This is a genomic window from Bradyrhizobium sp. 63_E2_N1_3, from assembly GCF_052076005.1.
Taxonomy (GTDB): Bacteria; Pseudomonadota; Alphaproteobacteria; order Rhizobiales; family Xanthobacteraceae; genus Bradyrhizobium; species Bradyrhizobium barranii.
The window spans coordinates 5,877,877-5,992,846 of record NZ_CP197235.1 but is presented as its reverse complement, the minus strand read 5'-3'; the positions used below and the strand labels follow the sequence as shown (position 1 = coordinate 5,992,846).

The following is a 114,970-nucleotide window of genomic DNA, read 5'->3' as shown; positions in this document are numbered from 1 at the left end:
GGCAATTTCGCAGTCGGGCGCAGAAGGGAACGAACATTCTCTCGTGCGTCCGGAATTGAGAATGGAGTTATCGGCGCGGAAAGGATGTTGTCGTAGCGCACTGCCTGGACGCATCCGATCAGGGCGATGAGCGGGGAACACAGCTTGGCTCATCGCTGTTCTGCGCGGAGCGCTTCCGTGCGGCGTAGCTCTCGCCGGAAATCGCGAAGCTTACCAGCGCCATGATCCAGACGGACAGTCCGCCATAGAGCATCATCAGCCTGAAGCCGTGGATCAGCGCATTTTGCACGGCAGTTTCCGCTGCCGGCAGGAGGCTCAGCTCGGGGAAGTCGGACATGCCTGCGGTGCCGCCGGCGATCCGCTCCGCAAGGTGTTGCAGATGGCTGGCATCGAGCGCACCGGGAAGCGCGCTGCTCAGCCGGGAGGAAATGCCGGCGATCAGGATGAAGCCCATCAAGGCGATGTTGATGGCGAGCGCGATCATGCGGGCGCTCATGTCGATGCCCGATGCCATGCCGGCTCGCGTGCTCGACACCGCTCCCGTCGTGACGTTGGTCACCGGTGTGTTGGTGAGAGCAAGGCCAGCCCCCGCAAGCAGGCATCCTGGCGCCAGTGTCAACCAGGTAACATGCTCAACGCCGCTACCGGCCCACATCAGCATGAAGCCAAGTCCGATGACGAACAGGCCAACCGGAATGGCGATGCCGCCGCCGAACCTCAGCAATATCCGTTCGCCGAGCGGCGGAATCACAAGCGTCGGAAGCGTGTAAGTGAGAAGCGCAAGGCCAGCTGCGACGTTGTCGTAACCAAGGGCGCTGCGATAGAAGATCGGTAGGTAGATCATGAAGGGCCAGAAGCTGAAATTCATGCCGGCCGATCCGAGCAGCGCGCCCGAAAAGGCGCGTATCCGGAACACGGAGAAGTCGAACATCGGGCGGGCGCTATGCAACTCCGCTAACACGAAGGCGATGAAGCTCAGAACGGCCGTCGCGGCGACCGTAAGGCCGGTTGGGCCAGTGAAGCCGAAGTCGGGGCCTTCCGTGATATAGAAGGCGACGCAGAACACCGACGTCGAGAGCGTCGCAATGCCTGCGATGTCGAGGTGCTTTGCCTCGGGATCGCGCGACTCCCGCACGCCGGTCACGGCGAGCGCGATCGTGACGATTGCGATGAATGCGTGGATCAGGAACACCCATTGCCAGCCGGAGACCGCGACGATCGTCGCGCCGATGATCGGTCCGAAACCAAGACCGATGCCGAAGATGATCCCCCAGGCGGCGAAGGCGCGTGCGCGCTCGGGGCCTTCCCGGAATTGATGGGAGAGAACCGCGACCTGACAGATCAGCATCGCACCACCGCTCATGCCCTGGAAGAAGCGGCTGACGATGAGGAGGAGCGCGTCTTCCACCAGGCCGCAGATCAGGGAGGCGAGGCCGAACACGGCGATGCTGACCACGAATACAAGCTTTCTGCCATAGCGATCTGCCAGCGTGCCGGTTGCCATCAGCACCGTCGTGACCGCGATGGTGTAGGCATTCATGATCCATTGCAGCTGCTGGAAGCTGGCGTGCAGCACCGTCTCGAGCGTCGGCAGGATCGTCGGTACGCTGGATATCTCCAGGCCGAACATGAGGGACGCGAGGCACGCTGCGGCAAGGGCGATCGTGTTTCGTCGTGATGATAAGACCGTCAAGGCTGTGACCTCCAAACATGGTGTCGATTGCCAGCACGCATGCGCCATCGCTCGCTCCGGGAGGGATTGGCGTCCCGTGCGCTTAGGCCCGCGTCAGGCTGAGCGAACATAGGGGGCCCTTGACCACAGCAAAATCCGATCGATATAGATTTCAGAGACAACAAAGCCGGATGATGGAATGCTCTCGCTCGATGTCGATGCCGTCAGAGCCTTTGTGATGGTGGCCGACCTTCACAGCTTCACGCGCGCCGCCAAGGCGTTGGGGACGACGCAAGGCGCGATCAGCGTCAAGCTGAAGCGGCTCGAGGATCGCATCGGGCATCGGTTGCTCGAGCGGACGCCGCGATCGGTCCGGTTGTCTGCGCAAGGGACGGCTTTTCTGCAGGGCGCGCGGGAGCTGATCGTTGCTCACGAACGCGCGATCGCGGGGCTCAATGCGTCTCCGCGTCACTTCGGACTTGGTATCGCTGCGCATATCGCCGGGCCGGAAGTCCCAGCCCTGCTGTCACGTCTCCACGCGCACGATCCGAATTTGACCATCGAGGTCCAGCTCGACAATTCGCGCAACCTCCTCGACCTGTTCGACCAGGGACGGCTCGATGCGGCCATCGTCCAGCGCGAGGACGATCGTCGTGATGGCGAGACGCTGGCGCGTGAGCGCTTCGGCTGGTTTGCGGCGCAGGGGTTCGAGCACAGGCCGGGAGAGCCCTTACGTCTGGCTGCGCTGGCTCCGACCTGCGGCGTGCGCAACGTAGCCACGCAGGCGCTGGATACGGTCGGCATCAAATGGATCGAGGTGTTCCTGGGAGGCGGCTCTTCGGCGGTTCACGCCGCCGTCGTGGCGGGGCTCGCCATCGCGCCGCTGTCGTATCGGATCGCGCCGAGTGGCACGATCGACATCGGCGAGAAGCTTGGGCTTCCCAAGCTGCCGCCGTCCGAGGTCGTGCTTCATTCGTCCTTGACCGATCGGCGGTCACGGGCCGCCTTGGGGGCGCTGGCAGCCGCGTTCCGCGAGCATCGCACGCAGGCGTGAGCTCCGTCCTTGCTATTCGGCGGCGTCGGATTGGAGCGCAGTCGTCGAAGGCGCGCGCCGGAAGCTCGCGCCAGGATGTGTCGTGTGCAACCGCGGGCCGCGTCCCGGGAACAGCTTTTCGCGTAGCGTGCCGTCGCGATAGGCGGTCTTGTAGACGCCGCGCGATTGCAGCTCCGGCACCACGAGGTCGACGAAGGCGTTCAGCGACTCCGGCGCGACCAGGCGGAACAGGTTGAACCCGTCGACGTCGGTCTCGTCAGCCCAAGCGATCAGCTCGTCGGCGACGTCCTGCGGCGAGCCGACCACGAAGGGCGAGCGGGCGCCGGCGCGGCTCAATCTGGCGAGGTCGCCGACATTGACCGGCCGGTCGCTCCGGACCGTGAAATTCTCGACCATCGACTGGATGGCGTTGCTCTCGACATATTTGATCGGCTGGTCGGGCCGGTAGGTCGAGAAGTCGATGCCGGTCCAGCCCGACAACAAGGCGAGCTGGCCGGTTTGATCGACATGCCGTGCGTAGTCTTCGAGCAGATCATTCGCCTCAGACCGCGTCGGCGCCACGATCACGGTCGCGCCGGCAAACAGGCGGATGTCGTAGGGATCGCGGCCATAGGTCTTGGCCGCTTCTCGAATCTCGTGGACAGCGCGTGCGAGGATTGGCTTGGTCTGACCGTTGAGAAAGATCGCTTCCGAGTGCCGGGCGGCGAAGGCGCGGCCGCGCTTCGAGGTGCCGGCCTGATACAGCAACGGCGTTCGCTGCGGCGAGGGCTCGGCGAGATGGATGCCGTCGACCTTGAAGTAGGGACCATCATGCAGAACCCGGTGGAGCTTGGCGGGATCCGTGAAGACGCGGCTGCCGCGGTCGCGGCGAACCGCATCGTCCTCCCAGCTTCCCTCCCATAGCTTGTAAGCCGCGGTCAGAAAGTCCTCGGCCGCGTCATAGCGCTCGTCATGGGCGCGACCAGCCGGAAGGCCCATCCCACGCGCGCCGCTGTCGAGATAGCCCGTGACGATGTTCCAACCGATCCTGCCCTTGGTGAGATGGTCGAGCGTCGAAAACGTACGCGCGAGTTGATAGGGATGCTCGAAGGTCAGGTTCGATGTGATGCCGAAGCCGAGATTGCTGGTGACGAGCGCCATGGCGGATACGAGCAGCGTCGGATCCGCGTTCGGAAGCTGCACCGCATGCAGGGCGGCGGTATCGGCCGTGCCGCCATAGACGTCGTAAACGCCGAACACATCTGCCAGGAAGATGCCATCGAGAAGTCCGCGTTCCGCGGTCCTGGCGTAGTCGACCCAATAATCGAGCGTGTTGTAGTCGATGGACGCATCGCGCGGATGAGACCACAGGCCCGCCCAATTGTGGCTGGGCGCAGTCATGTTGAAAGCGTTAAAGCGCAGCTCGCGCGGTCTCGTCATGGTCGGGCCCAATCGTCAATCGCAAAGAACATCTGTTCGCGTGAGCATTTTTAACATTTTGCACGAGCGAGTTTGTTTCCAATTCGGTGAAGGACCGGGAACAAACGCGTTGCGAAGCTGCAATGACGCAGCACGCGCATCGCTATTTTTCAGACACGCTCGACAGCAGCAGAATCCGACCGCATCATTTTCGTCGACAAGCACGGCTTGCCGCGCATGGCGCGCTCTCGAGATCGAAAGGGATTGCAGATGACCTTGGAGACCCGGAACTTCGAGACGCTGGCGTTGCATGGCGGATCCTACCGCTCCGACCCCGCCACCGGCGCGGTCGCGGTTCCGATCTATCAGACCACGTCGTTCCAGTTCGAGAATGCCGATCACGCCTCGCGCCTGTTCGCGCTCGAGCAGCTCGGACCGATCTACACCCGTATCGGCAATCCAACCCAGCAGGCCTTTGAGGATCGGCTTGCTGCACTCGAGGGTGGGGCGGCCGCCCTCGCAGTTGCCTCTGGACAGACGGCTTCCGCCTTCGCGATCTTCAACATTGCCCAGGCCGGCGACAATATCGTGTCCTCGACCGCTCTCTACGGCGGCACCTGGACGCTGCTATCGCAGACCCTGAAGCAGTTCGGCATCGAAGTGCGCTTTGTCGATCCCGCCGATCCCGAAAACTTCCGTCGCGCGACCGACGCCAAGACGCGCGCTTATTTCGGCGAGACGCTTCCGAATCCCAAGCTACACGTATTCCCGATCAAGGAGGTCGCGGACATTGGCCGCTCGCTTGGCGTGCCGCTGATCCTCGACAACACGGCGTCGCCGCTGATCGCACGCCCGTTTGAGCATGGCGCTGCGGTGGTGGTCTATTCGACCACGAAGTATATCGGAGGCCACGGCACCGCGATCGGTGGCGCCATCGTCGACGGCGGCAACTTCGACTGGGCCGCGCATGCCGATCGCTTTCCGCTTCTGAACAAGCCCGACGAGGCCTACCACGGCGCGATCTGGACTGAGGCCGCGAAGCCGCTTGGCCCGATCGCCTACATCTTGCGAGCCCGCGTCAAGCTGCTGCGCGACCTCGGCGCATCGATCGCGCCGCAAAATGCCTTCCAGTTCATCCAGGGCCTCGAAACCCTGCCGCTGCGCATCCGCCAGCACAACGAGAATGCGGTGAAGGTCGCGAACTTCCTCGCCAAGCACGCCTCGGTCTCGAACGTGATCTTCCCCGGTCTGCAAAACGGAGAGAACCGGCGCAGGGCGGACGCCTATCTGAAGGGCGGCTATGGCGGGCTGGTCGGCTTCGAGCTGAAGGGGGGCGTCGAGGCCGGCCGTCGCTTCGTCGACGCGCTCAAGCTGTTCTATCACGTCGCCAATATCGGCGATGCCAGGTCGTTAGCCATTCATCCTGCATCGACGACGCATCAGCAACTGACCGCAGCCGAGCAGCTCGCCGCCGGGGTCACGCCCGGCTACGTACGCCTGTCGGTGGGGATCGAGCATCCCGACGACATCTTGGCGGATCTCGGTCAGGCGCTCGCACAGGCCGACGTTGGGGCGCGCAAGGCTGCGTAAGGCACATCATCTGAATCGTAATGGGACTTGAGATCATGAAAATTCTTCGTCGCACCGCCCAGGCCGCAGGTCTCTGGCTTGCTCTCACGGCGGCCGCCTTCGCCGGCGAGCCGCTGAAGATCGCGACCAGCGCCGGCCCGGTTGGGCAATTGGCGTCCTTTGCCGCCAAGCTCGCCAAGGAGAAAGGGCAGGACGTCAAGATCGTCGAGCTGTCGGACTGGGTGGCATTGAACGAGGTCGTGAACAGCGGCGATGTCGACGCCAATCTGTTCCAGCATGCAACCTATCTCGCGCTTCAGAATAGGCAACGCGGCTTCAACCTTGTGCAGGTCGACAAGGTCGGCGTCATTGCGCCGGTCGGCCTGTTCTCGAAGAAGATCAAGAAGCTCGACGACATCAAGTCCGGCGACAGCGTCGCCATTCCGAACGAGCCGCTCAACGGCGCACGCGGGCTGATCCTGCTCGAGCGGGCCGGGCTGATCAAGCTGGCGCCCGGTAAGGGCTTCTCGGTCAGCAAGTTCGACATCATCGAGAATCCAAAGAACCTCAAGATCGTCGAGCTCGACCCCGCCCAAACCTATCGGTCGCTCGACGACGTAACGTTGGCGCTCGTCAACATCACCTACCTCATTCCGGCCGGCGGGGATTCCAAATCTGCGCTCATCGTCGACCGCACCGTTGATGACGGGCTCGTGCTGCGCTTCACGGCCCGGCCCGACAAGAAGGACGATCCGCGCCTGAAGGCATTTATCCAGGTGTTCAACTCGCCGGAAGTGAAGCAGTTCATCGAGGAGAAGATCCCGGCCTTCATCCCGGCGGGGTTCAGCAGCTAGGAGAGCGCCGTCCGTTGGGAAACTGCACCGTGATCTATGTCGTCGACGTCAATCAGATGAGCTTTGCCTTCGTGGCGGGAAGTGAGAGGCACGCATCGGAGATTGCAGGCTCGCCGGGGTTTGTGCAGGCTATGGATCGTTTCTTCCTTCAAGGCTCCAAGGGTTCGAACCATCGTCCGCGTGCTGCGACGGTTCAGGAACTTGCTCTCTTCAACGACATGTCGTCTGAGTTCGCGGATGCCACGGCGGACGTCCTGGTTGCCCGCGTCGGTTAGACGTCGGAACAGATTATCGCTCGATAAGGAGATCGTAGACCATGAGACGTCGCTTGTTGCTCGTGATGGCCGCCTTTGCACTATTCACCGCGCCGGCCTTCGCGGATCAGAAGATCAAGGTCGGGATATCGGGCGGCGATGCCGAAATCATCTGGGCGAAGGTGAAGGAGATCGCGGCCAAGGACGGCCTCGATGTGCAGGTCGTCGTCTTCAACGATTATCTGTTGCCCAATGCCGCGCTGGATGTCGGCGATCTCGATGCGAATGCCTTCCAGCACAAGCCGTTCCTGGACAACCAGATCAAGACCAGGGGATACAAGATCGTCGCCGTCGGCGAGACGATCGTCGCACCGATCGGGCTCTATTCCCGCAAGGCGAAGTCGGTTGCCGAGATCAAGGAGGGGGCGTCGATCGGCATCCCCAACGATCCGTCGAACGGTGGCCGGGCCCTGCGGCTGCTTCAGGCCGAAAAGCTGATCGAGCTCAAGGACGGCGTGGGGATCCTGCCGACCGCGCTCGATGTGACCGCAAATCCAAAGAAGCTCAGGATCCGTGAAATCGACGCCGCCCAACTGCCGCGCAGCCTGGACGACGTCGATGCTGCGGTCATCAACACCAATTACGCCGTCCCCGCCGGCCTCATTCCCGGCAAGGAATCCATCGCAATCGAATCCTCGGTCAACAATCCCTACAGCAACTTCATCGCCGTTCGCGAGAAGGACAAGGATGCTCCCTGGGTCGCGAAGCTGGTGCGTGCCTATCAGAACGATACGGTCCGCCAGACCATCAAGGACAAACTGCCGGGTCAGATACCCGCGTTCTGAACAGATTCAATCCGGAGACGAGCGATGACAAACCCACCTGGCCGTGCCGAGAAGCTATCGAGTTCGGCAGGATCCGTCGTGTTCGATGCGGATGTGCTGGTGCTCGGTGGCGGTCCCGCGGGCACATGGGCCGCAATAAGTGCCGCCGAGCGTGGTGCGCGCGTCGTGCTGGCGGACAAGGGGTTTTGCGGCACCTCAGGCGCGACCGCGGCGGCCGGCACCGGTGTCTGGTACGTCGACCCCGCTCCGGAGCGCCGCGAGGCCGCGATGGCCAGCCGTGAGAAACTCGGTGGCCACCTCCAGGACCGTCGCTGGATGGCGCGCGTGCTGGACCGGACCTACGCCCAGAGCAACCAGCTCGCCGATTGGGGCTATCCTTATCCTTCGGATGACGACGGCAAGCCGCAGCGGAATTCACTCCAGGGTCCGGAATACATGCGGCTGATGCGCAAGCGAACGAAGCAAGCCGGCGTCACCATTCTGGATCACTCGCCGGCGCTCGAGCTCTTGGTGGATGAGAACGGCGTGGTGGCCGGCGCCGCAGGCCTGCGACGGCAGAAAGGCGACCGTTGGGTGGTCAATGCGAAGGCTGTGGTGATCGCCACCGGCGGATGCGCCTTCCTTAGCAAGACGTTGGGCTCGAACGTTCTGACCGGCGATGGCTATCTCCTGGCAGCCGAGGCCGGCGCGGAATTCACCAGCATAGAGTTCTCCAACGCCTATGCTATCTCGCCGGCATTCGGCTCAGTGACCAAGACCCTGTTCTACAGCTGGTCGAGCTTCACCGACGAGGAAGGCAGTGTGATCCCAGGGGCGTCATCCAAGGGCGGCCGGTCGATTATTGCTCGGGCGTTGTGCAAGGGCCCGGTGTACGCCCGGCTCGACGAGGCCGACGCCGAGACCCAGCGGCATATGAGGGTATCTCAGCCGAACTTCTTCCTGCCGTTCGACCGGACCGGCCTCGATCCGTTCACGCAGCGTTTTCCGATCACGCTTCGCCTCGAGGGGACCGTCCGCGGCACGGGTGGCCTGCGGATCGTCGACGACAGCTGCGCGACTACCGTTCCCGGCCTCTACGCTGCGGGCGACGCGGCAACCCGCGAGCTGATCTGCGGTGGTTTCACCGGGGGCGGTAGCCACAATGCGGCCTGGGCAATGTCGTCGGGGTATTGGGCCGGTCAGGGCGCCGCCGAATTCGCGCGACAGCTGGGTACCACAAGCGGGCGTCAGGCATTTCGGCGCGGCAGCGTTGCGCTTCGCTCCGGCAGTGGGCGACCGCTTCAGGCTGACAAGCTCGCCCGGAACGTTCAGGACGAGGTGTTTCCGTACGAGCTGAACTATTTCCGCGAAGCCGGGCGGCTCAGCGAGGCGTTATGGCGTCTGGACGGCTTCTGGTCTGAGGCATCGAATGCCGGCGCGTCAGACGAGCAGGATCTGCTTCGCGCACGCGAGGCCACGGCCATGCTCGCAACGGCGCGCTGGATGTATCGGAGCGCGCTGGCGCGTCAGGAGAGCCGGGGTATGCATCGCCGCGACGACTATCCCGAGCAGGACGACCGCTATCGCCACTACGTGACGACCGGAGGGCTCGACGACGTCTGGACCTCGGCGCGCCCGCTGCGTTCCTCTCAGTACGCGGAGGCCGCGGAATGATCGAGGTCATCGATGCCGAGCGCTGCACGGCGTGCGACATCTGCGTCAACGTGTGCCCCACCAATGTCTTCGACAAGACCGACGACATTCCGAGGATCGCGCGCCAGAGCGATTGCCAAACCTGCTTCCTGTGCGAGCTCTACTGCCCCGAGGACGCGCTGTTCGTCTCGCCATTCGCCGACGCGCCGCAACAGGTCGACGTCGCCGCGTTGAAGGAAGCCGCAGTGCTCGGCAGCTATCGGCGTGCAGTAGGCTGGACCAATGAGAGCCGGCACTTGCGCGATGCGGATCGGAGCTACCGGCTGTTCGGCCATTGAAGTTTACGTCGACTTCGGGAGAACGGACATGACTGGAGATCGCCTGTTCCTGTTGAAGCCCGGATTTGAGGATCCCGGGCAGCCGGGCCGCTTCTTCGTCTGCTCGCACTGCAATGCGATTGCGGGGTTGCTGGCGTCGTTTCCAGGGCTGGCAACACAGATTGAGGTGCAGCGCCTGGGGACGCTTTGAAAAGGGAGCGTGAAGTCCGATCGCGGCGCCGATCAGGGAGGAGGACGTTGTCACCAGGCCCAACAGAGCGGCCATGGCGAGGTAGTAGGGCGACGTCATGAAGCTCCCAATACATCGCGATCGTTCGCCGCAACGTGCCTGCTGCAGCATGATGACGTGCGGGATGTAGGAAAGCGAGAGCGCCTGCGGCGTCGCCGCATAGGAAACTCATATAGACGCACTCAGCCGCAGCTCCGCGTTTCAGGCCGCCCGTTTCATCTGGGCAGAATCCTGCCGATAGGCGGACATGACGAAGCCCTGACGGCATCTGACCCCGGCCTCGATTCGGAAGCCGAGCTGTTCGAGCTTCTTGCGGACCTTGAGCGCGAAGCCCGCCTCGTTCGACTTGATCAGCACCGCGATTGCAGCGGTCGTGCCGAGAGATGGTGCGATCTGGGACAGCGCCATCTCGAACTCACTGAACATGTCTTGCACGGTGATGAGGCCGACGGAAAAGGCCGGCTTACGCAAGAAGATGGAGGGCAGTCCAATTCGGGTGAAGCCGCGCTGGCGCAGCGCCTGATAGAGTTCGGCGCTACCACGGCCCGCGACGATCGCGCGATTGAGATTCGACAGATGGGTGAGCGAGATCATGGTCTCGACCACCTGGTCGCGATCGGTGAAGGGAGCGGGGTGGAGCACGAAGATACTCCTTACAGTAGGTGCGCGGGCGCACTGGAACGAGAATTTGCCCTGAATGGCGCGACCAATATCGTTCGCGGCCAGTATGATTTCGAGGGGACAGGCAGGCTTATCTCATAGGAACGGCATAGGATCGGGACGAGGTTGAGGTGCGTTCAACGTTCGTTGCGCATGTAGGCGCTTCGTGCCGTCACCGATCTCAGGTCGGGCTCCGCACTGCTGCCTGCACCAGGATGGTTGATCGTTGCCTCCGACAGGCGATGGATGCCGGCGTCGATCTGGCGATCCAAGGCATGAAGAATGATGTGCCGCGAAGGCGGCCGTCACCAGGATGAGAAGCCAAGAGCGCAAACCCATGAGACTTCCCCATCCCTGGTGGCGTTGCACAGATCGGACAATTGGAGGGCTGGCCTGAACCGGAGCCTCGCTCAAAAAAGGAGCCCCGGACGTGCCGGGGCTCGAGTGGTTGGAGGTTTGCCGAGAGACTTCAGTATTTGGCGACGACAGGGGCATCCCAATGGAATTTGTAGTTGACGCCGACCAGCGCGGTCGAGGCACGCTGCTGGACGTTGATGACTTCACCCGCGCCGCCGCCAGCCAGTGTGAACGCCCGCGCGCTGTCGTCGAGGAACGACATGTAGTTATACTCGGCGAAGACCGACCAGTTCGGCGCGAACATCCATTCGGCGCCGATACCGATGGTCATGCCGGGCTGCATGAAGCTTGCGGACTCGATCAGCGCGCCACCGGGCGCAAAGACCTGGTTGCGTTCCCGAATGAAGGCCGCACCGCCCTTGAGATAGCCGAGGAATTGCGGCGTCCAGAGATAGCCGATGCGGCCGGTCGCGGTGTAGATCTCTTTCAGGTTGTTCGCTTCGGAGAAGGCGGGGAAGTCGGTCAAGGCGTGGCTGCCCTTGATATTGCCGAAATCGAAGCTGCCGCCGACGCCGAACACCAGATTGCCGGTCTGGAAATCGCAACCGACCTGGCCGCCGCCGATCACGCCGCTGTCCTTCTCGCGGCCGTAGTCGTTCGGTGCAGCCACGCCGCCGACGTCGAGCGCGCGGGCCGTATTCAGCCGTGTCCAGCCGCCACCGACATTGGCGCCGAGGTAGCAGCCGGTCCAGTTGTAGAGCGGAGCGGCAGCCATTGGCCGCGCCTTCAATGGCAGATCGGCAGCGACTGCGGCGCTCGCCGCGCCGAGCCCGATCAGCACACTTGCGACAACAAGAGATTTCAATCGTCCGTACATTCGAGCCCCCTGCATGGCCATGAGGCCAATTCATCTTCGGAGATGATGTTAGGGACAGCGCACGGATTCCGCGATGCCGAAAGGGCTGCTTGAGCGTGCAGAGGTCGCTTTTTGCGCGCGCGTTGTACGCTCGCGACATCGCAAAATGCCGAAAAGAATTAAGGAAAAATAGCTTCCGGACTCGCGGAGTGGTTTCGGTAAATTGAGACGCCGGACATGGCCGCGCGATACGTCGAAGGTCGCCTGAGATTGTATCACTGTGTTTGTGCCGATGGTCCGGTGCGCAATCCCGTCAATCCCTGTCGCGCGTTCGCCAGGCGAAGATGATGAAGATTGCGACAACGGCCGCGCCCGCAAGCATCCAGTACTGGGCGTCGATGCCAAAAACGCTAAATGTTTGAATGAGGAAGTCCACGGCACTCGCCCTTTTGTTGGGCAAGCTACGCGGTTCGGGAATGGAAATATATTATTTTTATACGATGGGTGTTCTGCGCGTCGTGCGCAGGCATGCCAGCACTCGCGGGCGGCGCAAGGTATGGGGCAGCCCTGGTCAGAGCGCGGATCGCGAGGCGCGCTCGATGACCAGTCCGTTGAGGAGATCTTCGAGCGCGATGCGTCCGGCCTCGTGCGCGGCCCGGTGCGAGCGAAACCCGGCTTCACGAAGCCTGATGCCCATCGGCCTGCGCTTGCGCCGGATTTCCCAGGACCAATCCTGACATGCATCGCCGGACCAGGACACGACGACGTAAAAGGATCGTCTTGGAGAAGGGCGAAGCATCAACTCACCCGTGCCGCCACCGGCGCGGCGTCCAGACGGTTCTGAAGGCGATAGCCGACACCCGACTCGGTCACCAGGAGACGTGGCTGGTTGGGGTCGGCCTCGATCTTCTGGCGAAGCTTGCGCACGAGGATCCGAAGGTACTGGATGTTGTCGCGCTGATTGCCGTTCCAGATATCCTTCAGGAGCTGATCGTGGGTGACGACGAGGCCGACATGCATGGCGAGAACGTGAAGCAGCCGATATTCCTTGCGCGTCAGGCGAACCAGGTTGTTGTTCAGCGAGACCGTACGGGTCACGAGATCGACCGACAGCGGGCCTGCGACCACGACTGGATTTTCCGTCGCCGACTTGAAGTACCGCCGCAAGGCGGCCTCGCTTCGCGCCAGCAGTTCGGCCATGCCAAACGGCTTGACGACGTAATCGTCGGCGCCGGCCTGGAGCAGACGTACCTTCTCGTCCTCGCCGGCAGCGACGGAAAGGATGATGATCGGCACGTTGGACCACGCACGGATCCGCTCCAGCACCTCCGCGCCGTGAAGATCGGGTAGCGCCAGATCGAGAACGATGAGGTCAGGTGAACTGAAGGTCGCGAGCTTCAATGCCTCGGTGGCGTTTTCGGCCTCGAGCACGGCGAAGCTGGTGAGCTCGAAGCCGGCGCGGAGGAAGCGCCTGATCTTCGGTTCGTCGTCGATCAGGAGAACGATGTTTGCCGGCTTACTCATCTGTCAGCGCGATCGGTTCGGAGGTGGATGGCTCGAGCGCGGGCAGGGAGATCGATACCGTTGTTCCCTGTCCTTGGCCGCGGCTATGAACCGTGATCATGCCCTCATTGGCCTGGATGAAGGTCGAGGCGATCCAGAAGCCGAGGCCCGACCCCGGCACCGACGCCTGATGTCGCGCGCTTCGAAAGGATCGCTGCCCAAGCTTTTGCTGTTCATCGGCGGTGATACCAACGCCCTGATCGGACACGACGACGTGCACGCGATGGGGCTCGCAACGCACGTCCACGGTGATCGTCGAACCGGACGGCGAATATTTCGCGGCGTTCTCCAGGATCTGCCCGCAAGCCTCCTCCACCAGGCCCGAGTCGACGTGGAGCAGCGGAAGATCATCTGTGAAATTCGCCTCTATCCGATGCGCCGAAAGCCGTCGCGCGCGGCGCGTGATGGCGCCGTTGACGATATCCCTCGGGTCCGCCCATTCGCGGCGCGGGCTCAGTCCGCCCGCGGTGACGCGAGTCGCGCTGAGCAGGTTGCTGATATAGCCGTCGAGATGGCTCGCCTCGTCAGAGATCGCCTCGACCAGCGTTCTTATGCGCGCGTCTCCACGTATGGCTGGAATGGTCTCCAGCACGCTCGCCGAACCCTGGATCGCCGCGAGCGGCGTGCAAAGCTCGTGCGACAGTGTTCCATGGAAGGCGTCGCGTAACATTTGCGCCTGCAGGCGCAATCGCGCGCTCTCCATCACCTTGCCGATGTCGAGGCGCTGCAGCGTCAGCGCGGTCTCGTCGAGGATTGATTGGATCCGTCGAGTCCGCCGTTCAATCGCTGGCTGGGAACCCAGACCGATATTGACCGCGATCACGCCGTGAATAGCGGAATCTGACGAGATCGCCCTGAGCAGCCAGATCTCGCCGCGCTGCTCGTCGACGATGGTCTGCAACCCTGGACCCGCTCCGGAATTCATCGCTGCCGCAGTTGCCTGCACTGAAAGTGGTGCGAAGCGCGACTCAGGGGGTTCGAAATGCCCGTCCGCGGTCGTCACGAACAAAGTTGCCGCGTGGCCGAAGGCGCCCTCGAAATGTTGACGGATGGCGGAAATCAAGTCCGCGACCGTAAAGCAGGAGGCGAGGCGACGCGAGAAGTCATAGAGCGCGTGCATCTCCTTCTCGCGCTGTCGCAACGTGTCCGTTTCCTTGCGCAGCCGCGAGGCCAGATTGCTGCTGACCAGCGCAACGATCAGGAACAGCAGGAGATCGACCGCCTCCTGCGGGTTGTCAACGCGAAAGCTGTAAAGAGGTTCGAAGAAGAAGAAATCCGCGGCTGCCGTGCCCGTGATCGATGCCGTCATTGCCGGCCAGACGCCCCATCGAGTCGCAGCATACATGACTGGAACGAGGTAGGCGATCGGGACCAGGCTTGACGCCAAGGTCGTGCTGAGTGCGAACAGCGCGGTGGTGACCAGTCCGATGCTCAGAACCGACAGCAACACCGGGATCACGTTGCGCCACACGACGAGACGCAGCGACGCGACCTCATCCAGGGCCGGTATCCCCGAGGATGGCAATTTGGAATCGGTCTGCCGCACGCTCGTCATCGAAAACATGCGGCCCAGAGGTGGATGAAGAATCAAAGTACGTACTTGCCCTTGCCGACGGCGACATCGAAAGGTCCAGCTCCGGCCGCGTCGGCCGCAACGGGATCAATGGTCAAACAAGACCCGATCGGACAATGTTCGGAAATTCGATTGCTATCGGCATGCGTCGACCAACGGCGCGCACCCGAACCCGTTCAATGTCGTGATGCAGACTCTTCGATGTCGTCAACTACCCGGCGAAGGAACGATGTTCCAGATCGACGTAGAAAATCTATGATGTTGGGAGTGGTCCAACATAAAAAAGAAATAGCCGCAGCCTCCGTAGTTCTACGGAAAAAGTTCGATCCGGACTCCGCGTCAGGCGAAGTCGGGTTCTGATTCCCTCAACGATTGTACCGGGCCTCAGGGCAACGCCGCGATTCGTGGCTGTGAGGCGTCTTATGCCTGCCGGACCAGGCTCGCATATTGCAGGGCGCGCTTCTCGCCGAGAAGCTCCGGCCTAGATGCCCGGTAAAGGCCGGCTTCGTCGGCCGAGCGGGTCTGAGGCAGCGCAAGGGCCGCGACCGCTGCGGCGCTGATCTGCTTGGGCGGATAGAGATAGAAGTCCATCAGCGGCATATGCGGCCCGTGCGCACTCTGTTTCAGGACGTCACGCGCGGTCTCGCCGGCGACCGGATAGATCGCGCTCCATCCGGCGAAGCTGCTCGCCAGAATCTCTAGCGAGAGAATCGTGGTCGCGATCTGCACGAAGCCGTCATTGGCCTTCTTCGAGCTGCGGGTCGTCGAGGCGCGGCGCAGGATTCGGCGAAGCTCAGTGTGCCGTTCGATCAGCGGGCCCAAGCGAAAGTGCCAAAGCATATTGGGCAACGAGGCGAAGCCGTGAACCTCGTGATACGATTCGATCAGGCTGCAACATTGCCGCGTCAGGTTCTTCGGCAGGAAGCCGAGGTCGAACGCGACACCGCCCGCTGTTGTGTTGTCGCTGGCGCGCGCTGCACAAGTCACGGCTTCCATGATCAAACCTCGCGAAGCAAATTTGCCTACGTAGCGAGCTTAGCGAGTCCAGGCATATATCTTCGATCGACAATCTGGCGCACATGCGTAGCAAAATACTAGCTGCGGGAAGCAAGCGGCGCTTGGTTGCGAGTAAGTCGAGCACAGCGCGTCGCGCACTATGACGAAAATGACACAGCTCGAAGCGAACGTTTGCGCTGCATCATCGTTCTAACGGCAAAAGACCACTTTTTCGCTGACGATTTGAGCAAGCGCGGTGAGCATCTGATGCTTACGAATGCAAATGATGCCCGCGAGGCGCCTCGCGCTATTTTATTTTAACGAACGCGCGCCGGAAACCGCATCGCTTTTTTTTGCCCGCCTCACGAAAGATTGCACCTGAAGCTTAACCAAACCGAAAGAGCGCCTGGAAGGCGTCGGTCCAACAGCTTGGGGCAATATGATGAGAAACTATCTTTTGGCGGGCGTATCGCTGGTCGCGATCGGGATTGGCGGCGCCGCCAATGCAGCGGACACGCTTCCGCCCGTGGGGAAGACGTTCTGCGATCCCTACAAGAACTATGCGTGCATGGACTCCTATCTGGGTCAGGACTTCATGACCCGCTTCATCAACTACTATCGGCTCGAATGGGGCCATGAGGCCGCGCCGTCCGATCCGAAGGCGGCGGCGTCGCGCCGCGACGGTTGGCCTGCGACACCGCAGAGCATTCCGCCGATGCCGTTCACCGAATGGCCCTATGGCGGTGCGACCGCAATCGGCGTCACGCGTCCGAACTCGGTCGACAGCCCGCTGATGAACGCGATGAGCAACACGGCCGTCGGGCAGTGGATGAACGACGCGCACATTCAGGTCTATGGCTGGGTCAACGCCGGCGGCAACCTCAGCAACAACACCGTCCGCGGCGGCAATTCGCCGGCGGCATACGACTACAATCCGAACACGGTTCAGCTCGATCAGGCCGTGGTCTATATCGAGCGGCTGCCCGACACAGTCCAGAAGGACCACATCGACTGGGGCTTCCGCATCGCGCCGATCTATGGCGAGAACTATCGCTACACCACGGCTTACGGCTTGTGGAGCAATCAGCTCCTTCAGCAGAACAGGAACTACGGCTATGACATGCCGATGGCCTATGGCGAGGTCTTCATTCCCTATCTGGCCGACGGCCTTCTGCTGAGGTTCGGCCGCTACATCTCGATCCCGGACATCGAGGCGCAGCTCGCGCCGAACAACTACATGTATACGCATTCGATGACGTATACGTTCGACAACTATACGAACACCGGCATCAACGCCTCGCTCGCGCTGAACAAGAACTGGATGATCCAGGGAGGCTTCTCGGTCGGCACCGAAGCAATGCCGTGGCATGTCGGCGCCAAGATCGCCAATCCGAATCCCAATCCGCTGTTCCCGGACAGCACCATGCTGAAAGATCCCGGCGCGCAGCCCACCTTCAGCGCGGCCGTCCGCTACGTCACCGATAGCGGCAATGACGGCGTCTACGTGATCGCCAACGGCATCAACAACGGCACCTGGGGCTACAACAATCTCCAGTGGTACGGGTTGACCTATTATCACAAGTTCAACGATCAGTGGCACATCTCGTTCGAGACCTACAACGAGCACCAGAACAACGTGCTCAACCTCGACAATCCGGCCTCGGTCGCGCTCGTGGCCAGCGGTACACCGTTCTCGCTCGACGTCATGCCCTGGAACGCACCGTTCGGCGCGCATTGCGGCAACGCAACCCAGCTCTCGTGCACGGCGTCGGTCCAGACCTTCCTGACCTACGTGAACTACAGCCCGACGAAGATGGACAACATCTCCTATCGTCTCGAGTGGTTCGACGACAAGCAGGGACAGCGTACCGGCGTGAAGACGCGCTACGTCGAGACCGGGATCGGCTGGCAGCACTGGTTCTCGCCGCAGATCGAGATCCGGCCCGAAGTGTCGGTGTATCACGCGCTGGACGCGCCGGCGTTCAACGGTAACGCCAACTTCGGCATTCCCCCGAACAAGAAGACGGCCGTCATCGGTTCGGCGGACATCATCATCCACTTCTGATTCTGCGGACGGGTGGCGCCGCGAGCGCCACCCGCTTCGGAAGAGACATTCGACAGGGGCTAACAATGAAAAAGAGTCTTCTCACAACGGTTGCATTGGGCGCATTGACGGCGATGTCGCCGGCGCTTGGCGCCGATCTGCCGATCTACGGCAAGGCTCCGCCAGTCGCCGCGCCGGCCTATGACTGGTCCGGCTTCTACGTCGGCGTCTTCGGCGGCTGGGGGCTCGGCAATCACAACGTGAACAACGCCACCGGCCCGGTTGGCTTCGCCAACTTCACGGCGAACTACGAATCGACGGGCGGCTTCGGCGGCGGCGAGATCGGCGCCAACTGGCAGAGCGGCAACATCGTCGTCGGTATCGAAGCAGACGGCTTTGGCGCTGACATCAAGGGCAACGACAATTTCGCGCTCGGCTGGAACGACGCGACAAAGCTGGGCTGGGGTGCCACGCTGCGGGGGCGCGGCGGCATCGCGGTCGACCGCTTGTTGCTGTTCTTCACGGGCGGTTGGGCTTATGGCGAGCTGACGCACACCAACACCAATCCCGGTGTCGGGGTGGACACGTTCAAGGCCACACGGAGCGGCCTGACCGCCGGCGGTGGCATCGCTTATGCGTTCACCAACAATCTGATCGGAAAGTTCGAGTATCGCTATTTCGACTACGGCACGTTCCATCGCGATGCGCCGACCAACGGTGTGCTGCCGTATACGGTGGCGAACACCTATTCGACCGTGATGGTTGGGCTCGACTTCAAGTTCGGCGGCAACGCGGTGGTCGCGAAGTATTGACGCCAGGAGGCAGGGGGACTGCATGATCGCCTCGAGACGAAGACTGAAAGTTGCGGCGATGATCGCTCTCGTTGGGCTTGGCGCTTGCCTTGCCGGATGCGTGAGCGATCTCGGCGCCACTGCAACAGATGCGCCGGGTACTCACCAGATGCGCTACTACGGCGGGCCCAAATATCCGATGTGGCCGAGCCAATGAGATCGATCGGCACGGCGTGCCCTGTGAGCGGACGCGCCGTGCGGATCGTGATCTCCGTTGCCGCGAGTGTGAAGTTGACAGGACGTGCTGTCAGTTCTGTGCAAGCGAACCATGCTACGCGCTGCCGACGCCATGACAGCCTGGGAGCATCACGGCGGATCGCCGACGGCATGTCCGGCAATCACGGTCCGATGCGGTACTACCGCGGGTCGAGATCTCCGATGTGGCGCGGCCGCGTTCAGAATTGAGCCCCGTTTGGGCGAGTAAGCCAAGGCCTCGCAGGAGGCACGGGAGTGCATGAGTCAATGCGCACGTTTGCATCATGAACGCCGGTTCGAGCCTTAGCCGGAAAAGAATCGTTACGCTTGCGGCTGCGGCGATCACGCTTGCCATTGCGTCCGTCGGCGCGACGCGGATGCTCGCGTCGCATGGCAAATCCATGGAGATGTCGAGCCAGGCCAAGGTAAAGCCGCCGCGCTACGTTCCGACCGCATCTGAGCTGGCCACGCTCTCGATTGCGCCGGTGACGGAGCGGGTGTTTCGTGCGGAGCACGTCACCGAGGGCAAGATCGCCGTCAACGAAGACAGCTCCACGCCGATCTTCTCGCCCTATGCGGGCCGTGTCGTGAAACTTCTGGTGAAGCCCAGCGACGTCGTCGAGCGCGGGCAGCCGCTGTTCGTGGTCGAAGCCACCGACACCGTGCAGGGCCTGAACGATTTCGTGACGGCGCTCGGCAGCCTCAATACTGCGCGCTCCAAGCTCAACCTCGCGCAGATCGTCGAGAAGCGCGCCAACGATCTCTACGCCGGCAAAGCGGTGCCTCTCAAGGACTGGCAGCAGGCGCAGGCCGATCTCATCGCAGCGCAGAATGATATGCGCTCGGCGGAGACCGCGCTCGAGGCGGCGCATAATCGGCTGCGTATCCTGGGGCGGTCCGAGGAGCAGATCACCAAATTCCAGGAGACGCGCCAGATCAGCGCCGAGACGCCGATCACTTCGCCAATCGGCGGCACGGTCGTGCAGCGCAAGATCGGTCCCGGCCAGTTCATCAGCAGCAGCGCCAGCGATCCGGTGTTCGTGATCGGGGACCTCTCGACGGTCTGGCTCACGGCCTTCGTGCGCGAGAGCGAGGCTGCGGACATCGCCATCGGACAGGATATCGCCTTTACGGTGCTGGCGCTTCCCGGTCGCGAGTTCAAGGCGCGTGTCGATTACGTCGCCGCCGCGATCGATCCGTCGACGCGGCGTCTCATGGTCCGCGCCACCATCGACAACAGGGACGGATCGCTCAAGCCGGAAATGTTCGCCAACGTTACCGTCTATGCCGGCGAAAATCGTCCCTCGGTCGGCGTGCCGAAGCAGGCTCTAATCTTCGAGGGCGATCGTGTCCGGGTCTGGGTTTCGCGCGACGACGGTTCCGTCGAGCTGCGCGAAATCCAGATCGGGTTGACCAATGGCGACCTCGTTGAGGCGCGCGGCAACCTGAAGGCCGGCGAAAAGATCGTCACACGCGGAAGCCTGTTCATCGACCGTGCCGCTTCCGGCAGCTAACGTAAGGCAAGCCGGTTCACATGGAACGTCTCGTCGCCTTCGCAGTCAGTCGCCGCTTCCTCATGGTCGGCCTGTTCGCCGCCATGCTGGTCGGCGGCCTGATCGCGTTTCAGCAGCTCAACATCGAGGCGTATCCCGATCCGACGCCGCCGATGGTCGACATCGTGACGCAAAGTCCGGGGCTGTCGGCCGAGGAGATCGAGCGCTACATCACGATCCCGCTGGAGACTCAGGTCGCCGGCATCAAGAACATGAAGGTGATCCGGACCATCTCGTTGTACGGCTTGTCCGACGTCAAGCTGCAGTTCTCCTTCGACTACACCTACGAGCAGGCGCTCCAACAGGTTCTGAACCGCCTCTCGCAATTGCCGCCGCTGCCGAACAATGCGCAGCCGCAGATCTCGCCGCTGAGTCCGATCGGCGAGATTTATCGCTACCGGCTGGTGGGGCCGCCCAACTACTCCGTGCTCGATCTGAAGACGTTGCAGGATTGGGTCCTGCAACGGCGCTTCCGCACCGTCCCGGGCGTGATCGATGTAACTGGCTGGGGTGGCAAGACCAAAACCTACGAGGTTGAGGCTGATTTCAACAAGCTCGTGGCGAACGGCTTGACGCTCCCGCAACTTCAACAGGCCATCAACAACGCCAACGTCAACGTTGGCGGCAACACCGTCAATATCGGCCCGCAATCCGCCGTTGTTCGCGGTGTCGGCCTGATCCGTTCGATCCACGCGCTCGAAAATACGATGGTGGCCTCCAATAGCGGCACGCCGGTGCTGGTCCGCGACGTCGCAACCGTCACCGTCGGCGAGCAACCGCGGCTCGGCATCGCCGGCCAGGATCAGGACGACGACATCGTCCAGGGCATCGTCCTGATGCGCCGCGGAGAGCAGAGCTCGCCGACCATTTCGCGCGTCGAAGAGCTCGTCGCCAGCATCAACAATTCGTCGATCCTGCCCCCTGGCGTGCGCATCGAGCGCATCTATGACCGCAAGGACCTGATCCAGACCACGACCCACACTGTGCTGGAGAACATGGTGGTCGGAATCGGCCTGATCGTGCTGTTGCAGTGGATCTTCCTCGGGGACCTGCGCAGTGCGATGATCGTCGGTGCAACGATTCCGTTTGCATTGTTTTTCGCGGTCACGATCCTCGTGCTGCGAGGCGAATCCGCCAATCTGCTATCGGTCGGGGCGATCGATTTCGGGCTGATCGTGGATGCGACCGTGATCATGGTGGAGGCGATCTTCCGGCGCCTGTCGCATACTGCGCGGCTGACGCCGGGTGAGCGGGCGACGATCTCGTCGCGCACTGTCATGGACATGAAGCATCATGCCATCCTGACGGCTGGCTCCGACGTGTCGCGCTCGATCTTCTTTGCCGCAGCCATCATCATCGCGGCCTTTCTGCCGCTGTTCACCTTGAGCGGCGTCGAAGGCAATATTTTTGGTCCGATGGCACGGACCTATGCTTATGCCCTTGCAGGCGGCCTGCTTGCGACCTTCACGGTTACGCCGGCGCTGAGCGCCATCATCCTTCCGGCCCATGTCGAGGAGACCGAGACTTTTCTGATGCGCTGGGTGCATCGGCTCTATATGCCGGTGCTGGCGCGATCTCTCGCGCATCGCCGCGTCGTGCTGGCGGGCGGCGCCGTCCTGGTCCTGATCACGGTCGTCGCCGTGCGATTGCTCGGGCTCGAGTTTCTGCCCAAGCTGGAGGAGGGTAATCTTTGGATCCGCGCAACCTTGCCGCCGACCATCTCGCTCCAGGAGGGTAACTCCTACGTCAACCAGATGCGCAAGGTGATCGCTGCCCGGCCAGAGGTCGAGTCGGTGGTATCGCAACATGGCCGGCCGGACGACGGTACCGACGCCGCCGGCTTCTTCAACGCAGAATTCTTTGCGCCGCTCAAGCCCGCCAAGGAATGGCCTGAGGGCGAGGACAAGGACGGGCTGACTGCCACGCTGCTGGGGCAGCTTCAGGAAAAGTTTCCGGGCGTCGAGTTCAACTTCTCGCAGTATCTCCAGGACAACGTCTCGGAGGCCGTGTCGGGCGTGAAGGGCGAAAACTCGATCAAGCTTTATGGCAGTGACCTCCAGGCGTTGACGGACACCGCAAACAAGATCAAGGCGCAGCTCGCGACCGTTCAGGGGATCACCGACCTTGCGGTCTTCACCTCGCTCGGCCAACCGGCCATCCAGATCGATGTCGACCGTGCCCGCGCCGCGCGGTACGGGCTGTCGCCGGGCGATATCAATGCGACGATCAAGACCGCGATCGGTGGCGACAGCGCCGGGGACCTCTACGAGCCGGGCTCTGACCGGCATTTCCCGATCATCGTCCGCCTTGCGCCACAGTTCCGAAAGAGCGCCGAGGCAATCCAGAATTTGCGAATTGGGGCGCAGGGGCCGAACGGCGTCACGCAGGTGCCGCTCAGCGAAGTCGCGACAGTCAAGGTCCTGTCCGGCGCCGCCTATATCTATCGTGAGCAGCAGGAACGCTATCTGCCGATCAAATTCTCGGTGCGCGAGCGCGATCTCGGCAGCGCCATCCAGGAGGCGCAGGAGAAGGTTGCGGCCAACGTGCAATTGCCGGCGGGCTCGCATCTCGAATGGGTCGGCGAATTCGGCAATTTACAGGATGCGATCCGACGGCTGTCGATCGTGGTGCCGATCAGCCTCGCGCTGATCGCCATGCTGATCTGGTTCAATTTCGGCTCGATCATCGACACCGTCCTGACCATGAGTGTGATCCCGATGGCCGTGCTCGGCGGCATCCTGGGCCTGCTCGTGACCGGCATTCCCTTCAGCGTCTCGGCGGCAATCGGCTTCATTGCACTGTTCGGCATCTCGGTGATGGACGGAATCATCATCCTGTCCCAGTACAACGCGCTGATCGACGAGGGTATGGAACGCGGTGCCGCCATCCTGCGCACCGGCGAGCTTCAGCTTCGTCCGGTGCTGATGACCTGCGTGGTCGCGGGCATTGGGCTCCTGCCCGCGGCGCTCTCCAGCGGCATCGGCTCGCAGGTGCAGAAGCCGCTCGCGGTCGTGGTCGTCGCGGGAATGATGCTGGCGCCGATCGTCATTCTGGTCACGCTGCCAGCGCTGATCTCGATGTTCTCGCGGCGGACCCGGCCGGGCCTGGCGGCGCAGCCTCGGTTGGCGTCGGCAGAATGAGGTGGGGCGTGCGTAACAAGATCGTCAGGGGGGCTGTGCGAGCGTCCGGCCGGACACTGGTACTTTTCCTTGCCGGGGCGGCGATGATGGTTTGCGAGCCGTCGCGCGCGGAAACGCTGTCCGAGGCGTTGGTCAGGGCCTATCAGTCGAGCCCGCAGCTCAACGCCGATCGTGCCCGGCAGCGCGGCACGGACGAGAACGTGCCGCAGGCGCTCGCCGGCTACCGGCCGCAGGTGGTCGCGAGCCTCAGCGCGGGTTTGCAGGCGGTCAGGAATACGCTGCCCGACAATACGATCCAGGGCGCGACACTGCGTCCGTGGACGATTGGCGTGACCGTCAGCCAGGTTCTGTTCAACGGCTTCAAGACCGCCAACAGCGTGCGCGTCGCCGAGTATCAGGTTCTGTCGGGGCGCGAGGCGCTGCGCAACACCGGGCAGGGCGTGCTGCTCGACGCCGTCACGGCCTATATGAACGTATTGGCCAATCAGGCGCTGGTCGAGGCGCAGCGCACCAACGTCGCCGTGCTGCGCGAGATCCAGGCGACGACGAAGAAGCGCCTCGATGCGGGTGATGTGACGCCGACCGATACGGCCCAGGCCGAGGCGCGCCTCAGTCGGGGCCTTGCCGATCTCAATGCCGCTGAGGTGACGCTTGCCATCAGCAAGGCGACCTACGTCCAGGTGATCGGCGGGCCGCCCGGTCAGTTGACGCCGGCCACGCCAGTCGATCGGTTATCGCCGGTGACGATGCCGGCATCGATCGAGACCGCCAATCACGAGCATCCTGCGGTGCTCGGTGCGGGATACGATGTGGATGTCGCGCAGACCACGATCAAGATCGCAGAAGGCAGTCTGCTCCCGACGGTTGCCGTACAGGCGAACGCCAGCCGCTCCAAGGATTCGGATTCCACGCTGAGCACGTTTGCCACCAATCAGGCCTCGATCCTGGGCCAGATCAACGTGCCAATCTATGACGGCGGCACCGCGGCCTCGCAGACACGACAGGCCAAGGAACTCGCCTCGCAAAGCCGTCTGGTGCTTGAGCAGGTCAGGAACCAGTCGCGGACGGCGGTTGTCGGCGCGTGGGTGTCCAATGAGGGCACCAAGGTCGCACTGACAGCGGCCGAGTCGGAGGCGAAGGCGGCAGACGTCGCATTGCAGGGCGTACGCCGCGAGGCGGCCGGTGGCCAGCGCACCACGATCGACGTGCTCAACGCCCAGCAGGACCTCACCGCGGCCCGTTCGCGTCAGATCCAGGCACAGCGCGACCGGGTGATCGCATCCTACACGCTGCTCAGCGCCGTCGGCCGGCTGGATGTCCGCACGCTCAATCTCGATACGCCGGATTATCTGCCGGAGGCCCACTATCACCAGGTGCGCGACGCTTGGCACGGCGTCCGCACACCATCCGGACAATAGGCGTTGGCGCCGCAGGAGGAATGAGCATGGTCGGCGGAAGGCGCGCACTCCCGGCTCTCGTTTTTGCCGTCGCGGCCGTGTTGGCCTCCACTTTCATGGCCAGCGCACAGGGTTTTGGCCGAGGCCGCGGCAACTCAGGTCCGCCCGTCGAAAGCCGGCCAAAGGTCGACGAGAAGGCTTACAAGGCCGCGCTGGACAGGATTCCGGTGCCTGACGAGAAGTATGATCCCTGGGGTGGCGCTCGCGCCACGGATACAAAGGCGTCCAAGAAGAAGAACTAGCGCACCGCCGGCCGACGAGCACTCGCCAGCATTGCGACGACCGTCATGGCCGCTAAACGTCTGCCGTTGCTCGCGACGGCGACTGATGAACTTCGGTTCTCGGGCAGTCGTGCCCACTATGCGGCGCCTATATGAGCGGACGCCGGGCTATCTCGATTTCCTATCCGATCACCCACATCATGCTTCCATGCGATATCCGTTCGTGGAGGCCAGGATGGCGAGGTGCCGATCACCATCGCAGCCGGTCTGCTCTCGAGGATCGAACCAATTCATTCCGGATTGACCGCGTTCTCACTCCCAAGAGTGCGAACCAAGAGTGCGAACGCGGGTATCGGCGGCGTCTGGCGAATCTTCGGGGGCAATATGGCAAGGGAATCGTTCGCTAGGCTGATGCTCCTCACTTATCGCGCCCTTGAGGTGCTGATGACGTTTCTGTTTCCGGCCTGGTACGGACCGTCCGCCAGATACCGGCCGGAAAATCATTACATGCGCGGCCCAGGGCCGAAATGGCGTGCGAAATATCTGGCCGAGTCTGTCTCTCCCCCCACGCGGTCGATCACATCTTCGCGTCCTCGACAGGAATGATCGCGCGCTCATGGCTGACCCGCGGCGCTGCCTCAGCCAGCCGGAAGATCAAATACCTGAAACTCCGGGTGGCAGCGCGCTTCGCGCGACGTTGAATTTGCCTTTCATGCGGCTCACATGTGGATGGAGTTGTTGTATGCTCGGTTAGCTATCAGCGCTGCGAGCGCACTCTGACGGGCTTGCTTTTCGGCCGACGTGTGTCGCCTGCCAGGCGGGAGTTCAAGTGGTGACGGATGTTGAATCGAAGCTGCCGCAGGACATCAAGCCGGCGCCTGATGCCGAGCCCCTTCTGGGTCCGGTAGCATCGGAACTGGCGCGCTACCTTGTTTCAATCGCCATGACCGCCGCCGCAACGGTCATCGCTGTCGGTATTGACAGCAGCGTCACTATCCCCAACCTGTCGCTTATCTTCGTACTTCCGGTGATCATCGCAGGTGTGAGTCTCGGCCTCGGTCCGTCACTCTGTTCGGCGATATCAGGTGCTCTGGCATTCAATTTCTTCCTGACCGAGCCACGCTACTCATTAGCGGTCGATGACCCCGCGAACATCTGGGCGATTGGGCTGCTGTTCGTGGTCGGGGTCATTGTGAGTGCAGTTGCCTTCACCTCCCGGCAGAGGGCGACCGAAGCGAAGCTGTCGAGAAGGCGCGCGACCTTGCTGCAAGGCTATTGCCGTGATGTCGTCGCGGCCGACAATACGAAGACGATCGTCTCGGTTACGGCCCGGGCACTGGCAACGCTTTTCCAGGTTCCCGTCATCGTGATGCTCGTTAGGGAGGGCAGGGTGGTTTCCCTCGAGCAAGTCGGAGACGTGGAGCCGCAGGAGGCCGAGTTGGAGGCGGCACGATCGTCCCTGGCGACTGGAACTGTCATACGCAGTGGCATCTACCCCAATCTGGCCTCCCGCTTTGATTTCTGGCCCGTGGAGACGGACGAAGGCCGGAATGCCGTGGTTGGAATCGCATTCGACCCTGATGAACGCCCTTCGTCACCGGATGCGCAGATCGACGTCGTCGTGCGCATCTTAGCCTTGGTGCTTGACCGTCAACATGCGCGGGTCAAACGCGATGCCCGACCGTCAGATTGAATCCGAACCATCCCGCGCTCCAAGCCTGCAACAAAATGAAGGCAGGCGATTTAAGGTGACGGGGTGGTGCACACCGCTCGACAGGTTTGGAGGAAGCTCGTTGTGAGCGTCGTAGCAGCCCATTTGTATCGTCATGGCAAGAAGGCAAAAGCCGTCTCATTGGACGAGCCTATCGATTGCAAGGGAAAATCCGAATTTGTCTGGATCGGATTGTTCGAGCCCCCAGAGCTGGAGCTTGAACAACTCGAGAAGAACTACGGACTTCATCCTCTTGCGATTGAAGATGCGCTGAAAGCGAACCAATTGCCGAAGGTCGACGTTTATGGCGACCAGCTGTTTGTGATGACGCGCACAGCCCATCTCGAGCACGACCGCATCGCCTATGGTGAAACCGCAATTTTTGTCGGGAAGAATTTCATCATCACGGTTCGGCATGGCTCGGCGCGCGCGCATAGCAATCTCCGCGCCCAGCTCGAAGCAGCCCCCAGCCTGCTGGGCTATGGCCCCGACTACGTTCTCCATGCCATCCTCGACTTTATCGTCGACGGCTATCTTCCGGTGGTCGAGACGATCGAGGAACGCGTTCTCAACATGGAGCAAAGCGCGCTCGACAGCTTTCTTAGCCGCGCGGACGTCAAACGGCTCTTCGGGCTTCGCCAAGAACTGATCCGCTTCCAGCGAATTATCGGCCCGATGACGGAGGTCTGCGGCCGGCTCGTTCACCTCGAGACGCCGTGTCTTGACGCCAACGCTCGGCCTTATTTTCAAGACGTCCTGGACCATGTGCGGCGCGTCGAAGCGATGGTGAACTCCCTGCGAGATGTTCTGACTTCGGTTTTTGAGGTGAGCAATCTGTTGGAGCAGCAGCGTCAGGGCGTGATCACGCGGCAGTTGGCCGCCTGGGCCGCCATACTGGCCGTACCGACCGCGATTGCCGGAATCTACGGCATGAACTTCGAAAACATGCCCGAGCTGAAGACGCAATACGGCTATTTTGTCGTCGTTGGCATTATCGTCGTATTGTGCGGTGTGCTTTACCTGCGTTTCAAGCGCGCTCGATGGCTCTGACGCTAGTGGCTCGTCGCATTTGCCGAGTTGGGCCATTTCATAGATCGCACCGCGGCAAAGCTCAGTTGTGGAAATTCGGAGAGCTCGCGACTCGTAGACATCTGCCACCAACACAAGACCGCCGTGAGTGCTGCGTACCACCTCTTCCCACTTGTGATCTCCCGCAAAACGTTCCGGCCAAATGTCGATCCGGTTTGCGCGAATTCGCCTTCAATGTGACCCGCGTAAAGGGCGAGCGCTGCGCGAGTGACGTGTACATGGGGTTCTCGTGTGCGTGGTGAGAATCCGAAGGCCAGATTTTCGCTTCCAATTCGGACATAGATGAGCCTAGAAGGAGCAATCTGCGAAAGCCTCGTCGTGCCAAATTTCTCAGTCGATCCAGTCACATACGGGGTCGATCTTAGATAAAATAGTTCAATAAAATGAATGACTTGCGTTGGAAATTTTCCGTGGCACCCATGATGGATTGGACCGAGAGTTTAAGAGTTTCAATTAGTTAGAGGGACGCGTGTGCATGACGTGTGCACCGGGAGATCAAGAAAAATCTCATCACGGCCAATGTGAGATTGTAAGCAGGTCAGGCCGAATGGATGAGGCAGACGCTGGGGAATTATTCGGTCGTTGCCGAAGGAGGGGACGATCTCTGGTCTGAGAAAAGTCTCTGGATCGACCGACACGCGGCCGTCAGCCGCGCTCAGGCCACCAAAGCAACGTGCCCCCATTGAGCGCGTTTCGAGCTTCGTCGTGGCTGCGCTCAACGACGGCAATTGCCTGTCGCTGCCGAGAAGCGCTGGTAGCGCTAGTCTCCTGGGCTCGCTAAAGATATCGCCGCACGCTTGGAGCCGTTGTTGCAGCCGGTTCTTCACACGCATCGCGGCGGCACGCCCGAAGCGCCGCAGCGGCGGCGGAAACGAACGAGGCATTCTCGGCAAAATATGCTCCGCCGGCTACAGAATTTCCGGAAAAGACAAACACCGTTCGCCGGCAGAGCACCGTCGAGGTCCGTCGCGCCGCGAGCACACTGTCGGGCTCGTCAAACAATAACGCCGATCGCTCCATCAGCGTCTAGGATCGTTGGAAAGCCGTTCGCGGCCTGAATGGCCTTCGCCTTTTCCAGCAGCTCGATGAGGTCAATGCCACGCTTCTTCGCGATCTCAATCAGTTCGGCCTTGTCGCTGTTCACCGACGTGGCGCCCCCGAGAAATGCGGAGGCCTCGAATGAAGTCCGCATCCGAACCCAATAGCTCGAATAGGCCGCCGCTTGAGAGAACATCTGCGGTCGACTGCCATCGGTCATCGCTGCTTGCCAACGTCGCGAGCCACCGATAGAGCCTCTCCGCGCCTTGCGGGAGCGACTTCTTGATATGCTCACGGACGATCCCGATTGAATTGTTCGCAACTACAAATTCCAAGTTCGCTTCTTGCTCCGCGATGATCCGCAGATCTTTCGACCGCGTCCCAAACAGGGATGACAGTTGTGCTTTTCGCTCTTCGCTTAGATTGCCTTCAAAGAGGACATATACGAGTTCGTTCTCCTTCCTTCTGATATGCTGTCGAAACTACTGCCGAACCATGCTGATCCGTCGCCTCGTGTCGCCCATCCAGGTTCATCCTTGAGGGATGATCATGTGGTCGTCAGTGTCGCGAGCCGGGCTTGCGGTGGACGCGGCAGCGTCGGGTGCGAATGGCAAAGGGCGGGCCGGATTGCTCTGCGTGAGCCCGAGGCTTCGTGCGGACGAACGGCGCTGACAGGCCCGTCTCGCCAGTAGTTTTCGGGCTCCGTCGACAGGGCTGGAAAATCTGCAGCGAACATGGCGAGCCGCGCGTACGGCAAAACCGTGTGGTCCTTTCCGCCAGCTATTTCTTCAGTCTGTTGAAAACGGCGTAAGTAATGGAAAACGTAGGCATATTCCGACTGTTTCCGGATCGACGAAGGGCCCGCCCGAACCTGCCGGGCCCTAATAGGCCCTAGTTTCACATGGCGCTGGCGCGGGCCGGCCTCGTCCCCTGCGCTGTGCGGCCTTCGTGTGGCCTTGCGCCTGCCGTCTGCCGCGTCGTGCTGATGCGGAGCGCGATAAAAGAGCCTGTGTCAATCGGTCAGGTTGAGCGTCTTATCGGCGCAGACGTTGATGCCGGAGGCATCCGTCGACTGGCCGTCGTCGAACGTCCCGCGCAGATCGAAGCGGCAATCGCTGGCCTGTGGCAGTTTAGCCGACGCTTGCTTGCCGGATTTCAGCGGGCCCAGTACTTCCTTCCAGTCTGGCGACCCGGACTTGGCCGCCTCCAGCTGGACTAGATCCGCTTTGCGCGAGTTCGTCACGGTGACGGTGACCGCGCCCGCCTGTTTCGCCTTGGGCTTCGGCGCGGCCTGCGCGGCGGTAAGGCCGAACAGAGTTGCTCCCACGAGCGCTGCAGCGAGTGTCCGAGTGTTCATCGGATTGTCTCCGTTTGGCCCCCAGCAGCGACGGTCTCATTCTTCAACGCGAAGCGGTCCCGGTTATGGCCAGTTCGCGTGTTCCATAGATCAAGGTGAAGGAACTCTTTCAGCCCTGTAGCCCCGGTGCGCGCTGCCTGCCGTCCTGCGAGGTCGAACTGTCCGCGTTTTCAACGGCCGTCGCCCGCGCATTGTGAGGGGGCGCAGGATGACTTCTGCCGCACCATCGATGCGGCGCGCACGCCTGATGGCGTCTCGCCGAAGTGTCGACGGAACGAGCGATTGAAATGAGAAACATCACCAAAGCCGACTGCAAACGCGATATCGATGATGGCCAAATGCAGATGGTGCGGGTCAGTCAACATCGCGAAGGCACGCTCAAGCCGACACGCTGCAAGGTGCTCGGTGAACGACTTTCCGGTCTCTTCGAGCAACTTTTGCACGTATCGCCGCGACATACCGAGCGCTCCAGCAACATTGTTCAGATCGACATTGGGATCGCCGAAGCGTTGCGCGACCTCCGCCAGGATCGCCTGCAGCTTGGCTGCCTTCACACCACGCTCCGTAACGAGGTTTGCAGCTTCGACGGTCGGCCCGAGCGTCGCGGCCACAAGATCGAGGAGATGTGTGCCGACGGTGGAGGCGAGTTTTGATGACGGAGGTTCTTTGAAGGATGCGAGCGATTGCAGGTAGAGGTGGAGCAGGCGAAGCGCCGGTCCAGGACGCACCGGCCGACCTGATAGATCTTCCGGCTGTGCAACCAGCGACCTAAGGGCGGCAGCCGGCACGGTCACGAATTTGACGCTGGCGCCACGCGACCCAAATACTCGCAGCAGCCTTCCCCGGTCAACCAAACAAGCGGCGCCGGCATCATAGACATGTTCCTGGCCAGCATTTGCAAATTGGACCGGGCCAGCTTCGACGATGTTAAGTCCGAATTGGTCACGGCTATCCTTGAGGTGGCGTTTGTGACGGATAAACTCCACCGGCGTGGTGACAATGCTACAAACGCCAACCGGGCCGAGCGGCAAGTAGGTGACATTGATACGCGGGCGGCCGCCGCTGTGATCTATCACGTCCAAGGCGAGGTTCAGCCGCGTAAACTCTTCACGGAACGTGGAGAACCTTGTTCGCTCCGGCAGCATCTCAGTCGACCATCGCACAAGGGGAGATGACGTTGGCATGCCGGCCTCCCGTTTCGGTGCCCAACCACGCAAGAACGACTGAGCGCCCGAACGAAATCTGTAAATTCCTCGAATGACGCCAAGACTGAGACAATATCGGACCGCAGCTTCGCTGCAGGTGTGAGGTGGATTACAAATGGAGGTAGGGACCTCAAGAAAATGATGAGGAATTTCCCGTCAGGCTTTCGATGCTGACACGGTTCGCATCGAGGTTGCTATGATGCGCGAAATGCCGCAAGGGCACGAAGAATTTGCGTGTGCAACTTTCAGAATGCGCATGTGTGATCCATAGCCGATACGACTGGCGTCCCTCCTCAAAAGGTGAAGAAAACGCCGTGCCTAAAGGCCGCCAACCGAGACGGCTTGCTTCTTTAGCAAGCCCACATCATCCGCGAGCTGCGGGCGGCCGGAAAAGCCAGTCTACGTTCCATTGCAGAGGAGCGGAACGAAGCCGGCAACTCGGTTGCGCGCGCGGAAGGCTCAGTTTGCTCGGTTCAGCGGTTGCGAGTGTCTTGACCATCGCAAGATCGAATGGGGTTGGGATAGAAGCAGCGATGCGGGCCCGAATGGGATCGCCCAAAAATGTCACTGCAATCGTGATCATCACTACAGATACTAGGACTACGAGCACATCAGTCATGATGCGCCTCGAAAAGTGCTTCGTCATGATTTGAACCCCTCACAACCAATGACGCGCGCGTGCGCAGCTATAATCAATTTCGCATGCAAATGGGTATGTGAATGGGAGTTCGCCGCACGTAGCGGATCGTCCCTTTATAGCGCAGCAGTCACCAACTATGAAGCAGCGATCCAGACCCAATTTAGCGGATGCGTCAAAACTGATGTCCTCGCAGGACGCTATAGCTTCCACGTCGTGCATCGCACGGACACGACAGGATGGTCGAGGGTCCTATGGAGGGCGACGAAAAGCGCGGGGACCGTGCGACCGAACCTATTGAGAATATCTGGCGCGAGAAAATCCGTGGTTGCAGTTGCAGAGGACATGCATCTGTTTCGGACGCGCGCTCATATCATCGCGCTAGGCGGTCTACCTTGAACTGAGACATTGTGCCGCAACCGATTTGTAAACTGTGGTTGAGGTTCGTCTTGCGTGCCAATGTTCTCATCACGCCGGGCTCAAGCGACTGAGCTGGTTATTCCATCGAGATCGAGGAGTAAATTTCATGGCGCAAATTCTTGCTCATAACCTCAAACCCGCCGCGACTTGGGGTTCCGGCGGCGCGTCCTACGATACCGTGAGCCAAAGTATAGCAGACGCCATTGATCACGTCGTGAATCGAATCTGGCCGCAACCGGGAGAGCGCATCCTTGACGTTGCGACAGGCACGGGCTGGACTGCGCGGCGGTTATCTAATCGAGGCGCAAAGGTGACTGGTATCGATATTGGTGAAGGCGTTATCGAGGCGGCGAAACTGATTGCACCGGAGATCGACTTCAAGGTCGGCGATGCCGAAGCGCTGGAATTTCCGGATCAAAGCTTTGACTGTGTGACTTCGACGTTCGGTGTCATGTTTGTCTCGCGCCCCGAGGCTGCAGCTGCCGAGGTGGCACGTGTCACGCGCAAGGGCGGGCGACTGGGGTTGGTCACTTGGCTGCCTGGCAGTGCGGTTGAAGAAATATTCCAGACAATGCGGCCATACATGCCGCCACCGTCTGACAATCCTCCTCCTTCGCCATTTGCGTGGGGCCGGGAAGGCCGCGTTCGGGAATTGCTTGGCGATACATTCGATCTGGCCTTTGAACCTGGCACCACGGTACTCCGCATGCCGAGCGGCCAAACGGTATGGGACATATTTGTGACTGGCTATGGTCCGACAAAAACACTGGCCGCATCGCTCGACCCTGAAAGGCGCACGGCACTTCAACGAGTCTTCATCGCGATGCATGAGAAGCACCGCTCGCCGGTCGGGTTAGCCCTGCCGCGCGACTATCTCTGTACGATTGGAACTCGAAAATAACGCACCCGGCACTGCGTGCCCATCAGCCATCCTGCGCAACGCATCCGCAGTCGACCAAGCGTCCCATCATCGACCTCGACGCGAGCGCGTCAACGCGGGGGCCTCCGTTGTGTCCGGCACGTTGTCCACCGCAATCGGTAGCGGCTTGCCTCTCCCGCTCGGGGCGGCGCATCGCCGCGCAGCCGGAGCTATCACCGAGGAGTAACACCAAACTTGAGGGGCACAACGGGTGGGGTTAGGCTTCCGGCGAAGTGAAGAAGCAATGGCCTGATATCCCGGCGGTGGTTTACATGCGCCATACGATTAAGACCGCACCAAACGTCGTCATCCTCGAGGCGTCACACGCGCGGCGGGGATTTGCAATTTCCTGGATCGCCCGAACCCTCGTCGCGGCGGCACTCATCGGGTTCTGTCTCAACGCCGACGTCGTCGCCTATGTGGCGCGATACGCCACTCAGCAGGAGTTGTCTAAGCTCATCACGATCGTCCCGCCGGTCATGGCGCAACAGACGCCATTGTCGAAGGACGACGAGGCGGCGCAGCTCAAGCAGGCGATCGACAGCGCGACAGCGGAACTGCGGCAGTCTCTGCAGCAAGAGCACGCCAGGGCCGAGGCGCTCGAAAAAGAACTTGTGAAGGCATGGCGGTACGTCGGGAAACTGCTGTCGAGGCCCAACGGCGAGGCGCACCAGTTCAGCCAAGCGGTCGACAGCGCGACGGCGGTGCTGTGGCAGTCTCTGCAGCAGGAGCACGACAGGGCCGAAGCGCTTGCAACCGAACTGGCGGACGCGCGGCGCTCCATGGAACAGAAACCTGCCGTTGTGGAAGAGACGCCCGGTGTCTCCTTGCCTGCCTGGGCAAACAGCTACGCCGCCTTCGTGAACCCCGCCCAGACCGCAGGTCAACCGGACGTGGCCACGGAGAACAGCAAATCGGCAATTAAACCAGGCGAACCAGCTCGCGTTGAACACAAACCGCGCGGGGGCTACGGCTGCCAGCACTTTCAGACTTACGATCCGGCATCCGGAACTTACATCGGCTATGACGGACGGCGGCGTTCCTGCCCATAAGTGCGGGGCGGTGTTTCGGCAACAAGTCTAGCTGACCTGCCGCTATGGCAGCGAGATGCAGCCTCCCTCACTCGTCTGCTGCGGCTTCCTGACGACGTCACCGAACGTGTCGTCTTGTCGATCCAACCGAAGGCCATGCCGGTGATCCTGACCACCGTTGAAGAACGCGATGTCTGGATGCGCGCGCCGTGGCACGAGCCAAGGTTTTGCGTTGCGCACAAGCGAGCCAAGGCGTTCTTTGACCGAGGGGGAGGGGAGGGAAAAGTTGCGGAAAAGAATGCTTATGCGAATGAGATGATCGTACCAGTTGGTGATCTCGAAAAACGTTGCCCTTCTGAGCATCCCACTTTCCAAGTTGGCCGCGTGCTCTCTCCAATCACGAGTTTCCTCGGACCCGAAATCGCGGCTTTTACTCGCTGCCTGTCGGCGTCCTCCGAGATCAAAGTACCGCGAACGCTTTCGTACATCGTCGCGAGACCGCCGCTTCAGCCCTATCAAGTTCAGGAGGAAGGTGGCATTAGCTTAACCAGCCGTCGATCGAACTGGCAGCAGCTCAAGGCCGCGCTTCGGTCTGTTCGCTGGGACGTCTCTAGAGATTTGGTGTTGCCCAAGTTGAGGAGCGCGCCCGCGCCAATCACGATTGCTCCGAAAAAGTCACGTTGTGGTGACGACGGAAGGTGATGCTACCTGAAGTGAGCTGACTATGTTATGCGTTGTAGCACTCCAGGGGGGAATCCCAACAGGAGCTAACTATGACAAGAAAACTGCTCGTCGCTCTCGCTGTTCTCACTCTCTCCGTTACTGCCGCCTCGGCAACGCACCATCATCGCCACGCGATGAACACTCATGCCGCTGTTCCGGAATCGCCATCGCCCATGGGCTGGGCGGGTGGTATGAACGCAAACGATCACGCCATGTATCTCAAAAATCTTCACGACTCAGGTTACAACCCGAAGAATGATCGCGATGCGACCGGGAACGTGGCCACGCAGTAGAAATCGCAGAGCGGGTTAGCGATTGTCTGCCGGGACTCGAAGACCGAAAGTGGACGCGTAATCCGCCGCTCGGTATCCACCAGGCATGAATCGTGGGTGGGAAGGCGTTAGGCTAACCCACCCGCAATCATTGCTGCGCAATCACTTCACCGGCCGCTTCTCGAGCCTTCTGGCCAGAGTGCGCCTGTACACGCCGAACCGGCTAGCGCAAACGGATCGACGTCCGCGCCTAGCTCTGCCACCAGAAATGACACGCGATGCACCATGAGGCCGGATGCTCCATGAGGCCGGCTGATGAGGTGAACGTCGCGGCTCAGCCGGTCCAGCTTGGCGATGATGATCGGGGCTGCGCTTGTCTTGCCACCTCGATCGACCTTACGAGCTCGCTTCATGGCTGCCGCGAGTTCAGGCAGGCGCTCCAAAGCATCGGCTCCCTTGCCAGTATCGACTTCGCGGTGCTCCGCCGCGATGCTGTAGCTGTGCTGTGCGCAGAACACCTTGATTGCAGAATGTTGCGCTTCCCGGCCGAGACCGCTGCGCTGGGCAACCACTATGTCAGCGTTCGGCATTGAAGCGGCAGTCGACCTCCGTAGTCGTCATCGACGGCTTATGACCCAAGGCGGTCATTGGGCGACCATCACTCGCACTCGCCGAGGGGCACGTGGATCAGCTAGGATCCCTTCGGGCGCAACGAACGCCACGCGGCGAATCGCCGAAGCGAGCTCGGAACAAGCGATTGAAATGCGAAACATCCGAGAAGCCGACCTCTAAGGCGATATCGGAAATTAGCCGCGCGCTGGCGCTGGAATCGGTCAGCAGTTTGAGCGCTCGTTGGAGGCGTAACTCATTCACGTGCCCGGTGAACGATGATCCTGATGATGCCATCAGGCGCTGCAGATAGCGAGGTGAGATGCCTTGGCAACGAGCTACCATCTCGACGCTGAGTCCTGGTTCTTGAAAGTGTGTCTCGATGTAATCAAGGGCGGCGCCGTGGCGCGCAGTCACGACAGCGCTCGCACTGCTCTCGCCCAAGGGAGCGCACTCGACGATTGCGAGCGCCAGGAGATCGTGGATGTGAGTCACGACTGCATCTCGCAGCTTCGGGGTGGCCAGAACACTCTCATTAAATGCCGACTTGAGATAAGCCATGAGAAGTCGGAGCGCTTCATTTCGGTGAGAAATCGGCCGCATGGCGCGGCTTTCGACGTTCGTCACGCGCTGTGCAAGCGCGTCGCGCGGTACGGCAAGACCGAATAGCAATCCGTCGACATAGGTGACGGTGACCGGCTCGGAATGCAGAATTGCGATGGCGTCGCTGGCGTTAAGCTCGATTTCTTGACAGCGCTGCGATAGTTGACTTTTGCCGGGAGAACAGAGGATGACTCCGATCGAGTCATCACCATCAGCGATGCTCGCCTGCAAGCGCTTGAAACGCATAGGGGAGCCTTTCAGCGCGAGCCTGCGCAAACCTCGGATCGCTTGCAGCGTTGCGTAGGCCTGAAACGGTGCGTTCGATAGAGGCTCAATATCAGCGTGGACTATGCCTCGCCCAAAGTCCTCGCGCCATAGCGGGATTCGCATCCGCTCCGGAAACTCCCGCGTCGAGAATCGATGTGATACGAATTTGGCTGCGTCCATAGACATGGGGACCTCCAGCCTTGTTGGACATCGGGACAAAATGCGACAAACTCACCGGTATCTGCATTTTGCAGTTCGCGCACCGAACTTGTTTGATCTGTGCGCAAGAGTCCAAGAAGCTACGCCATTGGCCTGCTAGTCTCGCTCAGCTAAGTTCAATGCTGATGTGAACTCGTTCACTTAGCGGCCAGAAATTAGGTCTATAGTGATTGCGAAGGCCGTGGCGTCAAAAAATCTCCTTTAAGAGGAGGCGGTCGTGATGGCTCTATTTCTGATTGCCGTTATCGGATCTAGTTTAGATATCCTTGGCGGGGTGAACCCGTAAGCTCCGCTTCTATGACTCTCGCGATTGATCGAACTCAACGATCCGCGGACAGACTGTCCTGCAGCACTAGACGTTCTCTGATACCGATTTCGTGTCGCGCCTCGTCGGCCACATCGTCGTCATCCGAGTTCGTCGGACACAAACTACTCCGGCGCCGTTGATATTTGCCGCCGGTTGAAATGGTCGAAATCTATCGTCAATGGTGATGATCAAGCGAGGGTTCGATCATGTCCACCCTAGTGGAGATGTTTTACCGTGAGTATTGTCGTGCCCGCCTCGCCGAAATGCGGAAGCAGCTTCTGATACCGGTTGCCAGCGACGACATATTGCAAACGTTTTGGGAGGACGGCGAACCTTCCGGCCCAGGCAATCAAAGCTCCGGCTGGCCAACGAAAGAGCCTCCAACCATCAGGTAGCTCGGGCTCGTAACCGCATCGTTTGGTCGGATACCCCGCTCGGCACCCCAGCCCGGAGCAGCAGAGCCTCTCATCGACCGATGTGCGAGTACGCCGGCAGGTCAAACAGATGCACGATCGAACTCACACCTCGAAGCGATTGATCGGCGAAACTCCGCCGGAGTTCAGGGGGGCTGGCCGCGACCTGCGCATCGATGTCTGTCGCGGGATCGCGCTATGGTGGATCTTTCTTGATCATGTTCCCAACAACATCGGAAGCTGGCTGACACCGCGCAACTACGGCTTCTGCGATGCCGCCGAAATATTCATGTTCATTTCGGGCGTGACCTGCGCGCTGGCCTACGGCAGGGCACGTCAGCGCGAGGGCTGGAGCGGCATGATTGGTCGTTCGCTGCGGCGGGGATGGGACATCTATGCCGCGTTTCTGCTGCTCACGCTCGCTTGCACCGTCCTCGTCTACCTCGCGGGCAGCGATCGGCTTGCTGACGAGAGCAATACGCGGATTCTGCTCGCTCATCCGGGCGCGACGCTTGCGCATGCCGCAATCCTGCAATATCGCCCTGTCAACACCGACGTCTTGCCGACTTTCGTCATCTTTCACGTGTTGTTCGCGCCGCTGTTGTGGCTGCTGCTGCGAGCACCAAACGTTACGCTTGGTGTTTCGCTGTTGCTTTATGCGCTCGTGCACATCTTCGGCTGGAGCGTTCCAGCCTGGCCCAACGGCGCCTGGTTCTTCAACCCGTTGGCTTGGCAGCTTTTGATCGTGCTGGGCGCGTGGTGCGTCATCGAAGGGGAGAGGGTCTGGCCCTGGGTGACGTCGCGCACGACGCTTACTCTTGCTGTTGTCTGTCTGGTTTTTGGCCTGGTCCTGACGCTGAGTTGCAGCGGCAAACCGCTGGTCCCGCAAAATTTGACGTCCCTGCTCTTCCCGCTGGATAAATCGAATCTCAGTCCGTTCCGGCTGCTGCATTTCTTGGCTCTTGCAATTGTGGTGCTACGGTTCGTTCCTCACGATTGGCGCGGGCTATCGACGCCAGTCATGCGCTGCGCGAGGTGCTGCGGTGAGAATTCGCTGCCAATCTACTGTCTCGGCGTCCTCCTGGCGCTGGCCAGCCACCTGACGCTGCTTGACATTTCGGGCCGGCCTGCGATGCAGATCGTGCTCAGTCTTGCTGGAATACTCGCGATGATTGTCGTCGCGATGCTGCTGAACCGGATCAGCGTCAGACGCAGTCATTATCCCGGGTGGACGCAGTCGACCAAGAAGATCGCGCCGGTGTTTTCTAGCTGGCAGGTTGCGGATGGAGCGCGCAGGGAAGCTCTTGGCCCTTAGCTGACGTATTGGTCACGGTGTCGGCTTTTGACCCGTTTCGGACTTGGACTAAGAGAGCCTGGGTGCGGAGCGTCTCCCGCTCCTTTCGCCTTCATAACCGCAATGCACTCATCGATCAGCTGGTCGGACATGGCTACTGTCGTCGGCAGCTCCGACAAGGCGCATGCGTTGGCCGAGCGTCTCTCGTCCGAGACCGGCTTGCCGCTCAAGTTGCGTTGGGAGCCTGACTGACGCAGTCCTTCCCCCAGAACGAGTTGGTAGCGCTTATTAACAGGGAAAGGAGAAGTACCTGCCGCGGTTATCAGTACTTCCGCCACGCCCGCGGCAAAATGTTTGACTCTCGAATCGCGGACGGTGACCCATCTTCTTCGAAGGGGCTGTTGCCGCGTGGGGTAGGGCACTCACTATGTCCGCTATCGGGACTAAAGCGGCAGTCGCCCTCCGTAGTCGTCGTCGACGGCTTATGACCCGAAGCGGAAGTCGCTGTTGAAAGCAATGCGCCCGCAATCCATCGGTCCGCCGGCACCTCACACCTCACGCTCATGTGTCCGGCGAGGCCGACATTTCCATTGAAGTACGATCGTAATTTAATATTATGACCGTAATTGCATTCGGCTGAGCCGCCGTTGGGCGGCGGCGGCGGGGTGCCGCCCAGCAGCTCCTTTGCGAGGATTTCATGGATGACACGACCACAGCTTCACCCCGCATCGCATCGCGAGAAACCACAGATGTCGACTCGCTTGGGCTCGCAACCGCTGCAGCAGCGATTCGCAACGGCGACATCACCTCGGAGGCCTACACCGCGGCGCTCTTACAGCGCGCCCGAGCGCTTGCCGAGCTGAACGCCTTCATCACTATCGACGAGGCCGGGGTGCTCGCGGCCGCGAGGGCCGCAGACAAATCGCGTGCGGCCGGATCGGCGGCCCCGCTCCTTGGTGTGCCGCTTGGGGTGAAGGACAGTTATTTGACGAAAGGGCTACCTACCAGCCTGGGCGTCGAAGGCCTCGCTCACTTCGTGCCGCGCGAAGATGCCGACGCTGTCCGGGCCATTAAGGGGGCAGGCGCCTTGGTCTTCGGCAAGAACAACCTCGTCGAGATGTCATACGGCTTGACTGGTCACAACGCACGTTATGGCCAGGTGAAGAATCCGCACGCACGAGATCGCGTGTCGGGCGGCTCCTCGAGCGGCTCCGCCGCATCCGTGGCCGCCGGCATCGTTCCCGCGTCCTTGGGCGGTGACACCGTTGGGTCCATCCGGGTACCCGCATCGTTCTGTGGGGTCGTGGGCTTCAAGCCAACCACTGGACGTTGGCCACGCGACGGCGTTGCGCCGATCTCCCATACGCTCGATACGACGGGCGTGTTCGCCCGAAACGTCGAGGACTGCATTTTGGTGGATCAGGTCGTGACCGGTGAACAAGCTGCGGAGTTCTCCAACGGCGGCTACGACCTGAAGGGAGTCCGGCTGGCCTTCGCGCCGCGACAGTTCCTGGATCTGGTGGACTCGGAAGTCGAGACCCGCTTCCGCGAGGTGGTTCGGCGCTTGCAGGACGCCGGCGCCGAGATCGTTGAAGTAGATCTTGGCGACGATTTCAATTCCCTCGTCCAAACCGCAACATGGGGCATCTTCGCTCATGAGACGATGGGCGAAATTTCGGAATTTCTTCGCCGCCATGACATTCCGACCACGTTCGAGGCCATTTATGAGGGCCTTAAGCCCCAACTTCGGCAGGCGTGGGGGCACATCGTGCTGCCGGGGGGCGCAGGTGCTACCTCGGCAGAGGCCTATCAGACTGCGCTCGACGTGAGCCGGCCGGAAATCCAGCGCCGACTCAACTCGGCGTTCGTCTCTCATGGGGCGCTGGTCATTCTGCAACCGACCACGCCCTGCACAGCGCCTTTGATCGAGGAGCAGGCGACCGTCCATATAGCGGGGCAGGATGTTAGCTACCTCGCTTTGGCGAACCACACCGTGTCGGCAAGCAGCGTGGGGCTGCCCGGTATCAGCCTTCCTGTTGGCTTGTCTCGCGCGGGGCTGCCGATTGGGCTCGAACTGGATGCCCCCTTAGGGAGCGACCGGAGGCTTCTAAACCTCGCCCGCGGCATCGAAGGCATCTTGGGCGCCAAATAGAGTGCGATCTAACGTCGTGGCCGCTTCGCGTGGCGAAGGGGGCCCTGTTGGAAGAGGCTGCAGCCTAACGGCTGCGGGATATTGGTGAACTGGAGAAAAGATGCGTTTCGAGAAAGGTCATAAGGCAGCGACGCGACGGCACATCATCGATGTGGCGTCGAAGTGCATGCGCCGAGACGGTATCTCCGCCGCCGGGATCGCTGGGATCATGGGCGAGGCCGGCCTGACCAAGGGCGCATTCTCTCCGCACTTCGAGTCCAAAGACGCGCTCGTTCGCGAGGCGCTGGCGAGCGCGCTCGGCGACCAGCAACATCGCCTCGATGAGGATCACCGGAGGGGCCTGGACCTTGAGGGCGCGATTCGGAGATACCTGAACCGCGCTCACCTCGAAGACCCGACGGGCGGGTGCCCCTCGGCGGCATTGCTCCCCGAAATCGCCCGACAGCCCCTGTCCACCAGGAAAGACTACGAGAAAGGGCTGCGAAGCTACGTTGCAACATTGGCCGCGCTGCTTCCTGACGCAGATGCAGGAGCGAGCCGCCGCCGCGCGACCGCCATCTTCGGCCTCATGGTGGGCACCCTTCAGTTCGCACGGGCTATGCCCAATGCTACGCAGGCAGAGCAGATCTTGGAAGGCGGCGTTGAGGCCGCCTTGCACTTGGTACGAGTTGCATCTTCCTAGACTAGGAAGCCGGTAGAGGCTCAGCATGGAGATCGTCATCCGCGAAAAATCCGAGGTCGGCTTCTAGCCCGTGTGAGACATGCCGGGGCGGTCTGACGATGTCCGGTCACAGGGGTAGACCTGAAGAGAACGGCACGCGGCCAAAGTGAGGCGATTGATCCGAAGGCGACGTTCGGCCGGCGACCGCAATGATAGCCTTCGTGAGGATCAGGGCCATGACTTCCCACAGCCGGGACAATCGTCAGAGCGCGACTGTTTCCTCGACCACATGTTTCAGCGGCGTCCCCTCAGCGGACAGGGTCATTCGTAGTTTGAGCTTGCCACCCTTCACCTCACCGCTACGCACTAGGTTCTCAATTTCACGCTGCGATGTAACTCCGACATGCTTCAGAAATTTACGGATAGCCATATTGAAGCGGTCTTCATCGAACTCGGCGGTCATGGCTGTTCTCCCTGATCGGGCAGGTAAAGTCTAACACGAGGCGAGCAATGACGAAACACCGAGGCCCCGCTCGCGTCGCCGCCGACTTCCTCCTCAACCTGATTGCCTGCAACCTCGGTCCGAAGCTGAAGACTACACCTGGAAGCGAAAGTCTCACTCAGTGGGGTGCTTCCGCTCGTGGCCCAAGCGGCCGACCCGGCATGTCCGCTAGATGTCCGCTCCTTTTGGGCCAAGCGGACTCGATATGCTCAACCTGAGTTCTTCTGTGCGTGACCCGAAGCCGACCTTGCGCCGATGCCGGAGGCGCGGTGCGGGCTCGAAAATAAATTCGTAGAGCATGTCGTTTTGGCGGTCCGCCGTTCGACTGGGTGTCGGCGGAGCCACTTCGGTTGTGGCTGGAGCTCACAATGTGACTGATTAGCTATCAGATCAATGATCTTGCGGAGGTTGGCAATGACGATCTCGCTTCGATTTATCGAGACAAATGGCATTCGAATGCACCTGGCCGAAGCAGGGAGCGGCCCCACCGTGCTTCTCTGCCATGGCTTTCCGGAGTGCTGGTATTCGTGGCGGCACCAATTGGAAGCGCTCGCTGCCGCCGGATATCGCGCCATCGCGCCCGACATGCGTGGTTACGGGCAGACGGACAAACCGGATGCGATCGATCAATACACTCTATTGCACTTGACCGGAGACATGGTCGGATTGCTCGACGCGATCGGCACGGATCAAGCAGTCGTTGTCGGACATGATTGGGGAGCGCCGGTCGCTTGGCGCTGCGCTCTGTTTAGACCGGATCGATTTAGGGCTGTCGTTGGCTTGAGCGTGCCGTTTCCGGTGCGTGGTCCCGACCGACCAAGCACTGTCATGCCGAGGGCCGAAAAGCAGCGCTTCTATCAACTGTATTTCCAGACGCCGGGCGTTGCCGAGGCAGAACTCGAAAAAGACGTCCACAACGCAATCAAGACGACATTGTTCGCCCTATCTGGCGATGCGCCGGTTGAAGATCCTGCGTCGCTCACGATGCTTCCTAGTGAGGGGGGGGTGGCTTTATGGGAAGCCTACAACCCAATCATTGCCGCCGTGGCTCACGGACAGTGACATCGAATTTTACGTTGAGGAGTTCAAGCGCACCGGCTTTGGAGGAGGTTTGAATTGGTATCGCAACATTGATCGCAATTGGGAGTTGCTCGCACCATGGTCCGGCGCAAAGGTTCAGGTCCCGGCACTCTATGTCGTTGGCGATCGAGACGGGGTTTACAGATCGCCGAGTTGGAGCCATCTCGTCCCTAGCCTGAAACAGTTCGTGCCCTTGCTTCGCGAGACAATAGTCTTGAAAGGTTGCGGTCATTGGACTCAGCAAGAGCGCGCCAAAGACGTAAGCAATGCGCTCCTGGAATTCCTGAAACAGTTATAGATCGCGAACGAGGACTTGCGTAGACGCGGCAAGCAACGCAATGTCGCGTTTTGGCCCGTGTGAGACATGCCGGGGCGGTCTGACGATGTCCGGTCACAGGGGTAGACCGGAAGAGAACGGCATGCGGCCAAAGTGACGCGATTGACCCGGAACGGACATTCTGAGTGTTGAAAGTCGCGCGCCAAGTTCCACTAACTCGGCGGGTTGCAGGTATCAGCGCTGACAAGGGCAATCGGCCTGACGCACAGTGTCTTCGTTCCATTCAATGAAGCCATCGGCATTCTTCGAAGGTGCGCGAAACATTTTCGCATCCCTGTAACTTGAGTTAATCGTGGGGCCTAATCGAAAGGTCGCGATATGGAACCGACCAGCAGAATATCGGACCACATCGATCATAAGACTGCCCGGTCGATCTGTGACGAGGTGGGTGACAGATTGCAACAGAACTTATCTCTCGAAGCCTCGCCTCTGCCGCAGTACCTCGAACGCCTAGTCGATGAATTGCGCAAACAGGAGCGTCATCCAATTGATGGCGTCGCAGCGCCCGCTAACCGTTTCCTTCATGCGACGCGACGGGTAGTCGCGGCCGTCTGAGCGCGTAAAGAAGAAGCCGTCGCCGCGCTCAACCCGGCGGCGGCTTTTCCGCTAATCTTGTCAGGTATGCCGCCGCTCGATCTTCCTCGTCTCACCACGTGCCTTCTCGGCCGCGTCATCCGCCAAGGCCCAGAGCAGCCGCATCCCGGCCGATGGCCCGAAGTCGGCTTCTGACCCCGGCAGACGTTTACTGGGTTAACTTTTGTTCTGGCGTCGCTCTGGTTCCGGGTGCACACTGGTTCTCTCACCGCTCGGCACCGTGCTTTGATCGGTGATGAGAACGCCGGTTGCGCTCCCGCCCAATTCACGCAGGGAAAGGAGAGTGCCATGGGACGACGCTCACAATCCCACATTGACGACAATCTGGACGTGGAAAGAGCCCGCATCATAGCGGAACTGAAAAATACGCCGCCAGGACCGCAGCGTGATCTTCTCGAACTCAAACTGCGCCAGCTCGAAACCGTTTCTCATATAGACGGATGGCTAACGTCGCCGGGCCTACAACCCCCGGAGGAATAAGGCCGTCTCAGGCCAACCGAGGAATAGATCAATGAATTCGACTCATCGAACGATTTGAAAACGCGAGTGCATGTAAACACGCAGTAACTCAAAATACGGGCTTCAAGCATTGGACGGGCAGCAGAAGCAAGAGTACCGCGCATATATTATGGGCCTCGACGGACATATCGAGGTTCGCATCGATCTAATGTGTGAGGACGAAACCGAAGCCAAGAAACGCGCCAGATCCTTAGCTGACGGGTGCGACGTAGAGCTATGGTGTCAAGATCGAAAGATTGCGGAATTTAAGAGTGAGTAAGGCCGCCTCAGTTGGCGGCCTCTTTCGTGCTCACCATCCTGCTACGTCACCTTCTGGCCCTTAGCTGCCGTTCACGGGGATGGCCGCTGCGTCTGCTCTTCTGGGAAGACCGGACGCACGACAAGGCTGGCCGATACAGCCGGTTTTGACCCGCTGCGGACATTGACCGGCTCATAAGACAACATTGCTGTCACACCAAATCTCGTTTTTTCTAAACACCTTTCCAGGAATGAGGTAAGCCGGAGTTAACATGTTCGGCTGGATTGGGAGCTCGAAGGCGTAGCTTGCAGGAGATTTCTATGGCCAACTTGATGATCAGGATTGTGACGCTGGCAACGTGTTCGATTGCGCTGATCGCTGCGTTCTCGGTCACTCCGGCTGTTGCGGCCCCGGGCACTGAGCCAGGTGGCAGTGAGGCAGACTATAGCGGAATGGGGCAACGCTCCGCTTATCCACCTTCGTCATACCCGAAGCGGTCGGGCAACAAGGCCACTCACCAGCCCAAGGCCAAAAAAGCCAAGCAGTCCCTGTTCGACGACCCCGCCTTTGCTCATGGGTACCGCGCAGCTTATTCGGCGGTCTACGACCGCACTGACTATGCCTCTGCGATTGAGCAGTTGAAGACGCTCGGCCACGACGATCACCCGAATGTGGCCAATCTGATCGGCTACTCCTATCGCAAGCTCGGCCACTACAAGCTTTCGCAGGTCTGGTACGAGCGCGCCCTGAAAGCAGATCCGAACCATGTGCTGACCTGGCAATATTACGGCCTATGGCAGATCGAACAGGGCAACCGCGATCAAGCGCAATATCATTTGAGTCGAATCGCGACGATTTGCGGGACTGGCTGCGAGGAGTACCGGTCGTTGGCCGCCGCGCTAGAGAAGCCGCCCGGCACTAGCCTGGTTTATTAGCACGCTTTGCAGCGGCGGTCAGAGCTCGGCGCTAACGCGACGGGTGAGGCTATGTCTGTTCATGGTCCATCAGCGAAGTGGCGACACCTTTCGTTGAGGTCCGCTTGGTGGGGTAGAGCGGACTGACTTTGCTCACTCTGAGTTCTTCGCATTCTGACCCAAAGGGGTCATCGCGGCTTCTTGTCTTGCGGGATCACGGAACGAAGGCGATCATGCTTGAATATATTCTAGCTCCCAGGACGCCCCCATGCCCACGCTTGCCCTTGCGTTGCTCGCGGCGCTGAAAGACCACGGCGCCCACGAGATTTTCGGTATTCCCGGCGATTTCGTGTTGCCGCTGTTCAAGGTCATCGAAGAAAGCAACATCCTGCCAAATTTCACGCTGAGTCATGAGCCGGCGGTCGGTTTTGCGGCGGATGCGTCGGCGCGATATCACGGCGGCCTCGGCGTTGCCGCCGTGACCTACGGCGCCGGCGCTTTCAATATCGTCAACTCAATCGCGGGGGCATATGCGGAGCGCTCACCGGTAGTGGTGATTGCGGGCGCGCCAGGCGCGCGCGAGCGTACCAGTGGCTTTCTTCTGCATCATCAGGGGCGGACTGTCGATACGCAGCTAGCCGTGTTCAAGGAAATCACCTGCGATCAGGCGGTGCTGACCGATCCCGTAACCGCACCTGCGCAGATCGCGTGGGTGTTGCGCAGCGCACGGGAAATGTCGCTGCCGGTTTATCTCGAATTTCCTCGTGACATGGCGGCGGCCGAGGTCGAGCCCATCGTAGCGCTGCCGCCGCGGCATGCGGTTGCTGGTGCGCTCGCCGAATGCGTCGAAGAAATCCTCGATCGCATCCAGGCGGCTGCCGCTCCGGTCGCGGTAGTCGATGTCGAAATCCGGCGCTATGGCCTAGAGGACAAAATCGCTATTTTGGCGCGCAAGCTGAAGCTCCCTCTGGTGACCACCTTCATGGGACGCGGACTTCTCGAGCACGCTCCGGACGTCGTAGCCGGCACCTATCTCGGCGCGGCTGGCGATCCCGCGATCACCCGGCTGGTAGAGGATGCCGACCTAGTGCTGATGCTAGGCGTCATCCTTTCGGACACCAATTTCGCGCTCTCCAACCGGGCGCCTGATCCACACCGCACCATTTTAGCCTCAAGCCGCGAGGTGCAGATCGGTTATCATTGCTTCCGCAACATGCCGCTCGCCGGCCTGATCGAAGGGTTGGAGGCGCGCGCCAAGCCAAACGGGCCGCGGTCCCATCTGCTGTCGCTGAAGCAGCGCGCCGTCTATCCGCGGGGCCTGCCTGCCGATGACGCACCGATCTCGCCATCAGATGTCGCGACTGCGATCAACGACCTTTTCGACCGCCATGGCAAGATGTCGATGACGTCGGACATCGGCGACTGCCTGTTCACCAGCATGGAGATCGACAACACAGCACTCGCCGCGCCCGGCTACTATGCCGGCATGGGCTTTGGGGTGCCCGCCGGCATCGGCGTCGCGGCCACGGGATTGCGGCCGCTGATCCTGGTGGGCGACGGCGCGTTCCAGATGACCGGCTGGGAGCTCGGCAATTGCCGCCGCTACGGGTTCGATCCGGTTGTCGTGCTGTTCAACAACAAGAGCTGGGAGATGCTGCGGGTGTTCCAGCCGGAATCGCGCTTCAACGATCTCGATGACTGGCATTTTGCCGATATCGCGGCGTCGATCGGCGGTGTCGGCGAACGGGTCACCACGCGCCGCGAGCTTGCCGCTGCGCTCGATCGCGCGGTCAAGCGGCGCGGGCAGTTTTCGCTGGTCGAGGTGATGCTGCCTCGCGGCGCGACATCGGACACGCTGGCGCGTTTCGTTTCCGGCTTCAAATCCGTCCGCGAGCGCATGGCGAAGGCGTAAGGGGCTGCACGAAGAGTGCGAAAAATGGCGGCTAAATGATCAGGTTTTGGCCATCAGCGAAGTGGTGACACCGCTCACTGTGGTCAGCTTAGTAGGGCGCAGCGGACGAGGTTTGCTTACGCTGAGTTTTTCGCTTTTTGACCCGAAGCGGACCTTTAAGTGCCGCCCGGTCCGGACTAGCAGCAGGCCACTGAAACCCTGCAAGCGCGTCTTCGGCAAGTTGAAAACATCGTCTCGAAAACATACGCTCCGTCCAGACGAAACTCAGGGCAGCTTCGTGCCGCGCGTTCCAGCCGCTGGGAAGATTCGCTCCGATGATGAAGCCCGCCGTCATTATCCCGGAGGATCAGTCTTTCGCCCTTGCGACCTTACCGCCCGGCCGGGCGCAGAAACGGCTTGCCCTTGCGGTCATGCTCGCTTTCCTGGGCGTCGTCTTAATCTTGGCAGGGGCGCTCTCGAACGTCCAGCTGGCGCGGATCGATAGCTTCGTCCCGGCCTACGGCACGGCGATGTTCGTGAATGACATGATCACCGCGGTCCTGCTGTTCAACCAGTTCGCCACCCTGCGTTCGAGTGCCCTCCTCGCAATCTCAACCGGGTATCTCTTCACGGGGCTCATGCTTGTCCCCTGGATGCTGGTCTTTCCAGGGGCGTTCGCGCCAGTTGGCCTGCTTGGCGCGGGGCTACAGAGCACGGATTGGCTCAACGCTCTGGGTACGCCGGTTTTCCTACGTTCGTCATCGCATATACCCTTTTGAAGGTTGCCGATCCGCCCAAGCGATTGTGGGAGGGCTCAGTGGGCGCGACGATTCTTTCGAGTGTTGCGATGACGTCAGCCGTTGTGTGTGCCGTGACAGTTCTTGTCATAGTGGGTGAGGCATACTTGCCCCGCATCATGCTCGACCCGGTCCATTTTTCTACCCTCGCGCTCTATATTGCCAGTTGTCTAATCCTGTGGAACGCAGTTGCGCTCACTTTGCTCTGGATGCGCCAGCGTTCGGTGCTCGATCTGTGGCTGATGGTGGTTGTTTGCGCATATGCAATTGAGATCTATCTGGTCTCGTTTCCCGGTTTTGCCCGGTTCAGCGCCGGCTGGTATGCTGGCCGGGTCTTCGGGTTCGTGTCCAGCATTCTTGTACTCTTTGTCCTGCTGTATGAGATAACGACGCTTCACGCGCAGCTGCTCGGCGCGGTCCTGGCGCAACGTCGCGAACGTGAGGCGCGGCTGATGACCGGCGACGCCGTCTCGGCTTCAATTGCCCACGAAATCAAACAGCCATTAACGGCGATCATAGCCAGTGCCAACGCGGGATTGCACTGGCTTGATCGTGTCGAGCCTGAGCTCGATAGTGCCAGGAATGCATTTCGGCGCGTCGTGACCACCGGACACCGTGCGGACGCCGTGATCGAAAATATCCGGGTGCATTTCAAGACGGGTGCACGGACCCGGACTTCGCTCGATATCGACGATGTCATCCAGGAAGCTCTGGCCGTCGTCCGTGACCAATTGCGGAGACATCGGGTCGCCGTTCAAGCCGACGTTAACAAACGGCTGCCGCGGATAAGAGGCGAACAGGTTCAGCTCCAGCAAGTGCTGGTGAATTTGATTACGAACGCAATTGACTCCATGGCCACGAAGAATGGGGAGCGGGTCCTATCCATAAGGTCTGAAGTCCATCGCTCCAGATACGTGATGGTATCGGTAGAAGACACGGGGGAAGGTCTAGAGCCCGGCGGCGCCGTGGATCGGATATTCAACCCGATGTTCACGACCAAAACGGATGGCATGGGCATGGGGCTGTCAATCTGCCGGTCGATCATCGAGGCGCATGAAGGACAAGTATGGGTGACCGCCGATAAAGGCCGCGGCGCCATTTTTCACTTCACGGTTCCGGTAGACTCGGACAGCCCATCCTAGTAGCCGCCTGAGTCCGACTTTGGCCCTTAGCGTCGAAGCGTACCCATCACTTCGGCGTCGGCTGTTCGGGGAAGACCGGACATGGATGCAGGTATGCCAAACCGACGCGAATTGCACTAAGCCGCTGTCGCGGTACAGCACGACGGTGCGATATCCGCGAGTAGGGAAGTGGCTCCGCTGCCCGGCGACAGATCGGCCCGGGTGGGCTCTGCCAGCAATTAGCTGCGCATGGCGGCGCGGAAACCGACGAAGCTCAACGCGCCCGCCACGGTGACGGCAATCCAGCTCACCCAAAACGGCACATCGACGCCATTCAAGGTGACGGACCATCCATCACAATCCGGATCAACTGCAAAAGCGCGCTCAAGGCAAAGATGGCGGCGGCGAGCGTGCAAAAGGTTCTTATGGTCATTGCCCGTCTCCGACGGCACACGAGGACGTGGCTCGCCCCCGCAGCCAAAATGGGGAGGGGCCGGCGCGGCGGCCGCATTCTCAATGTGTCGCACAATCGCCGTTTCGCGACGCCGCGAGTCGGGATCACTTCCGCCTTTGGCACAAATGCGAAGTGCAGCGATGTCCGCGGTTACTGTGAGCGGCACTTCGTCCCCACAATCCGCGGGCAGTGTTACTGCGCCAGAAATCTATATGCGACAATCAGAGCCACCATGCTCGCGAAAATCAGCAGTGCTGGAAGGGGTTCTCGGATCATTGGCTTCGTCGAATGCAGTGCAGCCGATAGACCGGGCTGATTAGGCCGTTTCTTGAGCCGCACGTCTTTGCCCTCTGTCATTGGTGTGCGAGCCTTTGGTTCCGGGGGCGCGCCCACGCCTCCCATCTCGCTGTAATAAGCGCTGTAGACCTCGCGAACGGCTAGGGCCGTGGACTCGGCCTCGCTCATTGTCTCGAGCCGAGTTCGATAGTTAGTCAGAAAGCTTTGGGCGCTGGACGGCAGGTCATCGAAACCACCGAGCTTGGCCATCATGAGCCAGGTGGCAAAATCCGCTTCAGCCTTCGTGCGCGCTTTCTTGGCGATACTAGCTTTGGAGCTAGAGGACATGGTGGTCCGATTGGTTTGAACCCGGCCGCGAAGCTGTTCATTGACACCATCCGCGCGGCGGGAAAGGCAATTGGCAATCCAGTCACAGTAATGACGGCGCGGGAGAGTTCAAACGCGAATCTTACCAACTAGTCGGCTCCTGGCCCAGGTTGAAGCGGACTGAGCAGGCTAGCTAGGGTAGGACTCACCTCCGCTGATGCCCCAACGGCAGTAGCTCTGCAACGCACATACGAACAGTAAACGCGGAAAACAGCGCCTGCAGGCCGATCCATTAACGTTTGCGGATATCCACTCCTTCGCACCCTGGCCGCAGTCTTCCGCACGTGCAAAGGGATATGGCAACTGATCGGCCAAATCCTTAGCTCATCCACGGTCGTAAGCCACGGTCCGAGTGCCGCGGCGAAAGAGATTTGGCAGGCTGCTGCACTTCGCAGCTGCGGCTGCTTCGGACCCGGACTAGTCACGAACACAATGAATCCCTTGCGCCGCCAGTTTTGAGCCGTATGCCGCCCATGTCGGCGCGAAGGGTCGAGGGGGTGGGGACGATACACCGGGAGTTTTCGATATCCGGTTATTTGAGATTTTGCTTCGCTGGTTTTGCTCTCGCTGGAATTCTTTCAACGACGCCCGCGTCCTCCGACCCTCTTGACGACTTGTTCAATATCGCTCCGCGCGCACGTGCTCCGACCTATCCGGCGCGAGCGGAATGCTTGGCGCGGCCCGGCGACTCGGTCCCCGATGACCAGCATTGGGTCTATCGAGTCGATGGTCGCCGCAAATGTTGGTTCCTGGCCGAGGGCATTGCGACAGTGAAGAAGCCCGTTCGTTCTCGCATAGCTAAAGATCCCGTGGCTAGTCGTAAGCGGAGCCCGGTCGTTGACGCGCGCGCAGAGTTGCTGCGGCCCAGACCGGCCGAGCAGTCTCAGCCCCCTGTCCCTGAATTCAAAGTAGCTGAGGCTGCTTCCGAACTTGGAACGAGCACGACGGCCCCGATACCAGCGGTACCCGACCTGCATCGGCGTACCAACCAGCTCACGGCGGAGTTCTCCGTGCCGCCCCAAGTTGACGTAGAGAAGCTTCTTGCGGCTGCGAGTGACGCCGCTGCTGCCTCGATGCCCCCGGTTCTGCCGGTGGGCATGGGCCCTAGGGGGGCCGGCGATGAGGGGAGGGGGTGGGCGGTGACCTGGTTGGGCTTGCTGCTGATCGTCTTAGGAGTCGGCTCCGTATCGAGCTCAAGCCGTGCGCTACGCGAAGCCGTGCTGTTGCGCTATCGGGAATTGATGGGTCTCGGAGCCGCGCCAGGAAGAGCAAGCTACGGCATGTAGTTGTCACGTGGCGAGATCTCGGCATGTCGCCGTGTGACCCAAAGCGGATCTAGCCGCCCATACCTCATCCCGGTTAGATGAAGCGAGACGCGACGTCTTCGGCCTCTAGGACGGGATGGCTTAAAGGATGTACCCACTTATAGTTGGTTCGCTGGCCTGACGAAACAGCCTAAGATTGTATTGGATGCAGCCGAGGAGGACTTCCGATGCGCAGGCAGCCTGTTCCGCTTACCCCGGGTGACCTGGTCAATCATCAATTCGGCACCGACGACAACCTGATAGGCACCCCAGGCGCACCGACCTCGTTCGGTGATGCTGGTGGCAGCATGTTCGACTTCTCGAAGGGAGGGAACGACACTTTCGATGAAATCGGACCTTCCAACTACACATTCTATGGGGACGTGGTCGGCAGTATTTTCGATTCTGCTCAGGGCGGCGATGACATTTTTAACGGACTCACCGCGACCAGTGTCACTGCCTACGGCGACGCGGGTGCCGACATGTCGGACCAAAGTAAGGGCGGCAACGATACCTTCTTGAGTGGTACCGGCAGACAGCAAATCAATACGTTCTTCGGCGACGCTGGCGGCGCCATGTCGGGTCATGCTCAGGGCGGCGATGACAGTTTCATAACTCAGACGGTACAGGGCGGCACCCACACCTTTTACGGTGACGCGGGCGGCGACATGTCTGGCCATAGCAAGGGCGGGGACGACAGCTTTCAGGGCTCTAGGCAGGCTGGAAACATCTTTTTTGGTGATAGCGGAAGCAACATGTCCGGTCACGCCCAGGGCGGCGATGACTCATTCACCGCCAGAACGGACTCAGGCAACACATTCTACGGGGATGCCGGCGGTGACATGACCGGCCACAGCAAAGGTGGCAACGACACCTTCAACGGGGCCTTGTTCGCAACGCAGGTGTTCTACGGTGATGCCGGAGGCAACATGTCCGGCCATGCTGAGGGAGGCGACGACCGTTTCACGGGCTCCGGTGGGGCGATCATGTCGAAGACCTTCTATGGCGATGCCGGCGGTGACATCTCCGGCTTTGCCAAGGGTGGCAACGATACTTTCATAAACGAGGGCGGCTCCACGGTGTCTTTTTACGGGGACGCCGGCGCCACAATGTCCGGCCATGCGCAAGGCGGGAACGACCTTGCGACGTTGCTGGGTACCAAGAACTTCGCCGTTGGCGATGCTGTTACGATGCTCGACGCTACCAGCGGAGGTAATGACAGTCTCAGCGGCGGCGACAGTTCGGTGACGGATGTTGTGAACCAGCTCTATGGAGACGCGCAAGTCATGGGCGGGGCGACCCAAGGAGGCGATGATCTTATCTTCGGGGGCCACGCCGTTGACAGCGGCCGGGTCGACAACTTCTTATGGGGCGATGCGGCGCAAATTTCAGGTCGTGCTAAGGGCGGCAGCGATGTCCTATACGCGGGGACGGCTGGGCAAGGTTGCACAGTCAGCAATGAGATGTGGGGAGATGGTGAACTGAGCGGCAATGCTCATGGAGGTTCCGATACGTTTGTATTCAAGGACAATGGTCTAATGACTGTTGGAGCCAACAATCTCATCCAAGATTTCAGCCAATGCCAGGATGATAGGATCGCTTTCATTGACGTTGCGGGTGTGCACTCGTTTGGTGACCTTGTCATCACCCAGAGCGGAACTAGCACCATTATCATGGCGGGAGCTGATCAGGTAACGCTTGCAAACTTCACCGACTTGATGACGGCGAATGACTTTTTGTTTGTTTGAGAGCGCTCCTCTTCGTTACCATGGTCGCGATCGGCCGACGGCGCAAGCGGCTAGGGATGCGACAGGTCCAGCCCGTGGCCGCACCGCGTGAAGACCTTGACGACTTCGTGGGCATCTGGACCTGCGCCCGATAGCCGTCGAACTTGATTTCGTGAATCCATCGCTCGATCGCGGAGGCGAGTACCGGCTGCACGAAACGGGAAACGGCGCCTTGATGCCATGCGCTTCCAGCTTTTTCCGTTGGAAGGCCATCGCTATACGAGGCGCAGGCTTATGAACTCCTGAGATACGACGGGACGTCGCTCAGTTGCAGATTGCAGCGATGCAACATCCCTCTCGGACCAGCGCTCTCCATGTTGACGGCGACGACCTTGATCGACCTGCAATATCGCCGACGAGGAGATCTTGAATGACGCTTTCAAGATTCGCAGTCTCAAGGTCGGCTTCGCGCCAGGCACGGCCAGCCTGTCCAAAGTCGTTGGCGACCAGATAGACGGTTGGCTCGTGCGCCGACATGAGAGAAGAGTTCTCGGCAAAGTTAATCTCGAACGCTCAACATTTGTTAGAGCCTGCGATGAATCCAGGGGCGGAGAATATCTACCGACGCCCAGCCTTGAGCCGGTGCGTCGTGGCGGTCCCGGCGTCTCCGCTCCTCTCGAGCCCCGGAGGCGCTTGGGGCCACTCACCCGTACACGCGCCTCAGTGGGCGCCAGCCGTTCTTGTCGACCTCCACCCCGAAAGCCTTCCGGCATGCGCAGTTCTCGCAGTCGTTTCTCGCTGGAATTGAAGAGCTGATCTATTCAATGCGGGTGTTGCGCGTCAGTGAATACGTCTGACGTAGAGCCTGATACTACTCTCGTCGTCCCGCTTCGGGTTCAGAAGCATCTCTGAACACGATTAGCTGGTTCGGGCATGGGCCAATAGTAACTATCCGAAAGGCCGCTATCGGTGCAGAGCGGAAACGTCCTTAATTGGGGTGAGCTTGGCTTTTAGAAAGTCCACGATTTGGTACTTAGTTCAGCCATCTCCGAGGAATGCTTCCGGAACATGGCGATCCGCTTGTTTGTGAATTCTGCGATTACACCGGGAAATTCAAGGGGCGCCTTAATCATCGCAAGCCTTTGAGCGAATTCAAAAGCAAATTGCATGTTGGTTTGTGCCATTTCCAGTAGCTGCGCTTGATAAGCTCGCACGTTTGCGTTGGCTGAAGAAAGAATATCAACCCCTCTCTTTGAATTGTTTTCCGTCATCTGTTTGGAGTCATTTTGTAGGGCTGCATCCGTGACAAGAAGCGGATTCTTAACGGGGAGGGCGTCTTGCTGCGAATCTGCGCTCACGGGCGGAACGCCCGCTTTCGGGCTTCTGATAATAGCTTGCGCAGTCCGTTGGGCCTTCGCGACCATTCTCGGGCGGCGGGCGTGCTTTGACGCCGTTGCCGGTTTACGTTTGCTCATCTGACACTCCAAGGATGACGATCGACCAAGGTCGTTGCCAGACGACAACCTGCTATGCAGCGCGACGTTCCGAAAGTCCCACTTACTGAGGCCGACATCTCATGTTCGTTGATCCCCTGTCGCACCTTTGCAACTTCGAACGTCTTTGACGGCTTTTAATCCGTCAGTTTCTCTCACCTAATGCCGTTAAGCTAGTTCCGTCTGGACAGCGATCCGCCTGAGCGCACGTTTTCGACTCCGACCCGAATTGAGCCCGCCCAGTCGCTTCGCATTCGCCGCGACATGCCGTCGATACTGAGGACTATTTCATTGCCCGAAGCTCCAGCCATTAGACTTGCAGAGGCTTCGAAAGCCGCGTGCATCTTTTGGCCGACCCTCAATTCAGCTTCGCGACGGACAATTGCTGTCACGCACTTGGAGACGACGGCTTCGAGCCCGACCTTGCAAGCATGGGCAAACATCTCGCCCCCGTCGATCTCAGAACTCTCGCTAAACTGGACGTCGGTGTCGGCGAGAGCGCAGCCTGCATGAGGTGCAGCGACAGGGCCTGGTTTCGGCAGCTTCATCGAGACGGCGGGATCTTGGTCGGCTATGTCCGCGCGTGTTCGCGACACCTTCGCCGCCTTCACCGGCGCCGGCATCTAGGAGCAGATCCGAGTAGAGTCGGGCGTAGGAGCCGGGTTCAAGCAGGGGCAGCATGAAGCGGCGGCGCTGAACGCACAGGAAGCGTGACTGGGAGCGACTGACGGCATGCTAGGAGAAGAAGGAAGCAGAGAAGGAAATACGCCACCGGGCTCAAATACATGTCCCGGCGGCGGTGTTCATTTCCAGCCCCGAGATGGGACCTAACAAAAACCTCGGATATAGGTCCTACGCACGAAACCTAGGAAGGTTTCAGGGGCCACCAGTGCACGCTGGCGGGCCTAGCACTCCCGGGAGCCCACCAGTGGATGATGACGCATGGCTGGCTGTCCCACTAGTCTCAAAATAGAACGCTGCCGAGCTCGAAATACATGTCCCGGCAGCGTCTCATTCTCAAACTGAGCACTGAAATCCCAGTTAGCGCTAATTTTGCAATGGGCGTGCCACAGGTTGTGACTGCGCTCGCCGGTTCACGCTGGCGGGCCTTCTCATCAGGTAAGGCAGGAGACAATCGCTAGGACAACGTCAGCGCCCAGGTCTGAGGCATATGCCGAAAGCAGAACGCCGGCGGAAAGTGCGACAGCAATCACTTCGAAAATCGTCATTTGGAACTCCCCTCTTCAATTCCAAGCGGGGAGCGTTAGGCCTGGCGTGTTTCCACTGTGTTTCGTGGGCTCATCAAAGAATTTCGTGCACGTGGTTGTGATACACCGGGAAAAACAGGCAGTTTGTTAAATGCACGTGCTGAAGGAGGGCTCCGCTTAGCTGCCAGAGCAGCTTCTTGATTGCACACCGTGCCCGACGCCAAGTCGGGACAATGTGGTAACAGGGTGCGTCAAAAAGGATCGTGCAAATTTGCAAGGTCGGTTCTCGACGGCCGCCCTGATGCCACTAGAGTAACTGTTGTGAAGGTCTCTAGTTAATCTCGCCAATGGAGCCCCAAATGTCCGAGAGCCGCCCCCCTTTTCCCCCGTTCACACGTGAAACCGCCATCATCAAGGTACGGCAGGCCGAGGATGGCTGGAATTCGTGCAACCCAGAAAAGGTCGCCTTGGCGTACTCGACCGATACCTATTGGAGAAATCGGGCCGAGTTCGCGAAAGGACGCGCGGAAGTCGTCGCGTTTCTTACTAGGAAGTGGACTAAGGAGTTGGATTATCGGCTCATAAAGGAGCTCTGGGCCTTCAATGAAAATCGGATCGCCGTTCGCTTCGCGTACGAATGGCACGACGACTCGGAAAATTGGTTCCGCTCGTACGGGAACGAGAACTGGGAGTTCAACGAAGATGGACTGATGCGACGCAGGTTCGCGTGCATCAACGACCTCCCAATCAAGGCATCGGAGCGCAAGTATCATTGGGACCGTAGCGCCCCGCGTCCCGCGGATCATCCCAGCCTATCCGACCTCGGGCTTTAGCATCCGTTGCGCTTGCTCAAGGAAGTCATACGGCGCTGTCCTAATTAGGACACCCGCAGGGGTATCTGTACCATTCTGCCTCACGTTAAGATCCGGATAGAGGCCGCCTTCAATTGGCGGCCTCGGTTCATTGATCCCTCTTCAGCTTCCGCCGCCCCCAGTGCGGCTCTTTGCCCTTCGGGTTGAGCTCTGGGACGTAGTGCCGGTTTAGGGCTCGCACGACCCCGATGCGGGCAAACATCGTCGGGCCGCCACCTTCCGCCACCAGGATCAAGGCTTCCATCGCTGCTTGCCATTCCGGCGCGGCGTGCTCTTTCTTCGGCAGTGCGGCAATGTATTCGCCGGCGTCGAGCAGCGTCGCAGTACGCGGTCGCCGATACAGATGGGATCCTCGAAAGGCCGACGCCATCCTCGGCCAGTCATTCACCGGTTAGATTTTCTCGGAAATAGCCGGTCGCGAATAAAGCGTGATGTTGGCGTCAGGCGCACCCCACGGGGCTTTTGCCAAACGGCGCGGTCGATCTCCTTCTTGTCGCCGATCTCGAGCCTGCCCTTGGCTCCCTTGGCGATGAAGATCGCGTCGCTCATCTTGCGGCCGGAGTACTTGTTCTTGATCTTCACCTCTCTCCAGAGGCTCAGCCGGCCGAGCTTCAGCCGCGGCAACTCCTCCTTGATCTCCCGTCGCAAGCAATCCTTTTCGGTTTCTCGCGACCGCTTCCGGCCGCCGGGAAACATCCACAAACCATCGCTCCGGCGCCTCACCAAAAGAACTTTGCCACGTTTGGCTGCAACGAGCTTAGATGCCTTTGCCATTTCAGCTGAATGAGCCTCCATGAAGAATCGTCAGCGATTATAGCTGGATGGCCCTTTGTTCCAAACGGTGCCTACCGATACCCCATGCCACCGATTGGCCCTTTGGCGTTCCAGTTGAAGTCCGGTCGTACGTCTGCGCCGCGCCCGCCGCAGGCGGTGCAGACGAAGCGCGGCTCGACATCTGACAGCCGGACATCGTCGGGCCAGCGATCGGTGCCGAAAGCAACGTGATGGCCGCAGTGGCAATAGATGAGGACGCCACGCAAGCCCATCTCGCGCATCTCGCCGAAGGTGATCTTGAGTGGTCGCCCGTCGGGGTGCGTAGGCGTGTGGCGGCGGGTAGGGCAAAGCATGCCGCGATCAAAGCGGCATCCAAGCGCGTCGCAAATTATCAATCCCTTGGTCCGCGGAACGAACGCGAGCCACTGCGCGTCGTGGTGAGGGAAGGCCCGCCGGGGCTGGCTGAGCTGGCGGGCCCTCACCCCAAGCACAAGGCCGTGCATCTCCCACACGGCCCCGTCCCGAAGCCGAGGCTGCGCGTGTTTGCTTAACGAGTAGCGCTGGCCCCAAGATGGCGGGCGTCATTCGCGACTGCTCGCGGGCGCATAGCGCGTAGTCTTGGCAGCGCTCTCAATGTTGTGGTTTTCGGCCTCTGCTGGAGTTTCGAATGGCACCGCTACGACTTCGACGTTCGGTGCAATCATCACGGCAAGGTACGGGAGCCCCAGCTGGGGCGGATTGTAAACAACGAAAGTTATGCCCGACATTTTCGTGTATCTCGCATCCGAGGTAACGGCTGAGCGCCATCTTCCATGCGAAGCGATCTCCCGCTATTGCCCACCGGCCGTATCCCTAGATCAAGGTGAAGGAACTCTTGCGAAACTTTTCGTCGTGCGGGCGCCTATACAATTCCCAAAAAAGGGCCCCAGCCCAAATGGGGATGAGCCGGGGCCTAGAGGTTACCTTCGGCGAGCCCGATGGCGTCGGGAAAACTTGGCAAAAACCACGATGTTCCTGGCTCGGCAGAATCCCCGCGGCGCAAAACGTCAACGGTGCAGGGGTAGCACCAAGCTGGACCCCGATCGGCCGAGCGAGCGCTGTGTGAAACAGCCACACGCAGGGGAGATTTAGAACTTGGCTGGGAACGTCTATGTCGCGCCCGGCTTGTGTTATGCGGTGACGGTCTCGGTCCCACGAGACAGAAGCCTGTCCGGAAGCCCCAGCATCATTACGCCCCCCGGCCCGATGCTGGGGCCTCCACGGGCAGAGGATTCAAAGATGGGTCCCAATGCCAATACGGTTTTGGGCGTCCTGCTGGCGGCAGCCCTCCTGTACCTCATTTTTGTTCATTAGCCGGTTTCCGGGCTCAGTGGCCTAGTTTGAAATTGTCGCCTAATTTCGATAGCGTTCCTGCTTCGGAACGAGGCGGTGTTTTGGGCGGAGTCATGCGAGAGTTTCGCGCATACATAATCGATGATGAGGGGCACATAACGCTCCGAGTTGACCTTGAGGTACACGATGAGGCGGAGGCTAGGGAGCGAGCCAAATTGCTTGTAGACGGGTACACGGTAGAGCTTTGGGAAGGCGCAACCAGGCTCGATAGATTTGAGCCGATCAGCAGGCATTAAGGCAGGCCGCCTCGGTTGGCGGCCTCTTTCATGCTGCAGGTGGCGCGCGGCGCAAGAAGCGCAAGAATACAACTTCAGATTCGTTGTCGTCGGCCGACCGCCATGAAAGACTGACGGCATATTTCGCGTCTCGGAGGGAATACCCGATGCGCCTTGCATTGCCTTATGTGGGAATTGGTTTTTGCGCGCTTCTCTCGGGCTGGTTGTCCTTTACCCTGATCTATTGAGTGAGTAGGCCGCCCGGGCCTAGCAAGCGCACGTAAGTCCCGCTCTCGTGCATCTGGAGCCAGCCGCGCTCGATCGCGTGTTTGAGCCCGGCGCCGAATTCGCTGCCGCTGCCCTTCAGCTTGAACAAGAAGGGCGCGTTGATCCTCTCGATATAGATCCGGCCGTCCTGGACAGGGTCGACGCTCGCTGCGAGCTCGACGAGCTTGCGCGCGGCCGCTTCCGGGTCAGCATAGGGTCGTTCTTCGGTGTGCTTCATCGGCGTATCCCATTGGCCGCCCGCGCGGCGGTGATGTGTGCGCGGTGCTGGTAGCTCGTCACCTATCTATCTGCACAAGCGATCTGTCCGATACTCCTCGAGTGGTCGAATGTTCACAACACCTCCGCATGAACCTGAGCCACGCCACGATCCGTAATACCCAAGCTCCGCGCCGCGGCCAACGAAAGGTCGAGGACACGACCGCGGACGAACGGACCGCGGTCATTGACTATGACGATGACGCTTCGGCTTCCGTGGGTGACGCGCAACTTGGTACCGAAGGGCAGGCGGCGGTGCGCTGCTGTTAGCCGATTACGATCAAACGATGAACCGCTCGCTGTCTTGCCTTTGGCATAAGAATAGTAGGAGGCCGTGCCGGAGAAGACTCGATTCTGAGATTGAGCTCTTGAACGATCTTTCGAGGGCTCTTCCGAAGTCTGAGGTTGCGTTTGCTGTGTGGTCGAAGGTTGCGTTTGCGTTTCGTCCTTCTTTGTCTGGTCGCTTCCTTCAGGAGCTGGCTCCGCGTGAGCTCTTGGAATGATGGACCACCTGTCATCGAAGTTTTGTCCGACAGCAGGAGTTGAGTAGATCGCCATCCAAGCTGGGATTGTTGCAATCGCGATCATTCTACAAAGAACTTGCATGATCGGCCTCACGCACAAATGAAACTGATGGACAATGCGAACTCATCGGCCTGTGTTCCTGCACGCGCATCCACGTGCAGAACAAAGGTGAATGCATGCCGATGGTCCGATGGGTGGTTCCAAGAGTGTTTAGACGCAGCGCACCAGACGCCATCGCTGCGACGCATCACGCCGTAGAAACCGCAAAACCGAAGGCACAAATCATATTCGCCTCCAGCAGCCGCTGCTTGGCTTCTACTCCGGTGGTGCAGTCTTTCGATCTCGAAATTGCATTGGCCGCCAGCACGCCACGTCTGGCGAGGTAGAGATCGATCACCTTCTGCGCCTTGTCGACGCTCCAGCATAGCGCCTCGGCGATCTCTGCGCCGGCCTCAGCGAGCAGCGTCGCGGCTGTGCCGCGGTTATCGTGGAAATTGGCCAGCGCGCTTTGACGCATTCGGCGTTCTTGCCGTTGGCTGCGGCCTCGGCTTCGAAGGGCCGCACGTTCCTCCTCCTCGACGCCAAGAGCGGAGAGCGATCAACGGCGCGCCAATACATATCCAATCAGGAAGGCGATTCCGAGCGATGCGAGCGGAGCCTCGCGCGTTAGGTCGCTGACGATAGCCTTCCACTGGCCAGGCGGCTTGCCGTCGCCGAGCCCCTCGCGGACATCGCGTGCGACCTCGCGGACCGTTTCGTTGGCGGCAGCGAAAGTTGAGGTTTGGGTTTGGGATGGCGTGTCAGTCATGGCGTCCTCCTCGAGCGACAATGAACCGCGGAGAGCCTGGTTCCTCCAGAACTGAGGGGGTCTGCTGTGCCTGACAGTGCGACAAGACGGCATGCTGTTCGTCTCACGCTTTAGGAACGAGGCAATAACACAACGTATTGTCGGAGGAAATGGCGGGCGGAGCCTCGCAATGATCAGCGTGTCAAGGAAGGATCTGGAGCTGATAGCACTGCGGGAGATCCGGAGCTTTCCGGGGGGCGAATTAGTCATCGCGGTCGAAATCGAATGCGACGAAGGTTATCCGAACGACATGAATTGGCGTTTGGACGTTACTGCGGCCGATAACGCCGACATAGATCGCATCGAGTATGCCGCTCGGACGACAACCGCAAGACTTAAGCGTCGATACGTTTTCCGGCGGCACTGAAGATCGATCGCGAGAACTTTTAGAGCAAGGTTTGCGCAGTAGGAGGAGCGACCGATGCCAAACTTAAGTCAGGAAGACATTCGTATTCGTGCCTACGAGCTTTGGCGTGCAGCGGGCGAGCCAAACGGGGACATGGAGGCCTTCTGGTTTGAAGCCGAGAAACAGCTTCTGGCGGAACGGTCGCAAGCAGATGAACTTCCGCCCGGCATGACCGATAATCTGCCGGTATATGAGCAATCAGGGCGCGTGGCGATTGCGCCACGCGCCTTCGAGCAACGAGCCGTCAACGTTTGGCGGGCGGGCCGCTCTTGTTTCCCGGCAGACCTTTGACATTGGATGAGTCCTGTTGCTGGGTCGACATGGTCTGACCCACGGTACCGGTGGGAGAGGGACCGCTTTCGCTACCAGGTGCTCCGGCAATTCCGGTCCCGGAATTCTGAGCGCTAGGCGCCGTCGCCGTGGAATCGGCGCGACCGGAGTTGCTGCCCGGCGCTTGCGCCGCGGAACCTGGCCTGTCCTGTTCACCGACGTAGCCCGACGCACCGGAGTTGTGAGTCTTGATGCCTTTATCGGCTTCGTTTTGCAGGTTTTGCGATGGCGAGCTCTGTTGAGCTATGACCGGCGTAAAGCCAGCGGCAAGAACGATCGCTGCAAGTGCGATGCGACGCATGAGTTCCTCCTTGGGTTGTTTCCTCAACAACGTGAGAAGGGCTCACTGGCTCCTAAGTTCTTTTTGATTCTTTGAAGGCCGATCGCATTCGCGCGCATTGCAAGAAGCGTTCGGGCCAACCTTCATTGATTGTGTCGCCCAAATCTGATCAGGGTGATGTTCTGTCCCGGTACCCAGCCGTGATCGTCACAGTTGACGCACGTCGTGGGGCTCACAATCGCTGGCCCAATCAGTAGGTTAGGTTGTTCAGCGGTTTTCCGCCTAGGCTGTGAGTGGATCACCTCCGGCTCTAATCCGAGTTCGGTCATGGGCGCATTTTAGCGGGGCCGACGAGGTGCGGTAACCCGGTGAGGCCTTACGGGTCGAGCGGCCCTTTCCAATCTGTAAAGTCGTATCGGCTCCACCATCGATGAAGGGACCGCCCACACGCTTCACAATCGAAGCGTCCGTTTCCCACGACCGGCCGCATTATTTGGATCGCGCTATGAAGCGCCCCGCAAAATAAGCAACTGAAAAAGACGCGCAATGGTGGTTGGTTGGTCATCGATCCTTGGTCGCCGCTCGTTGGGCCGACTGGAACGCCGTAATAGAAAGGCCGATTTCTATCTTGGTAATTCACGCAAAAAGTTTGTGAGCTTGCGCCAACGATGGCCCGCATCAAAGTTGAAAGGATTTCTTTACCTTCACTTTGGTTCCGGCCCGACCAGTCCTAGCCAGGCGAGCGCTTTCGCGCTGATAGTAGTCAGACCGCCGCTGCTGGGGGCCAAACGGAGTCGTCCGAATGGGTGTCGCAGGCTGGCGCTTCGCGCGTGTGAAAAGAACTGTTATCGGACGGCCAGCCGTTATCGCTGTGCTGGAAAAGCTGCCGCTTATCTGCCCGCTAGTTCTTGCAGCTGCCTCGCTGCTCATGATCGGGATTGGACTCTACCGCGATTTGCAGTGACGTTCGCCCCTTGCTGGTCTGGCCTATCGGCTAACGGTTTGTCGAGTTGTTCGGCGAACTTGGCCTCGGCGCGGGTGTCGGCCGGCTCGATGCCGTGGCGTCGTTGCTGGCGCTCATAGCGCTGGAATACGATGGCCGAGCTGCTCGGCGCTGTTGCACTTCAAGGCCCATCGCACCAACACGCGCAGGCTCGGCGCGCGCGGTGCCTTGTACCGGCGCAGCCGACGTAGGTCGCGGATTTCGGGCTGCGGGACGCCGTCGGGCCGCCCCCCTACGGGGTGTGCAGGACTTGCGGCGCTTTTTGACACCGACCATACACGACTGGCCCTGCGCATTGATTTGTAAAGCATTTCTTGGCTGTGTACGTTCCTGCGCAGGGGAAGAGAGGCCCGCGGGAGCTGTGACCTAACTCAGAATCGGTCGGCAGATGCAATCAGGCGGCGAGCCGTGGCCCCTCCTGCGCCAGGGCCTTAGGGACAGGCCCGCCGACGATCCGCCGCAGCTCGGCCGCGACGCCGTCCAGTACCGCGCGCTTCTCCTTCATCCGCTTGGAGTGATTGTAGACCTTACCCGTCAAGGTGGGCACGATCTGCTCCGATTTCTTGCTCGCGGCGTGATCGAGGCACTTTGCGATCCATGCATCGTCAAAGCCAAGGTCGACCGCCAACGTTGCCGCCGTCCGGCGCAGATCATGCGGCGTGAACGGCTTGAGACCGAGCAGCTCGCAGAGACCGGCGGTCTTCGACTTGTCCTTGTTCTTCTCGTGCTTGGTGCCACGCAGTGCGTCGGCCATCGCTTTACGGTGAACTGGCTGGCCCTTGTACATCGGGCTCTCGAAAACAAATTGCTGATCATCCGAGGCGAGCGCCTCCTTGGTGATCTCGACCGCCAGATCGGATAACGGTTGCTGGATCACCCGCCGCTTCTTGACCCGCTTGAGCACGTCGAAGCGCGGATGCTCGCCGTCGAGGTCAAACAGCTCATCCCGATGCGCGCCGAGCAGTTCGCGCGAGCGCAGCATGGTGACCAGTTCGAACTTGAGTGCGAGCCGGGTCCGGCGGTCATAGGGAAGGTCGTTGCGGTCCAGTCCGTGCCAGAACGTCTTGATCTCGTCTTCGGAGAGGACCCGGGTGCGGGGATGTTCGGGATCGAGTTTTGGCAGGTTGACGCAGGGGCTGGCGGTCACATAGTCGCGGCCTGCCTCCGCCGCCCAGGTGAACAGGCCCGAGGCCGCCTTGCGCATATGGCGCGCGTTGCTGACCGAGGGCTTGCCGAACTTGCCGCGACGATGTCGTTCGAGAGTGTGGCGATGTCGTGCTTGGTGACCTCCATGGCCAGCTTCTTGCCGAGGCGTGGGCGGATGAGGCGGTCGAGGTGGCTCGCGGTGTTTTGCCAGCTTTCGAGCCGGGGGCGCATCTCGCCATCGGGCTTCTTGACCAACGTCTTCATCCACGCGATGCGCTCGTCGATGATCTCGGCGACGGTCTTGCCGCGCTTCGCCTTCGCAGCTTTCTGGTCGCGGAAGGTCTCGGCAAGCGCCTCGCCACCCCTGGCCCTGAGGCCGTAGACCTTGCTACGGGCGTCCTCGACCGTGAAGGTCTCAGCATTGTAGACGCCAAGCCAGCCGGTGCGTTGCTTGCCGGTCTCCCGGTCGGTGAACTTGAACGAGAAGGTTGCCACCCCGGTCGTGGTGATGCTTACGTACAGACCAGGGCACTTACGGTCGTAGAGCTTGGTCCGTTTGGCAACGCGTTTCTCGCACATGCGGTCGGTCAGAATGACGCTGCTGTTGCGGCCCCGCTTGCCGGCGGGGGAGGGGACAATGGTAGTATCCATGTGGTTTCGGCTCCTAAGGCTTGGGACCAAAGGGCTCGGCTTTGAGGCTTTCAGTTTGTCGTGCGGACGCTGAAAGGCTTAGGGCCGGGCCCTTATTTTGGTGAAGCCCGCTGAAACAGCCCGCATCAGGCTGGTCGAAAAGCACTCGTTTTAAAGAGTTTTCCCAGTTTCAGCGTGTTTCACCGAACGCCAAAATATAGACGTGTGGTCCTGGCCGTCGTTGCAAGCTCTTGCGGAGGCGACAATCGCGTCAACCGGCGCGATGCCGGTGAATTTCGCTGGGGCGAGGGAGGCCAGAAGGAACTCGGCTCCCGGGAGAGCGCGGCATAAGCCGTCCGACCACTGCGCAGGGAAGGCTGTGTGTTGGGCTTCACCTGTATGCTGCTGTGCGGTTCTTCCTGCGTGTCCTTTCGCGCAGCGGACCGCGGGTGCCAGCCGGCACCGACCTTCCCTGCGCCCTCTTGACTGAGAGGGCAGGCGGAGATGCAAAGCTCGGGAGAAATCCGCCGCGAGAACGCGGGTGTGTGTCTCATTCGCGCCAGGATACAGCTAGCCTGCTTCCCTGTGGTCATACGTGCGGCTACCTCCGTCGGCCGGTTGCCAAGCACGTTCTCGTGGCGGATCCCCAAAAAAGCTGCCAGGCGTCGATGCAAGGCTAGCGACGGAGCGCGGACTAGCTATTTGATGAAGCTTTCTCTGATTTGCGCCGTTCGTCTGAAGCTAGCTCAAACTTGCCCATGATGGATTGGAACGAGACCCCAAGTTTTTCAATTGGTTAGAAGCCGGTGTGTGCACGACGTGTGCACCGATAGACCAAGAAAAATCCTTTGAAGGCCAGTGTGGGTCGATATCTTGTATTGATATGACTCCGCAGAAGTTGCGCGTCTGGCCCAAGAGGAAAGCGCAAGTAGGTCGCGGGAATGGATCCTACGCAACCTTGGTGCGGAAGGTCTGCGATCTGCATCGAACTCTAGGGCTCGAAGAACGCATTCCCGGGCCTCTGCAGGCCGAGGTGATCGCGCAATGTTGTGCCTTCATACTCAGCGCGGAACAGACCGCGTTCCTGCAGAAGAGGAACCACGAGCTGGACGAAATCCTCGAACCCTTCGTGGAAATAGGGCGGCATGACGTTGAAGCCGTCGGCGGCGTGTTCCTCGAACCAGAGCTGTAGCGTGTCGGCGATGCGCTCGGCGGAGCCGCACAGCACCCAATGGCCGCGGGCGGCGGCGGTGAGATTGTAGAGGTCGCGCAGCGTCATGTTCTCGCGGCGGCCCTTGGCGAGCATGACGCTGGCGAAGCTGTGATAGCTGTCGGACGGCGAGATGTCCGGGATCGGTCCGTCGAGATCGTAGGCCGACATGTCCTGGCCGAAGCGGTCGGACAGGATGGCGAGTGCGTTGCTGCCGCTGACAAAGCTCTGGAGCACGTTGAGCTTCTCGAACGCCTCCTTGTCGGTGCGCCCGACGACGGGCATCACGCCCGGCAGCACCGTGACATCCTCCGGCCTGCGGTCGAACGCCGGCAGCCGCGTCTTCAGCGAGGCATAGCCGGCCTTGGCTTCCTCGATGTCCTGCACCACCGAGAACACGATATCGGCGGTCCGCGCGGCAAGCGCTTGGCCGGCCTCGGAGCCGCCGGCTTGCAGCACGACGGGGCGGCCTTGCGGGCTGCGGCCGATGTTGAGCGGGCCCTTCACCTTGAAGAACGCGCCGTCATGGTCGATCGCGCGCAGCTTCGCCGGATCAATGTAGACGCCGCTGGTGCGGTCGGCGACAATGGCGTCGTCCGCCCAGCCGTCCCACAGGCCTTTGACCACGTCCAGGAACTCGCCGGCCATCTCGTAGCGGCGAGCGTGGTCGGGATGGGTGGTGCCGAAATTCGCCGCCGTTGCCGGATTGGCGGTCGTCACCGCGTTCCACGCCGCGCGGCCTTTCGAGATGTGATCGAGGGATGCAAAAACGCGCGCGACCGAGAATGGATCGCTGTAGGTGGTGGAGACGGTCGCGCCGAGGCCGATGTGGCTGGTCGAGGTCGCGAGTGCGGCCAGCATGGTCAGCGGCTCAAGCCGCAGCGTGTAGGAGGGATGGGCGGCCGCATCGGCATAGAGATTGTCGCCCATGAAGATCAGGTCGAACTTGCCATGCTCGGCAGTGCGGCCGATCTGCTGGATCGAGGCAAAGTCCTGGAAGCTGTCGACCGCGCCGGGATAGCGCCAGCCCGCGACATGACTGCCGGTGCCCAGGATGAACAGGCCGAGATGCATCTGTCGTTTCATGGCGTCATGTCCAGAACAGGATCTTGCGTTCGAGGAAGCCGATCAGGCCGAAGAAGGCGAGGCTCGCGGCGGACGCCACGAAGATCGCCGCCCAGACCTGGACGAAGTCGATCTGGAGCACGGCCTGGTAGATCACCCAGCCGAGCCCGCCATGCGCGCCGAGCATTTCGGTGACGATCGCAACAATCACGCTGCGCACCGTGGAGACGCGCATGCCGGCCAGCAGCAGCGGCAACGCGGTCGGCAGGCGCAGGCGCCACAGCACGCCGAAGCGACTGGCGCCAAAGCTCTTCATGAGGTCGACGGCGCGACGATCGACCCGGTCGAGCCCGGCCAGCATCGAGAGCAGGATGGTGAAGCTCACCGCCATCGCCACCATCACGATCTTCGAGCTGACGCCGATGCCGAACCAGAGCAGGATCAGCGGCGAATAGCCGACCACCGGTACCGAATTGATCGCCGTTGCGAGCGGCAGGATCGCGGTTCGCAGAGCCGGTGCCAGTGCGATGGCGACGGCGAGGCCGATCCCGATCAGGCAGCCGAGCCCGTAACCGACCAGCGCTTCGAGCAGGGTGTAGCCGGCGGCGTCGATGAGCGTTGCCCGCTTGGACCAGAGGCCCGCGAGGATGTCGCTGACGGCGGGGAGAACATAGGCCGGCAGATGCAGTCCGCGCGCGGCGCCTTCCCAGCATGCGACCAGGAGGACGGCACCCAGAATGCCGCGCTGGACGGCGAGCGAGGGTGAGGCAAGGGCGCGGCTCATTGCTCGGCGTTCCAGAACACGAGCCGGCGCTCGACCGCGGCGACCACCGCATAGAACCCGGTTCCGAGCAGGGCCGCAGCCAGCAGGGCAGCCCAGATCGCAACGACATTTTCGGTGAACATCGCCTGGAGCAGCAGCACGCCGAGCCCCGTGGTGTCGCCGAACCATTCGCCGACGATGGCGCCGACGAGACTCAGCGATGCGGCAAGGCGCAACGCCACGAAGATCTGCGGCAGTGCTGTCGGAAGCTGTAAACGAAGCAGGAGCTGGCGATTGGAGGCGCCGAAGCTGCGCATCAGGTCGACTTGCCTGGGATCGACGGTCTCGAGGCCCAGCAGCGTGTTCACCGTCACCGGAAAGAAGGTCAGGTAGAACGCGATGATCGCCTTGGCGAGCAGTGTGTTGCCGAACCACAGCACCACCAGCGCGCCGAAGGCGATGACCGGAATGGTCTGCGACACCACGAAAATCGGAAAGATCATCTCGCGCAGCGCGCGGACGCGGAAAAACGCGACACCCATGAGCACGCCGAACGCGCCGCCGGAGGCAAAGCCGATCAGCGTCTCCGCGAGCGTACGCAGGAAACCGTCGACATAGGCGCGCGGCGTCGCCGCCATCGCCGTCAGGATCGTGCTGAGGCGCGGCAGGTAATAGGGCCGGATGCCGAACAGCAGCACCGCGCCTTCCCAGATCATTGCCGCGATGGCGAGCCCGACCAGCAGCCGGATCAGCTTGCGCAGCGAATCCGGCATTGCGATCGACCGCGCAGCCGCGCGGCCATCACCAAGCGATGTGGCGGCAGGACTGCTCACGGTAGCCGGTCCGCCGCCGGGATGCTCTGGATGAAGCTTGCATCATAGGCGGCGGCGAGATCGACCGGCTTGGAGATCACGCCATATTTCAGGAAGAAGTCGTGAGCGGTCTTCACCGCATCGGCATCGATCCAGAACATGCCGTTCTTTGCCGCCGTGCCAGCGGTCATCAGGCGCTTCACTTCGGTGAGCATGAATTCCTGCTGCGCGCGATCGAGGGTAGGGGCTGCGGCCATCACGGTATCGACGGCGCCCTTGGGGTCTGCGAAGGCGTCCTTCCAGCCCATCAGCGACGCCCGCAGGAAGGCCTTGACCAGCTCCGGCTTCTCCTTGGCGGTCGCTTCGGCCACGATCAGCGTGTCGCGCGGGAAGGTGATGCCGTAGTCCTCGGCGACGAAGATCTTCAGGCTATCCTTCGGCATGCGCGACTGGATGCTGTAGTACTCGTTGTAATAGGTCGCCGTGATGACGTCGACGTTGCCGTCGACGAACGGCGTGACCGAAACCTGCTGCGGCTGGATCTTCAATTCATCCGGCTTGATGCCTTCCTTGGCCAGCATGCCGTTGAGCACATGGTTGGCGCCGGTGAACCAGGTGGTGACCGTCTTGCCCTTGAAATCCTGAATCGTCTTCACCGGCCCGTCCTTGCGGGTGACGAAGATGAAGGGGGTGATCTGGTGCGATACGCCGATGCAGACGATCGGCAGCCCCTTGTCGCGCGCCGCGAACACGCTGTCGGTGCCGCCGGACAGGCCGAACGAATCGGCGCCGGTCGCGACAAGGTTTTCGGTCAGCAGGTTGGGCCCGCCGGGATTGATGGTGAGGTCGATGCCCTCGGCCTTGTAATAGCCCTTGGCCGCCGCGACGTAAAAGCCGGCGAACTGCGCCTGCGGCAGCCATTTCAACCGCAGGCTCGCCTTCTGCAAGTCGGCTGCGGGCGCAGCCGTGACAAGCGAGCCGGTCGCCAGTGCGATGGCGGAGAGGACGGAGATGGCGTGGCGTCGGCTCAACATGGTCATACTCCAGGCGGTGAAAATCAATTGCGATAGGATGGATCGGTGCGGTCGAGCTGGCGCATCAGCGCCGGCCATTCGCGTTCGCCGGGCACGAGGATGTCGCCCTGCAATTCCCAGAACTGACGCGCGGCCTTCTGGCAGACCTCGTGCGGCGGCATTACCAGCTTGGCGCCGGCAGCAGCCGCCGCCTGCATCTGGAGCTGGATCCGCGCGGCACGCTCGAAATAATAAAGCAGCATGAAAGCCTCGCCCGGCGTCCGGCCGACGGTGAGGATGCCGTGGTTGCGCATCAGCATCACCTTGTGCGGGCCGAGATCGCGCACCAGGCGGACCTGCTCGTCGAGGTCGATGGCGACGCCTTCGTAGTCGTGGAAGGCCTGGCGGTCGTAGAAGCGCATCGCGAACTGGCTGAGCGGCAACAGGCCCTTCTCCTGTCCGGAAACCGCGACGCTCGCGTCGGAATGGGTGTGCAGCACGCAGGCCGCGTCGTGGTTCGAGGTGTGAATCGCCGCATGGATGACGAAGGCTGCGACGTTCACCGCCTGCGGCGTGTCGTCGAGCTTGTTACCCCTGGTGTCAATCTTCACCAAGCTCGACGCCGTGATCTCGTCGAACAGCAGGCCGTAGGGATTGATGAGGAACTGGTCGTCGTGGCCGGGCACGCGCAGGGAGATGTGGTTATAGATCAAATCGTCCATGCCGAGCTTGGCGACCATGCGATAGCAGGCCGCGAGCTTGATCCGAGCATCCCATTCGGCCGGTTCGATACCGCGCGGTGCGGCCTCTCTCGCTGACATCGCGGTCACGGCGTCTTCTCCTGCGCGATGGAGGATTGGAACGATTTCATGCTTTCCTCCTCGATCGCATCGAGCAGCGTGCGCTTGAGGCGCACGAATTCCTGAGAGGTGACGATCTCGGGTCGACGCGGGCGGGGAAGATCGACGACCTGTTCGAGCTTCACCGAGCCAGGACGTGCGGTCATGACCAGCACGCGGTCGCCAAGGAAGATCGCCTCGTCGACGTCGTGGGTGATGAAGAGAATGGTGCGGCGGTATTTCTGCCAGACGTCGAGCAGCCAGCGCTGCATCATCGCCCGCGTCAGCGCGTCGAGCGCGCCGAACGGCTCGTCCAGCAGCATCAGGTCGCGCTCGAACAGGAAGGTGCGCATCAAGGCGACGCGCTGGCGCATGCCGCCCGACAATTGGTTGGGATATTGCTTCTCGAAGCCGGCGAGCCCGAACTCGGGCAACATCCTCAGCGCCTTGGCGCGCGCTTGGTCGCGCGGCATGCCTTCGACCTCGAGCGCGAGGATGGCGTTGTCCACCACGTTGCGCCAGGGGAACAGCAAATCGCGCTGCGGCATAAAGGAGACGCGGCCGAGCAGGTCGGCCGAATGGCAGCTCTTGCCTTCGAAGCGCAGGATGCCGCCGGCGTCCGGTTCCTCGAGGCCAGCGACGATGTTGAAGAGGGTGCTCTTGCCGCAGCCGCTTGGGCCGACGACGGTGACGAACTCGCCGGAGGCGACGCTCGCCTCAAGTCCCGAAAGCGCCGTGACGGAGCCGAAGGTCTTGTTGACCGCACGCAGTTCAAGCAGCGGCTCAGGCTTCGGGTGGGCCTGCGGGGCTTCGATGGCCGGTCCGGGATTGGGGAGGCGGGCAGCCTGCACCGGGATGTCCTTGTATAATGGAGGCGGCCATTCGCATACGAAAGCGGACCGCGTCGAAATCTCTTAGCAACTCGTGTGCCAGTGCGATTCCTGGGCAAATCCGGCATAAGACTTGCGAGATCGACAGGCGAATATGGCGGAGTTCCGCGCGCTTCCGAGAGAAAATCAGACGTTTCGCTGGAGGATGGGTGCCGTTTTGTATACTTATATTGATATCGGAGAAACATAATGGCGGATATTGGTGCACAGGTCGGAGGCAGACGCGCGAAAAACGGGCAGGAGTCCCTGGCGCCGAGCCCCGGCATGACGCTCGCCGAGAACCTGCGCCAGAAGCTCGAGGGCGCGATCGCGGCGGGTCATCTCGAGCCGGGCAGCCGGCTCGACGAACAGGAGATCGCCCAGCGCTTCGGCGTCTCGCGCACGCCGGTGCGGGAGGCGTTCCGCCTGATGGCCGCTAACAATCTGGTCGAGCTGCGCGGCCGGCAGGGGGCAACGGTCCGCAGCATCAAGGCGCAAGCGCTGATCGAGATGTTCCAGGTCATGGCGGAGCTGGAGGGGCTCTGCGCGCGGCTCGCCGCCCGGCGCGTCTCGCAGGCCTGGGGCACTGAAATTGGCGAGATTCACCAGCGGCTTGTGGCGGCGGGCGAAACCGGCGACATCGACGTCTTCTACGACATCAACCAGGAATTCCACGAAGCGATCTACGAGGCTTCGCGCAACACTTTCCTCGCCGACCAGACCCGCAAGCTGCGTAACCAGGTGGCCGCCTATCGCCGCCGGGTGACGCGGATGCCGAACCGGATCGCCGACACTGTCCGCGAGCATGAGGCGATCATGCAGGCGATCCTGGCCCATGATCCGGAGCGGGCGCACAGCACCATGCGCGACCACGTCAACCTGCTTGGCGACAACCTCCTGGACTTCCTGGCCGCCTTCGAATGACCCTTGATGTCGCTTGGTATGCAAATTGCTAGACCTTGTATATCTAGCTTGCATCCTGGAGACCCGGAGTGGACCTGAAGCTGACGAACAAGACCGCCCTGATCACCGGCGCGTCGAAAGGAATTGGACTTGCGGTGGCCGAGCTCTTCGCCGCGGAGGGGTGTCATTTGCATCTCGCCGCCCGCAACGGCGAAGCGATGCTCCAGGCCAAGCGCGACCTGGAAGCCCGCTTTGGCGTGAAGATCACCATCCACGCGCTCGACCTGTCGAGCACGGCTGCGATGGAGAAGCTCGCGGCCGAAGTCGGCGACATCGACATCCTCATCAACAATGCCGGCGACATCCCGGCCGGTTCGCTGGAGATCCTCGACGACGCCGCCTGGCGCCGCGGCTTCGATCTCAAGGTGTTCGGCTACATCACGCTGTCGCGTCTCTATTATCCGCGCATGAAGGGCAAGGACGGCGTCATCATCAACATCATCGGCAATTCCGGTGAGAACTGGGACGCCAGCTACATTGCAGGCTCCACCGGCAACGCGGCGCTGATGTCCTTCACCAAGGCGCTCGGCGGCCGCAGCCTCGATCACGGCGTCCGCGTCGTCGCGGTCAATCCGGGACCGGTTGCAACCGATCGCATGCTCAAGATCATGAAGCGCAAGGCGATCGACATGCTTGGTGACGAAGGCCGCTGGGAGGAACTGTTCGACAAATATCCGGGCAAGCGGCCCGCGACCTCGGAAGAAGTCGCCGATCTCGTCGCCTTCCTGTCTTCGCCGCGGTCCGGCTACATCACCGGCACGGTCGTGACGATCGACGGCGGCATTGCCGCGCGCGGCTCGGTGATCTGAGGCATCGATGTCGAAGCCTCAATCCACGGCACTGGTCCGCAACCGCTATTTCGACGAGCTCTCGGCGACGCCGGGGCTCTATTGGCTCGGCCAGAACACCAATCACATCGAGAGCCATCCCGCCGTGCGCGAGGCGATGCTACGCTCGATCGAGGCGGGCGAGTTCAATGCCTATGCCCCGCCGCTCGGCTTCGAGGCGTTGCGCGCCGCGATCGTCGCCGATCTCGGTGTGCCTGACGCAGAAGCGTTGGTGACCGAGGGGGGCGTCAACGCGCTGGCGATGATCTGCCGTGCGCGTTGCAAGCCCGGCACCACGCTGGTGACGACCGATCCGACCTGGAAGTGGCCGTGCCTGTTCGCGCGCCAGCAGGGCTCCGAGGTGATCGAGATTCCGATCTACGATCCCGCCTGCAACTACCGCCTGACGCCTGAGGCGTTGAAGGCGAATGTTGATGAGCGTACCGCGGTCATCTATCTCGTCGATCCCAACAATCCCCTCGGCATCCGCTACACCCGCGAGGAGATCGAGAGCTTTGCCGCGATCGCGCGCGATTGCGGTGCGCTGCTGGTGCATGACTGCACCTACCGCGACTTTGCCGACGGCCACACGCCGGCGCTCCATGTCGCCCCGAAAGGCTCGGTGGTCTCGACCAGCTTTTCGAAATGGCTCGGGCTCGCTGGCTTGCGCATCGGCGCTCTGGTCGCCGCGCCTGATCTGTTCGAGGAACTGGCGCAGACCTCCACGAGCGTGCTCGGTGCCAGCGTCATCGCCCAGCGTGCGGCGCAGGCGGGGCTTTCCGTCAAGGCCGAATGGATGAAGAAGGTGCGCAGCACCGACCGCGCCAACAAGGCGATGATCCAGGAGGCGGCGGCCACGATCGAAGGGCTGGCGCTGCCGATCATGCCCTCGCACGGAAACTTTCTGGTGCTGGAGACCATCGCGGCGGGCATCCGTCCCGAGGCGCTGGTCGAGTGCTATCGCCGGCAGGGCATCATGATCCGCCAGGGCACGTATCATACGCAGCGCTTCGGCGACCGCTTCGTCAAGATCAGCACCTCCGTGCCGCAAATGTGGGTCGAAAAACTCTGCACACTGCTGCCGGAGATGGTCGCGCAGGCGCGCATGCTCAACGACCTGCCGCCGCAATTCTAGGGACGATGCCGATGACGATGATCACAGCGAAGGACGGCGTGAAGCTGCATGTCGAAGAGGCGGGCGAGGGCACGCCGATCCTCTTTATCCACGAGTTCGGCGGCAATCACGCAAGCTGGGAGCCGCAGCTGCGCTATTTCAGCCGGCGCCACCGCTGCATCACCTACGCAGCGCGCGGCTATCCGCCGTCGGATGTGCCAGACAGCGTGGAGGCCTATTCGCAGGCGATTGCCGCTGACGATGCAATCGCCGTGCTCGACGCGCTCAAGATCAAGAAGGCGCACATCGTCGGCCTTTCCATGGGGGGCTTCTGCACGGTGCATTTCGGCCTGCGCACGCCGGAGCGCGCTTTGTCGCTCACCGTGGCCGGTGCCGGTTATGGCTGCGAGAAGGAGTTCGAGGAGTATTTTCGCGGCGTCTCGCTCGAGGTCGCCGACAATTTCGAGAAGCAGGGTGCGAAGGAATTCGCGAAGATCTACGCGCTCGGTGGGAGCCGGGTGCAGTTCCAGAACAAGGATCCGCGCGGCTGGCAGGAATTCGCCGATCTCCTCGCCACCCATTCCGATCGCGGCGCTGCCAACACTATGCGCGGTGTTCAGGCGCGGCGGCCGTCATTCTACGATCTCGAAGAAGGCCTGAAGACAATGATGGTGCCGACGCTGGTCGTCGTCGGCGACGAGGACGATCACTGCCTCCAGCCCGGCATCTTCCTGAAGAAGACCATTCCGGCCTGTGGTCTCTCGGTCTTCCCCAAGACCGGCCACACGCTCAATCTGGAAGAGCCGGCGGCGTTCAACGCGCTGCTCGCCGAGTTCATCGCCCAGGTCGAGGTCGGGCGCTGGCTGCCACGCGATCCGCGCGCGCTGCCGGGCCAGATCATGCGCACGAAGTAGTCGATGACGAGCCAGCCCCTGATCAACGCTGATCGGCTCTGGACGCGGCTGATGGCGCTCGCCGAGATCGGCGCGACGCCGGCCGGCGGGGTTAATCGTCAGGCGCTGAGCGACGGCGAGATTGCCGCATGGCGTCGCGTCATCGGCTGGGCCCGCGAGGCAGATTTGACACCGTCGACCGATGCGGCGGGCAACCTGTTCCTGACGCTGGCTGGCTGCGATCGCGCCGCGCCGCCGTTTCTCATTGGCAGTCATCTCGACAGCCAGCCGACCGGTGGCAAATTTGACGGTGCGGCCGGCGTGATGGCGGCGTTGGAGGCGGTCATCTCACTCGCGGAGCAAGGGGACGCGCCCGCGCGCGACATCATCGTGGTCGCCTGGATGAACGAGGAGGGCTCGCGCTTCGCCCCGGGGATGATGGGCTCGGAGGCCTTTACCGGCGAGCGCGACATGGACGCGATCCGCGCCGCGCGCGATGCCGACGGCGTCAGCGTCGGCGAGGCGCTCGATCGCTTCCACGAGGCTTTTCCTGTTATGCCGCACAGGCCGCTCGGTTTCGCCGCCAGTGCCTATCTCGAATTGCACATCGAGCAGGGACCGCTGCTGGAGGCGGCCGGCTGCACGATTGGGGTCGTCACCGGCATCCAGGGCAAGAAGACCTTTCAGGTGGTGGTCGAGGGTGCCGAGGGACACGCTGGCACACTGGCGCAGCGGGAGAGGCGAGATGCGCTCGCGGCCTTTGCGCGGATGGCGTCGGCGCTCCATGCGGAGATCGGCACAATCGATGCCGAGATCAAGTTCACCATCGGCCGCGTTGTCGTGGTTCCGAATGCGCCGTCGGTGGTGCCGTCACGCGTCAGCTTCAGCATCGATCTGCGTCACCCTGACAATGCGGTGCTCGATGCCGCGGGTGTGCGTATCGCGATTCTTTGCCAGGAGAACGCTGCACCTTGCATGGTCACGGTGACGCCGCTCGTCAATGCACCGTCAAACGCTTTCGATTCGCGCCTGCGGGCAAGCATCGCAGAGGCCGCGCGAGAGCAGGGGCATTCCGCCATGGAAATCCTCTCCGCCGCCGGTCACGACGCCCGTCATCTCGCAAAAATCTTTCCGGCTGCGATGATCTTCATCCCGTGCCGTGACGGTGCAAGCCATGTCGAGCACGAATGGGCCGAGCCCGATCATGTTGCCGCCGGCGCTTCCGTGCTGGCGCAGGTGCTGCGCGGGCTGGCGTTCGCGCCTGCCATCGAGACGTGAGGACGCCGATGCAGGACGTGGCCCCTCAGGACTACCGCGACGCGATGGCCTGTCTTGGTGCCGCCGTCAGCGTCGTCACGACCGACGGCAGCGCGGGCCGTGCCGGATTTACCGCGTCTGCGATTTGCAGCGTCACCGACGATCCGCCGACGCTGCTGGTCTGCATCAATCGCGCCTCCTCGGCCTATGCCAGCGTGATCGGCAACAAGGCGGTCTGCGTCAACGTGCTGTCGGCCCGGCACGAGCAATTGTCCCGGCTGTTCGGCGGCAAACTGCCCGCCGAAGAACGGTTTGCCGCGGCCGCGTGGTCGACACTCGAAACCGGTGCGCCGGTGCTAGCCGACTGCGCCGCCGCGTTCGACTGCCGGATTGCCGATATCGTCAATGTCGGCACGCATGACGTGCTGCTCTGCCGCATCGTGGCCCTGCAACGATCCGGCTGCACCGACAATCTGATCTATTTTGGCCGCGCCTATCATACGGTCGGGGTGACCGATCCAGCCGAGACTGGACCCGAATTCGCTCTTGCCCGATCCTGATGGGGCCGGCGGCTATCGCCAACCGTTCCAGCAGCCTCCATGTCCTGGAGAGAGTTCGTCACCCGAGCAAGCGTATCCCTTGCGGGGATGTATTTGCCGGCCGCGTTTTGGCCATCGCCGTTTCAGAAATGACCATCGACGTGCAAAGTCGGCACACTACGCCGTAGCCATCCGTCGACTGTTTTTTGAAGCTTGCTCTAGTTGGAGGCGTTTGGCCGAAGCTTGCTGAAATTGGCCAGTGATGGACTGGAGCGAGAGTTCAGGTTTTTCAGATAGTTAGAAGGCGGCGTGTGCGCGCCGTGTGCACCGAGAGATCATGAAAAATCTATGTGAGGCAAGTGTGGGCAGGCTCTCTTTGGATCGATGTGACGTCCACAAGAGCAACTGCATGTGTGTGTCTCCGCAGGAGCGGAGAACTCGCGTGAGGGCGCTTGAAAGCGCTCCCTCCAGCAGAACTCAGAGGTCGGCCGATCATGAGGAGATGTGTGAGCTGCAGCGAGGACAAGAATAGTCTTGGGGCGCCTCGTGTTCTCCCGGCGCATCTGATTCACCATGCGAAGTTCGCCGAACAGCCGCGGATTCTCAATCAGCGGGTCCCGGGTTCGAGCCTTGGTGTGCCCACACCACTCGGACAATCACACACCTCCAGCGGCTCGCGGAGTTGTCATTCCAACAAGCCGAGGCAGCGGCTGTCGCGGCAGCAGCCCAGTTTTCGTCATGCCATCGATCAGTCCCGACGACGTCGACATTGAATAGTGCTGTGCTCGACGTCTCAACGTAAAACTGCACCTGCCAGTGAACGACGACGAAGCAGGCGAGGCTATGGACGATAAGCGGCAATGGCGCGGGTGAAGAGCTGATCGTGCGTTGAAACGCAACAATCCAAATCACGTCGCTCCGGATAAGTGCCCGTCGAACCGCCGCATACGGGCTTTTCTTTTCCCGTCGCGTTTGCCGATGGGCGTCTCCTCCTCTCTGGTGCTTCGCGAGGCGCCCTGTTAGACCAATCGGGCGTGCGTTCTTGTCTGTGAGACGAGGCCTCTTCGACCCCGGAGGTGCATCGCACCTGGGATCCCGGCTCAGCGAGCGGATGGTTCGACGATAGTGGATACTATCCGCCGGACGATCGGCAAAATGAGCATGAGACTGGGAAATGCGATCAGCCAGGAGGCAAACCATGCGCTGAGCCAATTGGTGAGGAATCCAGGACCCAGGCCCAGTCCTTTGACGGTGACGACCGCTGAGACGATGCCTGACATGAAGATAGACAAAACCAGGGGCGTGACGAGGCGCCCATAGGAGGGTGGAAGTTTCCTCAGCTGCAGGAGCGGATGCCGTGCTCTAGACATTGCTTGCCTCCGCCGGGTTCTCGGAAGCGGATTGATGCACGAGATCGCCGATATATTGCTCCATCGAGCGCGGCTCACGACCGAGCGCGGCGGATAACAAAAGACTGTTCCCTCCCAACCCATATTGTCGATAATGATTATGGACTTTCGATAGAAGCTCGAGCTGGTGATCGTCGTAGGGTAGGCGCGTAACCTTTGCCCATTCTTCAAAGTTGGGCTCCTCAGCTGTGACTGGCCGCCCAAGTTTCCGGGACATGATCGACACGATATCAATACGGCTGAACATGCCCGCGCAAAGCTCCAACGTCGCATAGTCCAGCTTCGAGTCCGTGAGTGCGGTGGCCGCGATCTCCGCGACATCGCGATAGTCGACTCTCGCAATCCGCTTTTCCTTCGGAAACGGCTCCGCAAACTTGCCCTCCCTGAGGATCGTCGGCCATGCGAAGCCGATGTTCTGCATAAAATTTGCGGGATGCAGGATCGTATAGTTGAGCCGCGAGGAATACAACGCGTCTTCGACAGGAATCTTGCTTGCGTGGTTCTTGAGGCCCGTGTTCGTCGGCTGGATAACCGATGAGAACACGAATTTGCGCACGCCGGCTCGCTCGCCGGCTTCAACGAGCGCAACGCCCATCGCAGCCTCATCGGGCGCGAACGCCGGCCCAATGTGGAAAATGCCGTCAACGCCTTCGGCTGCCTTGTTCAAACTATCCGCATTTCGCAAATCGCCAATTGCGATTTGCGCTGCACCACCGAGCCGCGCGACCTTGCCGCGCTCGGCATCTCTCACCAACGCGCGAACAATTGAATTTCGCCTCAAGAGTTCCGGGATCACCAGCCGGGCAAATTTGCCGGTGGCGCCGACCACGAGAACAACGGGCACGGTTTTTGTCATGCGAATTCTTCCCTCGATTTCTTTCCAGACGAAGTTACGTTGTCTCGAATGCCGAAACAATATGCGTTAAAAGTGACTCTCTCTCTTGAGATGCGAGATAATCATGACGCGTTTGGAAGACCTGGAAGCGTTTCTCTCAGTCGTCGATCATGGCAGCTTGACAGAGGCGGCGCTTCGCCTCGGCCGATCGCTTCAAGCCATCAGCCGTTCGCTCGCTTCTTTGGAGGAGGATGTCGGTGTTGTCCTGATCCACAGGACGACGAGACACTGTAGCCCCAGCGAGGCTGGCGGCGAATTTTATAGAAGGGTTCAGCCAGCAATTGCGGAAATACGGGAAGCCCGGGAACAAGCGGCCAGTCGGCGGCTGGAGCCCTCTGGGATATTGCGAATTGGCGCTCCCGTACTGTTCGGACCAGACTTTCTGGTCCCGATCATTGCGGAATATATGAAAGAGTTTCCACAGACGGAGATTGATCTTCAACTTTTCGACGGGTTTAGCGATCTGGCGGTCGAGCGGCTCGACCTCGCGATCCGCATCGCGGACCTCCCGGACTCTGGTTTGCAGAGCAAACTGCTGGGCACGCTGCGCCGTGTGGTCTTCGGAGCGCCATCCTATTTTGCCCGGCGCGGTCGGCCCAAGCATCCTCAAGACCTGCGACAACACAACTGTCTTGTCCGGTCGATAGATCAACAGGTCGGACAATGGTCGTTTCAAATCGACGGAAGGACTCGCCTCGTCAGAGTTCAAGGCACGTTTCGGTCGAATACGATGGCAGCCATTTACGCTGCGGCAACCAGCGGCCTGGGGCTCGGCTATTCACCGCTTTGGCAAATAAAGCACCTGGTCGCGACATCGAAGCTGAAAGTCGTGTTGGAAAACTTCGAACCGAAGCCCGTTCCCATTCATGCTCTCTGGTTGGAAAACAGACTTGCGCCCGCAAAGGTACGAGCATTCACGGATTTGCTGGCTTTGCGATTGAAACTGGACGATCTTTAGAGAATTCGTGGCGGTGATCGCAGCCTGCCGACGGTCTGCGCGACCTACGCTGAGGACCTTGGAATTCTTGCGAGACGTTGCCTGCGGAAACTGGGGCGTCGCCTTGCAATAATGTAGTTAGATCGGCGTATTTGATCTTTGCGCCTTGTGCCGTGGGTCCTTCTCGAACAAATCTGCACCGGTGGTTGTTCCACCAAGCTGTGCATTTGGTCGGTGGTTCGATGAATGCGGTGAGAAGTCTGAAGATGCGAACGCAAGTTGGAATCATTGGTGCCGGACCGGCCGGGCTTTTCCTGTCGCATCTGCTGCACCGGGCCGGAATAGAATGTGTCGTCGTCGAGGCCCAGAGCCGCCCTTATGTCGAAGGGCGTGTGCGCGCCGGCGTGCTCGAGCCGGGCACGATGGAGACTCTTGAAATGCTCGGACTGGACGCGCGGATGCGGCGAGAGGGCATGGTTGATGAAGGCCTCGACATTCGCTTTCGCGGCAAGAACATCCATCTCGATCTTCCCGGCCTGACCGGCAAGCGGGTGATGATCTACGGTCAGCAGGAAGTGGTTAAGGACCTGATCGGGGCCCGGCTTGAGGCGTCGCAGCCGCTGTTGTTCGAGGCGAAGGTCTCGCGGCTGTCGGATCTCGACGGCGACCGGCCGAAGATCCACTTCAGCCATGATGGCCGTGACGAGGTCTTGGAGTGCGATTACATCGCCGGCTGCGATGGTTTTCATGGCGTGAGCCGGCAGGCGCCGCCGCCAGGCCACATCATCAATTATGAGCGCGTTTACGATTTTGCCTGGCTCGGCGTGTTGTCGCGGTCGAGGCCACTCGGCGATATGACCTATTCGAACAGCGATCGTGGCTTCGCGCTGTGCAGCCGGCGTTCGAACGCGGTCTCTCGCCTATATCTGCAAATCGATGCCAACGACGATCACACATCATGGTCCGACGACCGGTTTTGGGGTGAACTGCACGCGCGTATGTTCGACGAGGACCGGACCGAGATCGTCGAGGGCGAGATCTTCCAGCGCGATATCGCGCGGCTGCGCTCGTTCGTTGCCTCGCCGATGCAATATGGCAGGCTGCTGCTCGCCGGCGATGCGGTCCATATTACGCCGCCCGCGGGTGCCAAGGGGCTCAATCTGGCGGTGGCCGATGTCCGCGTGATGGCGGCTGCACTGATCGAGTTCTACCGGACCGGCAACAAGAGCAGGCTCAACGGCTATTCCGAGAAGTGCCTGGATCGCGTCTGGAGGACGGTCCGGTTCGCGACCATGCTCACCGGCCTGCTGCACAGATTTCCGGAGCATTCGGCCTTTGAGCGAAACCTTCAGCTTACAGAGCTGGAGTGCATCCTGGGCTCGCGGGCTGCCCAGACCACCATCGCCGAGCAATATGTCGGCACGCCTCTGGACCTGACCTGACCCGTCAGAGCTGTCCGATTGCCCTGATGTTGGCCATCAGCAACTGGGCGGCAAGCGACGGGCTGCTCGCCTGCCGTTGCAATATCCCGATCGGACGGCTGGTTTCCGGCAGCGTCAGGGGAAGCACGACCAGCGTCCTGGTCGCGATGTCCTCGTGGAACAGGTGTGCGGAAGCCGCGGTCAGCATGTTGCTGCCGATCAGGATTCCTCGGGTAATGGCGAGATCGGCAGTCTCGACCACCACGCGGGTCTCGCCGAGCCCGTGGTTTCTCAAGGTGTTTTCCAGGAGCTCCCGCGTTGGGGCGCCGTGAGGTGGCAGCACCCAATCGGCCGAGGCGAGATCCGCGAATGTCAGTTTTCGCTTGCGCGCCAGCGGATGTGCCCCGCCTGCGACGACCGACAGGACATCCTGGGTCACCACCTCGCGCGCCAAGCCGATCGTGTGTTCCGGGGGACGGAGTGCGCCGAGCATGAAATCGATATCGCCCGCGCGCAGCCGCGTGGCCAGATGCTCGAATGTCCCCTCGACCGTGGTGACCGTCAGGTTGGGATGATTTCTGGTGAGCTCGATGATCGCCTTCGGAAGCAACCGGGTCCGGCCAAGCGACAGCGACCCAACGATCACCCTGCCGGTGATCGCACCGCGAAGCGATTGGATTTCGACTTCGCCGGCGCGGATTTCGGCAAGTGCCCGCCTGATATGCACACCGAGCAGGGCGCCCAATGGCGAAGGCTGCATGCCGCCGGCGCCGCGGATGAACAATTTGGCACCGATGCTTGTTTCGATCTCACGTAGCGACTGACTGGCGGCGGGCTGGGATATTCCCAAGCTGTCCGCCACCGCGCCCACGTGGTGTTGCTCCACCAGTTCGGCAAAGACGAGCAGACGCTGGCGGCTGATGGACAGGGAGAAGATGGGCGCCTTGTCGACCAGGCTTGCCGACAGCTGGGCGGTCTTGAAGGCCGACCGTGCAGTTTCCATCTCTGCGAACGCGCGTTCGACCCGAGCGAGCAAGGCTCGTCCGAATTCAGTCAGCAGCATGCCTTGCGATCTGCGTTCGAACAGCTGGACGCCAACATCGGCCTCCAGCTCCTTGATCGAGCGCGTCACGGCGGACTGCGCGCGGCGAACCAGCCGGCTCGATTTGATGACGCTTCCGGAGTGGGCCACGGCCACGAAAGCGCGAAGGTTCCTGATATTCAGCAAGTCCGCGCGAGCCTCATTGCGGGGTGTCCGTCTCGGGAAGACATAACGAATTTAGATAGCATCCCGCGGGATTTGCGCCTAGGCAGCGCCGAAGAGCAAGCTAATTTTCCGTCACCGGCGAACTGCGTCCGAACGATGAGCCCGAGGCTGGATAACCTGATGACATCACCGTCGCCCTACGAAATGCCGCCTTATGTCATCGACCGCGTCATGAAGAAGCGCGGGCGCTTGCGTGTATTCGAGCGGTTCGAGCCGCGCGAGACCGCGCTGGTGGTGATCGATATGCAGAAATTCTACGTGTCTGATGTCCCGCCCGCGGTTGCCATCGTGCCCCATATCAACAAGCTTGCAGCAACGTTTCGCGCGCGGGGTGGGCATGTTGCTTGGGTCAGTATGACGGCTGGAGACAACGGCAGGAGCCTGTGGCCGATCTACCACGATTATTTCTTCACCAAGGAGAACGCTGCCCGCCATCGCGATAACCTGACCGCGGGGGCTGACGGGCACCGGATCTATCCCACGCTCGATGTGCAGCCGGGGGATATCATGGCGACCAAGTCTCGCTTCAGCGCATTCATACCGTCCCGCTCGGACCTCCCCGAAAAATTGACGGCGGCAGGGATCACCAATGTCGTGATCGTGGGCATGCTGACCAACATGTGTTGCGAGACATCGGCGCGCGACGCCATGATGCTGGACTTTCGCGTGGTGATGGTGAGCGACGCCAACGCGGCCCGTTTCATTGAGGACCACAACATCGGATTTTCGACCGTTTTCCAGAGCTTTGGCGACGTTTTGACGACCGACGAGGTCATCGACGATCTCGTCCTAGAAGGCACGTCGCGGAAATAGGGCCGCACGGCGATTAGTCAATTTCTGAACGGCAGCGAGCAGGGAGCAAGTAGATGGCGAGGATTATCGGAGGCATTGGCGCCTCCCATGTGCCGACGATCGGTGTCGCCTATGACAAGAACAAGCAGGATGTGCCCGCTTGGGCGCCGCTGTTCAAAGGCTTCGAGCCGGCGGCCAAATGGCTGGAGGAGAAGAAGCCGGACGTGCTGGTGTTCTTTTACAACGACCACTTGAACGCATTCTTCTACGATCTCTATCCGACATTCGCGCTCGGCGTGGCGCCCAGCTACGACGTCGCCGACGAGGGCGCTGGGCTCCGTCCGCTGCCGACCTTGCCCGGTCACCCCGGACTCGCGCGCCATATTGCAGAAAGCGTTATCAACGACGAGTTCGACCTGACCGTGTTCCAGGATCGTCCGCTCGACCACGGTGTGTTTTCGCCGCTCCCGCTGCTGTGGCCGCACAAGGGCGGCTGGCCTGGCGCCGTCATCCCCGTCGAGGTCAACGTCGTTCAATATCCGCTGCCGACAGCGATGCGCTGCTATCGGCTCGGGCAGGCGCTCCGTCGCGCGATCGAATCCTATACCGAAGACCTGTCCGTCGTGGTGGTAGGCACCGGCGGTCTTTCGCACCAGATCCACGGCGAACGGACCGGCTACAACGATACCGAGTGGGACATGCGCTTCATCGATCTGATCGAAAAGGATCCGATGACGCTCGCGAAGATGAAACACGTCGACTACATCCGCCTCGGCGGCGCCGAGAGCGTCGAGGTCATCATGTGGTTGGCCATGCGCGGCGCGCTTAGCGACGACATCAAGAAGGTTCACCAGAATTACTATCTGGCGACGACGACGGCGATGACGGTCCTGGTGTTCGAGGAGAACGACCAGACTCCGAAGAAGGTCGAAGGCGTCTCGCAGAACCCGCAACTGTCCGGGATCGAGGATATCGCGGGCACCTATGCCTTCGACATCAAGACCGGCACGAAATGCATTCGTTTGAACCGGTTCTTCTGGAACATGAGGACGCCGGCGAGCCGCGCGGAATTCGAACGCGACGAGGCTGCGGCATGTCGCAACGCGGGTCTGACCGATCAGGAGACCACGCTTGTACGGGACCGCAACTGGCTGGGACTGATCCAGTACGGCGCGAATTTCTTTGTGCTGGAGAAGTTCGCGCGGTTGGTGGGAGAGACCAATCTCGAGGTCTATGCATCGATGCGCGGCGAGACCTTCGATGAGTTTCTTGCAACGCGCCAGGTGCCGGACGCCCGCTAATCGCCGCGCATGCGTGCCTTTCCCTGTCCCTTCGGAGTGACGTGATGACTGTTCGACCGTTCCTGATGTCCGCCGTGCTGAAGCGTGTCGCCACTGCTGCGACGATAACCGCGATGCTGTCGGGCATGGCGCAGGCCGCCAGCGGCAAGCTGACCATCGGACTGGTGTTGCCGATGTCCGGCGCTTTCGCCGATCAGGGCCAGTATTACGAGAACGGCGTCAAACTGTATCAGAAGCTGCACGGATCGACGGTCGCAGGACTAACCGTCGAGACGGTGTTGCGGGACGATCAGGGACCGGGCTCGGGTGACCTCGCGCGGCGCCTGACCCAGGAGTTGATCGTCCGCAACAAAGCCGACGTGATCCTCGGCTACAGTTTCACGCCGAATGCAATGTCGGCGGCGACCTTGCTGACGGAAGCCAGGAAGCCTGCGGTCATCGTTAACGCGGCGACCTCGATCATCACCGAAAAGTCACCTTATTTTGTCCGTGTGTCGTTCACGCTGCCGCAGTTGGCAGCCACGCTCGGCGCGTGGGCTGCCAAGAACAACATCAAGACGGCCTATACAATCGTCTCCGACTACGCGCCGGGCATCGACGCCGAAACCTGGTTCAAGAAGAGCTTTGAGGCAGGCGGCGGCAAGGTGATCGGCGACGCACGGACCCCGGTCGCGGCCATGGAATACTCGCCGTTTCTCCAGCGCGCCATGGAAGCCAAGCCCGACGCGGTGTTCGCGTTCAATCCCGGCGGCGATGTCTCGGTCGCCTTCATGAAGGCGGCCAAGGAGCGCGGCCTCGTCAAGTCCGGCATCAAGCTGTTGGTGACCGGAGATGTCGTCGACGACTACATGCTGGCTGCGATGGGCGATGCGGTCGATGGGGTGATCTCGTCGATGCATTACCAGGTCGAGCTCGACAACAAGGCCAATGCAGGGTTTTTGAAGAGCTACAAGGAGATGTTTGGTGCCAACGCGGTCCCGAGCGTCCGCACCGTGCAGGCCTATGATGCCATGGCGCTGATCTACAAGGCGGTCGAGAAGACCAACGGCAATCTCGACGGCGATGCGCTGATGGCGGCCTTCAAGGGCACGAAGCTCGATAGCCCGCGCGGGCCCGTGGAGATCGATCCCGCCACGCGCGATGTCGTCGAGAACATCTACATCCGCAAGGGCGAGCAGAAGGACGGCGGCTGGCACAACATCGCATTCGACACGATCGAGGCTGTCAAGGACCCAGCGAAGTAGTCGATGAACGGGATTGCCTCAGTCGTCGCCGATGGTGTTGCCTACGGCATGCTGCTCCTGCTGTTCTCGGTCGGTCTGTCGGTGACGCTGGGGCTGATGCGCTTCATCAATCTGGCGCACGGCGCCTTTGCGATGTGCGGCGGTTATGTTGCGACTACGTTGCTGCAATCCGCGCATCTGCCGTTTCTGCTGATCCTGCCAGCGGCCTTCCTGGCAACGGCCTTAGTCGGCGTGCTGATCGAACGATCGGTGATCCGTTACGTCTACGCCATGCCGGCGCTTCAGCAGGTGCTGTTTTCCATTGGACTGGCCTTTGCCGCCAGCGCGCTCGCGACCATCATCTTCGGTCCGCAGCAGCAGGCCGTGCTGCTGCCCGACTGGCTCGCCGGCCATATCGATATCATCGGCATTCGCTTCGGCAGCTATCGCCTGTTTCTGGTTGTTGCCGGCCTCGTGACGGCGGTCTGCCTCATGCTGCTGTTCAATCACACCTTGTTCGGCGCGAAGATCCGCGCTTCGGTCGACAATCGCCGGACCGCCGAAGGCATCGGCATTAACGTCGATCGCTTGTTCGCGCTGACATTCGGCCTTGGGGCAGGGCTGGCGGGGCTTGGCGGTGCGCTATCGGTCGGGTTTCTCGGCCTCGATCCGACATTTCCTTTCAAGTACCTCACCATCCTCCTGATGGTGGTGGCGATCGGCGGCCCCGGCTCGATCGGCGGATCGGTGGTTGCCGCGCTGTTACTCGGCGTTGTCGACGCCTTGTTCAAATACTATCTGCCCGCGGTCGGGTCGTTCGTGGTGTATGGCCTGTTGGTCCTCACCATGATCTTCCTGCCCAGGGGTCTTGCCGGACGGGCCGCGTGAGGACGATCATGAATAGCGGTCCCGGCGTTGCGCTCCTGCTTGCGACCTTGGCGAGCTATGTCCTGTTTCCGGACTATCTGTTGCTACTCAGCAGCCTGTTCGTGCTGGCGATCTTTGCGCTCGCCTACGATCTGCTCCAGGGGCACGCCGGCATCGTCTCGTTGGGGCACGCGGCGTTCTTCGGCCTCGGCGCTTACGCTGCGGCTATCCTGGCGCGTGCCGGCATCACGGAACCGGTCGCAGGTCTTGCCGGCGCGATGCTGGTGAGCGCGGCAGCTGCATTCTGCGTGACGCCCATCGTCGTGCGCGGCAACGATTTTACGCGGCTGCTGGTGACGCTCGGCATGGGCTTCCTGCTCTATGAGGCCGCCAACAGCGCGCGCTGGCTTACGGGCGGCGCGGACGGCTTTCCCGACTTCACGATCGGGCCCGTCCTCGGGCTGTTTCCTTTCGATTTTCTCGGCAAGACGGCCTTCTTCTACGCGCTGTGCGTTCTGGCGATTGTCTTCGTCTTTCTCAAACGGGTCACGGAATCGCCGTTCGGTCTGGCCCTGAAGGGCATTCGCGAGAACACGCAGCGCATGCCCGCGATCGGCGCGCCGGTCGCACGCCATCTTGCCATGGCCTATACGATGTCGGGCGCGATTGCGGGCTTGGCCGGCGCGGTGCTCGCGCAGACCAGTCACTTCGCCTCACTCGACATGCTCGGCTTCGATCGCTCGGCGGAGGTGATGATGATGACCACCATCGGCGGCTCCGGCAGCATCCCCGGTGTCGTGATGGGGGCAGCGGCGTTCGGCTTCATGAAGGATTATCTGTCGACGGTCAGTCCGAAGTACTGGCACCTTGGCATCGGCATCGTGCTGATGCTGTCGGTGTTCGTGATTCCCAATGGCATTGCAGGCGTGGCTGACAGCCTGCGCCGGCGTTTCGGGCGGCCGTCATGACCGCCATCGAAACACGGGATCTCAGCATCCGCTTTGGTCACTTCGCTGCGGTGTCCGGCGTCTCGCTCGCCATCGCCGCGGGATCGCGGCATGCGCTGATCGGCCCCAATGGCGCGGGAAAGACCACATTGGTCCATGCGCTGACCGGCGGGGTCGCGGCCTCCTCGGGAATGATCCTGATCAGTGGAGACGACGTCACGCGGCTGGGCGAGAGCGCGCGGGTGCGGCGCGGGCTGTCGCGGACCTACCAGATCAACCAATTGTTTCGCGGCCTCAGCGTGCTCGACAACGTGGTGCTGGCCGTGCTCGAGCGCAAGCAATTGACCCGGGTGTTCTGGCGCCGCGCCGCGCACGACAATGCGACCATCGAGGAAGCCCGTGAGCATCTTGCCTTCGTCAACCTGATCGCTCACGCGGACAGGCCGGTTCATGAATTGCCCTACGGGTTGCAACGCCTGCTTGAAATCGCGGTGGCGCTGGCCGCAAGGCCTCGGATCCTGGTCCTCGACGAGCCCGCCGCAGGCGTTCCTGCGGCGCAGAGCGAGGCTATCTTCGAGCGCATCCACGCACTGCCGCGCGATCTGACGCTCCTGTTCGTGGAGCACGACATGAACCTAGTCTTCCGCTTTGCCGATCGGATCACCGTGCTGGTCGAAGGCCGCATCATCACGGAGGGCACGCCGGCCGAGATCTCCGGCAACGAGCGCGTGCGCGAAGTCTATCTCGGACGCAGGGGGGCCCATGTCCCTGCTTGAGATCGAGAGGCTCACGGCCGGCTATGGGGAGGCCGTGGTGCTGGAGGAGATGAGCCTGTCGGTGTCGGAAGGCGAATGCCTGGCCGTGCTCGGCAGGAATGGCGTCGGCAAGAGCACGCTGATGCTGGCGATCATGGCGCACGCCGCGCGCTTTGCCGGCAGGCTGCGCTGGGATGGCCACGATTTCAGCACGCTCAGCACCAACCAGCGGGTCGGGCTCGGACTTGGCTGGGTGCCGCAGGAACGCGAGATCTTTCCGTCGCTGACGGTGGAGGAAAACCTGCTTGTCGCGCATCGTCGAGGCGGCCGCTTCGACCTCAATGGAATCTACGAGGTGTTTCCGCGGCTGAAGCAACGTCGGCGCAACATGGGCGACAAGCTGTCCGGCGGCGAGCAGCAGATGCTGGCGATCGGGCGCACGCTGATGACGAGCCCGCGCCTGTTGCTGCTGGACGAACCGTTCGAGGGGCTGGCGCCTGTGATCGTCGAGGAGCTCGAGGAGACGTTGATGCGCCTGCGGCGCGACAGCGGTTTTGCGATCATCATCGTCGAGCAGCGCGCCGAGGATGTCCTGCGGCTCAGCGACCGCGCCATCGTGCTGGATCGCGGCAAGATCGTGCTCGAAGGGAAATCCGCGGAATTGCTCGCCGATTTCGAACAGGTTCATCGTTGGCTGTCGGTCTAGGCCGGCACTGACTTATCCCGGAGTTTCCCATGACCAGCGAAAATCTGTTCTCCAGCACCATGGCTGAGATGACGGCCAATGCGGTTGCAGAGGCAGCCAGCCGCAAGGCCGCGGTGCTGCTGCCGGCCGGAGTCATGGAAGCGCATGGGCCGCATCTGCCGATTGGCACCGACGCCTTCATCGCGCTGCAGCTCTGCCGGGCGACGCAGAAATACGCGGCCGCACGCGGCAAGGAGACGGTTATTGCGCCGCCCTATTATTGGGGGATCAACGGCGTGCTCGGCGAATTCGTGGGGAGCTTTCGCATTCGGACTGAGACGGCCGCCGCCTTGCTGACGGACGTCATCGATTCCTTGGTGGCCAACGGGTTTCCCGACGTTTTCGTCGTCAGCCATCACGGTGACCGAGCCCACAACGACATGATCCTGGATGTGTTGCAGAAGGCGCATCTGCGCGGCCAGGCCGGCGCGCGCTGGCTATATGCGCCGACGCGATGGAATATGATCAAACGCCTCGGACAGACCGGCGAGGAGCCGATCTGGGTGCGTTGGGATCATGATCCCGCGCTCGACGACTTCAAGGTCACTGGCGTGTTTGGTGTCCATGCGGACGAATACGAGACTGCGGCGATCGTCCGCCACTATCCTGAGACCGTCGATTTTGAAGCGTTGCGCGGCCTGGAGCCGACCAAGCTCACCGTTGACGATCTCGCCGTCTGGCGACAGGGCGGTGAGGCGGCCCGGCGATTGACGCCGAATGGTTATTTCGGCGCGCCCAATCCGGTCGATCCCGACCTCTGGCGCTTCTACGACGAAACGGCCAAAATTATGGCTGAGGCTATCGCCAGGTAGTTGCTTGCTTGGAAATTTCAGCGATGGAGGCGAGCGGGTGGAGGCTAAACTGAGATTGCGGGACTACCTCCCGACGGCCGGCGCAAGAGCAATCTTCAATGGATGTGGGTCTTTTGCTGGTAGATATGGAATTCTTGATCTGACCAAGCCCGTCTCGTTTCAGGGCTGGCGAGCCGGAGCAAGAGCGTCTTGGGTTTTTATCGTTTCAGCCCGACTGAGCTCAGGTCTGGACCAATTGCTGAGACAGATCGGTTGTGCAGTTACCGCATCTTTTGCTTTAGGTCATCGCGAGCGGACGAGAGTACATTTCGAAAGATAGCGGAGAGGGCCGGCTTCACCATCGAAGAATTGTGGTCGAATGCCCAGACCGTATAGTCGTAGCCGTAAAGGGTTGTCACGCCACCCTACGAATCGATGGGCTCGGCGAAGTTCGAGAGCCCTTCCGGAAACTGATCGACGAGGTCGGAAGGTTTGCGTCGGCAAAATAGCATACGGCTGGCGGTCAGCGGCTACATCGCAGCGCCCGGGATGCTAGGAGTGGCGATCAGTTAGGCTTGTCCGCAAAAATCGCGACCAAGCTTATCAAGATGTCCGTGGTCGACCGACCGTTCGCGTCTGTTTCCGCGATCAGAGACCGCCTCGATGTTAGATCTGAGTAGTTCTCGCCGCCTGGACCTGGCTCAAACTTCCCCATGATGGATTGGAACGAGAGTTTAATTCTTTCAATTGGGTAGAGGGCCGCGTGTGCACGACGTGTGCACCGGGAGATCAAGAAAAATCTTGCGATAGCCGACGTAAGCAAGCTTCTGAAATGGGCGAGCGGCCGCGGGGAAAGCGTCACTTCTTCGCCGCATATTCGCGCAGCTATCTGCGGCTTATTCGATCAACGATGAGCATCCTGGGATGGGAAGCAACTGGCTCTCAATCAGCGGGTCCCAGGTCGGAGCTTGGTGCGCACACCGTTTGCAAATGGTCGGTATAGTGTAGCTCTGCGATTTCAATCGCTGGGGTCCTAGCGGTCGATCCAGACGGTCATGCCCGGCTCAATGCCGGCCATCTCTCCCTTGGGATCGAGGCGAAGGCGAAGCGTGTTGCGGTCATGATCGCCAATCACACGCTCTGCCTGCCAGGTGGCAAACACGCCGAGCGGCCGCAGCTCGGTGATGACCGCCTTCGTCGCGCTATTGGCACCGTTCCGCATCACATTCGCGGTTTCTCCCATCGCGAGACGATCGAGATGGTCCTCGCGCACGTTGAAGGAGAGCCATTGCCTGCCTGCGGCCTCGACCATCAGGATCGGCTGGCCCGCGCGAACGTTCTCGCCGACCTCGGCGGCGATGACGCTGACCACGCCGTCGGCCGGCGCGCGCAACACCATCTTGTCGAGGCGGCGCTCGAGCACGGTGACCGCGGCGGCCGCGGCCTGCACCTGCGTGTCGGCGATAGCGCGCTCTTCCCGGGTCGGGCCCGCCACGGCCGCATCGTAATTGGCCTGGGCCTCGGCCACGCCGGCGCGTGCGCTGGCGACGTCGTTCTCGGCCTGGTCGAGCGACTGCTGGGATTCAAAGCTCTGGCGCGCCAGCGTGCTGGTCCGGGTGAGCTGGGCCTGCACGAAGTCGAGGCGGGCGCTGGCCTTGGCGATGGCGGCTTTCAGCGAGTCGACCTGCTCGCGACGAACGCCGGCATAGACGTTGTTGCGGTTGGCGGTTGCCGACGCGAGCGCGGCACGCGCCTGGTCCGCCTGCGCCGTCAACTCCACCGCCGATAGCCGCGCCACGACGTCGCCGGCCTTCACAGAGGCCCTCTTCTTGGCCGCAATCGAGACCAGCTGGCCGTTGACCTCCGGCTCGACCCTGATCTCGGTCGCGCGCACGACGCCGACGATGGCTGCGGGTGGTGCCGAGTGGCGCATGACATAGAGCAGCGCGCCCGCCGCGACCAGCGCGAGCGGAATCGCGACGAAGGCGGCAGGTCTAAGGTTGGGCATGTCCCTGTCTCCTCCTGACGGCAAATGCCGAGATCACCGCAAGCGCGAAATAGCCGAGCGCCAGGCACCACAATGCGAGCCAGTCATGCCCAACCTCCCAGATGCCGGCGCCGAGCTGGTTGATGCGCACGAGGCCGTCGATCGCGGAGTCGGCCGGGAATAACCGGCCGAACGCAAGGGCCACGTCCGGAATCGCTTCGCGCGGCCATGCGAAGCCGGCCATGAAGAACTGCGGCAGGCTCGTCGCCAGCAGCAGGATGGTTGCGTTCTCCGGTCGCGTGAACCAGGCCCCGACAGCCTGACCCATGAAACTCGTCGCCAGCAGGAAGACACTCGCGAGCGCGAGAATCTGCGGAAGATGGCCGAGCGTGGAAAAACCGTAGATGCGGGGCAGCACGACGACGTAGAGCGCGAGCGCAGGAAGGTAGACGGTCAGATGCGCGATGCCGCGGCCGAGCACGCCGGCAAAGGCCGCGCCGCCGCTCGCCAGCGCGGTGCCGGTCAGCATAGCTGCGCCGATCAGCAGGGTCTGCTGCAGGATCAGGATGAACGCCGCCGGAACGACGTAGCTCGCATAGCCGCCCACCGGGTTGAAGATCGGCTGCAGCAACACGTCGGCCGGGCTCGACGTCGCGAGCTTCGCCTTGACGAGGCTGCCATCCGAGCGCGCGCCGCGCGAAACGAGCTCGGACGTCAAGGTTCCGATGGCGGTGGCGACCCCGCTGGCGCTCGATCTGAAGATGAACAGATAGGTTGCGTCCGCATAGACGGGGATGTGGGCGGTGATGCCCTTGAGCACGTCGCGTTCGGTGTCGGGCGGAATCTCGACGGCGGCAAAGGCCTGCCCGCGATCGATCGCGCTGCGCGCCTCGGCGAGCGTTCGGGCGCGAACCGTCACGCTCAATGCGCCGCTCGCATCCAGCGTCTCGACGATCTGCCGGCTGAGATCGCTGAGATCGTTGTCGACGACCGCAATCGGGAGCTTGCGAAGGATCTGGTTCAGATAGGGCTGCGGATAGTAGATGCCGTAGACCAGGGGAGCGAGAAACAGCAGAGCGAAGGCGCCCCGCGTTCCCAGCACGCGCCGCCACTCCGCCACGAAGGCGCCGCCGACGCCGCGCGGTGTGGAGATGACCTCGTGTGGCTCGGCAGGCCGCGCTGTTGCAAACCATCCCTTGCGGGTGACGTTCGCCATGCGCATCCACGCCAGGCCGGCAAAGAGCAACGCCAGGCCCGCAAGCGCCGCGAAGGGAATAGCGGAATCCGCGACCGGCAATCCCCGCGCGGCTTGTCCCAGCAGGACGGCCATGTACCAGCGAAGCGGCAGGATCGCGCTCCATGCCTGCGCAAAGGCATTCATGCCGATGGTGGGAAAGCCGACGCCGGCATAGCCGAATGCGGGCGAGGCAATGAGGCCCGCAAGCCCGAGTCCGGTGGCGAGATCGCCGACCAGAAGCTGGAGCAGGGCGCCGAGCGACAGATAGGCGATGATCAGCAGCGAGGCTGCAGCGATCATCAACGGCAAGTCGCCCTTGAAGGGAATCTCCAGCACGCCCTCCAGGAACAGCGGCTCGGCCAGCATGATCAAAATGAAGAGGCAGAACAGCGGCGCGAGCTTGCCGGCCAGCGCGACAAGCGGATCGCCGCCGGCGCTTTCGAGCCAGGCCCGCGCGTCGCGGCGGCGGAATTCGGAGCCGACGGAATAGCCGGCGGCAAGGGTAATCACCACATGGATGATGGTCGGCAGCAGCGCGCGCAGCAGGAACTGCGCGTAGTTCTTCTGCGGATTGACGAGCGCCATGGTCTCCGCCTTGAGCGCTCCCAGGGACGCTGGCGCAGGTGCCGCGCGACTGGCGGGAGCGGCCACCGCTGCCGCTGCGGAAAGTGAATCGCTCAGACCCGAGGATGCGATCCCGGAAGGAGTCAAAAACTGCTGGTTATAAAATCCGACGATCTGCGGGCGGCGCGCGGCCTTCAGGTCGCGCTCGAAATCCGGCGGGACGTAGACGGCCGAAATCGACTTGCCGGAGCGTATGTCCTGCACGGCCGTGGACAGCGTGCCGGAGCGGTCGACGATCTTCAGGCTTGGCGACGCCGCAATGTATTCCACCAGGGCGCGCGACGCGTCCGACTTGTCCTCGTCGACTACAGTCACGCCGAGCCCGCGGATGACCGGATGGCTAAAGACCGTGGTGAGAACCACGAACGCGAACAGCGGCACGCCGAAGATCAGGAGCAGCGCCACGCGATCGTGAAACAGCCAGCGGCACTCGCGCCGCGCGACCAGCAGAAATCCGGGCTTGGGCGCCGGCCTCATGGCCGTGACCGCCAATCCAGATAGGCGCTCATTCCCGGTCGCAGCTCGGGCACCGGTTGCACCGGATAGGCACGGATCGAAAACGTCCGCAGGTCGAAATCACCCGAAGCACGCGTGGCCCGCCAGCTTGCATATTCGCCCTTGGTCGCGATGAGCTTGACCTCGACTGTCACCGAGCGGTCGCCGAGGGCGGGAATGCGGACATCGAAGCGATCGCCGACCTTGAGGCCTTTGACGAGATCCTCTCGCAGATCGAAATGCACCCAGAGGTCCGCGAGATTGATCAAGGTGACGAGCGGGACGCCCGGCGAGACGTATTCGCCGGGTTCCACATTACGCTGATAGATCTGCGAGGCTACGGGCGCATAGACCACGAGCTGGTCGATGATCGACTGGACACTCTGGATATCGGCACTGGCCTTTTCGACATTGGTATTGGCAATGGCCCGCTCCTCCTTGGTGTAGCCATTGACCGCCTGGTCATAGGCCGATTTGGCCTGGTCGACGGCGCGCTCGCTTTCGTGCAGCGCATCGGTGGCCTGATCGAGGCGGGCTTGCGGCGCATTGCCTTGCTCGGTCAAGGTGTGTGTGCGGTCAAAGGTCTTTTGCGCCAGCACCAGCGCCGCTTGCGCGCGCTCCATTTCCGCCTTCCGTGCCGCGATCACTTCCACCCGCGTTCCGACGAGTACGTTGGCAAGCTGGGCGTCCGCGACGGCCTTGGCCGCCTTCATTTGCTCGTGCTTGGCCAGCGTCTCTGGATTGTCGATCTGGACCAGCACTGCGCCCGCAGCCACGTTCTGGCCGCGCTCGACGGGAATCTTGCCGACCCGTCCGTCCACGCGCGCCGCGATATCGAGCCGCGTTGCATCGACCTCGCCCTGAACCAGCAAGGGCTCCGGGCGCAACAGATAGAAGACGGAAAGCCCGACGACAGCAGCCGCCACGACACCGACGATGATAGAGGGCGTGCGTGTCGGGTTGTGCGCGGCTTTCGCCGGTCCGTTACCCGGCACGTCGGGCGTGCTTTGAACGTCCTTGTCAGAGCTCGGCACGTCCATGCCTGACTCCCTTTCTGATGGCCGGATGGCCTCTAGTTTATTCGGTTGTGAGGCCCAGCCGCAATCGCGAGGCGATGAATGTTTTTGAGTCGGAGCCGACCATGTAACCTGTCCGTTACCCACGCTTGGATGTTTGATCCCTGACTTGTTGAAAGCTGCTGCTCTCGCAGTGGTGCTCGTCCCGACGTCCCGGGGGGCGCCAGGTGATCAAGCAGCAGACCCATCCCAGCGATGACATTCCTGTCCAAGATGAATGACGGCGATCGCGTCATAGTCGCGTCACCTGACCCGGTCCGTGGTCGGGCCAGGATGCAGGTGCGACATGCCAAACGCCGTCACGAAATCAAGCCCCACGATCCCTCGTCTCTTCGTCCTCGAATTGAACGCGGGCTGCATTCACCTGATGAATGCGGATGGCTCCGACCGCACGACCATCGTCACCGGCTGCCACCTTCCGGATGGCATCGTCGTGGATGTCGAGGCTGGCCATATCTACTGGACCAACATGGGCATCCCGAGCCTGGATGACGGGTCCATCGAGCGCGCCGACATCGACGGCAAGAACCGCAAGACCATCGTCCCGCGGGGACACACCCACACGCCGAAGCAGATCATCCTCGATAAGAAGGGCGGCAAGCTCTACTGGTGCGATCGCGAGGGTATGCGCGTCATGCGCTGTAACCTCGAGGGCTCGCGGCTGGAGACGCTCATCGAAGCGGGCCACGGCGAAGCCGATCGCAAGGACCAGATGCGATGGTGCGTCGGGCTGGCGATCGACCCGAAATTCGGTCGTATCTACTGGACGCAAAAGGGGCCTGATAATGCAGGGCTCGGTCGCATCTTCCGCGCCAATGTCGAAATCCCAGCCGGCCAGACCGCAGCCATGAGATCCGACATCGAGATATTCTACGACGGTCTGCCGGAGCCGATTGATCTGGAGATCGATCACCAGAGTCGAATTCTCTACTGGACCGATCGCGGTGATCCTCCGCGCGGCAACACGGTGAACCGGGCCTCGCTCGACAACAAGCCTGCCGAGCCGGAGATCGTGGTGACCCATCTCATGGAGGGGATCGGTATCGCGCTCGACGTTCCCAACGATCGCATGTTCGTGACCGATTTCGCGGGCTCGGTCTACTCCGCGCGGCTCGACGGGGCCGGCGAGCGCAACTTCCTCTACGCCCAGGGCAATCTCACCGGCATTGCCTATGCCGAAGTCTGACCAACGCATTGGAGAGAACGACATGACCGACACCAAGCCCATTCGCCGTATCGCCATCATCGGCACCGGCGTGATCGGCGCGAGCTGGAGCTCGCTATTTCTCGCCAAGGGATTGCAGGTCGTTGCGACCGATATCGCGCCGAACGCGGAAGCAGCACTAAGGAAGTTCGTCGAGACGGCCTGGCCGGCGCTCAAGCGATTGGGCTTGTCGCCCGGAGCTTCGCAGTCGAACCTCACGTTCACGCCCGACATCGCGCAGGCACTCGCCGGCTCCGACCTCGTCCAGGAGAACGGGCCCGAGCGGATCGAATTCAAGCAGAAGCTCTATGGCCAGCTCGACGAGCTGTTGCCGCCCGACGTGATCATCGCATCGAGCTCGTCGGGGCTCACCATGAGCGAAATCCAGAAGGGTGCCGCATCCCATCCCGAGCGCTGCGTCATCGCCCATCCGTTCAATCCGCCCCATCTGATCCCGCTGACGGAGATCGTCGGCGGGGCAAAGACCTCGGAAGCCACGATCCGGCGCGCAACGGAATTCTACACGTCGATCGGGCAACGGACGGTGCGCCTCAACAAGGAAATGCCGGGGCACGTCGCCAACCGCCTGCAGGCGGCGCTGAGCCGCGAAGTCTATTACCTCGTGGCCGAGGGCGTGGTGAGCGCCGCCGACGTCGACACCGCCCTGAGCTGGGGCCCGGGTTTGCGCTGGGGCGTCATGGGCAGCCTGATGCTGAACCATCTCGGTGGCGGTCCGGGCGGCATCGAGCACTTCTTCCAGCAGTTCACCGGCCCGATGACGGCCTGGTGGAAGACCCTCGGCTCGCCCGTGCTGACGCCGGACGTGCAAAAGAAACTCATCGACAGCGTCCATGCCGAGGCCGGATCGCGCACCATCGCGGAGCTGGAGGCGGAGCGCGACGAAATTCTGCTCGGCCTGATCGAGCTGCGCAAGAAGGCTGCGAAGCCGAGCTGACGCAATCGGCAGCGTCCGCGAGATCAATCATACCTTCAACCCTTCACTTTTCAGGCTTCCGAGCCGCAGCGAGGAGATATCGCAAATGTCCACCGCAAACACAGCAGGCAAGACCGCCGCGCCGAAGTCACCGCCGGCACCCAATGGCGATTTCTACCAACTGGTCGACCTCCTCACCCCGGACGAAAAGGCGCTCGTCAAGAAGGTGCGGACCTACATGGAGACCAAGGTCCAGCCGGTCATCAACAAGTACTGGTCCGACGACGCGTTTCCGTTCGAACTGCTGCCGTCGTTCAAGGAGCTTGGCCTCGGTGGGCTCGGCTTCAAGGGCTATGGCTGCGCGGGCGGCAGCCAGAAGCTGTTCGGCTTCGTGGCGATGGAGCTGGCGCGCACCGACGCCTCGTTCTGCACGTTCTTCGGCGTGCATAGCGGCCTCGCCATGGGCTCGATCTATCTCGACGGCTCCGAGGAGCAGAAGCAGAAATGGCTGCCGGCGATGGCGCGCTGGGAAAAGATCGGCTGCTTCGGCCTCACCGAGCCGCTGGTCGGCTCCGGAACGAGCGGCGGCCTGACCACGACGGCCAAGCGGGAAGGCGATACCTGGATTCTCAACGGACAGAAGCGATGGATCGGCAATGCGCCTTGGTGCGACATCTCCATCATCTGGGCGCGCGACCTTGCCGACAATCAGGTCAAGGGATTCATCGTCGAGAACAAGTCGACGCCCGGGTTCAGCGTCGAGAAGATCGAGCACAAGATCGCGCTCAAGGTGGTCCAGAACGGCCAGATCACGCTGAAGGACGTGCGGGTGCCTGAAGCGAACCGCCTCCAGGGCGGCAATTCCTTTCGCGACACCGCGCGCGTGCTGCGGATGACGCGCTACATGGTGGGCTGGGCATCGACCGGCATCCAGATGGGTGCATACGAGGCCACCCTCAAATATGCCCAGGAACGATTGCAATTCGGCAAGCCGATCGCCTCGTTTCAGCTGATCCAGGATCTGCTCGCCAAGATGCTCGGCAATCTGACCGCGTGCCAGTGCCTGATGCTCCGCCTGGCGCAGCTCGATGACGAAGGCAAGCTCGGCGACCATCACGCGGCACTGGCGAAGGCATTCTGCACGGCGAAGTCGCGCGAGACGGTCTCATGGGGCCGCGAGGTGCTGGGCGGCAACGGGATCGTCGCCGACTACAACGTCGCGCGCTTCTTCGCCGACGCCGAGGCGCTCTACTCCTACGAAGGCACCTATCAGATGCAGAATCTGATCGTCGGCAAGGCCATCACCGGTCACGGCGCTTTCCTCTGACCTTTCAGCGGGGCCGGCGCATCGGCGCCGGCTGCCCTACTCAGGAGACACGACCATGGTTTCGGGAACTGCACCGTTCACCCCTTCGCCTGCAACAGCACCAAGCTCAGCACCGAGAGCGGCGCTGGCCCTTGCGAACGTCCAGTACGAGAAAAAGGGCCCGATCGCCTACGTGACGGTCAATCGGCCTAAAGTGCTCAATGCACTCAATACGCCGACCTGGACCGATTTGCACGCGGCATTCGAGGATGCCAAAGCGGACGCGTCCGTGCGCGGCGTCATCCTCACCGGCGCTGGCGACAAGGCGTTCATCGCCGGCGCCGACATCAGTGAACTCGCCCATGTCGATGCTTACGACGCCGAGGGGTCCAGCCGGTTCGGCCAGGGTGTGCTGGACCTCATCGAAAATCTCGGCAAGCCGGTGATCGCGGCGATCAACGGCTTTGCGCTGGGCGGCGGCTGCGAGACGGCGATGGCCTGCACGATCAGGATTGCCGCCGAGCATGCCAAATTCGGTCAGCCCGAGGTCAAGCTCGGCCTGTTGCCCGGCGGTGGCGGAACGCAACGCCTGCCGCGCCTGGTGGGAAAGGGGCGTGCGTTGCAGCTGATCCTCACCGGCGAGACGATTTCCGCGCAGGAAGCCTATCGCATCGGCCTCGTCAACGAAGTCGTTGCTGCCAGCAGTCTGATCGATCGCGCCGAGACGGTCCTGAAGCAGATCATGGCCAACGCGCCGATCGCCGTGAAGTTCTCGCTGGAAGCGGCCAATAAGGGCATGGACACGAGCCAAAGCGAAGGCCTTGTGCTGGAAGCCTCGTTCTTCGGCATTTGCGCCGCCACCGAAGACAAGAAGGAAGGCACCGCAGCCTTCCTCGAAAAACGTGCGCCGCAGTTTCGCGGACGCTGAAACAAGGCCGCTCTGAGCGGATTTGGAAAGGACGCCCATGGCAAACGACAACATTTTCTCCGGACTGAAGGTGGTGGACCTCGCGAGCTTCATCGCGGGCCCGAGCGCCGCCGTGATCCTGTCCGACTTTGGCGCCGACGTGATCAAGGTGGAGCCGCCGAGCGGCGAGCTGTGGCGACATGCGAACCACCTCCCGCCGCAGCCGGTCGCCGACGATGCCTATCCCTGGCACCTGGCCAACCGCAACAAGCGCGGCATGGCACTCGACCTGAAATCTCCGGAGGCCCATCAGGTTCTCGAGAAACTGGTCAAATGGGCCGACGTGCTCATCGTCAACACGCCGCATCCGGCGCGCAAGAAACTGAAGCTCGAATATGAGGATGTGGTGGGGTGGAATCCGCGCCTGATCTACGCCGACATCACGGGCTTCGGCGACAAGGGACCGGACGCGAATCTTCCCGGCTTCGACATCACGTCCTACTGGGCCCGCAGCGGATTGCTGTCGATGACGCGCGATGCCGGTGCGCCGCCGACCTGGCCGGTGGCCGGCAGCGGCGACAACGCCACCGCCGTTGGGCTCTATTCGGCGATCGTCACGGCCCTGTATCGCCGTGAACGGACCGGGGAGGGAGCGCATGTCACCACCTCGCTTCTCGCCGAGGGCGTGTGGTCTGCCAGCGTCTCGATCCAGGCCGCGCTGTGCGATGCGAAATTCTTCGGGCTGCATGATCGCATGCACCCCGCAAATGCGGCCATGAACGTGTATCGCGCCAAGGATGATACCTGGTTCGTTCTCATCATCACGCCCGACAAGGTGGAGGCCGTGGCGAAGGCGATCGGCCGCCCCGATCTCCTGACTGATCCGCGGTTCTCCGACCCGGCGAAGCTGACGGCGAACATGACGGAGCTCACGGCGATTCTCGACGAGACCTTCTGTGCCGAGCCGATGGCACATTGGTACGAGGTATTCAACGGCGTTCACGTGACGTTCGGAGCAGTACGCGGGCCACAGGAGGTGATCAACGACCCCCAGCTCCGGGCCAACGACATCATCGTGCCCCTCGAGGGGGCGGGCGGCAAGCTGACGTCCACGATCTCCAGCCCGCTTCAGGTGCATGGTGTCGCCAAGGTGCCCGCGAAGCGCGCGCCGAAGATCGGAGAGCATAACGACGAGGTTCTCCGGCAGCTGGGATTCAGCGCGGCCGAGATTGATGGTCTGCACGCGAGCGGTACCGTTCCGAAGGCAAAGGGCCAAGCGGCCTAGCGCGATGACAGGGGGTGTGGCGGCGCTAGCCGCCGCGACCCTGCGTTGCGGTCAAACTCAGCAAAGGGTTCAGGAGTTCGACCATGGATGAGATCGTGACCGAACATGCCGCGGGCATCTTGCGTATCCAGTTGAACCGCCCGACAAAGCGGAACGCGATGACATCGGCCATGTACGTGGCTCTCGCTGATATCTTCAACGCGGCGGCGAATGACGAGGGTACGCGTGTCATTCTCTGGCATGGCGCGGGAGATTCGTTCTGCGCCGGCAATGACATCGATGACTTTCTCAAGAATCCTCCAGGACCGGGTGAATCGCCACAAGCGGGCCTCATGCATGCACTGGTTGACTTCGACAAGCCACTGGTCGCGGCAGTCCACGGCGCTGCGATCGGCGGCGGCACGACCATGCTGACGCACTGCGACTTCATCTACGCGGGCGAGAGCGCAAAATTCCAGATGCCCTTCATCAATCTGGCGCTCGTTCCGGAGTTCGGATCGAGCTGCTCAGTGCCGGCGCGGATCGGTCACGTCCGTGCAGCCGAGCTGATCTTGATGGGATCTCCATTCGATGCCCGGCGTGCGGCGGAGCTGGGACTGGTGACCGAAGTTGTCCCCGACAACGATCTCCGGGCGAAGGCAACCGACACGGCCCGGAAGTTGGCAGCGAAGCCCGCGGCTGCGTTACAGGCCAGCAAGCGGCTCATGAAGCAGCCATTTCGCGAGCAGATCAAGGCCGCGATGAAGGCCGAGAACGAAGAATTCAGCACGCAAGTCCGCTCCGAAGATGCAAGGGAAGCGTTCACGGCTTTCGTGGAAAGGCGCAAGCCCGACTTCACGCGAAACATCAAGTCTCAAGCGACTGCATGACCAAGGAAAAGCCGATGTACGTATGCGTATTGGTTGGAAGCCTGCGGAAGGCTTCGTTCAACGGGATGCTGGCGAATGCACTGATCTCGCTGGCGCCGTCCTCGATGAGGCTCGACATCGTCGAGATCGGAGGATTGCCATTTTACAATGAAGATCTCGATACCGCAGCTCCGCCCGCGCAATGGACCGCGTTCCGCCAGCGCATGAAGGCCGCCGACGCCGTTCTGTTCGTCACGCCGGAATATAACCGGTCAGTGCCTGCCGTGCTCAAGAACGCGCTGGATGTCGGTTCCAGGCCGTATGGACGCAGCGTCTGGGACCGCAAGCCGGGTGCGATCGTCAGCGGCTCGCCCGGGGCGATCGGAGGCTTCGGCGCCAATCATCATCTCAGGCAATCGCTCGTGTTTCTGAACGTGCCGACCCTGCAGCAGCCTGAGGCCTATCTCGGGCATGTCGACAAGCTGTTCGATGAGCACGGCAAGCTCGCTGGCGACGGCACCAGCAAATTCCTCCAGGCGTTCATGCAGGCGTTCGCCAATTGGGCCGAGACGGTTCGGCCGAAATGATCCGATCTCGGGGGCAGCGCGTCTGCCCCCTCGCGGCAAGAGCGGGCTGAAATCGCAGCGTCGCGCTCAAAAATGGATCGGCCGCATTTGCTCGAATTCGTCGCGGCACGCGCGGCTGAAGTCATGCAGCAGATCGATCGTGCCATCGATGGCCATTTCGCGCAGTTGGACAAAGCTCTTGTCCGGCTCCAGATAGGTGTCCAGGATTTTTCGGGTGACGTCCTCGGCATGATGGACCACCGGCTTTGAAGATATCGCCCGCATCGCGCTCATCTTGGCGTAAAGGCTGACCAGGCTCGGAATGTCGGCTTTATCGTGCTGGAGCGCATCGATGTAACATTTGGCGGCGTCCTCGATGAAATCCCTGTACAGGGTCTGCCGCCGAGTCTCCTCGTGAAGGACCCACTGCGCGCGGACCTGACTTCGCTGGCTCCGCCAATTGGCTATTCCGCTTGTCAGGCCGCCCACGGCTGCACCGGTGAGAGCGGCGAGCGCGGATATGATGGAAGCGTCCACAGGTGCAGTCCTTAACGAATTTCCGGGAATGCTTGCAAGGTCTTGATTGGCCGCAACTATGACGAGGACGATCTCGGTCCCTCGGAAATCAGCCGCGAGCTCCTTTGCCCCGACAGATACGACCAGAACCACTGGGTCTGGACTCGAAACCTGTTCTGGAGTTGCGGCAGGGCGAGCACATGCAACGCGGCCCACACCCACCAGGTCAAAAAGCCGCTGCTGCGCAAATGGCCGGACTCGAGAATCGCAAAATTCTTGCCGACCACCGCCATGTTGCCCTTGTCGCGATACCGAAACGGTCGGCCATCCTTGTGTCCCTTGACGCGGCTGGCGATGACCTGACCGACAAATCGTCCCTGCTGAATGGCTGCCTGCGCGACCCCGGGGACGGGGTGACCATCCTGGGTCATCGTGGCCGCATCCCCTGCAACAAAGACGTTGGGCGCATCGGGAATGTCCATGAAGGCGCCCACGAATGCGCGCCCGGCGCGGTCTGTCCGGGTCGCCAGCATCTTCACGACCGGGGAAGCGCTGACGCCTGCCGTCCAAAGTACGGTGGCGCTGGGAATGCGGACGCCGGCCGCGATCACGCCCTGATCGTCAACCTTCTCGACCTTTACGCCCGTCGAGACCTCGACTCCGAGTTTCGTCAGTCGCTTGGCCGCCTTTCGCGACAGCGATTCCGCAAAGGTCGGCAGGATGCGAGTGCCGCCATCCAGCAGAACAATCCGGCTCTTGGCGGGGTCGATCTTGCGGAAATTGTTACGCAGGGTCACCGAGACCAGTTGAGCGATCGAAGCGGCAAGCTCGACGCCGGTCGGACCGGCGCCCACCAGAACGAAGGTCATTTGGCGAGCGCGCTCGTTCTCGTCATCGGTTGCTTCAGCCAGTTCAAATGCGCTCAAGATCTTGGTCCGGATCGTTTCGGCGTCGCTCAGGCTCTTGAGGCCCGGTGCGAACCGCGCGAACTCGTCATGACCGAAATAGCTCGGACGCATTCCGGTCGCGATCACCAGGAAATCGTACTCGAGCTTTCGACTGCCAATCTCCGGGCAGATGGCCTCGACGGTGCGTGCTCCCAGGTTGACGCCCTTGACCTCGGCCAGCATGACGCTGAGATTTTTCTGCTTTGCCTCGAGTTGCCGGATCGGTGCCGCGATCTCGGATGGCGCCAGAACAGCGGTGGCGACCTGGTACAGGAGCGGCTGAAAGATATGGTGATTGCGGCGGTCGACCAGCGTGATCTCGACATCGGCTCGCTTCAGAGCCCGTGCCGCCGCGATACCGGCAAAGCCACCGCCGACGATCAGGACGCTTTTTTTGCCTGGGGCCGCCTTTGTCGACGGCGGCTTTTCTTGCGGGAACGATTTGGTGAGAATTGTCGTCATGGGTACACCGACTCTCCAGGGCCAGCCGCCCCCCCAGGGTCAGATACAGCGGAGCTCCGGATTAATCTTGGATGGCGCTGCGGTGCATTGAACGACCGTGCCTGATCATCCGGGGAAGGGTCTGAGCCGCTCGTACAGCATGCGCGGGAGGATCAGCCCGAAGGCCATCGCCGTGATGATCAAAAGCGCCGTGGCACTGCTCGCAGCGATACTGGTGACCAGAGCCGCCGGTGCGCCCGGGCCGATTGAGACCAGTTCGACGAGGCCCGTCGCAGTGTTGAACAGGAAGAAACCAGGCATCAACGAGACAACGGCGGAGAACGCGACCGCCGCGAAGGGCAGATGCAGGCGATCGACCACGGGAGCCGTGAGGGCGCTGGCAAACATGCAGGCGACGAGTGTTCCGGCCGGAGCACTTCCGCCGGCGGAGATCACCGCCCAGTGTGCGGCATGTGCAAGCATGCCGACTGCAATCGGGAAAGGCAGCAGACGCCATGGCATTGAGAAGAAAGTACCGAATGAGGCGACTGCGCATCCTGCTGCGATCACATCGATGATCAACGGCAGGGGCGGAGATGGCCCGGCTATCGCGAGTTGCCCGCCGGCGGCCGTGTACCCGAACAGACCGCCGGCGCAGATCAGCAGCACGATGATGCCGGCATAGGCCAGGCGGGTCATGCCCAGTGCGATGCGCGTGCGAGCGAGGTCCATGGCACCGTTGAGGATATGCGGACCGGGGACAAGCACCATGCAGGGACAGAAGGCGACCAGCGCAATTGCATCCGACAGTCGAAATCGGCTGGCAACAGCAGCTACAGCACCGGCGACCAGCGCGGCGCAAAGTGGCTGGAGGAGCGGGTTATGGCTGAAGCCGGACAGCCTGCGCCTGATGAGCGCGCCGGCGGCTGCGCTCATTGCGATCAGGAGCAGGCTCATCGCATCGAGCGCGCCGAAGATGACGCCAAGCGAGGCCGCACCAACGGCTGCGAACAAGGTGAAGCGTGGCGTGGAAGCGGGCGGTAGACGATCGGCCGACTCAAGTGCGGATTGCGCGGCACCGGCCGGCAATGTGCCGTCGCAGATCTGATCTATCACCGTCGTAACGGCGAGTACCCTGCCCATGTCGACGCCGAGCGGCCTGGCGGGCACAGCTTGCGAGACGCGCGAGCCATCCAATTCGATGATCAGTTCGTCCCATTGCGGGAGCACCTTCACCGCGACGCCGAGCGCGCGCCCAAGACGCGTGGCAGCGACAACCGTCCGTTCCGTGGTCTGACCGTGAGCAAACAGAAGAGCGGCCGCCAGCACGGTCGTGCTCAGCGCCGTTTCGCAAGACGGCGGTTCGGCGCGCGAGCTCTCCGGCTTTCGCTCGGTCAATTGCGTTGCGCGGTCCAGTAGCCCGAGCATCGTGAGCTTCCCGAATAGCCGCTCCACCTTCCGCGACCCGAGTTCCCGGAAAGTCTGCCCGTGCCGGACGCGAATTTGTCGTGAACCTCTACCGAAGCGCGGACCGAACCGGATTTCGCGACGTAGCCCCTGAATTTCACGAGATTGGGATGCGTGACTATTCCGTCGGAAATATTGACGGTGAAGTTGTAGCTGGGATCGCATGCGCCGCCTTGCGTCACGAAGACGAGATCCCAGGAGCCGTCATAGGCGGATCGTGCCTGCGCGGCCGGGGCCATCAGGCAAACAGCTGCAATCGTCCAGAGCAAAGGCATCTTCATCGATAGTTCTCCGTAGGCTCGGCGAACGTTTCCACGCAAACGGAACGAATTTCGCCGATGTTCAAACCAGGGATCGAGCGTCACAAATATAGGGCTGCTCTAGGAAGAATTGGCGCAAAGCGCTTGTTGAAAAGTGCTCAGATCACTTTGAATCGTGCGTTCACGAAAGATGCAGGCGCGACCAGACGCCCAGCCAATTGTTTTGAGCAGGATTGGCTCCAATCGAGCAGCCATATTCAATCGCGTGCACCGCTGGGCAGACATACTGAACGCACGCACTGTCGCTGTTCGAACGGAGCACGACAGGTCGCATTCAGAATGAACCTGGAGCCGCGAGATGAACGCCAAGTCCATTGCTGGCCAGCTTGGGGAAAGACGCGCTCGTACCCCTCATTCGCTGGCTGACCATTGGAATGTGTCTGACTTCGTCGCCCTCACAAAGCCGCGCGTGATGATGCTCGCGGTCTTCACCGCGCTCGTCGGATTGAGCTCCGCTCCGGTTCGCCTTGATCCGCTAACGACCCTTGCGGCAGTTCTTGCCATTGCAGCGGGAGCCGGAGCCGCCGGTGTCCTCAACATGTGGTACGACGCCGATATCGATGCGGTCATGAGCCGCACCGCCATGCGGCCAATTCCGCTCGGCAAGATCTCCCGGTTCGCGGCGCTTGTCCTTGGACTCCTTCTTGGCGGGTTCTCCGTGGTGGCTCTCGCCCTGGCGACGAACCTCGTGGCAGCCGCGTTACTGGCGGGCGCTATCCTCTTTTATGTCGTGGTGTACACGGCGTGGCTGAAGCGGTCCACGCGGCAGAACATCGTCATCGGCGGCGCTGCCGGCGCGCTGCCGCCGGTGATCGGATGGGCCGCGGCAACAGGCGATATCGGGCTGGAGCCGCTTGCGCTGTTCCTCATCATCTTTCTCTGGACGCCGCCCCATTTCTGGGCGCTGGCACTCAACCGCACCGAGGATTACGCCGGCGCGGGCGTACCGATGCTGCCGGTTGTTGCGGGACGCTCGGTCACAACACGGCAGATATTGATCTACAGCGGTCTCCTGGCTCTCGGTTCGGAGCTGCCCTGGGCACTGGGGTTCGCAGGCGTGATCTACGGCGTCACCGTTGCGATCTGCGGGGCGCTTTTCCTCATGCTTGCATTTCTGCTGGACAGAAGCATCGGGCCTGATCGCCGTCCCGCCCACAGGCTGTTCGTGTTCTCCATCTTCTATCTGTTCGCGTTGTTCGCAGCGTTCCTGGTTGACCATGGCGGCGAGTCATTCCGGCGCACGCGTGCCTCGCATGCGGGCATTGCCACGTCGGTGCATGCTGATCGCCTGCCGGAGGTCGCCCGGAGCGCATGGCGCACCAACAATCCCAGGGAGCTCTAACATGCGATACGGCTTACTGGCAGCCCTCCTGACCGGGGCCATGATGCTCGGCGGCTGCACCGAAGGCGTGCTCGATCCGAAAGGGCCGATCGCGCTGGCCGAGCGGCAAATTCTGTTTAACGCGCTCGGCATCATGCTTGCGATCGTGATCCCAGTGATCCTTGCGATACTTGGCTTCGCCTTCTGGTTTCGTGCATCGAACGAGCGTGCGCGCTATCGGCCGGATTTCACATATTCCGGACGTCTTGAACTGCTGGTCTGGTCCATCCCCGCAATGACGGTGCTCCTGGTCGGCGGCGTCGCATGGATCGGCGCACACGATCTCGATCCGGGCAAGCCGATTAGCTCGACGGTCAAGCCTGTCAACGTTGAAGTCGTCTCGCTCGACTGGAAATGGCTGTTCATCTATCCCGAGCAGGGCATCGCGAGCGTCAACAAGCTGGTCGTGCCGGTGGGGACGCCGATCAGCTTTGAACTGACCTCATCGAGCGTCATGAACAGCTTCTTCGTGCCTCAGCTCGGGAGCCAGATCTACACCATGTCGGGAATGGCGACCCGCCTCCACCTGCAGGCGGACCATCTCGGAACCTATCCAGGGATCTCCGCCATGTTCAGCGGCGAGGGCTTTCCCTACATGCACTTCACGGTCGAAGCAGTGACCGACGGTGGATTTGCGCAATGGGTTCGGCAGACCGGCGAAACCGGTTCGATCCTCGATAAGCAAGCTTACGCCGATCTGGTCAAGCCGAGCAAGGCGGTCGCGCCGTTCACCTATCGTGGCGTCGTCTCCGATCTGTTCAGCAGCATCGTAAATGCTGGGATGGGCACCCAAGACTCCCATCAAGACTCTTCTCTATCAGTTTGTTCAACCTCGCAGAGGGCAGAGCGATGAATCTCCTCGGAAAGCTCGATTGGAGCGCGATTCCTCTCCATGAGCCGATCATCATGGGTGCAACGGGCTTCATGGTCCTGGTCGTGCTGGTCGTTCTCGGATTTATCACGGCGAAGGGAGCTTGGCCCTATCTATGGCGCGAGTGGCTCACCTCGGTCGACCACAAGCGGATAGGCGCCATGTATTGCATACTGGCGCTCGTCATGATGCTGCGCGGCTTCAGCGATGCGATCATGATTCGCGCGCAGCAGGCGCTCGCAGCCGGCGGTGCACAAGGTTATCTGCCGCCCGAACATTTCAATCAGATTTTCTCGGCGCACGGCACGATTATGATCTTGTTCATGGCAATGCCGTTCGTGGTCGGGCTCATGAACTTCGCAGTACCGCTGCAACTCGGTGTTCGCGATGTGGCATTCCCGACGCTCAATTCCGTCAGCTTCTGGCTGACCGCCTCGGGCGCGTTGTTGGTCAACATTTCGCTGGCGGTCGGCGAGTTCTCGAAAGCAGGTTGGTGGGGGTATCCGCCACTGAGCGAATTGCAATACTCGCCCGGTGTCGGCGTCGACTACTATCTCTGGTCTCTGCAGATATCGGGTATCGGTACCCTGCTGGCGGGAATAAATTTCGTCACGACCATCCTCAAATTGCGGGCACCGGGGATGGGCTATATGCGCATGCCGGTCTTCTGCTGGACCGCGCTTGCCGCCAACCTGCTCATTGTCGCGGCTTTTCCGGTCCTGACCGCGACGCTCGCGATGCTGGCGCTGGATCGCTATCTCGGCTTTCACTTCTTCACGCTCGAAGGCCAGGGCAATCAGATGCTGTACTCCAACCTGTTCTGGGTATGGGGGCACCCCGAAGTCTACATCCTGATCCTGCCGGCGTTCGGCGTCTTCTCGGAAGTTATGGCGACCTTCTCCGGCAAGCCGTTGTTCGGCTATCGCTCGATGGTCGCCGCGACGATGGCCATCTGTATCCTCTCCTTCCTGGTCTGGCTGCACCACTTCTTCACAATGGGTGCCAGCGCGAACGTCAACGGCTTCTTCGGCGTCATGAGCATGATCATCGCCTTGCCGACGGGCGCGAAGATCTTCAACTGGCTGTTCACGATGTACGGCGGCCGGGTTCGTTTCTCGGTGCCGGTGCTGTGGTCGATTGGCTTCATGGTGACTTTCGTCATCGGCGGCATGACCGGTGTGCTCATGGCGGTGCCCCCGGCCGACTTCCAGCTGCACAACAGCGTGTTCCTGGTCGCGCACTTCCACAATGTCGCCATTGGCGGCGTCGTGTTCGGAGTGATGGCGGGGTACAATTATTGGTTTCCCAAGGCGTTCGGGTTCAAGCTCGACGAACGCTGGGGCAGAGCCTCTTTCTGGTGCTGGTTCGTCGGCTTCTATGTCGCCTTCATGCCGCTCTACGTGCTCGGCCTGATGGGCATGACCCGGCGCATGCAACATTACGACAATTTGTCCTGGCAGCCGTGGTTGATAGCGGCGGCATTCGGCACCGCTATCATCCTGGTCGGCGTCGCTTGCCAGATCGTCCAACTCGTTGTGTCGATCCGCAATCGCGAAGAATTGCGGGACGTGACCGGTGATCCCTGGAACGGCCGCACGCTCGAATGGGCGACGGCGTCCCCGCCGCCGGCATGGAACTTTGCGTTCCAACCCAAGGTCGCCGGACTGGATGCGTTCTGGAGCAGCAAAAGCCGCGCACTGGCGACAAGGGACGAGCCAGCGCCGGCGCGTAATTACGAGCCCGTCGAAATGCCGAAGAACAGCGCCACCGGCTTTGTTACGGCCTTCTTCGCGGTCGTCATCGGCTTTGCGCTGATCTGGCACATCTGGTGGCTGGCCGGCGTCGGGATGTTCGGCGCATTCGCGACGCTACTTACCTTCTCATTCCGCCGACACAACGAAATTGAGGTGCCGGCCGAGGAGATCGCCCGGTTCGTGCAGGCCCACCAGGCTGGAGTTGCAGCATGAATATCGCCGTCGCAATCGATCAGATTCCGCAAGAGGCACTGCCAAGTGCGAGTGAAGCGGGACCTGCTCCAAAGAGGATCGTGGTCGCCTATGGCTTCTGGATCTTCCTGCTGAGCGACATCATCATGTTCGCCGCGCTGTTCGCGAGCTACGCGGTCCTCGTGCGCTCCACGGCCGGCGGCCCGACCGGCGCCCAGCTGTTCAACCAGACGACGGTCGCGATCGAGACAGCCTGCCTTCTCTTTTCGAGCTACACTTGCGGGCTGATGTCCTTGGCGGTGAATTCGCGCCGCTATTTCAGGACCTATTTGGGAGCGTTGATCACCTTCGTGCTCGGAGCCATATTCCTTGCTCTCGAGATCCGCGAATTCCTGAGCATGATCGCCATCGGCGCAGGGCCGCAGCGGAGTGCGTTTCTGTCCGCATTCTTCACGCTGGTCGGATGCCACGGGCTGCACGTTACGCTCGGACTGGTCTGGCTGACCGTGATGATGGTGCAGGTTGCGGTATTTGGATTCGCCGCGAGGGTGCAGCATCGCCTGCTCTGCTTCTCCTTGTTCTGGCACGCCCTCGATATCGTTTGGGTCGGGGTACTGACGGTGGTTTATCTGATGGGAGTGAGCTCATGACCGAGGTTCGACACGAACGCGCACCCGGAGACAGGCCGAGCCGCGAGATGGACGCATCGGCTCCATCCGAGCTTCTCGTCTACACGATCGGCCTGCTTGTGGCGGTTCTTCTCACGGCTACGTCATTCTGGGCTGCAAATACGACGCTGCTCTGGCCAGGCGGCGTAGTCCTCGGTCTCGCCGTCCTCGCCATTGCCCAGATGGGCATTCACCTGGTGTTTTTCCTGCACATCACCAGCGGGCCGGAGAGCACCAACAACGTGCTCGCGCTCGCCTTTGGCGCTCTCATCGTATTCGTCGTGATCGCCGGCACGATGTGGATCGTGGCAGACATGAACACGAACATGATGATGCCGTCGAGCATGCCGATGGGCATGAGGATGCAACGCTGAAGGGCGTCGCGGGGATGGCTGCTGTCGTTCGAGCATGCCGTCCTCGCGCAGTGCGTGTTCGTCAGCTTTGGTCGGCCACATCGATCGGAAGGCGCTCGACGGCGCCCATCGCGTCGTAATGCTGTGACGGGCCGACTATCTTGTGGGGCGTTTGCGAGTGCTATTGCTGTCCCTGGCGCCGGGGATTTGCGGGATATCCACCTGGATTACCTGCCTGCAGGTATCGCTGAGTTCGGAGCTCCGCTCTCTGAGACAAATCGTTATGTCGTCCGCATTGGGGATGAACGCACTGCAAAGTCGGAACACATCGGGCGTGCATGCCGCGCGCTGTTCCGGTGTTCCTTGCGAGAACGAGGGCGCGGACCAGGCGGTGGCGAGCAGCAGGCACAGGGACACACCCCACGCCGGGGATATCGACCGCCGTGGCATCCGCTTGTTTGAACTTTTCGTTTTCATCTGGAATCTCGTGCTGATCAATCGAGGCCGATACTCGACCTCGTCAGGCTGACACCGATACGCTCTCGTCGGAGCACGGGCTTGTCGCAAAATGTCAGCGTTTGTAGCTTTCGACCCTGCCGCGGCCCACCGCGTCCTGGAACGGCCTTGTGGGGGAGCGGGCAATATGCATCTGCCCGGTTCGGGCCGGTCTGTAGCAACCGCGAGTGCGCATGAACCGCCAAGGCGTCACACGTTCGTCCAAGCGTCGCGCCTGATACGGGCGCTAGTGTTCGATCCTGGAATGATGCGCCTGACACCGACTGCTGGCGGGGCGAGGACATGCTCAAGGGATTTACGGCTCCTCGGTCGCCTCGGGGGATTGCTGCATTGGTCCCACCGCCACCCTGGCACTTCGCTGGTGACGTGCTCGCGGTGGAATTCTGGAATGATCCCGATGTATCGGTCCAGATATTCCCCTCTGGCGTGGAGCTTGATGAGCGACGTCGAGGCCGCTCGGTCGCACTCTTCACGGACTATCAGTTCACGGCGCAGAACGAGGAATATCTGGACCCGGCCAGATATCAGTGCCGCGGGTTCAGCGTTCTCCTCGACGCGATGTGGAAGGGGACCCCAATAGCGTGGTGCCCATACTGCTATGTGGACAACGACGCTGCATTGATGAGAGGCTGGATTCAGGGCTATCCGAGAAAGTTCGGCACTGTGCACCTGACCCGCACCTTTGCCGCAGCGAGCATGGCTTCGGCGCCTCTCGCCAATGATAGCAGATTTTCGGCCTGCATGTCTGCTCACGGCCGCTTGCTGGTGCGGGCGAGCGTCGTTTTGCGCGAAAAGGCTGACCGTCTTGTCGGGCTTCTCGATCGCCGGATTGTGGGGCGGCGGTATTTTCCGCGGCTTTCGGCGGGCATGCACGACAAGCCGGCTGTGGACGAACTCGTTCGATGTATCTCGGATCATTCCCTGGTCACAAACATCTGGATCGGCGAGGGTGACCTCAATTTTCCGGAGGCCTACGGAGAGGAATTGGAGATGCTGGGTCCGCTCAAGGTTGGACGCGCATATCGGTTCTCGTTCTCCTATTCCGTCACCGACATCGAAGTTCTGGCAGACCTGACAGCGTAGCGGCCGGCTGATGCCAACAGACGTGTTCCGGATTGCGGCAGGAATCAACAAACCGGCGCATTTCAATCAAATCAAGCGGGGCTGGTTCCGGTAGCCTCTATGCCGAAAGCGATGCATCAGGACACGGGAATGCTGAAGGGCTTTACAGTTCCGAAGTCGCCATTCGGCCAGGCCGCTCTCACTCCGCCGCCACCCTGGCACTACGCTGGCGATGCTGTCGGAGTCGAATTCTGGACCGACCCCGACGCGACAGCAGCGACATTGCCGAATGGTCTTTCGCCGGATCCTGAGTCAAACGGTCACGCCGTCATGCTGTTTCTGGATTGGCAATTCACCGCCCAGGACGACGAATACCTCGAACCGGCTCGCTATCAATATCGCGAGGCGTTTGTCCTGGTCGACGCAATGTATGTAGACATCCCGGTCATGTGGTGT

At 61.3% G+C, this 114,970-nt stretch carries 102 protein-coding genes and 3 pseudogenes (1 of these 105 cut by a window edge); 64 read left to right on the top strand and 41 right to left on the bottom strand.

Annotated elements, in window-relative coordinates:
• Positions 1-118: 118 nt before the first annotated feature.
• The gene (locus AB7531_RS28865; RefSeq protein WP_063984165.1) at positions 119-1,741 is read right to left on the bottom strand and encodes an MFS transporter; all 1,623 of its coding nucleotides are present in this window, start codon (positions 1,739-1,741) and stop codon (positions 119-121) included.
• Positions 1,742-1,871: 130 nt separating this feature from the next.
• Between AB7531_RS28865 and AB7531_RS28860 the strand changes: the two genes are divergently transcribed.
• On the top strand, positions 1,872-2,726 hold the full coding sequence (locus AB7531_RS28860) for a LysR family transcriptional regulator (protein ID WP_063984164.1): 855 nt from the start codon (positions 1,872-1,874) through the stop codon (positions 2,724-2,726).
• Between the two features lie 12 nt (positions 2,727-2,738).
• On the opposite strand, the gene AB7531_RS28855 is transcribed toward AB7531_RS28860, so the two are convergent.
• Positions 2,739-4,145 carry an LLM class flavin-dependent oxidoreductase gene (locus AB7531_RS28855; protein WP_063984163.1) on the bottom strand — a complete coding sequence of 469 codons (1,407 nt, stop codon included), beginning with the start codon at positions 4,143-4,145 and terminating at the stop codon, positions 2,739-2,741.
• Between the two features lie 249 nt (positions 4,146-4,394).
• Between AB7531_RS28855 and AB7531_RS28850 the strand changes: the two genes are divergently transcribed.
• The 7 genes and pseudogenes from AB7531_RS28850 to AB7531_RS28820 all read left to right on the top strand — a co-directional run.
• Complete coding sequence (locus AB7531_RS28850; protein ID WP_283018604.1) at positions 4,395-5,714, top strand: O-acetylhomoserine aminocarboxypropyltransferase/cysteine synthase family protein; 1,320 nt, start codon at positions 4,395-4,397, stop codon at positions 5,712-5,714.
• Between the two features lie 35 nt (positions 5,715-5,749).
• On the top strand, positions 5,750-6,547 hold the full coding sequence (locus tag AB7531_RS28845) for a MetQ/NlpA family ABC transporter substrate-binding protein (RefSeq protein WP_441280198.1): 798 nt from the start codon (positions 5,750-5,752) through the stop codon (positions 6,545-6,547).
• A 29-nt stretch (positions 6,548-6,576) separates the two neighbouring features.
• On the top strand, positions 6,577-6,822 hold the full coding sequence (locus AB7531_RS28840; protein WP_063984162.1) for a hypothetical protein: 246 nt from the start codon (positions 6,577-6,579) through the stop codon (positions 6,820-6,822).
• A 41-nt stretch (positions 6,823-6,863) separates the two neighbouring features.
• Positions 6,864-7,646, top strand: a complete 783-nt coding sequence (locus AB7531_RS28835) for a MetQ/NlpA family ABC transporter substrate-binding protein (protein WP_063984161.1) — start codon at positions 6,864-6,866, stop codon at positions 7,644-7,646.
• 24 nt (positions 7,647-7,670) lie between these two features.
• Positions 7,671-9,299, top strand: a complete 1,629-nt coding sequence (locus AB7531_RS28830; protein WP_063984160.1) for an FAD-dependent oxidoreductase — start codon at positions 7,671-7,673, stop codon at positions 9,297-9,299.
• A complete protein-coding gene (locus tag AB7531_RS28825) occupies positions 9,296-9,616 on the top strand; it encodes a 4Fe-4S dicluster domain-containing protein (protein WP_063984159.1) in 321 nt (106 codons plus the stop codon). The genes AB7531_RS28830 and AB7531_RS28825 overlap by 4 nt, the downstream gene beginning before the upstream one ends.
• A 28-nt stretch (positions 9,617-9,644) precedes the next feature.
• Positions 9,645-9,794, top strand: a pseudogene (locus AB7531_RS28820) (DUF3088 family protein); the annotation flags it as partial.
• 252 nt (positions 9,795-10,046) lie between these two features.
• Here the strand turns inward: AB7531_RS28820 and AB7531_RS28815 are convergent.
• From AB7531_RS28815 to AB7531_RS28785, 7 genes are all read right to left on the bottom strand, one after another.
• Positions 10,047-10,487 (bottom strand): hypothetical protein, encoded by a 441-nt coding sequence (locus AB7531_RS28815; RefSeq protein WP_081369286.1) that lies wholly within the window; start codon positions 10,485-10,487, stop codon positions 10,047-10,049.
• Positions 10,488-10,974: 487 nt separating this feature from the next.
• Positions 10,975-11,739: an outer membrane protein gene (locus tag AB7531_RS28810; RefSeq protein WP_187387754.1), complete on the bottom strand. Its 765-nt coding sequence runs from the start codon at positions 11,737-11,739 to the stop codon at positions 10,975-10,977.
• A gap of 292 nt (positions 11,740-12,031) precedes the next feature.
• A complete protein-coding gene (locus tag AB7531_RS28805; protein ID WP_256376419.1) occupies positions 12,032-12,154 on the bottom strand; it encodes a hypothetical protein in 123 nt (40 codons plus the stop codon).
• Between the two features lie 135 nt (positions 12,155-12,289).
• Positions 12,290-12,517, bottom strand: coding sequence for a hypothetical protein (locus tag AB7531_RS28800; protein WP_187387753.1), 228 nt, complete (start codon positions 12,515-12,517; stop codon positions 12,290-12,292).
• Positions 12,517-13,242 carry a response regulator gene (locus AB7531_RS28795; protein ID WP_063984157.1) on the bottom strand — a complete coding sequence of 242 codons (726 nt, stop codon included), beginning with the start codon at positions 13,240-13,242 and terminating at the stop codon, positions 12,517-12,519. The genes AB7531_RS28800 and AB7531_RS28795 overlap by 1 nt, the downstream gene beginning before the upstream one ends.
• Positions 13,235-14,836 (bottom strand): DUF4118 domain-containing protein, encoded by a 1,602-nt coding sequence (locus tag AB7531_RS28790; protein ID WP_441280197.1) that lies wholly within the window; start codon positions 14,834-14,836, stop codon positions 13,235-13,237. Before AB7531_RS28790 ends, AB7531_RS28795 begins: the two co-directional genes overlap by 8 nt.
• Before the next feature lie 438 nt (positions 14,837-15,274).
• Positions 15,275-15,850 carry a hypothetical protein gene (locus AB7531_RS28785; protein ID WP_063984154.1) on the bottom strand — a complete coding sequence of 192 codons (576 nt, stop codon included), beginning with the start codon at positions 15,848-15,850 and terminating at the stop codon, positions 15,275-15,277.
• A 442-nt stretch (positions 15,851-16,292) separates the two neighbouring features.
• Between AB7531_RS28785 and AB7531_RS28780 the strand changes: the two genes are divergently transcribed.
• The 8 genes from AB7531_RS28780 (at position 16,293) to corA (ending at position 28,072) form a co-directional block, all read left to right on the top strand.
• Entirely contained in the window at positions 16,293-17,915 is a 1,623-nt protein-coding gene (locus AB7531_RS28780; protein WP_084795383.1) for an outer membrane beta-barrel protein, read from the top strand.
• Between the two features lie 65 nt (positions 17,916-17,980).
• On the top strand, positions 17,981-18,706 hold the full coding sequence (locus AB7531_RS28775) for an outer membrane protein (protein WP_084795206.1): 726 nt from the start codon (positions 17,981-17,983) through the stop codon (positions 18,704-18,706).
• 518 nt (positions 18,707-19,224) lie between these two features.
• Positions 19,225-20,454, top strand: a complete 1,230-nt coding sequence (locus AB7531_RS28770) for an efflux RND transporter periplasmic adaptor subunit (RefSeq protein ID WP_063984151.1) — start codon at positions 19,225-19,227, stop codon at positions 20,452-20,454.
• A 20-nt stretch (positions 20,455-20,474) separates the two neighbouring features.
• Positions 20,475-23,633, top strand: a complete 3,159-nt coding sequence (locus AB7531_RS28765; protein ID WP_063984150.1) for an efflux RND transporter permease subunit — start codon at positions 20,475-20,477, stop codon at positions 23,631-23,633.
• Positions 23,634-23,716: 83 nt separating this feature from the next.
• Positions 23,717-25,051, top strand: coding sequence for a TolC family outer membrane protein (locus tag AB7531_RS28760; protein WP_231145242.1), 1,335 nt, complete (start codon positions 23,717-23,719; stop codon positions 25,049-25,051).
• Positions 25,052-25,077: 26 nt separating this feature from the next.
• Positions 25,078-25,332 carry a hypothetical protein gene (locus tag AB7531_RS28755; RefSeq protein WP_063986492.1) on the top strand — a complete coding sequence of 85 codons (255 nt, stop codon included), beginning with the start codon at positions 25,078-25,080 and terminating at the stop codon, positions 25,330-25,332.
• Positions 25,333-26,143: 811 nt separating this feature from the next.
• Positions 26,144-27,004 (top strand): DUF4118 domain-containing protein, encoded by an 861-nt coding sequence (locus AB7531_RS28750; RefSeq protein ID WP_063986491.1) that lies wholly within the window; start codon positions 26,144-26,146, stop codon positions 27,002-27,004.
• Between the two features lie 102 nt (positions 27,005-27,106).
• Positions 27,107-28,072 carry a magnesium/cobalt transporter CorA gene (gene corA, locus AB7531_RS28745; protein ID WP_063984149.1) on the top strand — a complete coding sequence of 322 codons (966 nt, stop codon included), beginning with the start codon at positions 27,107-27,109 and terminating at the stop codon, positions 28,070-28,072.
• 1,033 nt (positions 28,073-29,105) lie between these two features.
• Here corA and AB7531_RS28740 read toward each other — a convergent pair.
• The 3 genes from AB7531_RS28740 to AB7531_RS28730 all read right to left on the bottom strand — a co-directional run bounded on the left by AB7531_RS28740 (position 29,106) and on the right by AB7531_RS28730 (position 31,690).
• Positions 29,106-29,369, bottom strand: coding sequence for a hypothetical protein (locus tag AB7531_RS28740; protein ID WP_187387751.1), 264 nt, complete (start codon positions 29,367-29,369; stop codon positions 29,106-29,108).
• A 792-nt stretch (positions 29,370-30,161) separates the two neighbouring features.
• Positions 30,162-30,506, bottom strand: coding sequence for a hypothetical protein (locus tag AB7531_RS28735; RefSeq protein ID WP_014493348.1), 345 nt, complete (start codon positions 30,504-30,506; stop codon positions 30,162-30,164).
• Positions 30,507-30,676: 170 nt separating this feature from the next.
• Positions 30,677-31,690 (bottom strand): helix-turn-helix transcriptional regulator, encoded by a 1,014-nt coding sequence (locus tag AB7531_RS28730; RefSeq protein WP_084795203.1) that lies wholly within the window; start codon positions 31,688-31,690, stop codon positions 30,677-30,679.
• Positions 31,691-32,874: 1,184 nt separating this feature from the next.
• On the opposite strand from AB7531_RS28730, the gene AB7531_RS28725 reads away from it, so the two are divergent.
• From AB7531_RS28725 to AB7531_RS28710, 4 genes and pseudogenes are all read left to right on the top strand, one after another.
• Entirely contained in the window at positions 32,875-33,669 is a 795-nt protein-coding gene (locus AB7531_RS28725; RefSeq protein ID WP_063984146.1) for a class I SAM-dependent methyltransferase, read from the top strand.
• 251 nt (positions 33,670-33,920) lie between these two features.
• Positions 33,921-34,739: a BA14K family protein gene (locus AB7531_RS28720; protein WP_187387750.1), complete on the top strand. Its 819-nt coding sequence runs from the start codon at positions 33,921-33,923 to the stop codon at positions 34,737-34,739.
• Between the two features lie 82 nt (positions 34,740-34,821).
• Positions 34,822-34,943: pseudogene (locus tag AB7531_RS28715) on the top strand (SOS response-associated peptidase); the annotation flags it as partial.
• 548 nt (positions 34,944-35,491) lie between these two features.
• Complete coding sequence (locus AB7531_RS28710; RefSeq protein WP_187387749.1) at positions 35,492-35,734, top strand: hypothetical protein; 243 nt, start codon at positions 35,492-35,494, stop codon at positions 35,732-35,734.
• A 146-nt stretch (positions 35,735-35,880) separates the two neighbouring features.
• Here the strand turns inward: AB7531_RS28710 and AB7531_RS28705 are convergent, their stop codons facing one another.
• Positions 35,881-36,303, bottom strand: coding sequence for a recombinase family protein (locus AB7531_RS28705; RefSeq protein ID WP_187387748.1), 423 nt, complete (start codon positions 36,301-36,303; stop codon positions 35,881-35,883).
• Positions 36,304-36,400: 97 nt separating this feature from the next.
• The gene (locus tag AB7531_RS28700) at positions 36,401-37,378 is read right to left on the bottom strand and encodes an AraC family transcriptional regulator (protein ID WP_063984142.1); all 978 of its coding nucleotides are present in this window, start codon (positions 37,376-37,378) and stop codon (positions 36,401-36,403) included.
• A gap of 844 nt (positions 37,379-38,222) precedes the next feature.
• Here AB7531_RS28700 and AB7531_RS28695 point away from each other — a divergent pair.
• The 3 genes from AB7531_RS28695 to AB7531_RS28685 all read left to right on the top strand — a co-directional run bounded on the left by AB7531_RS28695 (position 38,223) and on the right by AB7531_RS28685 (position 42,259).
• Positions 38,223-39,446 carry an OpgC family protein gene (locus AB7531_RS28695; protein WP_283018609.1) on the top strand — a complete coding sequence of 408 codons (1,224 nt, stop codon included), beginning with the start codon at positions 38,223-38,225 and terminating at the stop codon, positions 39,444-39,446.
• Positions 39,447-40,122: 676 nt separating this feature from the next.
• On the top strand, positions 40,123-41,577 hold the full coding sequence (locus AB7531_RS28690; RefSeq protein ID WP_283018610.1) for an amidase family protein: 1,455 nt from the start codon (positions 40,123-40,125) through the stop codon (positions 41,575-41,577).
• A 100-nt stretch (positions 41,578-41,677) separates the two neighbouring features.
• Positions 41,678-42,259 carry a TetR/AcrR family transcriptional regulator gene (locus AB7531_RS28685; protein ID WP_063984139.1) on the top strand — a complete coding sequence of 194 codons (582 nt, stop codon included), beginning with the start codon at positions 41,678-41,680 and terminating at the stop codon, positions 42,257-42,259.
• A 241-nt stretch (positions 42,260-42,500) separates the two neighbouring features.
• Here the strand turns inward: AB7531_RS28685 and AB7531_RS28680 are convergent, their stop codons facing one another.
• Entirely contained in the window at positions 42,501-42,701 is a 201-nt protein-coding gene (locus AB7531_RS28680) for a DUF6494 family protein (protein ID WP_027548237.1), read from the bottom strand.
• 453 nt (positions 42,702-43,154) lie between these two features.
• On the opposite strand from AB7531_RS28680, the gene AB7531_RS28675 reads away from it, so the two are divergent.
• The 6 genes from AB7531_RS28675 (at position 43,155) to AB7531_RS28650 (ending at position 50,252) form a co-directional block, all read left to right on the top strand.
• Positions 43,155-43,802 (top strand): alpha/beta fold hydrolase, encoded by a 648-nt coding sequence (locus AB7531_RS28675; RefSeq protein WP_245328451.1) that lies wholly within the window; start codon positions 43,155-43,157, stop codon positions 43,800-43,802.
• Positions 43,803-45,039: 1,237 nt separating this feature from the next.
• Entirely contained in the window at positions 45,040-45,231 is a 192-nt protein-coding gene (locus AB7531_RS28670) for a hypothetical protein (RefSeq protein ID WP_155795049.1), read from the top strand.
• 597 nt (positions 45,232-45,828) lie between these two features.
• Positions 45,829-46,443, top strand: a complete 615-nt coding sequence (locus AB7531_RS28665; RefSeq protein WP_063984137.1) for a tetratricopeptide repeat protein — start codon at positions 45,829-45,831, stop codon at positions 46,441-46,443.
• 247 nt (positions 46,444-46,690) lie between these two features.
• Positions 46,691-48,334: an indolepyruvate/phenylpyruvate decarboxylase gene (gene ipdC, locus AB7531_RS28660; RefSeq protein WP_063984136.1), complete on the top strand. Its 1,644-nt coding sequence runs from the start codon at positions 46,691-46,693 to the stop codon at positions 48,332-48,334.
• Positions 48,335-48,648: 314 nt separating this feature from the next.
• On the top strand, positions 48,649-49,092 hold the full coding sequence (locus AB7531_RS28655; RefSeq protein WP_256376418.1) for an MASE4 domain-containing protein: 444 nt from the start codon (positions 48,649-48,651) through the stop codon (positions 49,090-49,092).
• On the top strand, positions 49,032-50,252 hold the full coding sequence (locus AB7531_RS28650; RefSeq protein ID WP_354125758.1) for a sensor histidine kinase: 1,221 nt from the start codon (positions 49,032-49,034) through the stop codon (positions 50,250-50,252). The genes AB7531_RS28655 and AB7531_RS28650 overlap by 61 nt, the downstream gene beginning before the upstream one ends.
• A 625-nt stretch (positions 50,253-50,877) precedes the next feature.
• On the opposite strand, the gene AB7531_RS28645 is transcribed toward AB7531_RS28650, so the two are convergent.
• A complete protein-coding gene (locus AB7531_RS28645; RefSeq protein WP_283018611.1) occupies positions 50,878-51,309 on the bottom strand; it encodes a hypothetical protein in 432 nt (143 codons plus the stop codon).
• A gap of 1,531 nt (positions 51,310-52,840) precedes the next feature.
• Here AB7531_RS28645 and AB7531_RS28640 point away from each other — a divergent pair.
• The gene (locus tag AB7531_RS28640) at positions 52,841-54,400 is read left to right on the top strand and encodes a hypothetical protein (protein ID WP_283018612.1); all 1,560 of its coding nucleotides are present in this window, start codon (positions 52,841-52,843) and stop codon (positions 54,398-54,400) included.
• A gap of 989 nt (positions 54,401-55,389) precedes the next feature.
• Here AB7531_RS28640 and AB7531_RS28635 read toward each other — a convergent pair.
• On the bottom strand, positions 55,390-55,854 hold the full coding sequence (locus AB7531_RS28635; RefSeq protein WP_063984134.1) for a hypothetical protein: 465 nt from the start codon (positions 55,852-55,854) through the stop codon (positions 55,390-55,392).
• Positions 55,855-57,439: 1,585 nt separating this feature from the next.
• Between AB7531_RS28635 and AB7531_RS28630 the strand changes: the two genes are divergently transcribed.
• Positions 57,440-57,913 (top strand): nuclear transport factor 2 family protein, encoded by a 474-nt coding sequence (locus AB7531_RS28630; protein ID WP_063986489.1) that lies wholly within the window; start codon positions 57,440-57,442, stop codon positions 57,911-57,913.
• Positions 57,914-58,040: 127 nt separating this feature from the next.
• Here AB7531_RS28630 and AB7531_RS28625 read toward each other — a convergent pair.
• The 7 genes and pseudogenes from AB7531_RS28625 to AB7531_RS28595 all read right to left on the bottom strand — a co-directional run bounded on the left by AB7531_RS28625 (position 58,041) and on the right by AB7531_RS28595 (position 62,209).
• Positions 58,041-58,336, bottom strand: a pseudogene (locus AB7531_RS28625) (hypothetical protein).
• Positions 58,337-58,726: an NUDIX hydrolase gene (locus AB7531_RS28620; protein WP_084795202.1), complete on the bottom strand. Its 390-nt coding sequence runs from the start codon at positions 58,724-58,726 to the stop codon at positions 58,337-58,339.
• Positions 58,727-58,797: 71 nt separating this feature from the next.
• Complete coding sequence (locus AB7531_RS28615; protein ID WP_063986488.1) at positions 58,798-59,079, bottom strand: hypothetical protein; 282 nt, start codon at positions 59,077-59,079, stop codon at positions 58,798-58,800.
• Between the two features lie 1,495 nt (positions 59,080-60,574).
• Positions 60,575-60,838, bottom strand: coding sequence for a hypothetical protein (locus AB7531_RS28610; RefSeq protein WP_063984131.1), 264 nt, complete (start codon positions 60,836-60,838; stop codon positions 60,575-60,577).
• Positions 60,839-60,951: 113 nt separating this feature from the next.
• Positions 60,952-61,482, bottom strand: a complete 531-nt coding sequence (locus AB7531_RS28605) for a septal ring lytic transglycosylase RlpA family protein (protein ID WP_245285773.1) — start codon at positions 61,480-61,482, stop codon at positions 60,952-60,954.
• 166 nt (positions 61,483-61,648) lie between these two features.
• Positions 61,649-61,918: a hypothetical protein gene (locus AB7531_RS28600; protein ID WP_063984130.1), complete on the bottom strand. Its 270-nt coding sequence runs from the start codon at positions 61,916-61,918 to the stop codon at positions 61,649-61,651.
• A gap of 81 nt (positions 61,919-61,999) precedes the next feature.
• The gene (locus AB7531_RS28595; RefSeq protein ID WP_028160561.1) at positions 62,000-62,209 is read right to left on the bottom strand and encodes a hypothetical protein; all 210 of its coding nucleotides are present in this window, start codon (positions 62,207-62,209) and stop codon (positions 62,000-62,002) included.
• A 169-nt stretch (positions 62,210-62,378) separates the two neighbouring features.
• On the opposite strand from AB7531_RS28595, the gene AB7531_RS28590 reads away from it, so the two are divergent.
• From AB7531_RS28590 to AB7531_RS28580, 3 genes are all read left to right on the top strand, one after another.
• A complete protein-coding gene (locus tag AB7531_RS28590) occupies positions 62,379-62,615 on the top strand; it encodes a hypothetical protein (protein WP_245285774.1) in 237 nt (78 codons plus the stop codon).
• Positions 62,616-62,669: 54 nt separating this feature from the next.
• Complete coding sequence (locus AB7531_RS28585; protein ID WP_063984129.1) at positions 62,670-62,945, top strand: DUF2934 domain-containing protein; 276 nt, start codon at positions 62,670-62,672, stop codon at positions 62,943-62,945.
• 1,121 nt (positions 62,946-64,066) lie between these two features.
• Complete coding sequence (locus AB7531_RS28580) at positions 64,067-64,228, top strand: hypothetical protein (protein WP_187387746.1); 162 nt, start codon at positions 64,067-64,069, stop codon at positions 64,226-64,228.
• Between the two features lie 433 nt (positions 64,229-64,661).
• Here AB7531_RS28580 and AB7531_RS28575 read toward each other — a convergent pair whose 3' ends face one another.
• The 8 genes from AB7531_RS28575 to AB7531_RS28540 all read right to left on the bottom strand — a co-directional run bounded on the left by AB7531_RS28575 (position 64,662) and on the right by AB7531_RS28540 (position 72,596).
• Positions 64,662-65,471: a site-specific integrase gene (locus AB7531_RS28575; protein ID WP_283018613.1), complete on the bottom strand. Its 810-nt coding sequence runs from the start codon at positions 65,469-65,471 to the stop codon at positions 64,662-64,664.
• Positions 65,411-66,064 carry an Arm DNA-binding domain-containing protein gene (locus AB7531_RS28570; protein ID WP_283018614.1) on the bottom strand — a complete coding sequence of 218 codons (654 nt, stop codon included), beginning with the start codon at positions 66,062-66,064 and terminating at the stop codon, positions 65,411-65,413. Before AB7531_RS28570 ends, AB7531_RS28575 begins: the two co-directional genes overlap by 61 nt.
• A gap of 970 nt (positions 66,065-67,034) precedes the next feature.
• Positions 67,035-68,339, bottom strand: coding sequence for an LLM class flavin-dependent oxidoreductase (locus tag AB7531_RS28565; RefSeq protein ID WP_231144546.1), 1,305 nt, complete (start codon positions 68,337-68,339; stop codon positions 67,035-67,037).
• A gap of 4 nt (positions 68,340-68,343) precedes the next feature.
• Complete coding sequence (locus tag AB7531_RS28560; protein ID WP_063984127.1) at positions 68,344-69,102, bottom strand: ABC transporter permease; 759 nt, start codon at positions 69,100-69,102, stop codon at positions 68,344-68,346.
• Complete coding sequence (locus AB7531_RS28555) at positions 69,099-69,914, bottom strand: ABC transporter permease (RefSeq protein WP_063984126.1); 816 nt, start codon at positions 69,912-69,914, stop codon at positions 69,099-69,101. Before AB7531_RS28555 ends, AB7531_RS28560 begins: the two co-directional genes overlap by 4 nt.
• Complete coding sequence (locus tag AB7531_RS28550) at positions 69,911-70,927, bottom strand: ABC transporter substrate-binding protein (protein WP_063986486.1); 1,017 nt, start codon at positions 70,925-70,927, stop codon at positions 69,911-69,913. Before AB7531_RS28550 ends, AB7531_RS28555 begins: the two co-directional genes overlap by 4 nt.
• A gap of 23 nt (positions 70,928-70,950) precedes the next feature.
• Positions 70,951-71,736 (bottom strand): class II aldolase/adducin family protein, encoded by a 786-nt coding sequence (locus AB7531_RS28545; protein WP_084795200.1) that lies wholly within the window; start codon positions 71,734-71,736, stop codon positions 70,951-70,953.
• Positions 71,733-72,596 (bottom strand): ABC transporter ATP-binding protein, encoded by an 864-nt coding sequence (locus tag AB7531_RS28540; protein ID WP_084795199.1) that lies wholly within the window; start codon positions 72,594-72,596, stop codon positions 71,733-71,735. Before AB7531_RS28540 ends, AB7531_RS28545 begins: the two co-directional genes overlap by 4 nt.
• 228 nt (positions 72,597-72,824) lie before the next feature.
• Between AB7531_RS28540 and AB7531_RS28535 the strand changes: the two genes are divergently transcribed.
• From AB7531_RS28535 to AB7531_RS28510, 6 genes are all read left to right on the top strand, one after another.
• Positions 72,825-73,538, top strand: a complete 714-nt coding sequence (locus AB7531_RS28535; RefSeq protein ID WP_063984125.1) for a GntR family transcriptional regulator — start codon at positions 72,825-72,827, stop codon at positions 73,536-73,538.
• 68 nt (positions 73,539-73,606) lie between these two features.
• Complete coding sequence (locus AB7531_RS28530; protein WP_063984124.1) at positions 73,607-74,386, top strand: SDR family oxidoreductase; 780 nt, start codon at positions 73,607-73,609, stop codon at positions 74,384-74,386.
• 7 nt (positions 74,387-74,393) lie between these two features.
• Positions 74,394-75,539: a pyridoxal phosphate-dependent aminotransferase gene (locus tag AB7531_RS28525; protein WP_063984123.1), complete on the top strand. Its 1,146-nt coding sequence runs from the start codon at positions 74,394-74,396 to the stop codon at positions 75,537-75,539.
• A gap of 11 nt (positions 75,540-75,550) precedes the next feature.
• Positions 75,551-76,432, top strand: coding sequence for an alpha/beta fold hydrolase (locus AB7531_RS28520; RefSeq protein ID WP_063986483.1), 882 nt, complete (start codon positions 75,551-75,553; stop codon positions 76,430-76,432).
• A gap of 3 nt (positions 76,433-76,435) precedes the next feature.
• Positions 76,436-77,689: a Zn-dependent hydrolase gene (locus AB7531_RS28515; RefSeq protein WP_063984122.1), complete on the top strand. Its 1,254-nt coding sequence runs from the start codon at positions 76,436-76,438 to the stop codon at positions 77,687-77,689.
• An 8-nt stretch (positions 77,690-77,697) separates the two neighbouring features.
• A complete protein-coding gene (locus AB7531_RS28510; protein ID WP_063984121.1) occupies positions 77,698-78,228 on the top strand; it encodes a flavin reductase in 531 nt (176 codons plus the stop codon).
• A gap of 1,079 nt (positions 78,229-79,307) precedes the next feature.
• Here AB7531_RS28510 and AB7531_RS28505 read toward each other — a convergent pair.
• The gene (locus tag AB7531_RS28505; protein ID WP_084795198.1) at positions 79,308-79,577 is read right to left on the bottom strand and encodes a DUF2798 domain-containing protein; all 270 of its coding nucleotides are present in this window, start codon (positions 79,575-79,577) and stop codon (positions 79,308-79,310) included.
• Positions 79,570-80,472, bottom strand: coding sequence for an NmrA/HSCARG family protein (locus tag AB7531_RS28500; RefSeq protein WP_063984120.1), 903 nt, complete (start codon positions 80,470-80,472; stop codon positions 79,570-79,572). Before AB7531_RS28500 ends, AB7531_RS28505 begins: the two co-directional genes overlap by 8 nt.
• 103 nt (positions 80,473-80,575) lie before the next feature.
• Here AB7531_RS28500 and AB7531_RS28495 point away from each other — a divergent pair, with 103 nt between their 5' ends.
• Together AB7531_RS28495 and AB7531_RS28490 are read left to right on the top strand one after the other, a co-directional pair.
• Complete coding sequence (locus AB7531_RS28495) at positions 80,576-81,469, top strand: LysR family transcriptional regulator (protein WP_063984119.1); 894 nt, start codon at positions 80,576-80,578, stop codon at positions 81,467-81,469.
• A 77-nt stretch (positions 81,470-81,546) separates the two neighbouring features.
• Positions 81,547-82,890 (top strand): 4-hydroxybenzoate 3-monooxygenase, encoded by a 1,344-nt coding sequence (locus tag AB7531_RS28490; protein ID WP_245328449.1) that lies wholly within the window; start codon positions 81,547-81,549, stop codon positions 82,888-82,890.
• A gap of 4 nt (positions 82,891-82,894) precedes the next feature.
• Here AB7531_RS28490 and AB7531_RS28485 read toward each other — a convergent pair whose 3' ends face one another.
• A complete protein-coding gene (locus tag AB7531_RS28485; RefSeq protein ID WP_084795197.1) occupies positions 82,895-84,097 on the bottom strand; it encodes a LysR family transcriptional regulator in 1,203 nt (400 codons plus the stop codon).
• 159 nt (positions 84,098-84,256) lie between these two features.
• Here AB7531_RS28485 and AB7531_RS28480 point away from each other — a divergent pair, with 159 nt between their 5' ends.
• The 8 genes from AB7531_RS28480 to AB7531_RS28445 are packed head-to-tail and all read left to right on the top strand — an operon-like array spanning position 84,257 to position 91,578.
• A complete protein-coding gene (locus tag AB7531_RS28480) occupies positions 84,257-84,949 on the top strand; it encodes an isochorismatase family protein (protein WP_063986481.1) in 693 nt (230 codons plus the stop codon).
• 53 nt (positions 84,950-85,002) lie between these two features.
• Positions 85,003-86,229, top strand: a complete 1,227-nt coding sequence (locus tag AB7531_RS28475) for a gallate dioxygenase (RefSeq protein ID WP_063984117.1) — start codon at positions 85,003-85,005, stop codon at positions 86,227-86,229.
• A gap of 44 nt (positions 86,230-86,273) precedes the next feature.
• Positions 86,274-87,473 (top strand): ABC transporter substrate-binding protein, encoded by a 1,200-nt coding sequence (locus AB7531_RS28470; RefSeq protein ID WP_063984116.1) that lies wholly within the window; start codon positions 86,274-86,276, stop codon positions 87,471-87,473.
• Between the two features lie 3 nt (positions 87,474-87,476).
• Entirely contained in the window at positions 87,477-88,340 is an 864-nt protein-coding gene (locus AB7531_RS28465) for a branched-chain amino acid ABC transporter permease (RefSeq protein WP_063984115.1), read from the top strand.
• A gap of 8 nt (positions 88,341-88,348) precedes the next feature.
• Entirely contained in the window at positions 88,349-89,287 is a 939-nt protein-coding gene (locus tag AB7531_RS28460) for a branched-chain amino acid ABC transporter permease (RefSeq protein WP_084795382.1), read from the top strand.
• Positions 89,284-90,042, top strand: a complete 759-nt coding sequence (locus tag AB7531_RS28455) for an ABC transporter ATP-binding protein (RefSeq protein ID WP_063984113.1) — start codon at positions 89,284-89,286, stop codon at positions 90,040-90,042. The genes AB7531_RS28460 and AB7531_RS28455 overlap by 4 nt, the downstream gene beginning before the upstream one ends.
• The gene (locus tag AB7531_RS28450) at positions 90,029-90,727 is read left to right on the top strand and encodes an ABC transporter ATP-binding protein (protein ID WP_063984112.1); all 699 of its coding nucleotides are present in this window, start codon (positions 90,029-90,031) and stop codon (positions 90,725-90,727) included. Before AB7531_RS28455 ends, AB7531_RS28450 begins: the two co-directional genes overlap by 14 nt.
• A gap of 29 nt (positions 90,728-90,756) precedes the next feature.
• Positions 90,757-91,578, top strand: a complete 822-nt coding sequence (locus AB7531_RS28445; protein ID WP_063984111.1) for a creatininase family protein — start codon at positions 90,757-90,759, stop codon at positions 91,576-91,578.
• 1,012 nt (positions 91,579-92,590) lie between these two features.
• On the opposite strand, the gene AB7531_RS28440 is transcribed toward AB7531_RS28445, so the two are convergent.
• The 3 genes from AB7531_RS28440 to AB7531_RS28430 are packed head-to-tail and all read right to left on the bottom strand — an operon-like array spanning position 92,591 to position 96,940.
• Positions 92,591-93,565 carry an HlyD family secretion protein gene (locus tag AB7531_RS28440; protein ID WP_063984110.1) on the bottom strand — a complete coding sequence of 325 codons (975 nt, stop codon included), beginning with the start codon at positions 93,563-93,565 and terminating at the stop codon, positions 92,591-92,593.
• Complete coding sequence (locus tag AB7531_RS28435) at positions 93,552-95,882, bottom strand: ABC transporter permease (RefSeq protein WP_354124839.1); 2,331 nt, start codon at positions 95,880-95,882, stop codon at positions 93,552-93,554. The genes AB7531_RS28440 and AB7531_RS28435 overlap by 14 nt, the downstream gene beginning before the upstream one ends.
• Entirely contained in the window at positions 95,879-96,940 is a 1,062-nt protein-coding gene (locus AB7531_RS28430; RefSeq protein ID WP_085404125.1) for an HlyD family secretion protein, read from the bottom strand. The genes AB7531_RS28435 and AB7531_RS28430 overlap by 4 nt, the downstream gene beginning before the upstream one ends.
• A gap of 322 nt (positions 96,941-97,262) precedes the next feature.
• Here AB7531_RS28430 and AB7531_RS28425 point away from each other — a divergent pair, with 322 nt between their 5' ends.
• The 7 genes from AB7531_RS28425 (at position 97,263) to AB7531_RS28395 (ending at position 104,047) form a co-directional block, all read left to right on the top strand.
• A complete protein-coding gene (locus AB7531_RS28425) occupies positions 97,263-98,162 on the top strand; it encodes a hypothetical protein (RefSeq protein WP_063984106.1) in 900 nt (299 codons plus the stop codon).
• Between the two features lie 22 nt (positions 98,163-98,184).
• Positions 98,185-99,135 carry a 3-hydroxyacyl-CoA dehydrogenase NAD-binding domain-containing protein gene (locus tag AB7531_RS28420; RefSeq protein WP_063986479.1) on the top strand — a complete coding sequence of 317 codons (951 nt, stop codon included), beginning with the start codon at positions 98,185-98,187 and terminating at the stop codon, positions 99,133-99,135.
• An 85-nt stretch (positions 99,136-99,220) separates the two neighbouring features.
• Positions 99,221-100,441, top strand: coding sequence for an acyl-CoA dehydrogenase family protein (locus AB7531_RS28415; protein ID WP_063984105.1), 1,221 nt, complete (start codon positions 99,221-99,223; stop codon positions 100,439-100,441).
• A 55-nt stretch (positions 100,442-100,496) separates the two neighbouring features.
• Complete coding sequence (locus AB7531_RS28410; protein ID WP_441280196.1) at positions 100,497-101,348, top strand: enoyl-CoA hydratase-related protein; 852 nt, start codon at positions 100,497-100,499, stop codon at positions 101,346-101,348.
• Between the two features lie 37 nt (positions 101,349-101,385).
• On the top strand, positions 101,386-102,612 hold the full coding sequence (locus tag AB7531_RS28405) for a CaiB/BaiF CoA transferase family protein (protein WP_063984104.1): 1,227 nt from the start codon (positions 101,386-101,388) through the stop codon (positions 102,610-102,612).
• Positions 102,613-102,695: 83 nt separating this feature from the next.
• On the top strand, positions 102,696-103,481 hold the full coding sequence (locus AB7531_RS28400) for an enoyl-CoA hydratase (RefSeq protein ID WP_063984103.1): 786 nt from the start codon (positions 102,696-102,698) through the stop codon (positions 103,479-103,481).
• Positions 103,482-103,495: 14 nt separating this feature from the next.
• Positions 103,496-104,047 carry an NADPH-dependent FMN reductase gene (locus AB7531_RS28395; protein WP_063986477.1) on the top strand — a complete coding sequence of 184 codons (552 nt, stop codon included), beginning with the start codon at positions 103,496-103,498 and terminating at the stop codon, positions 104,045-104,047.
• A gap of 66 nt (positions 104,048-104,113) precedes the next feature.
• On the opposite strand, the gene AB7531_RS28390 is transcribed toward AB7531_RS28395, so the two are convergent.
• From AB7531_RS28390 to AB7531_RS28380, 3 genes are all read right to left on the bottom strand, one after another.
• Complete coding sequence (locus AB7531_RS28390) at positions 104,114-104,695, bottom strand: hypothetical protein (protein WP_199877104.1); 582 nt, start codon at positions 104,693-104,695, stop codon at positions 104,114-104,116.
• Entirely contained in the window at positions 104,620-105,951 is a 1,332-nt protein-coding gene (locus AB7531_RS28385; protein ID WP_084795194.1) for an NAD(P)/FAD-dependent oxidoreductase, read from the bottom strand. Before AB7531_RS28385 ends, AB7531_RS28390 begins: the two co-directional genes overlap by 76 nt.
• 105 nt (positions 105,952-106,056) lie before the next feature.
• On the bottom strand, positions 106,057-107,562 hold the full coding sequence (locus AB7531_RS28380; RefSeq protein ID WP_245328447.1) for a threonine/serine ThrE exporter family protein: 1,506 nt from the start codon (positions 107,560-107,562) through the stop codon (positions 106,057-106,059).
• Between the two features lie 453 nt (positions 107,563-108,015).
• On the opposite strand from AB7531_RS28380, the gene AB7531_RS28375 reads away from it, so the two are divergent.
• From AB7531_RS28375 to AB7531_RS28345, 7 genes are all read left to right on the top strand, one after another.
• On the top strand, positions 108,016-109,059 hold the full coding sequence (locus tag AB7531_RS28375) for a heme o synthase (protein WP_084795191.1): 1,044 nt from the start codon (positions 108,016-108,018) through the stop codon (positions 109,057-109,059).
• Between the two features lies 1 nt (position 109,060).
• Positions 109,061-109,951, top strand: a complete 891-nt coding sequence (gene cyoA / locus AB7531_RS28370; RefSeq protein ID WP_063984100.1) for a ubiquinol oxidase subunit II — start codon at positions 109,061-109,063, stop codon at positions 109,949-109,951.
• Entirely contained in the window at positions 109,948-111,936 is a 1,989-nt protein-coding gene (gene cyoB / locus AB7531_RS28365) for a cytochrome o ubiquinol oxidase subunit I (protein ID WP_063984099.1), read from the top strand. Before cyoA ends, cyoB begins: the two co-directional genes overlap by 4 nt.
• Positions 111,933-112,565, top strand: a complete 633-nt coding sequence (gene cyoC, locus AB7531_RS28360) for a cytochrome o ubiquinol oxidase subunit III (RefSeq protein ID WP_231144552.1) — start codon at positions 111,933-111,935, stop codon at positions 112,563-112,565. The genes cyoB and cyoC overlap by 4 nt, the downstream gene beginning before the upstream one ends.
• Positions 112,562-112,957 carry a cytochrome o ubiquinol oxidase subunit IV gene (cyoD, locus tag AB7531_RS28355; RefSeq protein ID WP_063984097.1) on the top strand — a complete coding sequence of 132 codons (396 nt, stop codon included), beginning with the start codon at positions 112,562-112,564 and terminating at the stop codon, positions 112,955-112,957. The genes cyoC and cyoD overlap by 4 nt, the downstream gene beginning before the upstream one ends.
• 777 nt (positions 112,958-113,734) lie before the next feature.
• Positions 113,735-114,535 carry an acetoacetate decarboxylase family protein gene (locus AB7531_RS28350; RefSeq protein WP_063984095.1) on the top strand — a complete coding sequence of 267 codons (801 nt, stop codon included), beginning with the start codon at positions 113,735-113,737 and terminating at the stop codon, positions 114,533-114,535.
• A 129-nt stretch (positions 114,536-114,664) separates the two neighbouring features.
• Positions 114,665-114,970 carry the 5' end (the start) of an acetoacetate decarboxylase family protein gene (locus tag AB7531_RS28345; RefSeq protein WP_063986473.1) on the top strand. Its footprint extends 495 nt past the window's final position, so the window shows 306 of its 801 coding nt (coding positions 1-306); its start codon is at positions 114,665-114,667; the stop codon falls past the right edge of the window.

What these genes read in the sequence shown, in the direction of transcription:
- AB7531_RS28690 (WP_283018610.1), top strand. Translation starts at nt 40,123, where the DNA reads ATGGATGACACGACCACAGCTTCACCCCGCATCGCATCGCGAGAAACC.
- AB7531_RS28550 (WP_063986486.1), bottom strand. Translation starts at nt 70,927, where the DNA reads ATGTTGAGCCGACGCCACGCCATCTCCGTCCTCTCCGCCATCGCACTG.
- AB7531_RS28780 (WP_084795383.1), top strand. Translation starts at nt 16,293, where the DNA reads ATGAGAAACTATCTTTTGGCGGGCGTATCGCTGGTCGCGATCGGGATT.
- AB7531_RS28790 (WP_441280197.1), bottom strand. Translation starts at nt 14,836, where the DNA reads ATGACGAGCGTGCGGCAGACCGATTCCAAATTGCCATCCTCGGGGATA.
- AB7531_RS28525 (WP_063984123.1), top strand. Translation starts at nt 74,394, where the DNA reads ATGTCGAAGCCTCAATCCACGGCACTGGTCCGCAACCGCTATTTCGAC.
- AB7531_RS28410 (WP_441280196.1), top strand. Translation starts at nt 100,497, where the DNA reads ATGGTTTCGGGAACTGCACCGTTCACCCCTTCGCCTGCAACAGCACCA.
- AB7531_RS28415 (WP_063984105.1), top strand. Translation starts at nt 99,221, where the DNA reads ATGTCCACCGCAAACACAGCAGGCAAGACCGCCGCGCCGAAGTCACCG.
- AB7531_RS28865 (WP_063984165.1), bottom strand. Translation starts at nt 1,741, where the DNA reads ATGGCGCATGCGTGCTGGCAATCGACACCATGTTTGGAGGTCACAGCC.
- AB7531_RS28770 (WP_063984151.1), top strand. Translation starts at nt 19,225, where the DNA reads ATGAACGCCGGTTCGAGCCTTAGCCGGAAAAGAATCGTTACGCTTGCG.
- AB7531_RS28590 (WP_245285774.1), top strand. Translation starts at nt 62,379, where the DNA reads ATGATCAGCGTGTCAAGGAAGGATCTGGAGCTGATAGCACTGCGGGAG.
- AB7531_RS28630 (WP_063986489.1), top strand. Translation starts at nt 57,440, where the DNA reads ATGTCCGAGAGCCGCCCCCCTTTTCCCCCGTTCACACGTGAAACCGCC.
- AB7531_RS28585 (WP_063984129.1), top strand. Translation starts at nt 62,670, where the DNA reads ATGCCAAACTTAAGTCAGGAAGACATTCGTATTCGTGCCTACGAGCTT.
- AB7531_RS28850 (WP_283018604.1), top strand. Translation starts at nt 4,395, where the DNA reads ATGACCTTGGAGACCCGGAACTTCGAGACGCTGGCGTTGCATGGCGGA.
- AB7531_RS28765 (WP_063984150.1), top strand. Translation starts at nt 20,475, where the DNA reads ATGGAACGTCTCGTCGCCTTCGCAGTCAGTCGCCGCTTCCTCATGGTC.
- cyoB (WP_063984099.1), top strand. Translation starts at nt 109,948, where the DNA reads ATGAATCTCCTCGGAAAGCTCGATTGGAGCGCGATTCCTCTCCATGAG.
- AB7531_RS28380 (WP_245328447.1), bottom strand. Translation starts at nt 107,562, where the DNA reads ATGCGATCCCAGCTACAACTTCACCGTCAATATTTCCGACGGAATAGT.
- AB7531_RS28505 (WP_084795198.1), bottom strand. Translation starts at nt 79,577, where the DNA reads ATGTCTAGAGCACGGCATCCGCTCCTGCAGCTGAGGAAACTTCCACCC.
- AB7531_RS28450 (WP_063984112.1), top strand. Translation starts at nt 90,029, where the DNA reads ATGTCCCTGCTTGAGATCGAGAGGCTCACGGCCGGCTATGGGGAGGCC.
- AB7531_RS28740 (WP_187387751.1), bottom strand. Translation starts at nt 29,369, where the DNA reads ATGACCGATGGCAGTCGACCGCAGATGTTCTCTCAAGCGGCGGCCTAT.
- AB7531_RS28565 (WP_231144546.1), bottom strand. Translation starts at nt 68,339, where the DNA reads ATGAAACGACAGATGCATCTCGGCCTGTTCATCCTGGGCACCGGCAGT.
- AB7531_RS28665 (WP_063984137.1), top strand. Translation starts at nt 45,829, where the DNA reads ATGGCCAACTTGATGATCAGGATTGTGACGCTGGCAACGTGTTCGATT.
- AB7531_RS28440 (WP_063984110.1), bottom strand. Translation starts at nt 93,565, where the DNA reads ATGCCCAACCTTAGACCTGCCGCCTTCGTCGCGATTCCGCTCGCGCTG.
- AB7531_RS28620 (WP_084795202.1), bottom strand. Translation starts at nt 58,726, where the DNA reads ATGGCAAAGGCATCTAAGCTCGTTGCAGCCAAACGTGGCAAAGTTCTT.
- AB7531_RS28445 (WP_063984111.1), top strand. Translation starts at nt 90,757, where the DNA reads ATGACCAGCGAAAATCTGTTCTCCAGCACCATGGCTGAGATGACGGCC.
- AB7531_RS28785 (WP_063984154.1), bottom strand. Translation starts at nt 15,850, where the DNA reads ATGGAAGCCGTGACTTGTGCAGCGCGCGCCAGCGACAACACAACAGCG.
- AB7531_RS28520 (WP_063986483.1), top strand. Translation starts at nt 75,551, where the DNA reads ATGACGATGATCACAGCGAAGGACGGCGTGAAGCTGCATGTCGAAGAG.
- AB7531_RS28430 (WP_085404125.1), bottom strand. Translation starts at nt 96,940, where the DNA reads ATGGACGTGCCGAGCTCTGACAAGGACGTTCAAAGCACGCCCGACGTG.
- AB7531_RS28535 (WP_063984125.1), top strand. Translation starts at nt 72,825, where the DNA reads ATGGCGGATATTGGTGCACAGGTCGGAGGCAGACGCGCGAAAAACGGG.
- cyoC (WP_231144552.1), top strand. Translation starts at nt 111,933, where the DNA reads ATGAATATCGCCGTCGCAATCGATCAGATTCCGCAAGAGGCACTGCCA.
- AB7531_RS28435 (WP_354124839.1), bottom strand. Translation starts at nt 95,882, where the DNA reads ATGAGGCCGGCGCCCAAGCCCGGATTTCTGCTGGTCGCGCGGCGCGAG.
- AB7531_RS28835 (WP_063984161.1), top strand. Translation starts at nt 6,864, where the DNA reads ATGAGACGTCGCTTGTTGCTCGTGATGGCCGCCTTTGCACTATTCACC.
- AB7531_RS28570 (WP_283018614.1), bottom strand. Translation starts at nt 66,064, where the DNA reads ATGGATACTACCATTGTCCCCTCCCCCGCCGGCAAGCGGGGCCGCAAC.
- AB7531_RS28375 (WP_084795191.1), top strand. Translation starts at nt 108,016, where the DNA reads ATGAACGCCAAGTCCATTGCTGGCCAGCTTGGGGAAAGACGCGCTCGT.
- AB7531_RS28775 (WP_084795206.1), top strand. Translation starts at nt 17,981, where the DNA reads ATGAAAAAGAGTCTTCTCACAACGGTTGCATTGGGCGCATTGACGGCG.
- AB7531_RS28635 (WP_063984134.1), bottom strand. Translation starts at nt 55,854, where the DNA reads ATGAGCAAACGTAAACCGGCAACGGCGTCAAAGCACGCCCGCCGCCCG.
- AB7531_RS28560 (WP_063984127.1), bottom strand. Translation starts at nt 69,102, where the DNA reads ATGAGCCGCGCCCTTGCCTCACCCTCGCTCGCCGTCCAGCGCGGCATT.
- AB7531_RS28600 (WP_063984130.1), bottom strand. Translation starts at nt 61,918, where the DNA reads ATGCGTCAAAGCGCGCTGGCCAATTTCCACGATAACCGCGGCACAGCC.
- ipdC (WP_063984136.1), top strand. Translation starts at nt 46,691, where the DNA reads ATGCCCACGCTTGCCCTTGCGTTGCTCGCGGCGCTGAAAGACCACGGC.
- AB7531_RS28500 (WP_063984120.1), bottom strand. Translation starts at nt 80,472, where the DNA reads ATGACAAAAACCGTGCCCGTTGTTCTCGTGGTCGGCGCCACCGGCAAA.
- AB7531_RS28735 (WP_014493348.1), bottom strand. Translation starts at nt 30,506, where the DNA reads ATGAACACTCGGACACTCGCTGCAGCGCTCGTGGGAGCAACTCTGTTC.
- AB7531_RS28580 (WP_187387746.1), top strand. Translation starts at nt 64,067, where the DNA reads ATGGGTGTCGCAGGCTGGCGCTTCGCGCGTGTGAAAAGAACTGTTATC.
- AB7531_RS28730 (WP_084795203.1), bottom strand. Translation starts at nt 31,690, where the DNA reads ATGCCAACGTCATCTCCCCTTGTGCGATGGTCGACTGAGATGCTGCCG.
- AB7531_RS28480 (WP_063986481.1), top strand. Translation starts at nt 84,257, where the DNA reads ATGACATCACCGTCGCCCTACGAAATGCCGCCTTATGTCATCGACCGC.
- AB7531_RS28595 (WP_028160561.1), bottom strand. Translation starts at nt 62,209, where the DNA reads ATGACTGACACGCCATCCCAAACCCAAACCTCAACTTTCGCTGCCGCC.
- AB7531_RS28395 (WP_063986477.1), top strand. Translation starts at nt 103,496, where the DNA reads ATGTACGTATGCGTATTGGTTGGAAGCCTGCGGAAGGCTTCGTTCAAC.
- AB7531_RS28470 (WP_063984116.1), top strand. Translation starts at nt 86,274, where the DNA reads ATGACTGTTCGACCGTTCCTGATGTCCGCCGTGCTGAAGCGTGTCGCC.
- AB7531_RS28825 (WP_063984159.1), top strand. Translation starts at nt 9,296, where the DNA reads ATGATCGAGGTCATCGATGCCGAGCGCTGCACGGCGTGCGACATCTGC.
- AB7531_RS28670 (WP_155795049.1), top strand. Translation starts at nt 45,040, where the DNA reads ATGGGACGACGCTCACAATCCCACATTGACGACAATCTGGACGTGGAA.
- AB7531_RS28460 (WP_084795382.1), top strand. Translation starts at nt 88,349, where the DNA reads ATGAATAGCGGTCCCGGCGTTGCGCTCCTGCTTGCGACCTTGGCGAGC.
- AB7531_RS28855 (WP_063984163.1), bottom strand. Translation starts at nt 4,145, where the DNA reads ATGACGAGACCGCGCGAGCTGCGCTTTAACGCTTTCAACATGACTGCG.
- AB7531_RS28515 (WP_063984122.1), top strand. Translation starts at nt 76,436, where the DNA reads ATGACGAGCCAGCCCCTGATCAACGCTGATCGGCTCTGGACGCGGCTG.
- AB7531_RS28615 (WP_063986488.1), bottom strand. Translation starts at nt 59,079, where the DNA reads ATGCTTTGCCCTACCCGCCGCCACACGCCTACGCACCCCGACGGGCGA.
- AB7531_RS28475 (WP_063984117.1), top strand. Translation starts at nt 85,003, where the DNA reads ATGGCGAGGATTATCGGAGGCATTGGCGCCTCCCATGTGCCGACGATC.
- cyoD (WP_063984097.1), top strand. Translation starts at nt 112,562, where the DNA reads ATGACCGAGGTTCGACACGAACGCGCACCCGGAGACAGGCCGAGCCGC.
- AB7531_RS28845 (WP_441280198.1), top strand. Translation starts at nt 5,750, where the DNA reads ATGAAAATTCTTCGTCGCACCGCCCAGGCCGCAGGTCTCTGGCTTGCT.
- AB7531_RS28575 (WP_283018613.1), bottom strand. Translation starts at nt 65,471, where the DNA reads ATGCGCAAGGCGGCCTCGGGCCTGTTCACCTGGGCGGCGGAGGCAGGC.
- AB7531_RS28640 (WP_283018612.1), top strand. Translation starts at nt 52,841, where the DNA reads ATGCGCAGGCAGCCTGTTCCGCTTACCCCGGGTGACCTGGTCAATCAT.
- AB7531_RS28425 (WP_063984106.1), top strand. Translation starts at nt 97,263, where the DNA reads ATGCCAAACGCCGTCACGAAATCAAGCCCCACGATCCCTCGTCTCTTC.
- AB7531_RS28680 (WP_027548237.1), bottom strand. Translation starts at nt 42,701, where the DNA reads ATGACCGCCGAGTTCGATGAAGACCGCTTCAATATGGCTATCCGTAAA.
- AB7531_RS28465 (WP_063984115.1), top strand. Translation starts at nt 87,477, where the DNA reads ATGAACGGGATTGCCTCAGTCGTCGCCGATGGTGTTGCCTACGGCATG.
- AB7531_RS28760 (WP_231145242.1), top strand. Translation starts at nt 23,717, where the DNA reads ATGATGGTTTGCGAGCCGTCGCGCGCGGAAACGCTGTCCGAGGCGTTG.
- AB7531_RS28800 (WP_187387753.1), bottom strand. Translation starts at nt 12,517, where the DNA reads ATGCTTCGCCCTTCTCCAAGACGATCCTTTTACGTCGTCGTGTCCTGG.
- AB7531_RS28705 (WP_187387748.1), bottom strand. Translation starts at nt 36,303, where the DNA reads ATGCCGAACGCTGACATAGTGGTTGCCCAGCGCAGCGGTCTCGGCCGG.
- AB7531_RS28755 (WP_063986492.1), top strand. Translation starts at nt 25,078, where the DNA reads ATGGTCGGCGGAAGGCGCGCACTCCCGGCTCTCGTTTTTGCCGTCGCG.
- AB7531_RS28645 (WP_283018611.1), bottom strand. Translation starts at nt 51,309, where the DNA reads ATGTCCTCTAGCTCCAAAGCTAGTATCGCCAAGAAAGCGCGCACGAAG.
- cyoA (WP_063984100.1), top strand. Translation starts at nt 109,061, where the DNA reads ATGCGATACGGCTTACTGGCAGCCCTCCTGACCGGGGCCATGATGCTC.
- AB7531_RS28810 (WP_187387754.1), bottom strand. Translation starts at nt 11,739, where the DNA reads ATGTACGGACGATTGAAATCTCTTGTTGTCGCAAGTGTGCTGATCGGG.
- AB7531_RS28385 (WP_084795194.1), bottom strand. Translation starts at nt 105,951, where the DNA reads ATGACGACAATTCTCACCAAATCGTTCCCGCAAGAAAAGCCGCCGTCG.
- AB7531_RS28420 (WP_063986479.1), top strand. Translation starts at nt 98,185, where the DNA reads ATGACCGACACCAAGCCCATTCGCCGTATCGCCATCATCGGCACCGGC.
- AB7531_RS28455 (WP_063984113.1), top strand. Translation starts at nt 89,284, where the DNA reads ATGACCGCCATCGAAACACGGGATCTCAGCATCCGCTTTGGTCACTTC.
- AB7531_RS28510 (WP_063984121.1), top strand. Translation starts at nt 77,698, where the DNA reads ATGCAGGACGTGGCCCCTCAGGACTACCGCGACGCGATGGCCTGTCTT.
- AB7531_RS28610 (WP_063984131.1), bottom strand. Translation starts at nt 60,838, where the DNA reads ATGAAGCACACCGAAGAACGACCCTATGCTGACCCGGAAGCGGCCGCG.
- AB7531_RS28795 (WP_063984157.1), bottom strand. Translation starts at nt 13,242, where the DNA reads ATGAGTAAGCCGGCAAACATCGTTCTCCTGATCGACGACGAACCGAAG.
- AB7531_RS28605 (WP_245285773.1), bottom strand. Translation starts at nt 61,482, where the DNA reads ATGCAAGTTCTTTGTAGAATGATCGCGATTGCAACAATCCCAGCTTGG.
- AB7531_RS28495 (WP_063984119.1), top strand. Translation starts at nt 80,576, where the DNA reads ATGACGCGTTTGGAAGACCTGGAAGCGTTTCTCTCAGTCGTCGATCAT.
- AB7531_RS28400 (WP_063984103.1), top strand. Translation starts at nt 102,696, where the DNA reads ATGGATGAGATCGTGACCGAACATGCCGCGGGCATCTTGCGTATCCAG.
- AB7531_RS28700 (WP_063984142.1), bottom strand. Translation starts at nt 37,378, where the DNA reads ATGTCTATGGACGCAGCCAAATTCGTATCACATCGATTCTCGACGCGG.
- AB7531_RS28830 (WP_063984160.1), top strand. Translation starts at nt 7,671, where the DNA reads ATGACAAACCCACCTGGCCGTGCCGAGAAGCTATCGAGTTCGGCAGGA.
- AB7531_RS28405 (WP_063984104.1), top strand. Translation starts at nt 101,386, where the DNA reads ATGGCAAACGACAACATTTTCTCCGGACTGAAGGTGGTGGACCTCGCG.
- AB7531_RS28860 (WP_063984164.1), top strand. Translation starts at nt 1,872, where the DNA reads ATGCTCTCGCTCGATGTCGATGCCGTCAGAGCCTTTGTGATGGTGGCC.
- AB7531_RS28655 (WP_256376418.1), top strand. Translation starts at nt 48,649, where the DNA reads ATGATGAAGCCCGCCGTCATTATCCCGGAGGATCAGTCTTTCGCCCTT.
- AB7531_RS28695 (WP_283018609.1), top strand. Translation starts at nt 38,223, where the DNA reads ATGCACGATCGAACTCACACCTCGAAGCGATTGATCGGCGAAACTCCG.
- AB7531_RS28725 (WP_063984146.1), top strand. Translation starts at nt 32,875, where the DNA reads ATGGCGCAAATTCTTGCTCATAACCTCAAACCCGCCGCGACTTGGGGT.
- AB7531_RS28710 (WP_187387749.1), top strand. Translation starts at nt 35,492, where the DNA reads ATGACAAGAAAACTGCTCGTCGCTCTCGCTGTTCTCACTCTCTCCGTT.
- AB7531_RS28685 (WP_063984139.1), top strand. Translation starts at nt 41,678, where the DNA reads ATGCGTTTCGAGAAAGGTCATAAGGCAGCGACGCGACGGCACATCATC.
- AB7531_RS28675 (WP_245328451.1), top strand. Translation starts at nt 43,155, where the DNA reads ATGACGATCTCGCTTCGATTTATCGAGACAAATGGCATTCGAATGCAC.
- AB7531_RS28350 (WP_063984095.1), top strand. Translation starts at nt 113,735, where the DNA reads ATGCTCAAGGGATTTACGGCTCCTCGGTCGCCTCGGGGGATTGCTGCA.